This is a genomic window from Tildeniella sp., from assembly GCF_059505325.1.
This window is the reverse complement of record NZ_JCACKI010000005.1, coordinates 57,672-143,328: the sequence shown is the minus strand read 5'-3', so window position 1 is coordinate 143,328 and position 85,657 is coordinate 57,672. Positions and strand designations below refer to the sequence as shown.

The 85,657-nt window shown below is 51.6% G+C and carries 69 protein-coding genes, 1 tRNA gene, 3 pseudogenes and 1 riboswitch (1 of these 74 running past the window's edge); of the genes and pseudogenes, 37 read left to right on the top strand and 36 right to left on the bottom strand.

Annotated features, from left to right (window positions below; translation table 11 throughout):
• Positions 1-58 precede the first annotated feature (58 nt).
• The gene (locus AC5JO6_RS02735; protein WP_496079496.1) at positions 59-958 is read right to left on the bottom strand and encodes an EI24 domain-containing protein; all 900 of its coding nucleotides are present in this window, start codon (positions 956-958) and stop codon (positions 59-61) included.
• 308 nt (positions 959-1,266) lie between these two features.
• On the opposite strand from AC5JO6_RS02735, the gene AC5JO6_RS02730 reads away from it, so the two are divergent.
• Entirely contained in the window at positions 1,267-1,506 is a 240-nt protein-coding gene (locus AC5JO6_RS02730; protein WP_496079495.1) for a hypothetical protein, read from the top strand.
• 103 nt (positions 1,507-1,609) lie between these two features.
• On the opposite strand, the gene AC5JO6_RS02725 is transcribed toward AC5JO6_RS02730, so the two are convergent.
• The 7 genes from AC5JO6_RS02725 to AC5JO6_RS02695 form a co-directional block, all read right to left on the bottom strand.
• Positions 1,610-2,602 carry an ABC transporter permease gene (locus tag AC5JO6_RS02725; RefSeq protein ID WP_496079494.1) on the bottom strand — a complete coding sequence of 331 codons (993 nt, stop codon included), beginning with the start codon at positions 2,600-2,602 and terminating at the stop codon, positions 1,610-1,612.
• 182 nt (positions 2,603-2,784) lie between these two features.
• The gene (locus AC5JO6_RS02720) at positions 2,785-3,864 is read right to left on the bottom strand and encodes an ABC transporter permease (protein ID WP_496079493.1); all 1,080 of its coding nucleotides are present in this window, start codon (positions 3,862-3,864) and stop codon (positions 2,785-2,787) included.
• Between the two features lie 78 nt (positions 3,865-3,942).
• Positions 3,943-4,176 (bottom strand): DUF2283 domain-containing protein, encoded by a 234-nt coding sequence (locus AC5JO6_RS02715; RefSeq protein ID WP_496079492.1) that lies wholly within the window; start codon positions 4,174-4,176, stop codon positions 3,943-3,945.
• Positions 4,177-4,192: 16 nt separating this feature from the next.
• The gene (locus AC5JO6_RS02710) at positions 4,193-5,686 is read right to left on the bottom strand and encodes an ABC transporter ATP-binding protein (protein WP_496079491.1); all 1,494 of its coding nucleotides are present in this window, start codon (positions 5,684-5,686) and stop codon (positions 4,193-4,195) included.
• 153 nt (positions 5,687-5,839) lie between these two features.
• Positions 5,840-7,090, bottom strand: a complete 1,251-nt coding sequence (locus AC5JO6_RS02705; protein WP_496079504.1) for a BMP family lipoprotein — start codon at positions 7,088-7,090, stop codon at positions 5,840-5,842.
• A 327-nt stretch (positions 7,091-7,417) separates the two neighbouring features.
• On the bottom strand, positions 7,418-7,894 hold the full coding sequence (gene tsaE, locus AC5JO6_RS02700; protein WP_496079490.1) for a tRNA (adenosine(37)-N6)-threonylcarbamoyltransferase complex ATPase subunit type 1 TsaE: 477 nt from the start codon (positions 7,892-7,894) through the stop codon (positions 7,418-7,420).
• A gap of 198 nt (positions 7,895-8,092) precedes the next feature.
• Entirely contained in the window at positions 8,093-9,460 is a 1,368-nt protein-coding gene (locus AC5JO6_RS02695) for a gluconeogenesis factor YvcK family protein (RefSeq protein ID WP_496079489.1), read from the bottom strand.
• A gap of 479 nt (positions 9,461-9,939) precedes the next feature.
• On the opposite strand from AC5JO6_RS02695, the gene AC5JO6_RS02690 reads away from it, so the two are divergent.
• Positions 9,940-10,722 carry an ABC transporter ATP-binding protein gene (locus tag AC5JO6_RS02690; protein WP_496079488.1) on the top strand — a complete coding sequence of 261 codons (783 nt, stop codon included), beginning with the start codon at positions 9,940-9,942 and terminating at the stop codon, positions 10,720-10,722.
• A 188-nt stretch (positions 10,723-10,910) separates the two neighbouring features.
• Positions 10,911-12,140, top strand: coding sequence for an MlaD family protein (locus tag AC5JO6_RS02685; RefSeq protein WP_496079487.1), 1,230 nt, complete (start codon positions 10,911-10,913; stop codon positions 12,138-12,140).
• A gap of 95 nt (positions 12,141-12,235) precedes the next feature.
• On the opposite strand, the gene AC5JO6_RS02680 is transcribed toward AC5JO6_RS02685, so the two are convergent.
• Entirely contained in the window at positions 12,236-12,523 is a 288-nt protein-coding gene (locus AC5JO6_RS02680; RefSeq protein ID WP_496079486.1) for a DUF3288 family protein, read from the bottom strand.
• A gap of 479 nt (positions 12,524-13,002) precedes the next feature.
• Between AC5JO6_RS02680 and AC5JO6_RS02675 the strand changes: the two genes are divergently transcribed.
• Together AC5JO6_RS02675 and AC5JO6_RS02670 are read left to right on the top strand one after the other, a co-directional pair.
• Positions 13,003-13,563, top strand: coding sequence for a hypothetical protein (locus tag AC5JO6_RS02675; protein WP_496079485.1), 561 nt, complete (start codon positions 13,003-13,005; stop codon positions 13,561-13,563).
• 11 nt (positions 13,564-13,574) lie between these two features.
• Positions 13,575-15,392, top strand: coding sequence for a peptidoglycan D,D-transpeptidase FtsI family protein (locus AC5JO6_RS02670; RefSeq protein WP_496079484.1), 1,818 nt, complete (start codon positions 13,575-13,577; stop codon positions 15,390-15,392).
• A 46-nt stretch (positions 15,393-15,438) separates the two neighbouring features.
• On the opposite strand, the gene AC5JO6_RS02665 is transcribed toward AC5JO6_RS02670, so the two are convergent.
• Positions 15,439-15,882 (bottom strand): VOC family protein, encoded by a 444-nt coding sequence (locus tag AC5JO6_RS02665; protein WP_496079483.1) that lies wholly within the window; start codon positions 15,880-15,882, stop codon positions 15,439-15,441.
• A gap of 187 nt (positions 15,883-16,069) precedes the next feature.
• On the opposite strand from AC5JO6_RS02665, the gene AC5JO6_RS02660 reads away from it, so the two are divergent.
• Both AC5JO6_RS02660 and AC5JO6_RS02655 read left to right on the top strand, forming a co-directional pair.
• The gene (locus AC5JO6_RS02660) at positions 16,070-16,819 is read left to right on the top strand and encodes a histidine phosphatase family protein (protein ID WP_496079482.1); all 750 of its coding nucleotides are present in this window, start codon (positions 16,070-16,072) and stop codon (positions 16,817-16,819) included.
• 417 nt (positions 16,820-17,236) lie between these two features.
• Complete coding sequence (locus AC5JO6_RS02655) at positions 17,237-18,178, top strand: hypothetical protein (protein WP_496079481.1); 942 nt, start codon at positions 17,237-17,239, stop codon at positions 18,176-18,178.
• 22 nt (positions 18,179-18,200) lie between these two features.
• Here the strand turns inward: AC5JO6_RS02655 and AC5JO6_RS02650 are convergent, their stop codons facing one another.
• Positions 18,201-19,937, bottom strand: coding sequence for an ATP-binding protein (locus AC5JO6_RS02650; protein WP_496079480.1), 1,737 nt, complete (start codon positions 19,935-19,937; stop codon positions 18,201-18,203).
• A gap of 392 nt (positions 19,938-20,329) precedes the next feature.
• Here AC5JO6_RS02650 and AC5JO6_RS02645 point away from each other — a divergent pair, with 392 nt between their 5' ends.
• Together AC5JO6_RS02645 and AC5JO6_RS02640 are read left to right on the top strand one after the other, a co-directional pair.
• On the top strand, positions 20,330-22,498 hold the full coding sequence (locus tag AC5JO6_RS02645) for a sensor histidine kinase (RefSeq protein WP_496079479.1): 2,169 nt from the start codon (positions 20,330-20,332) through the stop codon (positions 22,496-22,498).
• A gap of 54 nt (positions 22,499-22,552) precedes the next feature.
• Complete coding sequence (locus tag AC5JO6_RS02640) at positions 22,553-24,229, top strand: ABC1 kinase family protein (protein ID WP_496079478.1); 1,677 nt, start codon at positions 22,553-22,555, stop codon at positions 24,227-24,229.
• A 110-nt stretch (positions 24,230-24,339) separates the two neighbouring features.
• Here the strand turns inward: AC5JO6_RS02640 and AC5JO6_RS02635 are convergent, their stop codons facing one another.
• The gene (locus AC5JO6_RS02635; protein ID WP_496079477.1) at positions 24,340-24,654 is read right to left on the bottom strand and encodes a hypothetical protein; all 315 of its coding nucleotides are present in this window, start codon (positions 24,652-24,654) and stop codon (positions 24,340-24,342) included.
• Positions 24,655-24,749: 95 nt separating this feature from the next.
• On the opposite strand from AC5JO6_RS02635, the gene AC5JO6_RS02630 reads away from it, so the two are divergent.
• On the top strand, positions 24,750-24,881 hold the full coding sequence (locus tag AC5JO6_RS02630) for a hypothetical protein (RefSeq protein WP_496079476.1): 132 nt from the start codon (positions 24,750-24,752) through the stop codon (positions 24,879-24,881).
• Between the two features lie 125 nt (positions 24,882-25,006).
• Here AC5JO6_RS02630 and AC5JO6_RS02625 read toward each other — a convergent pair whose 3' ends face one another.
• Complete coding sequence (locus AC5JO6_RS02625) at positions 25,007-26,218, bottom strand: HhoA/HhoB/HtrA family serine endopeptidase (RefSeq protein ID WP_496079475.1); 1,212 nt, start codon at positions 26,216-26,218, stop codon at positions 25,007-25,009.
• Between the two features lie 146 nt (positions 26,219-26,364).
• Here AC5JO6_RS02625 and AC5JO6_RS02620 point away from each other — a divergent pair, with 146 nt between their 5' ends.
• The gene (locus AC5JO6_RS02620) at positions 26,365-26,730 is read left to right on the top strand and encodes a metal-sensing transcriptional repressor (RefSeq protein WP_496079474.1); all 366 of its coding nucleotides are present in this window, start codon (positions 26,365-26,367) and stop codon (positions 26,728-26,730) included.
• Between the two features lie 21 nt (positions 26,731-26,751).
• Here the strand turns inward: AC5JO6_RS02620 and AC5JO6_RS02615 are convergent, their stop codons facing one another.
• Positions 26,752-27,453 carry a Crp/Fnr family transcriptional regulator gene (locus AC5JO6_RS02615; protein WP_496079473.1) on the bottom strand — a complete coding sequence of 234 codons (702 nt, stop codon included), beginning with the start codon at positions 27,451-27,453 and terminating at the stop codon, positions 26,752-26,754.
• A gap of 819 nt (positions 27,454-28,272) precedes the next feature.
• Here AC5JO6_RS02615 and AC5JO6_RS02610 point away from each other — a divergent pair.
• The 8 genes and pseudogenes from AC5JO6_RS02610 to AC5JO6_RS02575 all read left to right on the top strand — a co-directional run.
• Positions 28,273-32,103, top strand: coding sequence for a hypothetical protein (locus AC5JO6_RS02610; RefSeq protein WP_496079472.1), 3,831 nt, complete (start codon positions 28,273-28,275; stop codon positions 32,101-32,103).
• A gap of 32 nt (positions 32,104-32,135) precedes the next feature.
• Positions 32,136-34,073, top strand: coding sequence for an Hsp70 family protein (locus tag AC5JO6_RS02605; protein WP_496079471.1), 1,938 nt, complete (start codon positions 32,136-32,138; stop codon positions 34,071-34,073).
• Between the two features lie 66 nt (positions 34,074-34,139).
• A complete protein-coding gene (locus AC5JO6_RS02600; protein WP_496079503.1) occupies positions 34,140-34,613 on the top strand; it encodes a DUF6335 family protein in 474 nt (157 codons plus the stop codon).
• A gap of 62 nt (positions 34,614-34,675) precedes the next feature.
• Positions 34,676-35,227, top strand: a complete 552-nt coding sequence (locus tag AC5JO6_RS02595) for a DEAD/DEAH box helicase (protein WP_496079470.1) — start codon at positions 34,676-34,678, stop codon at positions 35,225-35,227.
• Between the two features lie 61 nt (positions 35,228-35,288).
• Positions 35,289-36,035, top strand: a complete 747-nt coding sequence (locus tag AC5JO6_RS02590) for a Fe-Mn family superoxide dismutase (protein ID WP_496079469.1) — start codon at positions 35,289-35,291, stop codon at positions 36,033-36,035.
• 131 nt (positions 36,036-36,166) lie between these two features.
• A tRNA-Gly gene (locus tag AC5JO6_RS02585) sits at positions 36,167-36,238 on the top strand.
• A 229-nt stretch (positions 36,239-36,467) separates the two neighbouring features.
• A riboswitch (cyclic di-AMP (ydaO/yuaA leader) is annotated at positions 36,468-36,659 on the top strand.
• Between the two features lie 97 nt (positions 36,660-36,756).
• Entirely contained in the window at positions 36,757-37,611 is an 855-nt protein-coding gene (ntrB, locus tag AC5JO6_RS02580; protein WP_496079502.1) for a nitrate ABC transporter permease, read from the top strand.
• A 274-nt stretch (positions 37,612-37,885) separates the two neighbouring features.
• A pseudogene (locus AC5JO6_RS02575) lies at positions 37,886-38,812 on the top strand (ABC transporter substrate-binding protein); the annotation flags it as partial.
• A gap of 588 nt (positions 38,813-39,400) precedes the next feature.
• Here the strand turns inward: AC5JO6_RS02575 and AC5JO6_RS02570 are convergent.
• Positions 39,401-39,577, bottom strand: coding sequence for a hypothetical protein (locus tag AC5JO6_RS02570; RefSeq protein WP_496079468.1), 177 nt, complete (start codon positions 39,575-39,577; stop codon positions 39,401-39,403).
• Between the two features lie 9 nt (positions 39,578-39,586).
• Here AC5JO6_RS02570 and AC5JO6_RS02565 point away from each other — a divergent pair, with 9 nt between their 5' ends.
• Positions 39,587-40,429, top strand: coding sequence for an ABC transporter ATP-binding protein (locus tag AC5JO6_RS02565; RefSeq protein ID WP_496079467.1), 843 nt, complete (start codon positions 39,587-39,589; stop codon positions 40,427-40,429).
• A gap of 14 nt (positions 40,430-40,443) precedes the next feature.
• Here the strand turns inward: AC5JO6_RS02565 and AC5JO6_RS02560 are convergent, their stop codons facing one another.
• Both AC5JO6_RS02560 and AC5JO6_RS02555 read right to left on the bottom strand, forming a co-directional pair.
• On the bottom strand, positions 40,444-41,487 hold the full coding sequence (locus AC5JO6_RS02560; protein ID WP_496079501.1) for an N-acetyltransferase DgcN family protein: 1,044 nt from the start codon (positions 41,485-41,487) through the stop codon (positions 40,444-40,446).
• A gap of 143 nt (positions 41,488-41,630) precedes the next feature.
• A pseudogene (locus AC5JO6_RS02555) lies at positions 41,631-41,792 on the bottom strand (type II toxin-antitoxin system RelE/ParE family toxin); the annotation flags it as partial.
• A gap of 222 nt (positions 41,793-42,014) precedes the next feature.
• Between AC5JO6_RS02555 and AC5JO6_RS02550 the strand changes: the two are divergent.
• Genes AC5JO6_RS02550 through AC5JO6_RS02540 form a run of 3 tightly spaced genes read left to right on the top strand, consistent with a single transcriptional unit; the run spans position 42,015 to position 42,848 of the window.
• Entirely contained in the window at positions 42,015-42,239 is a 225-nt protein-coding gene (locus tag AC5JO6_RS02550) for a hypothetical protein (RefSeq protein ID WP_496079466.1), read from the top strand.
• Between the two features lie 14 nt (positions 42,240-42,253).
• Entirely contained in the window at positions 42,254-42,508 is a 255-nt protein-coding gene (locus AC5JO6_RS02545; RefSeq protein WP_496079465.1) for a hypothetical protein, read from the top strand.
• Entirely contained in the window at positions 42,501-42,848 is a 348-nt protein-coding gene (locus tag AC5JO6_RS02540; RefSeq protein ID WP_496079464.1) for a type II toxin-antitoxin system RelE/ParE family toxin, read from the top strand. Before AC5JO6_RS02545 ends, AC5JO6_RS02540 begins: the two co-directional genes overlap by 8 nt.
• Positions 42,849-42,999: 151 nt before the next feature.
• Here AC5JO6_RS02540 and AC5JO6_RS02535 read toward each other — a convergent pair.
• From AC5JO6_RS02535 to rpsT, 4 genes and pseudogenes are all read right to left on the bottom strand, one after another.
• A pseudogene (locus AC5JO6_RS02535) lies at positions 43,000-48,972 on the bottom strand (DNA-directed RNA polymerase subunit beta').
• A 150-nt stretch (positions 48,973-49,122) separates the two neighbouring features.
• Positions 49,123-52,422 carry a DNA-directed RNA polymerase subunit beta gene (gene rpoB, locus AC5JO6_RS02530; protein ID WP_496079463.1) on the bottom strand — a complete coding sequence of 1,100 codons (3,300 nt, stop codon included), beginning with the start codon at positions 52,420-52,422 and terminating at the stop codon, positions 49,123-49,125.
• Positions 52,423-52,827: 405 nt separating this feature from the next.
• Positions 52,828-53,658 (bottom strand): TatD family hydrolase, encoded by an 831-nt coding sequence (locus AC5JO6_RS02525; RefSeq protein WP_496079462.1) that lies wholly within the window; start codon positions 53,656-53,658, stop codon positions 52,828-52,830.
• Between the two features lie 84 nt (positions 53,659-53,742).
• Positions 53,743-54,045, bottom strand: coding sequence for a 30S ribosomal protein S20 (rpsT, locus tag AC5JO6_RS02520; RefSeq protein ID WP_496079500.1), 303 nt, complete (start codon positions 54,043-54,045; stop codon positions 53,743-53,745).
• A gap of 220 nt (positions 54,046-54,265) precedes the next feature.
• Between rpsT and hisD the strand changes: the two genes are divergently transcribed.
• Positions 54,266-55,579: a histidinol dehydrogenase gene (gene hisD / locus AC5JO6_RS02515; protein ID WP_496079461.1), complete on the top strand. Its 1,314-nt coding sequence runs from the start codon at positions 54,266-54,268 to the stop codon at positions 55,577-55,579.
• A 167-nt stretch (positions 55,580-55,746) separates the two neighbouring features.
• Here hisD and AC5JO6_RS02510 read toward each other — a convergent pair whose 3' ends face one another.
• The gene (locus AC5JO6_RS02510; RefSeq protein ID WP_496079460.1) at positions 55,747-56,124 is read right to left on the bottom strand and encodes a hypothetical protein; all 378 of its coding nucleotides are present in this window, start codon (positions 56,122-56,124) and stop codon (positions 55,747-55,749) included.
• Positions 56,125-56,287: 163 nt separating this feature from the next.
• On the opposite strand from AC5JO6_RS02510, the gene hslO reads away from it, so the two are divergent.
• Positions 56,288-57,193, top strand: coding sequence for an Hsp33 family molecular chaperone HslO (gene hslO, locus AC5JO6_RS02505; protein ID WP_496079459.1), 906 nt, complete (start codon positions 56,288-56,290; stop codon positions 57,191-57,193).
• 15 nt (positions 57,194-57,208) lie between these two features.
• On the opposite strand, the gene AC5JO6_RS02500 is transcribed toward hslO, so the two are convergent.
• A complete protein-coding gene (locus AC5JO6_RS02500; RefSeq protein ID WP_496079499.1) occupies positions 57,209-57,400 on the bottom strand; it encodes a ChaB family protein in 192 nt (63 codons plus the stop codon).
• Positions 57,401-57,529: 129 nt separating this feature from the next.
• Here AC5JO6_RS02500 and hemL point away from each other — a divergent pair, with 129 nt between their 5' ends.
• Positions 57,530-58,828, top strand: a complete 1,299-nt coding sequence (hemL, locus tag AC5JO6_RS02495) for a glutamate-1-semialdehyde 2,1-aminomutase (protein ID WP_496079458.1) — start codon at positions 57,530-57,532, stop codon at positions 58,826-58,828.
• A 36-nt stretch (positions 58,829-58,864) separates the two neighbouring features.
• Here the strand turns inward: hemL and AC5JO6_RS02490 are convergent, their stop codons facing one another.
• Together AC5JO6_RS02490 and AC5JO6_RS02485 are read right to left on the bottom strand one after the other, a co-directional pair.
• On the bottom strand, positions 58,865-60,007 hold the full coding sequence (locus AC5JO6_RS02490) for a glycosyltransferase (RefSeq protein WP_496079457.1): 1,143 nt from the start codon (positions 60,005-60,007) through the stop codon (positions 58,865-58,867).
• A 317-nt stretch (positions 60,008-60,324) separates the two neighbouring features.
• Positions 60,325-61,962, bottom strand: coding sequence for a cyclic peptide export ABC transporter (locus AC5JO6_RS02485; RefSeq protein ID WP_496079456.1), 1,638 nt, complete (start codon positions 61,960-61,962; stop codon positions 60,325-60,327).
• A 327-nt stretch (positions 61,963-62,289) separates the two neighbouring features.
• On the opposite strand from AC5JO6_RS02485, the gene AC5JO6_RS02480 reads away from it, so the two are divergent.
• Positions 62,290-63,318 (top strand): glycosyltransferase family 2 protein, encoded by a 1,029-nt coding sequence (locus AC5JO6_RS02480; protein ID WP_496079455.1) that lies wholly within the window; start codon positions 62,290-62,292, stop codon positions 63,316-63,318.
• On the opposite strand, the gene AC5JO6_RS02475 is transcribed toward AC5JO6_RS02480, so the two are convergent.
• A complete protein-coding gene (locus AC5JO6_RS02475; protein WP_496079454.1) occupies positions 63,312-63,686 on the bottom strand; it encodes a hypothetical protein in 375 nt (124 codons plus the stop codon). The genes AC5JO6_RS02480 and AC5JO6_RS02475 overlap by 7 nt on opposite strands.
• Before the next feature lie 189 nt (positions 63,687-63,875).
• On the opposite strand from AC5JO6_RS02475, the gene AC5JO6_RS02470 reads away from it, so the two are divergent.
• Positions 63,876-64,586, top strand: coding sequence for an HAD family hydrolase (locus AC5JO6_RS02470; RefSeq protein WP_496079453.1), 711 nt, complete (start codon positions 63,876-63,878; stop codon positions 64,584-64,586).
• Here AC5JO6_RS02470 and AC5JO6_RS02465 read toward each other — a convergent pair.
• Complete coding sequence (locus AC5JO6_RS02465) at positions 64,583-65,452, bottom strand: aldose epimerase family protein (protein ID WP_496079452.1); 870 nt, start codon at positions 65,450-65,452, stop codon at positions 64,583-64,585. The genes AC5JO6_RS02470 and AC5JO6_RS02465 overlap by 4 nt on opposite strands.
• 9 nt (positions 65,453-65,461) lie before the next feature.
• Positions 65,462-67,630 (bottom strand): CapA family protein, encoded by a 2,169-nt coding sequence (locus AC5JO6_RS02460; protein WP_496079451.1) that lies wholly within the window; start codon positions 67,628-67,630, stop codon positions 65,462-65,464.
• A 298-nt stretch (positions 67,631-67,928) separates the two neighbouring features.
• On the opposite strand from AC5JO6_RS02460, the gene AC5JO6_RS02455 reads away from it, so the two are divergent.
• Positions 67,929-69,332 carry a TldD/PmbA family protein gene (locus AC5JO6_RS02455; RefSeq protein WP_496079450.1) on the top strand — a complete coding sequence of 468 codons (1,404 nt, stop codon included), beginning with the start codon at positions 67,929-67,931 and terminating at the stop codon, positions 69,330-69,332.
• Positions 69,333-69,612: 280 nt separating this feature from the next.
• On the opposite strand, the gene AC5JO6_RS02450 is transcribed toward AC5JO6_RS02455, so the two are convergent.
• Together AC5JO6_RS02450 and coaE are read right to left on the bottom strand one after the other, a co-directional pair.
• On the bottom strand, positions 69,613-70,191 hold the full coding sequence (locus AC5JO6_RS02450) for a hypothetical protein (RefSeq protein WP_496079449.1): 579 nt from the start codon (positions 70,189-70,191) through the stop codon (positions 69,613-69,615).
• Positions 70,192-70,632: 441 nt separating this feature from the next.
• Positions 70,633-71,286 (bottom strand): dephospho-CoA kinase, encoded by a 654-nt coding sequence (gene coaE / locus AC5JO6_RS02445; protein ID WP_496079448.1) that lies wholly within the window; start codon positions 71,284-71,286, stop codon positions 70,633-70,635.
• A gap of 587 nt (positions 71,287-71,873) precedes the next feature.
• Between coaE and AC5JO6_RS02440 the strand changes: the two genes are divergently transcribed.
• The 3 genes from AC5JO6_RS02440 (at position 71,874) to cobW (ending at position 74,549) form a co-directional block, all read left to right on the top strand.
• Positions 71,874-72,215 (top strand): NAD(P)H-quinone oxidoreductase subunit M, encoded by a 342-nt coding sequence (locus AC5JO6_RS02440; RefSeq protein WP_496079447.1) that lies wholly within the window; start codon positions 71,874-71,876, stop codon positions 72,213-72,215.
• Positions 72,216-72,497: 282 nt separating this feature from the next.
• On the top strand, positions 72,498-73,214 hold the full coding sequence (locus AC5JO6_RS02435) for a biliverdin-producing heme oxygenase (protein WP_496079446.1): 717 nt from the start codon (positions 72,498-72,500) through the stop codon (positions 73,212-73,214).
• Between the two features lie 255 nt (positions 73,215-73,469).
• Entirely contained in the window at positions 73,470-74,549 is a 1,080-nt protein-coding gene (gene cobW / locus AC5JO6_RS02430; RefSeq protein ID WP_496079445.1) for a cobalamin biosynthesis protein CobW, read from the top strand.
• 52 nt (positions 74,550-74,601) lie between these two features.
• Here cobW and AC5JO6_RS02425 read toward each other — a convergent pair whose 3' ends face one another.
• Positions 74,602-74,916 carry a Mo-dependent nitrogenase C-terminal domain-containing protein gene (locus AC5JO6_RS02425; protein WP_496079444.1) on the bottom strand — a complete coding sequence of 105 codons (315 nt, stop codon included), beginning with the start codon at positions 74,914-74,916 and terminating at the stop codon, positions 74,602-74,604.
• Between the two features lie 692 nt (positions 74,917-75,608).
• Between AC5JO6_RS02425 and AC5JO6_RS02420 the strand changes: the two genes are divergently transcribed.
• The gene (locus tag AC5JO6_RS02420; RefSeq protein WP_496079443.1) at positions 75,609-75,812 is read left to right on the top strand and encodes a hypothetical protein; all 204 of its coding nucleotides are present in this window, start codon (positions 75,609-75,611) and stop codon (positions 75,810-75,812) included.
• A 36-nt stretch (positions 75,813-75,848) separates the two neighbouring features.
• On the opposite strand, the gene crtH is transcribed toward AC5JO6_RS02420, so the two are convergent.
• Positions 75,849-77,396 (bottom strand): carotenoid isomerase, encoded by a 1,548-nt coding sequence (gene crtH, locus AC5JO6_RS02415; protein ID WP_496079442.1) that lies wholly within the window; start codon positions 77,394-77,396, stop codon positions 75,849-75,851.
• A gap of 602 nt (positions 77,397-77,998) precedes the next feature.
• Between crtH and upp the strand changes: the two genes are divergently transcribed.
• The 3 genes from upp (at position 77,999) to AC5JO6_RS02400 (ending at position 79,546) form a co-directional block, all read left to right on the top strand.
• A complete protein-coding gene (gene upp, locus AC5JO6_RS02410) occupies positions 77,999-78,649 on the top strand; it encodes a uracil phosphoribosyltransferase (protein WP_496079441.1) in 651 nt (216 codons plus the stop codon).
• Positions 78,650-78,762: 113 nt separating this feature from the next.
• A complete protein-coding gene (locus AC5JO6_RS02405) occupies positions 78,763-79,101 on the top strand; it encodes a ssl2009 family thylakoid membrane protein (protein ID WP_496079440.1) in 339 nt (112 codons plus the stop codon).
• Positions 79,102-79,234: 133 nt separating this feature from the next.
• The gene (locus AC5JO6_RS02400) at positions 79,235-79,546 is read left to right on the top strand and encodes a YggT family protein (protein ID WP_496079439.1); all 312 of its coding nucleotides are present in this window, start codon (positions 79,235-79,237) and stop codon (positions 79,544-79,546) included.
• A 120-nt stretch (positions 79,547-79,666) separates the two neighbouring features.
• On the opposite strand, the gene AC5JO6_RS02395 is transcribed toward AC5JO6_RS02400, so the two are convergent.
• Positions 79,667-80,101 carry a hypothetical protein gene (locus AC5JO6_RS02395; protein WP_496079438.1) on the bottom strand — a complete coding sequence of 145 codons (435 nt, stop codon included), beginning with the start codon at positions 80,099-80,101 and terminating at the stop codon, positions 79,667-79,669.
• 238 nt (positions 80,102-80,339) lie between these two features.
• Between AC5JO6_RS02395 and AC5JO6_RS02390 the strand changes: the two genes are divergently transcribed.
• Positions 80,340-81,035: a hypothetical protein gene (locus tag AC5JO6_RS02390; RefSeq protein WP_496079437.1), complete on the top strand. Its 696-nt coding sequence runs from the start codon at positions 80,340-80,342 to the stop codon at positions 81,033-81,035.
• A 21-nt stretch (positions 81,036-81,056) separates the two neighbouring features.
• On the opposite strand, the gene map is transcribed toward AC5JO6_RS02390, so the two are convergent.
• From map to AC5JO6_RS02375, 3 genes are all read right to left on the bottom strand, one after another.
• Positions 81,057-81,881, bottom strand: a complete 825-nt coding sequence (gene map / locus AC5JO6_RS02385; protein ID WP_496079436.1) for a type I methionyl aminopeptidase — start codon at positions 81,879-81,881, stop codon at positions 81,057-81,059.
• Positions 81,882-82,180: 299 nt separating this feature from the next.
• Complete coding sequence (locus AC5JO6_RS02380; protein WP_496079435.1) at positions 82,181-85,039, bottom strand: M16 family metallopeptidase; 2,859 nt, start codon at positions 85,037-85,039, stop codon at positions 82,181-82,183.
• 275 nt (positions 85,040-85,314) lie between these two features.
• Positions 85,315-85,657, bottom strand: the 3' end of a protein-coding gene (locus AC5JO6_RS02375) for an energy-coupling factor ABC transporter ATP-binding protein (protein ID WP_496079434.1). Its footprint extends 428 nt past the window's final position; the window shows 343 of its 771 coding nt (coding positions 429-771); the start codon falls outside the window, past its right edge — the gene reads right to left on this strand; it ends in the stop codon at positions 85,315-85,317.

Below are 85,657 nucleotides of genomic sequence, written 5' to 3'. Positions count from 1 at the left end.
GCTGACCGCTGACCGCTGACCGCTGACCGCTGACCGCTGACCGCTGACCGCTGACGTTTTATTCGGTCTGATTTGTAAGTAAAGCCTCACCATTCTGATTAGCAGGCAAAAACGGCAAGACTCGATCGCAGCAAAAAAGTGTCCCTGCTGCCACGCAAATCGGCACGGCTAACAGGCTAACGAAGGGAATGCTGACTAAGACCAGGCAAGCCCAGCTAAAGGTCGCACTGGCAGGGAGCGATCGCGCAAACACGCCTAATTTACGACGAAAACTAAAGCGACGGCGTTCTAATGGCGCATCAAGGAAATCTAAACCGACTAGCAGCGCTGCCAGTGCTGCGCCTCCGATGCTGGCGATCGTTGTGCCAAGGGGCGGCAAAAAGTTGAGTACCAAAAACGGCAGCCCAAACACGATCAGCAACAGCAGTTTTTTGAACTGAAAGGTAATGGCTCGCCAGATGTCTTGTAAAGCGCGGCTAAAGCCTGGTGAGCCAACGGGCACCTGCCCTCGACGCAGCCGTTCCGTTTGTTCTGCCAGGTTGCCATACCAGGGTGCGCCGAAAATCGCACCAAACTGCACTAGCAGCAAACCAGTGAGAACGAAAAGCGCGATCGCCATCAAAAACCGCAGCACATCGTCCAAAAACGTTGCTCCTGTCGGTATCCAGGTTAGTAAACGAGATGCCCACGGCGGCAAACTGGTAACCCATTCCGCTAACCAAGTTGGTACGCCCGAAGCCCATTGATCAATGCCTCGCCATCCTGGCAACAGCAGTCCGGCGTACAATGCTGTCCCAATGACCAGGTTGACCAGAATCGGCATCACGACACAACCCCATAACTGAGAATGCTGGCGAATGAACAGTAATGCCTGGAGCGGGTAGGTTGCCCCTGCAACAACGCCAACAGGCAAATCACCAACGCGCTGAATGATTTCAGAATCTAACTCTTCTGTCATGGTGTTTCTTGCAAACGTTCAATAGAAAGGCTAACTGGAAGCTAACAGTAACGCTATCAGCTATCAGCTTTTTGCTGACTGCTGACCACTAGATAATTAAGTCTTACTCACAAACGATTTAGGACTGCTACATGTCAACAGTCCCTGGTGTGATTTGAAAACCGTACTGGCTGCTTTGTTCTCTACCTACAGAAGCATGGCAAGAAAAAGTAGTCTTTCTTAGGATAATGGAAGCAGCTACGCAAAGATGCCATCTTGTCAATAGTTCGTAATTTTTGTTTATGCTCTTCCCCTCGTTAGGCTAATTCATGAGCGATCAGCAGGCTAAGCAATTCGATCCCTTCCTAGAAAATTTGAGGCAGGGCATTTGGCTGATAGGTATTTCTTCTTGGGTGTTTGGGATCACCGATCGCAGTATTGCGACATTCTCGGATGGCTCTCTCTCGGCGCTCGACATTGCTCAGTTGTTCACAGCCTCTTTTTTCTTTGTAAGCTGGCTCTTTCTGAAACCAACTCGTCAGCTCAAGGCTAGCGAAAGTAGCGATTAGCCGACGGTATGCAACGTTTGATCGGCTTTTGTAATTGCCTCCCGATCGAGGTGATTCTGAAAAAACAGGGAGTGCCGCTTTACAGCAGTTAACTTTAAGCCTTCTAGTCTTGTTCAAAAACACGACCGAGCGCGGCAGGTGGCGTACTGTGAATCGTTTGGGCAGCCGCACGCCCTAGCGTGGGAGGCAGTAATTTTAAGAGTCGCTCTAACCATTCGCTGGAAGTCAGCACTAAAAACAGAATCATCAGAACGAACGGCGCAACGGTAAAAACCTGCGTAGGAATGTCTGGGATGGCGCTCTGAGCCACGTTTGCCAGCGATTGTAGAATGCCGAAAAGGTAACAACTCAGAGCAACTCTAAGGGGATTCCAGCCACCAAAGATGACGATCGCCAGCGCAATCCATCCATACCCGCCTGTGTGACGATGGCTCCACCCAGCTTTAAAGTCCAGCGCAAACGCTGCCCCCGCGATCCCCATCAGGGCACCGCCAAACATGGTGTAAAAGTAGCGCATCAAAATGACGTTAGTGCCTCTGGCAAAGGCAGCGGCAGGCTGTTCGCCGATCGCTCGTAGCATCAGACCAGCACGAGTACGATAGAAGTACACCCAGGCAAACACAATCAGCCCAAAGCTGGCATACACCAGCAAATCGCTCTGAAACAGCAGCCTGCCGACGAATGGAATATCTTGCAAAAATGGCACATTCAAGCTGGGAACCGTTGGTCCTGGAATACGGACGAAGGGATTGCCCAAAAACGACGACAGATCGGCACATAGCAACGCCAGCACAAAGCCGATCGCCACCTGAGACTGTTTCAAGCTCAGGGCACCAAAGGCAACGATGAGCGCGATCGCCGCTCCCACCAACGCGGCGCTACCAAAGCCCAACAGCAAACTCGGCGTATTGCCCAAGCCCTCCGTTGTCTTCGCTACCGCAAACCCTGTCATCGCCGCCAGCATAATCGTGCCTTCGGCGGATAAGTTAATAACTCCAGCCCGTTCTGTAATCGTCTCGCCAATGCAGGCAAAGACAAGCGGTGTTGCAGTGGCGATCGCGGTAGCGAGAATAGCGATAATTTGATCAGTTTCCATAGGGGAAAAGGCTAAAGAATAAGGGAAAGGCTAAAGGATAAAGTATGAAGGCTAAATTTTGAGTTTTGAGTTGACCTTGACTGTTATCTGTTGAAGACACTTTTTAGCTTTTAGCCTTTAGCCTTCTGCCTTTCTTTAGCCTTTAGCTTTCTAACAACTAACCACCAACAACTAAAAACTGTCTAGCTCTTCACGCCCAGTTGCTCAGTTGGCGATAGCACTTGGGGTTGAGGTGTACCAGAGCTGGCATCAGCGGGTTTGCGATCGCTCAGTCCACGACCAAGCAGCACAAACAGCACCAACATTCCCTGGATTACACCTGCCAGAGACGATTCCAGGTTGAGCGACAACGGTAATTGAAGGCTACCAATATTGAGCGCGCTGAAGAAGAAGGCAACAGGCAGAATCAACCAGGCGTTGAAGCCAACCAGCATGGCGATCAACAATGCCAGAAAGCCGAGATTGCTGGAAATGCTGGGGATCAGTCGATGGAAGACGGCAAGTACTTGTAAGGCTCCAGCAATGCCTGCAAACGCACCGCAGATGGCAAACGCGCTAAGCAACTGACGTACAGATGGGATGCCTAAAACGTAAGCGGCTCTCAGATTTTGACCCACTGCCCGAAGCTGTAAACCAAAGTAGGTGCCGCGCATGACGACGATCGTTAGCGCGAGAACCGCGATCGCCACCAGCAGCGAAACGGGGCTGGCTTCGGTATTGCCGATCGTGGGCAACCACAGAGATTCACCAAACTGCTCGGTGCCGCTCATCGAAGCGACTCCTTCTCGCTTCCAGGGACCAAAAATGAGATAGAGTGCGAGTCCCTGAGCGGCAAAGTTGAGTCCCAGTCCAGCAAAGATTTCGTTGATGCGACCGTAGACGTTGAGTATGCCTGCCAGCAGCCCCCACAGCGCGCCGCCAAATGCGCCAACGGCGATTGCCAGCAGCATGACCAGCGGAGCCGGAAGCACGTCTTGTAATAGACGAATGGCAAAGGTCGTTGCGATCGCGCCTGCTACAATCTGCCCTTCGATCCCCAGGTTGTATAGCCCTGCTGTAAAGGTGAACAGCAAGCCACTGGTACATAACACCAGCGGAGCCAACGTCGCAATCACTCGCGCAACTTGGTCTGGTGTGCCGAACGCGCCCGACCACATACTGCTGATCACTTGCACGGGCGAAGCGCCAACCAGGGCAATAATGATGGCGATGAAGATGAGGGAAAGGACGATCGAGCCAAGCTGGTAATACGCTTTAGACATTAGTGATTAGTGGGGATAAAGCAACGGTTGCTGAAGCAGAGGCGACTAACCGATGAAATTGCACCAGTGTTTATCGTATTAACTTGCCAGCTTTAAATGAGCAATGATTGGCAACTCTAAAACGTTTGCACTGAGCAGTCGCTTTGAGAAGAATAGAATCTCTAGATTTTCCACCTCACTGGAAGTCGGATTCAACCGTGCAACTACGTCATCACCCAAATCTTCAGATTCTTGCTCTGCGTAAGGACGACACTTGTCGATGTAGAGAATATCGCCCGTGCGATCGTATCGGAAGGTTAACTTTTCTGCCATGGCAATACCCATAGAATTAGCTGCTGACGGATAGTGCCTGGTGCCGATCGCTCATTCTTCCGCCAATCATTTGCCCCAGCCGATCGACCGTCAATTCTGCTGCATCAATGGGTTCTGACACTGCATCGCCGCTGAAGACAATGACGCGATCGCTGTACTGCATAATTTCATCCAGGTCAGACGAAGTGAAGATGATAGCGGTGCCACCTTCACACCGGGCAATCAACTGTTGCCAGACCCACAACACTGACTCAATATCTAACCCCCGCGTGGGATGTTCCATCAGCAGGAGGTTGAGTGGTACAGGCAGGAGGGCGAGTTGGGTGCGCTGTTGATTGCCACCAGAGAGCCGCTCGACGTGGGTTTGGGGTTTGCCGCGAATGTTGAAGAGGGCGATCGCGTGCAGCGCTTTTTCTAGCGTCCCTTTCCAATCAACAAACCAACCATTAGGAGGCGTACGGAGAGCGACATGCTCATGAATGGATAAGCCTCGAATGAGTCCATCGCGCAGGCGATCGGCGGGTGAATAGCCAATGCCAGCAGTCAGATAATCAGGATAGAGCTTTGCAGTCATATCGACATCGTTAACAGTGAGAATGCCCGATGACGCTTTTAATAAGCCCGCGCATAGCAGCAGCATGAGTTGTTGACCGCTGCCTTCCAGTCCTGCCAGCCCAATGACCTCACCTTGATGCACGGTGAGATCAGGAATTTTAACGTTGAGGCGATCGGTTGCAAGACTGATCGTTTCGAGTTTGACGGCGATCGCCTCTTTCTGCGTGTTGGGTTTGATCGGCGGTGCAAGTTCACGCCCAAACATCAATGCCACAAGCGTTTCGTCAGGGCAGGGAATTTCCAAATTGCCAACGACTTGACCCTGACGCATGATAGTGATGCGATCGCACAACTCATTGACATCTTCCAGCTTGTGCGACACAAAAATGACGGATTTGCCCTGCGCGGCAAGTTTTTTGGCAGCGGCGAATAGCTCATCCTTCTGGGATGCCGAAATGCCTGTAGTGGGTTCATCCAGAATGAGCGTCTTTACACCCAATGACAGCAGACGCAAAATTTCAAGCTGCTGCCGTTCGCCGACGGTGAGATTGCTGACCTTTTCATTCGCGTTGAGGGCAAAGTTAAACTGCGCTGCCAGTTGCCGAAATTCCCTGAATGCCTGCCGCCGATTGGTAAACAGGCTGCCCGACTTGCCGACCAAAAAGTTATCCAGTACAGACAGCGGCGGGAAATCGAGTGGATCTTGGTGGAGCATCCCAATGCCAACCGCGATCGCATCGGCGGGTGTTTTCACCTCTACACGTTTTCCATCAAGCAGAAGGGTGCCGCGATCGCGGGTAATGAACCCACTCAGCACCTTCACCAGCGTACTTTTACCCGCTCCATTCTCGCCCAGCAGTCCATGTACGCTGCCTGCTTCCACCGTCAGCGACACATCCTCGTTTGCTCGAACCGCGCCAAACCGCTTAGAGATATTTTGTAGTTCAACTTTCATGGCAAGAAAGGCGATAGGAACGGGAAAAAGGAAAGGCTAAAGGATAAAAGCTAAAGGCTCAAGAGTCCTTAACCTACTACTTCTGGGAAGCTAGGTATCTGTTCTAGCTTTCATACTTTAGCCTTCATACTTTATGCCTCAGCTTTATCCTTTCTACTTGCTCGACCCTTCCATGCCTGCCAGCAGTTGTGGCATGTACCAGATTTGTTGCTCGGTCGCCGTTTCCCCCGCTTTGACAAACTCGGTTTTCCCGTCCTGAAACTTGATCGGTCCTTTATAGAGGTTAATGCTGCTGTCGCCAAGCCCTTTGATAAAGGTGTCGATGTACTGCTTGTTGTCACCCAGAGCATTTCCTGGCAAGAAGCCAACCATCGAGGTTTTGGGGTCGTTGATGTCTTTCCAATCCGGACCCAGCCAAACAAACTCGCTGCCGAGCTTGCCATCGATCGCCTTTTTCACCGCATCACCGTAGGGCAGGCTCCAGTTGTAGTACGGCACACCCAGGCAAACGTCGGGAGCGAGTTCACAGCCCGACTTTAAGTCGTAGTGAACAAAGTTGACTTTTTTGCCTGCCGCAGCCGCTTTTTTGGTCTCAGTTGCCGCTTCAGGCGTGTCAATGCCTGACATCACCACATCGTAACCGCCGTTAAAGTAGTCGTTGACCACCTTGGTGGGGTCGAGCGTCACACCAGGAATGTTAAACCAGAAGCCGATCCAGGTTACTTTAAACTTCAGATCGGCTGGTTTCTTTTTGAGATAGGTTTCCCAGCAGTACTTTGCGCCCAGGTAGGCTGCTGACACATAGCGCCGGGTTTCATCGTTAATCAAAGGACCCAGATAGCCAATTTTGCCCGTCTTCGTGCCCAGTGCAGCCGCACAGCCAGCCATCATCTTGCCGTACTCCATGCGAGCCATGATATTGCTCAGGTTCGGCTGATTTTTGAAATTTTTGCCCTCTTTCCAGGCATAGTCACCAGAGGCATGAACAACCTTGACATCGGGGTGTTTTTTAGCCGTTGCTAGAGCGTCGTCTTTGAAGTCGTCGGAGTTGAAGACGATGAATTTGGCACCTTTGCCAATCAAATCATCGGCAACTTGTGTGCCTTTAACGTTGGGTCGATCGGCTGGGTTAACTTTATCCACATAGTCAAACTTGACTCCGGGCACGTTTTTGACAACAGTTTGCATCCCTTCGTACTGCGCCTGGTTCCAGCCACCGTCATCTTTAGGTCCAACGATGACCATACCGACCGTGAGTTCCTTACCGCTTGCTTGGGCAGTCGGCGCAGAGGCAGAGGGAGAAGCGGTTGGACTTGGGCTGCTACACGCACCGACGAGTACGCTGAGAGCAGCGATGTGCCAGAAACGGTGCATTAAAGCGAAGGAGCGATCGACAAGCGGCATACGATTACGTTCAACAGGTTGATTCATAGACTTAACGGACTCTAACGGATCAAGGGGCATGGTTTAGCGCTCTTTGCTCATGGTTTTCGACCTCTAGCTGGCTCCACACGCTTCCCAAAAGCCGAATACCAGGTAAGGAAAACCAGGGAGGCGTTGGCGTTGGCGAAAGATGAGCAGACTAACAAGATGACGGACTGCCTACCAGTAGTGCAGCGATCGCAGCTTTGCTTTCCAATTAAGGCGATCACTCATTCCAGAAATGTATCATCGATCACATTTGCTGATCCTGTCTTGAAACATCTTCTCGTTTTGCCGTTAATTTTGTCGTCAAATCAACTCGATCGCTTCGAGCACAACGCTGCACGAGCCGATCGCGCTAAGCCTCGCCTGACGACCCACCGCCGCATCATATGTGAGCTGCACTTCTAGATAAGTGGACGGCTTGTAACGTAAGCGTTCTGACCACTCGATCGCGACGATGCCTGGTTTGACTTCTGTGCCCTCCCAGTACATTTCTGGGTAGAGTGCTGCCGCGGCTATCGTGTCCAACCGATACAAGTCAAAATGATACAGCGGCACGCGTCCATCCAAATATTCGTTAATTAGTGTGAATGTAGGACTGTCGATCGTCTCCCGAATCCCTAATCCTTCGCCAATGCCCTGTACCAGCGTCGTCTTCCCGCTACCCAACTCACCCTCTAGTAGGAGAGTACTTCCTGCTGACAACGTTTGACCGAGGCTAAAGCCCAGCGATCGCGTCGCCTCAGCATCCGGCAAAAAAATAATTTTCGATGGCTCCTGCATGGACTGACCTTGAGATGGCGGCTGGCAGAAGAGTTGTTAGTTGTTGGTTGTTAGTTTTTAGAAGAAGTCAGAATTAGCTGCCTCCCCTGCCTCCCCTGCTTCCCCATCTCCCCACCCCTGCCTCCCCTGCTTCCCCATCTCCCCATCTCCTCACCCCTGCTTCCCCATCTCCCCATCTCCCCATCTCCTCACCCCTCCTCACAGCCCCTCCACGCGACTGTACCAGCGCAGCAGCACCCGCGCGAGTTGTTCAGGGTTATGGCGTATCAGCCCGGTTTGTTCGTCTTCGTCCATGACACTTGCCAGTACAATCCGGCGACCTAAACGAGCGACCACATCTCGATCGAGCGGTACCGGGTTGGAGTTCTCTTGTGCATAGCGAATATGCGCTTTCGCAGACGGGGTTTTCTTTTGCACCAGGACGGCTCCAAAAAGGGGCTGACCACACGCCTGGTCGATCGCCCGAATGTGATCGCCAACGCTGTAGCCCTGAGTTTCACCCTCCTGCGTCATGATATTACAGACATAAATGCGAGGTACGTCACGCTGCGCGATCGCGGCTGTAATCTCTGGCACCAGAAGGTTTGGAATAATGCTGGTGTAGAGGCTACCGGGACCAATAATAATGTAGTCGGCTTCGGCGATCGCTTTCAGCGCTTTCGGTAGGGCGGGTGGATTTGCAGGCGTACAGCCAATTTGCACAATCGCACCATTGGCTTCAGTGATGCTAGATTCGCCCTCAATGTAGCGACCGTCGGCTAACTTCGCCCACAAGCGAACATCGCTCAGAGTTGCGGGTAACACTTGCCCTCGCACGGCTAATACACGAGAACTGGCTGCGATCGCCTGCTCTAGGTCACCCGTCACTTCACTCATGGCAGTCAGAAACAAGTTGCCAAAGCTGTGTCCAGTCAGCCCATCGCCTGCTTTGAAGCGATATTGAAAGAGTTCAGTCAGCAGCTTTTCTTCGTCTGCCAGGGCTGCCAAACAGTTGCGGATATCACCGGGTGGCAACACGCCGATTTCGCGCCGTAGTCGTCCAGACGAGCCACCGTCATCTGCCACTGTGACGATCGCTGTAATATTGGCGCTGTAGCGTTTTAGCCCTCGCAGCAGGTTAGATAGCCCGGTGCCACCGCCAACAACAACGATGCGAGGTCCACGATGCAAGCGTCGATGGGTCAACAGCAGATCAATCAGCTCTTCATCACCATCGGGCATCAACACTTCGGTAATCGACCCTAATGTGCGTGTTTGTCCCCACCACACCAGCAAAAAGCCCAGTAGCATCGCTAGTGGACCACTGATGTAGCTGGGAATAATATCTGTGACACGATCGAGAATCTGCCTGAGAAATTGAGTCGTGTAAAAAACGGGTGTCAACTTCAGCCAAACAGCAAACCCTAACGTCGTTAGCAGCACACCGCTCGCACTCAGCAGCAACCAACGCTTGACCAGCAAGCCAGGAGCCAGCCACTTAAACCATTGGTTAACTCGACTAGGAGTACGGTGACGCGACTCCCGCCGCAGCACGTGGAGCGCTTGTTTCAGTAAACCAATGGTCATGGCTGGATACGCACAGAGAGGAAGACAGCAAGTGAACGAAGCAATGAAGACGAATGAGGCAAACTCGGCATCTGCATAGCAGCAGAATAACTTAAGTTCTCAACTTCTATAGACTGTTCATTGAGTGTGCCAGTTCAGTATGCCGTTGGGATACGATCGCCCTGCCCTACCATTTACCTGATGAACCACCGCTGCTTGCCCTACGAGAACGCGAAACGATCGTGTTTAAATGCGCTAGCATGTCACCTAAAATGCCGTTGACTCCAATCTGACAAGGCAGTCCTAAACTCGTAGATGCTTGAAAAGCCATCTTTGTGCTATCCGAATCATCTGAACCACGCTAAGGTTTGTGAGTCTAGAATTTTTAGATCTGGGCTGACGGCTCGTTCACAAAGGTTGATATATCGTTCACAAAGGCAGATGAGGCACCAGCAAGTTGGGGTCTTAGATTGCTACAAGTGTGTCTGGTTCATATCCTAATGGCTGAAGCGCTGATTGAACTAAAAGGGGTTTCAAAGGCGTTTGGTAAAAATGTCGTGCTGGATGCGGTTGATCTAACAATCTACCGTGGCGAAGCCCTTGCAATTATCGGTCCTTCTGGGACGGGCAAATCCACCATCTTACGCATTATTGCTGGACTTGCCGCTCCTGACTCTGGAGAGATTTATGTGCAGGGACAGCTTCGGCAGGGGCTGATTGAAGATGCCCAAGATCCGATCGGGATCGGTATGGTCTTCCAGCAAGCCGCGCTTTTCGATTCGCTCACGGTGGATCAAAATGTTGGTTTTTTGCTCTACGAGCATTCTCGTTTACCGCGACGGCGCATTCGAGAACTGGTGGTGAAACGCTTGGAGATGGTAGGTTTGGCAAATGTGGGCGATCGCTATCCCTCTGAACTCTCCGGCGGCATGAGGAAACGAGTCAGCTTTGCGCGGGCAATTATGGCAAATCCAGACAATCCCAGAGATACACCAGAAGTGCTGCTCTATGATGAACCCACCGCAGGGCTTGATCCGGTCGCTTCCACTGTGATTGAAGATTTAGTGCGGCAGCTACAGTGCGCTGAAGGTGGCTGTAGCACTTATGTGATGGTGACTCACCAGCAAAGCACCATTCATCGCACGGCTGACCGGGTAGTCTTCCTCTATCAGGGTAAAGTGCAGTGGGAAGGCAGCGTACAGGCAATCAATACGACCGATGATCCGTTGATTCGACAATTTTTTAGTGGCAACATCAACGGACCGATGCAAGTCATTGGCTAGGCAACGTACTTATAGCCTGCGGGTGCCTCTAGCCAAAGCACGAGCGCCAAAAAACGAGCGTGAGAGAAAAGGCTCCACTCTGCCGTTTCTTTCCTCTGCCGTCTCTTTCCTATCTTCTTCAGTCCTATATTCTCCAGTCTAGATCTGTTATTTTGCCAAAGTCTCCCTACTATCAGTGAGGACTCATCATGCGATCGCGAACCGTTCGGGAAGGCTCCGTTGGCTTATTAATTTTATTAGGGTTGGGTCTATTCGCTGGACTCATCCTCTGGCTGCGGGGCATCAGTGTGGGCAATCGTGGTTATAAAGTCGTCATCGATTTTGCCAACGTTGCAGGTATGGAAGTGGGCACCCCCGTTCGCTATCGCGGCGTGGCGGTAGGCAAGATTACCAAAACACGACCAGGACCGAACGGTGTTGAGGTAGAAGTCGAAATTTCTCCAGCCGATTTGCTGATTCCCAACGAAGTGAAGGTAGAAGCAAATCAGTCGGGGTTGTTGGGCAGCACATCGATCGACATCACTCCCCGCAAGCAACTCACAGCGGCAGTCGATGCGAAGCCACTGGATGCCGAATGCAACACAGCTCTGATCATCTGCAACAAGTCTCGCCTGACCGGTCGGGTGGGAGTCAGCGTGGACGAGTTGATTCGCTCATCAATGACGTTTGCTAATGCTTACAGCAATCCTGCATTTGTGGCAGATGTGCAAGCTGTGACCAAAAATAGCGCTCAGGCAGCCGCTGAGGTCGCTGCGCTCAGTCGAGAGTTCAAGAGCGTTGCTGTTGTCGTCAAGCAACAAGTTTCCACGCTGTCAGCCTCTAGCCGCAATGTCGATCGCACTGTTACTAAACTGGGACTCACAGCCGACCAGGTGAATGGTCTTTTAGCCACCAATCGCTCAAATTTAGTGGGCACATTGGGCAACATCAACGTGATTACGGCACAACTCCGCACCACTGTAGCCACGCTCAATCCGATCGTGGGTCGGGTGCAACAAGGTCAGCTACTGCAAAATTTGGAAACCTTGTCTGCGAACGCGGCTCAAGCCTCTGCTAATCTGCGCGATGTGTCCAATGCTCTCAACAGCCCCTCAAACCTGACGGTGCTACAGCAAACGCTCGATTCAGCCAGAGTCACTTTTCAAAACGTGCAGAAAATTACCTCTGACCTCGATGACCTGACGGGTGATCCAGCCTTTCGTGCCAATGTGCGGAAGCTAGTCAATGGGTTAAGTGGACTCGTCTCGTCGTCGCAGCAGCTTCAACAACAGGCACAACTGGCACAGATCCTGACTCCGATCGCCCAAACTGCCGCCGCTAATCCAACCCCATTGCCCAGTGGTAGCGTTCCTGTTGCAGACTCATTCGGTAAAACAGTGCCTGAAAAGACAGTGGAGGGAGTAGGGAGTAGGGAGTAGGGAGTGGGGAGTAGGGAGTGGGGAGTAGGGAGGCGTTTTGAGTTAGTGCTGCCTCCTGCCTTCTGCCTTCTGCCTCCTCCTTCTGCCTCCTATTCTTAACTCCAATCGTCTCGCTTGCTCCCTCGCCCCTTGTAGACTTGAGCGTCAGCGTGAATTTGACGCGTTCTGGCGGTCAAGGTTTCATCGGTTAAGTTCCACTGTTTCAGCACCTTCTCCAGATCTGCTTGAATATCGCGCGCACCGGGAAAACCCCGATAGCGAATCCGCAGGCGAGCGAGTTCTGAGAGGTTATAGTCAGTTGGTGCTTCAGCTAGTAGTGTGGTGACGATCTGACGATCGCTGCTCCAGAGGGGATGCTGCTGATCTTTTTGCGTTTCAGCCATGATTCGGTAGTTAGTTGTCAGTGGTTAGGGTCTGGAGCGGTCGTAGAGGCAACTGATGCTGTATGAGTTTAGCGGATGCTGTGTAGAGTGAGCGGATGCTGACCTAAGTTAGATGAGTTCTGGCTACGTCGTCAATCGATCGCTGATGTTCGTCGAATCAAGATTGAACGCTAACCGCTGACGGCTGACGGCTGACCGCTAACGCCTACAAATCAAATTGCCTTCTCATCCAGCAAGCCTCAAGCACAAGCCAGCTTATTTTTGTTTGAAAATCGAATTGTTGCAGTAGACTGGCTGGTAATCTTGATGCAGATAGCTAACTTGCGATCGCGGTGGGTGATTAAGCATTGTGCCTGAAGGCAGTTTCTGTACGAACGGTAGGTTTCCTAAGCTTACATCTTGGGTACGTTGAGTTGTACAGCGTGGCTAACCGCAACCAGGCAATGCTGTACGTGTGTTAAAGGAGTGATGAGAAGCTGATGTCCACTGCGTTTCGATCTGCGCCCCGTTCTCGGCGACCTGCTTCTACTCGTCGATCGCCGCTTTACCCAGTGCCCGCTCAGCCCAGCCAACTGCGTACTGTCCCCAAACGCTCCAGTCAACCACTGCCTAGACCGCCACTAAAGGCAGTCGCGCCTCCAGCAGGCGCAGCAGTGGTCAGACGTTTGCCTTCAAAACGATCGCTGCCGTTATGGTTACGGTTGCTGATTCAAGCACAGCGCGGCTCTTTGGTCATTGCATTCGTTTTAATGACAGCGACGCTCATCGTTTACGGCAGCACCGTTTATACGCAGCAGCTTTGGAGCAAAGAATACCGCAAGTTGAAAACACTTCAACGCAACGAGCGAGAAATGATCGCCACCAATGAGGGTTTGAAGAATCAACTGGCGCTACAAGCCGATCGACCCGGTTCAGGGCTTGTGCCCCAAACGCCAGACAACACGATCTTTCTTCAGCCTGCTCCACAGCGCTCAGCGTTAAGCATCAGCCCTAGCGTCTCCAAAGCTGAAGTCGCTCCCAACACACCCCTGGGATATTAAGAGCTGTCGTTATGGGTAGTCCTCCCCGTTCTCTGTCATCGCAGCATGTGCGTCGCTTACCCGTCAGCAAGCGTCCCTTGCGGAGCGATCGCACAGCTTTAGTCAATCTGCCAACCTTTCGGCTGTTCCTGGTTTGGGCTGCACTGGTAGCTGGTTGTGGGCTGCTGCTGTGTAATCTTTTTCGCCTACAGGTGGTGCAGGCTCCGAAGCTGCAAGCACGGGCACAAGAGCAGCAAATGGTTTACATGCGACCGTTCATTCCACGTCGCCAGATTATTGATCGCACAGAGACAGTTCTGGCGTTGGATCGCCCCGTTTACACCTTATTTGCCCATCCCAAGCTGTTTAAAGAGTCCAAGCAGGCGATCGCTGAGAAGCTCGCTCCGTTTCTGCGTCAGTCATCCGCTGACTTGACTAAGAAACTTGATGCCGCAGAAACGGGTATTCGCCTTGCATATTCCCTCTCTGAAAGCACGGCTGACCAAATCAGTAACCTGCAAGCCGACGGCTTAGAGTTGCTCCAGAGTCAGCAGCGGTTCTACCCACAGCATGAGATGGCGGCAGATGTGCTGGGCTACGTCAACGATGAGCACAAAGGGCAGGCAGGGCTTGAATTAAGCCAGCAGAAACTGCTTGAGCGTCTGGCAAATCCAGTGCGGCTGAGACGGATGGGCGATGGTTCGCTGATGCCAGATCAGGTGCCTGGAGGATTTCTGAATGTCGATGACTGGCAACTGCAACTGACGCTGGATAGTCGATTGCAGCGGGTTGCGATCGCCGCCTTGCAGCAACAGGTGAAAAAATTCAACGCCAAACGTGGAACCGTCATTGTGATGGATGTCCATGATGGTTCCCTGCTCACGCTGGCAGCTACACCATCCTACGACCCCAACCAGTATTTTAAGTACTCGCTCGATCGCTTTAAAAACTGGGCGCTCTCTGACTTGTATGAACCAGGATCGACATTCAAGCCGATCAATGTGGCGATCGCCCTCGAAACAGGCTCCGTCAATCCAGACAGTGCCTTCTACGATGAGGGACAAATCCAGGTCGGCGGTTGGCCCATTCAAAACTTTGACTATTCCACCTCAGGCGGTAGAGGGCGCATCACCCTCACGCAAATTCTGGAATACTCCAGCAATGTTGGCATGGTGCACGTGGTACAGCAGATTAAACCCAGCGTTTATTACACATGGCTGAAACGTCTCGGCATAGGCGATCCAGTGGGGATTGACTTGCCATCCGAAGCCTCTGGTCAGTTCAAAACTCAAAAGGTTTTTCTTGAATCGGCGATCGAACGAGCCACCACAGCTTTTGGTCAGGGTTTCTCACTCACCCCGATACACCTGGCTCAGCTCCATGCCGTACTGGCAAACGGCGGCAAACTCGTTACCCCTCATGTCGTTCAAGGGTTGTTTGATAGTAAAGGGCAACCGTACTGGCAGCCCAGCCTCCCCACACCTCGCTCGGTCTTCTCTAAAGCCACCACGCAAACCGTACTGTCGATGATGGAAACCGTCGTCAGCAAAGGTACAGGCAAGAGTGCCCAAATTCCCGGCTACCGTATTGCGGGCAAAACGGGGACGGCTCAAAAAGCGAATCCCAACGGTGGCTACCTGGATCATGCCAAGATCACTAGCTTTGTAGGCATCTTTCCGGTCGAGGCACCCCGCTATGTGGTCGTCGCTGTTGTCGATGAACCAAAGGGAGGCGACGCGTTCGGCTCAACCGTTGCTGCACCCGTTGTCAAATCGGTTATGGAAGCGCTTATCAGCCTGGAGAAAATTCCACCCAGCACGGTAGAAACGGGTGAGGTCGTGGGGAGATGAGGGGATAAGGGGTTGGGGAGATTTCGAGCTTTGAGTGCTTTAGCCTTTATTCCTCCTTCTCCATCGCGCGCAAAAACTCCAACGGCAACCCATCACTATCAGCAATAAAGGCAACTTCGTAAACCCGATCGCCAATCATCTGCTGTTCCGGTTCTAGCAGCACCTTGAGCGGCTGAAATTGCTCTGGTTGTGCTTGAGTTGCTTTGCTAAAACGGTCTTTCACTGCCTCTAACCAATCAACTAAATCAGCCGTAACAGCCGTGAGATCGAAGGATAAGTGATAGTACCCAACGTAGTGCTCATCCCCAAAGGCATCGGGTGCAGGCTTTGGTTCTGGGATTTGGATCAGCTCGATCCGTCCGCCTAAGCCTTCCAGCCAGCAAGCCAGCGTATAGCCAGTGGTGAACCGCTCCTGCACTTGAAAGCCGAGCTGTTCGTAGAAGGCGATCGCTCGAAAAATATTTGCCGTCCGAATCGACGCGTGATGCATAGCAGTGATGCTGAAGACTTTTGCTTTAGACTAAGTACTCTAGACTAATACCAATCTAAAGGGTGTTCAGGCATATCCTGCCTCTGTGGGAGTAGGTTTAGCTAAGATGCTGCTTTGAGCTTCGCAGTCATCAACAGAACCTGCCTCTACCCTACTATTAGCCTTATTCGTTTCGTAGGATCGGTTCATGCATCGAGTCATGAAGCTGCTATTTATTCGTCATGCCCAATCAACTGGCAATCGGGAAAAACGGATGCAGGGGCACGGTGAGTATGCACTCTCCAGTGAAGGCAAACAGCAAGCGGAGAAGCTCGCCCGTAGCCTGATGGCAGAAGGCTGGTACCCTTCCCATGTCTATAGCAGTCCGCTCAAACGCACCGCTCAGACCACGCAAATTTTGCTAGATCACTTTCAAACAGCACCGCTCCCGGCTGCCGTGAGTGACCTCATCGACAGTGCTGAAACCATCATTGATACACCAGAGGATACGTCTAGAAGCATTACAGTGGCGTATGCAGATGCACTCAAAGAATTTCAAAACGGCATTTTTCAAGGGCTGACCTGGGCAGAAGCCATCAGTCGCTATCCTGATCTTTGTCGTGAGCTAGAAGCGTCGCCAGATTGGATTCAGATTCCCGGTGCCGAAACGCCACAGGATGCCAGAAATCGCGCCGATCAGTTTATGCAGACACTTTTCAACCGACACAAAAACGGGGATCAGATCTGGATTGTCACCCATAGCTGGATCTTGCAACACTTGATTGCTGCACTCATGGGATGCGATCGCTCATGGCGGCTACGAGCAAACAATACTGCCATCTTTGAGTTTTGGGTTGATCAATCTCGATGGCATCGTACCGATCAAAACCGCTTTAATACCGATCTTTGGCAGGTACGACGCTTCAACGATTGTCGTCATCTCAAAACGCCACTCTAGTATCAACTTTGGTTAAACTTAAAGCCTTATCAACTGATCAAAAGGCATTGATAGCGATGCTCGTTTGAGTGCGGTACAAGTGCTTAGGTTTTAAGGCAGGAGGCAGGAGGAAAACTCTGCTCCTCCTTGCTTCTGCCCTCTGCCTTCTGCCTCTTGGGGACTGTACTTCACACTTGCTTGGAATCCGCTATAGCGCTTTTCTGAGAGCTGATCCCCAAGCACGAGCACATCACTTTAGCTGTAGCGAAATGGCTTCATTCTATTAAGTTTTCTATCAAAAAAAACTCTTTTTCATGCCGCTTAGCGTTGCCTTTGTAAGCAGTACGGTTATCCTTTTCTAAAATTGGAGTATCGTGAATCAAGGACTGACATAGCATCCTTTCTTTAAGATCAGGGTAAACTTAACAGCTTTCAGTAATGACAAGCGCAGTGAACGATATTGTCAAACAAGCCAATCAAGGTAGCGTTGCAGCCATTATTCAGGTGCTCAACGAAAAGCTGGCTGAGTCGGGTGTGCGGACACGCGCCATTTTTGCGGATGGCGTACTGCAAATCCTCTGTGAAGCGGCAACGGCAGAGCAGTTGGAACCCGCAGAACTCATCAAACAGATCCGGCACACGTTGGAGGCGATCGCGCCGCGCAACATTCGTCGAGTCAACATCAACAGCCGCATCGTGCGCGAACAGCAACTGCTCTGGCTAGACGAAATCAGTCGTGATCCTGAAAATCAGCTTCTCTGGTCACAAGAAATTACACTCAATAAACCCAATCTCTTTCGCCATCTCCTGAGCCAGTGGAACCAAAAAGCAGCGTTCCACGAAATCAAGATGCCCAAACGCTCTTCAGGAAAGCAGCGCGAACAACATCAGTTTTGGCGGGGACTCGTGGGAGGCGCTAGCGCGAGTCTCTTACTGCTTCTGGGTGGCTGGGCACTGTATAGCTGGCTAGGCGCACCCAAAACGGGCACAGCGGTGAAGCCAGAATCATCCGCTAGTCCACAGGCAAGCAACTCCTCTCAGCCAACGCAGACGGCAACACCTGTCCCTATTCTTCAACCCACAATCAAACAAGACTCGTTTCCGATCGCCGTTAGAATCGCGGAACAGGCATCGCAGGCAGGCTTAACCGCACAATCACAGGCGCAGTGGCTTGAATTAGCAGCCCGTTGGCAGCGTGCCTCAGACCTGATGGCAGACGTACCCGCTGGGGACAGCCGCTATCAAACTGCTCAGGATCGAGTCATCGCCTACCGAAAGAACAAAGAGTTGGCGCTTGCAAAGGCGAATCAGCAACCTGACCCATCACCACTTGAGACAGAACCCTCGCCTATTCCAGACGGTGAGCCAACACCTCCATAAATTCGCACTATTTGATTCACTCTTACTCAATGCTGACTCCCCGCACGGTTTGCGATCGCGATCGACCCGCAACGGGTGCTTGTTGAATCTGGCGATCGCGGGCATGGTGCGCCTGAAAATGCTGCTGCCACATCTCTGGTGCATTGAGCGTTTCGCCACCGTGCTTCGTGAGCCGTTGCCGCACTTTGCAAAGCACAGGCGTATTCACGCAGGCACCCGCCACGATGATTTGTCCTTTCGTCAACGCAGGCAACTCTTTTAGCAAATCGCGTCCTGCTGCCTCCACGCCATACTTCAGGCTTTCCTGATCGACCGGATTGACAATCCGCATGATGAACTGACTCATACACTGCGACAGCACATCTGAGTCGATCTTGCCGGGACGCTGTGTGATCAAGCCCATGCCCAAACCAAACTTGCGCCCTTCGCTCAAAATCGTTCGTAGGACAGCTTTACAGCGTGACGGCTCATTAGCAGGTGCAAAGCGATGCGCCTCTTCCACAATGATAAAGACAGGATAGGGTAGGAAGTTTTCATCCTCCGGCTTGACCAGATTTCGATGGGTGTTCATCCGCGCCTGGTTCGCTTGCCGCAATACGGCTGCACAGATGACCTGCTGTTCTTCCTGGCTGATCTCGTTCATTTGCAAGACGGTGACCTGCCCCGGCTCAAACAGGTCTCTGGGCGCAACCGTGTGTTCAAAGGTATGAAAATACTGCGATCGCTCCAGTCGCTCTAGCTTCCACTCCAGGGCTGGGGCAGATGAACCCGATTTTTCATTGCCTTCTTCATCTACTTGCATATCAGCCTCACGCACCGCTGCAATAAGGTCTTGAATGCCCCAGCGATACTCCCCCTGTTTGTGCCGTTGCAGGAGCCGATATGCCTTGTTGAGAATGGACTGCTGGCGATCGCTCATATCTGGCAGCAGCGTCAGAATGTCGTAGTAATCCAGCGACGAGACCCGAATGCGAATATCCTCTGGCGTGAGAATTTTTACCTTTGGTGCATACCCATCGCTTCCTTGAAACGCCGCATGACCTCGCATCTCTGCCAGTGTGTGATATTCCCCATGCGGATCAAAAATCAGCACAGCCGCACGATTATGGGGCAGCAGCAGTTCCTCAATCAGCACACCCGCTGTATATGACTTACCCGATCCAGTGCCTGCCAGAATCGCCATGTGAGTGCTGACCAGTTCCTTTACATCCAGCGCCACAGGCACATCTGACTCCCGCAGCAGCAGCGACCCAATATGTGCCGCACCGACTTCACCGGGTTGCTTCTTGTTCAGCACCCGCCGCAGCATGGCATCGTCCGCCAGGTAAACCTTCGCGCCTGGGTTGGGTGTGCGGCGTGGGTTCATAAACCCCAGATTTAGGTCGAAATAACCCACGACATCGACGGTGATTTCGTAGATCTCTGGATTGTTATAGGTGAAGCCAACCAGAGCCGCGATCGTCTCTGGGCTAATCTCTGTATCGGCAAAAATGCGATCGGGCAGGTGATCAATCAAACAACGCGCTGAAATCTTGCCTAGAATCTGTAGCGCTGTCTCCTGCCCCGGCGCAACGACCGCATAGAAAACAAATTCGCCGATTTTGACCGAGCGATTGTCTGCCGTGATAAAAACATACTGATTGCCAGTCTCACCGGGTCCCTTCACCGTGCCAATCACACGCGGCGATGGTAATAAACCCTCTAAGTTTGTCCCATTTGCCAGAAGCGAATCATCTAGAAGCGAATTGTTAGCGTTCATTCACTATCACTCACCAGAGCCGTTGCCGTGTCTATCCTAACGGTTATAACAGCTTCCAACGCTGCGCGATCGCCACGCAAGACAGCCCATCCAGCGATACATCAATCTGGAACAGTAAGGAAGCCGAGGACAGCGAGAATACGGTGTTGAGCAGTCAGAGAACGCATGATGGGAGCAGGAATTCACGGATACCTTCAGCGAATAGCTAGATTACGCTAGAGACAAGTGAAGCAGTGGCTTGCGATCGCCATCACATCAGCCACTGAATGTCGCAGCATTAAAGCTCCGATTTCTCTGCGGAGTTGCTAGAGCTTGAACCAAGATGGGAACCCTAACCTCTAGAGGAGTAGTTCGACAGCATTAATTTAAGAGCGAACAACGACGAAGGGACAATGATTGATCGTTTACGTGTCGTAGAAAGCGATATGCCAGACAATACCGTTGATTGTCGTGGCGAAGTGCCGTTGACTGTGGTCAAAAGACTGCGATCGTCATTGCCCCCCACCTTGAGGGTGGTTTTGCCAGAAGAAGCCTCTAGTGAACCCATGCAGCCGCCTCCACTGACAAATCTGTGTCAGCAGATGCTGCAACTTGCTTCAAGCCAGTCTGATGGCAGCCAAATACTTGCTGATCTCGCTGCCTGCATTGGCAACGCATTCGATGTTGATGGGTGTGCGATCGCGCTCCCAAGTTCAGTCGATACCAATACCCAAGTTGTTTACTGGTTCGCCGATGCGCCGCCGCAGGTGCGGCAGTTGAAAACAACGCCTGCTTTCTTTGACGGTTGGCATTTTGATTCACTAGCCATCTCGATCGACCCTGTTGAGACTGTACCAGCCCATCACGCGACCGCGTTAAGCGCCCGTAAATTCCTTGCCCTTTGGCAGCCGATCGCCTCGTTGCGGGCATCCTCGTTACCGATCGTTGCTCTTCTAGGTACGACAACGCATGTTCAAGGTCGCGTCAATGGAGCCATCAGCTTGATGCGATCGCGCCCGCACACCTGGACTCAAGCAGAAATCGCAGGACTTCAAACCGTGTCTCATCAGGTCGCCAGCACTATCGATCAGGTTCGGCTTCAACACCAACTCAGCCAGCAGAGGCAGCATCAGCAAGTCGTCAACCAGCTTACGCTGGCAATTCACAACGCCTCTGATCTCAGCACGATTTTAAAGCTCGCTACAGATGGGACGGCTCAGGCGCTACAGGTGCAACGGGGTATGCTGTTGCGGCTGAAACATTGGGATACGCTCTTTCGTAACCGCGCCTCAACACAAATCCCTAAAATTAGAGTAAACGTTGCCTGTGAATGGCTCAGCGCTGACGCCGATCGCGAGTCCTTGCATGATCATCATGAGCCGATCACGGATCAAAGGCTGACAACAGGCACTAATCAATCATTCTGGCTATCAGAGTGTACTCTCTGTCAACAAGCATTTCTGCACCCTGACAGCCCCATTATGCTTGCTGGCGGACAGCTCACCCAGTCGAAACTGGATGTTGCTACTTCAAATCACTTAGACAGTAGTATTGCCACAACGTTTAACGTAGAGTCGCTGCCGACACTCCTCCTGGCACCGTTAGAGAGTCAGGGTATTGTGTTAGGGTTCCTCGTTTTCCAACAAGATCAACCGCGTTTCTGGCAGCCAGAGGAACTGGCACTAGTACAACTGGTGAGCGCTCAAGTCAGCACTGCCATCATTCAAACAGAGACGCTCCGACAGGTGCAGTCTCTGGTCGAGAAGCGCACGGCTGAACTGCGTGAGAGTTTATCTGTACAGGCAAAGCTGTACGATCGCACGCGCTATCAGCTCGACCAGCTACGGCATTTAAATCAGGCTAAGGATGACTTTCTCAGTACCGTCAGCCACGAGTTACGAACACCGCTCACCAGCATGACGATGGCGATCTGCATGTTACGACAGGTTGGCTTGTCTGGCGAACGTAGCGCTCGCTATCTCGATATTTTGGAACAGCAGTGCGCTCAGGAAACCAACCTCATCAACGACTTGTTGGGACTTCAGGAATTGGAGTTGAATCAGGTTGCCGTAAATTTACAAGAAATTGATTTGAAAGCCTTGATGCGCGACCTGATCAGGCAGTTTCAACAAAAGTGGTCAGCCAAGGGAGTGACCATAGAAACCAAGTTACCCAAACGATCGCTGCGCTTGCTGAGCGATCGTGACAGTCTGCACCGCATTCTCTTTGAACTCCTGACGAATGCTGGCAAATATTCTCATCCCAACAGTTGCGTGCAACTCCACGTTGCGCAAAAGAAAGATCCAGACAGCAACCAGATTATCGTGACGCTAAACAACGTTGGGCAGGGCATTGCGCCTGATGAACTGCCGCTCATCTTCGACAAATTTAAGCGCTGCCAGGGTGCGACTCAAAATGCCGTTCAGGGTACAGGTTTGGGCTTAGCACTGGTGAAATCATTGGTGCAGCACTTGAATGGGGATATCACCGCTTCCAGCCATGCAACTGAAGATGCCCACACCTACGAAACCTGCTTTACGCTGACTTTACCGCAAACTTTTGCTTATCAGGAGTTGCGTTAAAGCGGGACTGCATTCTCGCTAAACGGCTAGGCTAAATGGAATATAGTCAATAGTATGCTCAAGTCCGCCACGCCTAAGTCACTCCGCTGGCAACGTGCTAAGCAATCGCTGCTGGCACGACAGACAGACATTTGCCTGTCCGCTGCACGGTTGATGGGCTACTTGTGGTGGGATGATACGATCGCTCGACGCTTTCCAAAACATCGCAATCGACGCGCACAGTGGTTAGTTGGCACCCTGCTTGACTTAGGTCCTACGTTTATTAAGATCGGTCAAGCCCTCTCCACACGAGGCGACCTGCTGCCGCCAGAGTACATTCAGGCATTGGGGCAGCTTCAGGATCGAGTACCCTCTTTTGCTGCCGATGACGCGATCGCCATTATTGAATCTGAGCTGGGCAGTCCGCTTTATACTCTCTATCGAGATTTTGACCGTGTACCGATCGCGGCAGCCAGCCTGGGGCAGGTACATAAAGCGCGGTTGCATACAGGTGAAGATGTAGTCATTAAAGTGCAGCGTCCCGGACTCGACACACTCTTTGATCTAGATTTTAGAGTGCTGCGACGCTTGCTCCGGTTCTGCCAGCGCTATCTCCCCTGGACGCGGGAATATGACCTGGAAGCCATTTATGACGAGTTTGCTCAGGTGCTTTACCAGGAGATTGATTATGTGCAGGAAGCCATCAATGCCGATCGCTTCCGTCATAATTTTCGTGACCATGCTCGCATTGTCGCCCCGAAGGTGTACCCCAAATACACCACCAAGAAAGTGCTGACAATGGACTACGTGCCAGGCATCAAGATTAACGATCGCCAAAGTCTGGAAGCGATCGGCATCAACGTCAAAGAGATCAATCAGCTCGGCATTTGCTCGTACCTCAAGCAATTATTGCAGGATGGCTTCTTTCAGGCAGACCCTCATCCTGGCAATATGGCAGTCAGCGCTGATGGTTGCCTGATTTTCTACGATTTTGGCATGATGGCAGAAGTGAAAGCCATCGACAAAGACCAGATGGTGCGAACGTTTTTCGCGGTTTTACGGAAAGACACTGACCAGGTGATTCACACGTTGACGACGATGGGACTGATCGAACCCGTCTCAGATATGGCTCCGATTCGTCGCGTGATGGGGTTTGTGCTGGAGCGCTTTACCGAGAAGCCGATCGCGCTCCAGGAATTTAGCCAGGTGAAGCAAGAAGTTTCGGCACTGTTTGCACAACAGCCGTTTCGTCTACCCGCTAAGATGACGTTCATTCTCAAAGCACTGACGACGCTGGATGGTGTTGCCCGTGACCTTGACCCGCAATACAGCCTGTTGGAATCTGCCAAGCCGTTTGTGAAAAGCATCACGATCGCCAAAGGACAGGGCAGCGGTCTTGGCGAATTGACGAAACAGGCGCGTGAGTACATTACTTACAAACTCCGTCAGCCGAGCGCTACAGAGCGCTTAATGCAACGCCTCGAAGAGCGGTTAGAGCAGGGAGAGCTAGACATTCGGGCACGATCGCTAGAAACCGATCGTGCCATCCAAACCATCAATCTCGCCCTCAAAAGCTTGATTTACGCCTGCTTAACCGGGTTTTGCCTCTTGTCGGGTGCTGTGTTGCTGGTAGGGGCGTACAAAACCTGGGCGTTCGCCGCCTTTGGTCTCACTGGGTTGGGCTTACTTTTCTTGATTCGTTCCCTCATTGCACTTGCCATTCGAGAGCGCATTGGTCGGCTGACCAGATGAAAAGGAAATAAAAGACGTTCCATGAACGCCCCTATAGACAAAAGTTGCCAGCACGATCGCTACCGTTTAAGCGACCTGCTGGCACGTGTCGAGCCGCCTTGTTGCGTACTTTATTTGTACGTATAAGAGCCGAGTTCACAGAGATCCAGTTGACGTTCATCCAGTTTGGAACCATCGGCAAAAACGCCCAGGATGTCGTAGGTACAGGTGCTGCGACCATCGGCGATCGTGACAGTGCCTGCTTCTCCAGGGCTAACTGACTCGCCTAACAGGTTTTCGCCCCAATCGTCCTGTGAGGATGCCTCAACGTAAAATTCTACTAATGGGCTGTTGCTGCTGTTTTTGAGTGTGAAAGCAAGATCTTCGGCTAGAACGTTTTGACTCATCATCGCTGCGGTGGGCAGCGCCAGGGCAGTAGCAAGCATAACCTTAGGAAAGGACAGTTTAATCACTCAAGACTCCTTGCTGGATGTGAAATGTCAGAGTCAACCATGTGACCCTCTATACCAGTTAAGTAAGCTTGAAGCCCAATCACAATGATGGTTACACAGATGCCACGATCGCTCGACCGCTCGAAAGATCCGCAAATCGCAGGTTGACGATCGCGTTGACGGTGGCAAAGCGAGGCTACAAGGCGATCGCCCTGACTTGAGGAATCATAAAGCGCTGACGAGACCGATCAAAAAAATGTGTTCTTGATCAATCTCGTAGGGCGCGCTGCGGCTACAAGCGTTAGAAGCGACAAGTCTGTCCCACTTGCAACAGCGGTGCGATCGCTCAGGCGGCGTTTTGCAATTCAGCCGTCTGCACGGGCAATTGCTTCGTGATATCGCCGCGTTGCACTTTTACTTGCAGTGTTTGACCCAAACGGCTGTTTTCCACGATCGTTTGGAGCTGTTCTGCGGTCGTAATTGCCTGACCATCAATTTGAGTGATCACATCACCCCGTCGCAAACCTGCCTTAGCGGCTGGCGTATTTGGCAGTACACGGACGACAATCACTCCTGTCACTTCAGGCACCATGAAGGCAGAATTGGGGTCGCTATTGTTTTGTTTTGCGAGTTCTGGGGTCAACAGCGTCATCTGCACACCCAGATACGGATGTACAATGCGTTCACCGTTTGCCAGTTGGTCTTTGATTGCTTTTGCTTTGTTGATAGGAATAGCAAATCCGATGCCCATTGCATCTGCCCGAATGGCAGTGTTGATACCAATCACTGCACCCTCGTTGTTCACCAGCGGACCGCCAGAATTACCGGGATTAATCGCCGCGTCAGTCTGGATAAAATCCAACCGCTTATCGGGAATGCCGACCTGAGCGCTGGAGCGCTTTAGCGTGCTGATAATACCTAGCGTGACCGTGTTGTCCAAGCCCAAAGGATTGCCAACCGCGATCGCCCAGTCTCCCACCTGAATCTGGTCAGAATTGCCTAGCGTGACAACGGGCAAACTACTGCCGTCAATTTTGACCACTGCCAGGTCAGTCACTTCGTCAGCACCGCGTACTTTACCTTCAAAAATACGTCCATCCTTCAGCGTTACCGTTACCTTATCAGCACCATTGACGACATGAGAATTGGTTAAGATAACGCCGCTGCGATCGACGATAAAGCCTGAACCCTGCCCTCTCAAATGCTCTTCACGAGGCGATTGTGGGAAGCCCTCTTCGCCAAAAAAGCGGCGAAAAAAGGGGTCTTCTAACATTGGATCAGGGTTCGTGCGACGCGTGACTGTCCGCTCGGTATCAATCCGGACGACGGCGGGACCAACCAGGTTTACTGCCTTGGCGACAAAGCTGCCTTTTCCAGCGTCCTCTGGTAGCTGTGCTGGGTTAACGGCGGCGACCTTGGTCAACACGTCTGCCTGATCGAGGTCTGCCTGAGCGGGTGAAGCTGGCAAGACTGTGAGGCTTAAAGTGGCTGCCAGCACAAACGTTAGGACAGTCGTAAAAACGGGGTGGAACAAGCGAGAAAGGGTTGAGAATCGCATAGCATCAACCTACGGGTATCAAACAGAGCTGAAAGTATCGTTACATCTATTTTGACAGTCTAAACCCCAAACTGTGCTCGTGATGTCAATCATGGTTTGACCTGGGCTAGAATCTTGAGTATCCATTCTGCTATTAGCCAACTTAGATGGCAACTTCTGAACGTACTCATGGTCGTGATAGCGATCGTCTTGAGACTAGTCACCTTCACAATCACGATCACAGTGCCGCTAAGCATCCACACACGCATAGTGAAGAGTCACTCAAGCGAGTCTTGAATCGTCTTTCCCGCATTGAAGGTCACATTCGCGGCATCAAAACGATGGTGCAAGAAAGTCGTGCGTGCCCGGATGTGTTGGTGCAAGTTGCGGCTGTGCGGGGAGCGCTCGATCGGGTTGCTCGGATGATTTTGGATGAGCATTTAACTGAATGCATCGGTCGCGCTGCCAAAGAAGGCAATATTGAAACTGAGATTGAAGAATTAAAAGCAGCCCTTGATCGCTTTTTACTCTAGTTATTCAGACTAGATTTCAGACTAGATCATCAGCCGTTCGAGTGCGTGAGGGTCGGGAATCGTGAGCGTGTCACGTTCACGCACAATCAGTCCTTTTTTTTCAAGCTTGCTTAAGACTCGCGTCACTGTTTCGCGCGCAAGACCACTAAGGCTACTCAGCTCACGATGGGGCAGGTTCGGAATTTCGGTACCCGTCGAGACCTTTTTACCTTGCCCGTCTGCCAGAAAGAGAAGGATGTCCGCAACGCGTGAGGTGCTGTCAGATTCGCGTAACCGCAAGCGACGGTTGACTTGTCGCAAACGGCGTGCCATTAGCTGCGCCAGCCGAATGCCTGATTGAGGCTCGGTGTGCAGTAGATTGACAAAATCCTGCGCGGGCATGTTGCCAATCACAGTCGGAGCGAGGGTAATCACATCGGTCGATCGAGGCACTTCGTCCAGGGGAGCCATTTCGCCAAACAACTCGCCTTTGCCCAGAATGTTCAGCGTCACTTCCTTCCCATCTAGATTGTACGTGCGAATTTTGACCCAGCCGTTCAAAATAAAATACACCGAGCTACCCCAGTCATTCTCTAACAGAATCACCTGGTTAGCTGGATGGCTCCGCATCACAACCTGGGCTGTAGCTTTTTCAACCGCCGTCTCTGGGAGTCCTTCAAAGAAAGGAGCGGAACGAATCGATATGTTAGCTTGAGCATCTCTGGGACTATACCGATCTTCCATGTGACTGCTGCATCAAAATTCTCAAGTCAGGGTAAATAATAATGCAAGGGTGCAATATTGACTAACGAACCTGACGATGAAAGTCATTATTTTAACAAGCATTGCTGGTCTCAGTGTGAGCAGCCAAGCCTGAATAGTCAAAGGTCAGTGATTTGCCGAGCCATCGTTCAGATTACAACAGTTACATTCAGGCAACAAACGGTTATCAGCTAACTTCACAGCATCTTTCTGCTACACCGCCGTGACGACTAGAGTATGGTAGAGGCTAAGCCTTAGGGCTTAGACACAGCAGAACCAGATCAGTGCAATCATAGCAATAATAACCTAACGAACCCATGACTTCTAGTTACTATTGCTGAAAGACAGAGCGACGATGCACTTGAGCAGTCGTTTAGAGGCGCTCTAGTGTAGTAATCTCTGGAGAATTTGTCACTTTTCCACTTTCCTGGCGTACACTTTGTCCAGATGTGCGGTCTTTGGGCGATTCAACCTCTTCTTTAAAATAAGGATGATTCGCCAGGGTAAATCCTTTACATCTGGAGGTCGCTTCAATTTTCTCAGCCAATCACTGAGAAAAGATAGGCTTTTTCTTTGATTGCTATATTACTAAACATTAAGAGTCTTGCCAACTCAGCCACGCTCACGCAACAGCGCTCAATGCTTGACAGACTGTCTTTTCAGCCCCTGCGATCGCTGTTTCAAGTCAACTTTTAGGTTTTGTGAAGGCGTAACTGGGGCTGTTGTGGGAAGCCTCATTATATTAGGAATAGCAGCTATCTCCTAGCCCGCTTCTGCTCAGTACTCGTCAGGGGTTACAGTGTGACTTCTCAGAAGGATCAAATTCAAGCGCTGATTACAGATATCGATGGTGTGCTTCAAAAGACGACTCCCCGTCTTCCGTGGGTGGTGTCTGGCGAGATGACGCAACAGCGCCAGGTTCTGGAGCGCGTACGCAATTACTTGGTAACCTTTCAGCGGAGCGTGGGTGAAAGCGTTGGGCAAGGGGGAGCCAGACCAGACCTGCTGGCGCATGATATCTACTACCAGCCGCAAGCGTCCTACTCATCGCCTCCCGTCGATGCTCAAGCTGAGCGATCGCAGCCGTATAGCCCAGACGAACTGACAGCGCAACAGATGCTACAGGCGATCGTCCAGGAAATGGGGTATCTACGCTCTAACCTGATGCAGCCGCTTCAATCAGATGTGGAGCTTTTGCGACAACAGCGAGAATCGTTAGCACAAGAAATCCGTCAGCTTGAGGCACAGCGGCAGGGTTACGCAGGACAGCTACCGAGCAACCAACAGCAGGTGATAACGGAGTTTTTGCAGGCATTGATGAGCCGACTGCAAGAAACGCTGCCGCAGCAGGTGGCACAGACCTTGAGGAGTGGCAATCAACAGTCATTGCCCTATGGCGCTAACCTGGCACTGACAGGCTCGGCTCCATCCATTGCGGCGACATCAGAATCGCCCTCTCAAGGGTCTGGCAATATTCAGATCGCGCAGTCGCAGTCAGATGAACTGCTGACCAAGCTAGATTCCACTCTCAGCGTTGTGTTTGAGTCTTTGCAGCGAAACGTGCAGGCATACGAAGAGTCTCTCTCTCAAGGGCTGGATAAGATGCACAGCCTGGGACAGCAGGGCGAGATGATGTTTACAGCGCTGATTAGTCATTTAGCGAATCAGCTTGGGCACGAAGCCTCTTCCTATCTACAGTCGCCTGCTGCAACCGGACTGGAGTCAGCGCGACTAGCCAGCCCACAGGTTGCGCCAACAGTGCCCGATCGCTCGCAACCATCCCAACTAACGGTGGCTGGGGCTAATTCATCCTTATTTGAGCAACCCAATGCCACTGCTGTCTCACGACCGTTAACACTGCCGTTCCCTGGTACTGAAATCTCCAGTCGCTTTTCCGAGGCGGTGCCTGCGTCTGCTGCAAATCTACCTGAACCATCGGTAGATACTGCGATCGATTCCTGGCTTCGCTCTGCTAGTGGTGTCGATGCTACACCAGCGGTTGATTTCGAGCTGGCTGAATTAAATCTGGAAGGCTTTGATTTAAACCAGTTAGCAGCCCAAGACGTGAACGCGCTACTGGAACTGGATGCAAATCTACTGGGCACCAATCTATCGCCTCAGCCGATCTTAGCGCCAATCGAGCCGATCGATTCACCGCCTCAACCGATCGCTAACGAGATGTCGTCAGGTGCCATGAGCGCTGAAGATACCGCTGACATTGATGCGGCGCTCAAGCTATTAGAACAGCTAAGCTCGGAATTGCAGGATCAGCCAGCGTCGGTAGCAGATGCAGACGCTCAGATTGATCGGATGTTGAGTACTCCTTCATCACTAGCGGAAGAAACCGCAGCAGCTAGTATCCCTGATGATGCACAGGACGAGCTGGACGAGTTCTACGAAAGTTTATTTGGCAACAACGCGATCGCGGTTGAACCGTCCTTAGAACCAGCAGTGACAGACAGCCTTGATTCTGCACCTGCGATCGCTGCCGTAGACCCAACATCCACGAGCGCGCCAGTTACGTCGCCGTTGACCGCTCAACCAATTGACACACTCCCCGCTGAGACGCAAGCACTTACAGAGACGCTAGTGGCACCTGACACCGTTGCTGCCCCCGCAGTGTCTACAGCCGTTGACCCTACTTTAGGTTGGGATTTGCTGGCAAAGCCGTCAAGTACCCAGGCTACAGAACTAGACATTCCGGCAGCACTGTTGGAAGACGAGTTGCTCAGCGGCTGGGATTTTGAAGAGACTGAGGTTGGCTTAACGGAGCCTGAACCAATACCTGTTAGCGATGAACTGTTAGATACTTGGGATGCTGACGCTGCGAGCGATCGCGCCCCATTCGTGGCTGATACGCTTACCCAGCCGCCAATCGACACGACAGCAACTGTCTCCAGCGATAGCCAGGATTCAGCTACAGCGATCAATGCAGACGTTTTAGTGTCAGATACCGCGCCAACGCTTGAGCCACCCGGTAGTACAGACGAAATTGCTGCCCTGACAGATTTGTTTGACGAACCGATGCCTGCTGAACCACTAGAAGCACCGATCGCGAATCCTGTAGTACCACCACAGAGCTTCAGTCAATCTCCAGTTGAGGCTTCCCCCAACACGATTGCACCGACCTTGCCAGAATCTACTCCGAAGCTTGCTGATCAGGTAGAAAACCGTTTGGGAGACGATCGCTATACGCCTGCGTCACCAGAAGAAGATTTGCTACCGCTTGCCGATCCCGCTGATGAATTGGACTCTGAACTATGGTTGGATGAAAGTACGTTGAATCGCTTGAGCGAAGACCTTTTCAGCTTAGAAGAGACGATCAGCGAGCCATCAATCCTGTCGTATGACGTTGAACCTGGAGCCGATACAGCAACACTGTACTCAGAAGCAACAGCACCCTATGAAACGGCACCTTATGCGGATGAGCCGATAGCTTTAGAAGACTGGAGTACCTCGCTGAATGAGCTTGCTGATAACGTACCCACAACCGACTCAACGCCAGATTCCACCGAGTCTGAACGTACCGCGATCGTCGCCGAAGAGCCAAGCGCTTTCATTCTGGAGGGGATGGATGATCTATTCACAAACACCCCTATCGTACTGCCTGTTACGCCGATCCCACCTCCGATCGTCTCCACGCAAGCAGAGCCATCGGCTGCTTTTACGCTAGAGGGAATGGATGATTTGTTTGGAGATTCTCAAACTGACCCCGTACCCTTGCCACCAACCTCGTTTCCAATCGCAACCCAGCCGCCATTTACCCTGGAAGGGATTGATGACCTGTTTAGCGATGCCCCAATCGTCAGTTCGGCACCGCTAACACCATCTTCAGACGCTCCATCAGACCAATCCCTACCATTCACTTTAGAAGGGGTCGATGAGCTTTTTGCCGATGCCCTTCCCATTGCTGATGTACCTCCAGTACCGCCCGAAACGGTGGACGTAGGCTTGCTAACCCAACCGGGAACTGCCGCAGATTTTACTCTGGACACAGCAGGTGATCCTGGTGATCTCTTTGTGGCAGCGCCAACGGCTGTGCCGTCACCAGAAAGCGCATCCACCGAAGCGATCGCGCCACCTGCGTCACCCTCACCTAGCCTGACTTCGGAGTCTACTGCAGATTTTACTCTAGACACAGCAGGTGATCCTGGCGATCTCTTCGTGGCAGCGCCAACGGCTGTGCCGTTACCAGAAAGTGTGTCCACCGAAGCGATCGCTCTACCCTCATCGTCCCTACCAAACCCGGCTTCTACACCCGTTGCCCCGTTTACCTTTGAACAAGTGGGCGACTTATTCATAGAAGTGCCGTCTGGGGAACTGCCTTTTCACGAGCAACCGACGAATGAGCTACCAGGTGCCGATTTTTTGATCGCCGAACCCTCTGCTCCAGTCCCTGAACCGCTTGTACCATTCACGCTAGAGCAGGTGGGTGATGTGTTCATGGAAGTGCCCTCTGAAGAAGCAATTCCAGACGCGCTGGCTGCCTCGCCGAACCCACAACCGTCGTCTCCGCCCCCAGCCGAACCGTCAACCTTGGAGCAAGCCTTTGCCAGTCTGATGGGTTCCTTTGGCGATCCAATGTCAGCCGACGATGGGACAGACGCTCAAGATGCTGAAAAAAAAAAGTAGCTGAGCTAACGACTAACCGCTTAGAAGCGCCAGTGCCCAGCGCTCAACCTGATTTGTCAGTGGAAGGCTCGATCGCGCCCCTAACAGAGCTATCTCCAGCAGAACTAGAGAACGCGATCGCTGCGATAGACCCACCCGAAGCTGATGCAGCGGCAGCCGTCGCAACTTGGTGTCTGGGCATTGATGTGGGCACAACAGAAATCACAGCCGTCTTGTTGCAGGTTCAGACAGGGCAGACCTATCCCATTGTTTGGCAAGAGGTGGAAGCACCCGATCAGCCAGCGCTGGCTGGTCTACCTGCGATCGTTTATCTATCTGCTCAACAATTCAAGCACCTGCCTGAAGTGCCAAATGCATTAGGGTATCAGGCGCTGGAGTCCGCCTTAACCGCTGCCAACCAGCCAGATACAGGGCTATTGCTGAGCAACTTTAAACCTTATCTCAAGGCTGGTACGCCTTATCTGAGTGAGCAACAGCATTGGGAGCCAGTTTTACAATGGTCTGACCAGCAGCCTCTGAGTCTCCAGTGGTTACAGCAGGCGCTGGTGGCTCTCCTGCAAACGCTAAAGGGAAGGACGCTTGGCTTAATCAGCACTGCCCCAGCGATGACACAAGAGGCATTTCAAGCCGCGATCGAGCACATCACAAGCGTGATCATTGGGTGCCCAACCGGATGGTCAGATACGTATTGCTTTAATCTACGAGAAGCAGTGCTGGCGACGGGTTTAGTCGATCGTGCTGAACAGATTTACTTCCTTGAAGAGGCGATCGCGGCACTGCTCGCTACACTACCTCAACCAGCCGTCCAGCGTCCGTCCAGCGTCGCCTCTTCTGCTGTTACTGACAGCCGTTCTGACAGCTCATTGCAGGGTAGCACTCTGGTCTTGAGTGCGGGTGCCACGACGACGGAGCTTTTGCTGGTTGATCTGCCCCGCGACTTAGCAGTTGAACAGTCCGATCGCACCTTCTTAACCCGCGAAGGCTTGTATCTACGTAGCCTTGCCTATGCAGGCGATGCGATCGACCAGGACATTATTTGCCAGATTCTCTATCCATCTGCCTGGAGTTGGGGCAGCCTGGATTTACAAAGCCTGGACTTGCCATTACCGGGAGAGCCAGACCAGAATGCCCGCGATCGCCTACAGCAACGGCTACGCAACAGTGATTTAGGACAACAATTGCTGAATGCTGCCAGACAGCTCAAACTGGCGTTGCAGCAGCAAGATACGGCAACGTTTAAGTTGAACGACCAGCAGTGGACGGTCAGCCAACAGGATTTGCACAGCCGCGTCACAATGCCCTACCTTCAGCAATTAAACCGAGAGCTAAATGTCTTGCTCAATCAGAGTGGCATTGCGGTACAAGCCGTACAGCAAGTGATTTGTACGGGTAGAACGATGGCGCTACCTGCGATCGCCCACTGGCTTAAGCAGAAACTGCCCAACACGCGCGTACTTCAAGATGATGAACTATCCGGTATGGTTAGCAACCGCATCGCTGTTGGTCTGGCAACGCTGCCTCTCTACCCACAGATGTTGGATGCAGTGCGCCATCAATACAGCGATTACTTTCTGCTGCACGAACTGGTGCGGCTCTTACCAGATGAGTCGCTTTCAGTTGGACGCATTCTGCAACTGTTAGAAAAGCAAGGCATTAACACCAACTTCTGCCAGCGTCCTATCCTCAGACTCCTGGAAGGACGCTTGCCAGAGGGACTGTTGCCCTCTAACACGGCTGCGATGCTCACACTTGAATCACAGCAAAACCCTGATTATCAAGCGTTGATGGCACAACCGCTGTTTTCTAGAGAGGGTAATCAGCTCTACGGGTTCAAGCCGGAACTGCGCGATCGCCTCCAACAGTACCTGACTGCTATCCTGGCAAATACCCATCAGACCCTGGCAGAGCCGCTGTTAATTGAGCTAGGCGCTGAAGTGAGGAATGAAGGCTACAACGTTCTGCCTATGTGAGGATTCTGAGGCACGGTTGGTTGGTTAGGCTGCATAGAGATTCACAGAGGAGCCAAGCCAATGACGATGGCGGACGATCGAGAGCTAGACTTGCAAACCAACGACGCGCTAGATGATGTTGACCTGGATACCGACGATCTTGATACTGATGATTTTGTAGAGCCAGATTCAGGCGATCTGCCCCAAGAAATGACGGAGTCATACGGCACAGGTGTGCATGACCAACCGGGATTTGCAGCGGGTGGACGCACGATGCGCGACCGTGCGAGTGACTTCAATGAGGCTAGTCCCACGCTTACAGGTGGCGACGTTGATGGGAACTATGAGCAAGCGAATGCCGATGGCGACGAGTCGGTTGGTGGTACCGTTTCCACACCGGATATGGATGTAGTGGATGAACTCGGTGCGGCTGTAGGACTAGAGATGAACGAGCGCTCCTTTCTCCGCACAAATGACGTGCTGGAAGAGCGTGATTCTCGCCGTTGGGAGCTGGAGCCAACCTCCTCAGAAGATTACACCGAGCGGAGAGACGAGGAGTAAGGCGATCGCGCCCGTCTGCCCACCCTCACACTGTTCATTGCTTCCTTTGCTGCCCCAAAAATATGGCTAGACCGCGCAAACGCACAAAGCAGATTGAGAAGGCTGCTCAGGAGCATTTTGGTTATGACGACCTTCGACCTGGACAGGAAGCGGCAATTCAATCCGTCTTAAATCGGCAAGATACCCTTGTGGTGATGCCAACGGGTTCTGGTAAGTCTGCTATTTACCAAATTGCAGCGGTAGAACTGTCCGGTCCTACAGTCTTTGTCTCGCCGCTTCTTGCCTTGCAAAAAGATCAGGTAGACGCGATCGAGAATCAAAATCTGGGTGGTGCAGCACAGGTCAATTCAACTATTCGGGAAGGCGATCGCCAGGATGCTTTTGACCACTTAAAGACAGGCAAGCTTGAATTCATCTTTCTGGCTCCCGAACAGTTTAAGAATCCAGAAACGCTGGAGCATCTCCAGACCACAAAGCCATCTCTGTTTGTAGTCGATGAGGTACACTGCATCAGTGAATGGGGACATGATGTTCGTCCCGATTACCGACGCTTGGGAGCCGTGATCGAAGCCAGTTACACATCAGCCCGTCAACCTGTACCGCTGTGGTCATGACACACTGATTCTGGGCACCGATAATTTCGATACAGTGTTCAGAGTATGAGGATTTACCGCTATGACATTGAATCGTCGCCACTTTTTGGGTTTATTGGGTGCAGGGACAGGTGCGATCGCGACCAGCATCTACGTACCCCAATTAGCCTGGGCAGCCGAACCAACGACCAAACCCACCGCACAAACGCCTTTTACGCTACCGCCTCTGCCTTACGCCTACAACGCTTTGGAACCGCATATTGACGAACGCACTATGCAGTTCCACCACGACAAGCATCACGCTGCTTACGTTAAAGCCCTGAATGGTGCGATCGAGAAGCACCCGGAACTCAAAGGCAAAACGGCTGAGGATCTCATTCGCAACCTCAGCAGTGTGCCCGAAGACGTTCGCACGATCGTTCGCAACAATGGCGGTGGACACATCAACCACACCATGTACTGGGTCATTATGGGACCCAAGGCAGGCGGTGAACCCACGGGAGAACTTGCCACTGCCATTCAAAAAACCTTTGGCAGTTTTGACGAGTTCAAAAAGCAGTTCAATGAAGCAGGCACAAAACGCTTTGGTAGCGGTTGGGCATGGCTCGTGCGTACCAAAGAGGGCAAACTCCAAATCACCAGTACGGCTAATCAGGACAACCCGTTGATGGAAGGGCTGTACCCCATCATGGGTAATGATGTCTGGGAACATGCTTACTATCTTAACTACCAGAATCGCCGCGCTGATTATCTAGAAGCCTGGTGGAATGTCGTCAATTGGAAAGCGGTGAACGATCGATTCAAATTAGCCACGACAAGCAACGTTTGAGGCTGAGGGATGAAGGATGAAAATGGACGATCGCATTTGTAGTGCAACTCACGCTCTATAATGGCTAATACAGCGTGGCTCGCAACGGCTTACACATCTCCGACTCCTATTTATCTCTCATCCCTTTTTCTGCGGGTATAGTTCAGTGGTAGAACGTCACCTTCCCAAGGTGAATGTCGTCGGTTCGAGTCCGATTACCCGCTTTTTCCTTACAGCTACCCACAAAATGCTTCCTCCTTGAGATGCTGCTAGGAAGCCAATTTGCTGAAGCGATTTGTGGAAATCATCGGCACACTGATCTGGCTATGGGATGATTTTGAGTATGGAGTGCTGCTACTGGCATGTTCAAAAACGTATTTCTGTAGAGAGATTGTGCAATCCGTAGGAGCGTATGTTAAATTGCATAGCTATAACTGTAGCCAGTCAGCTTAATCCATATTTTCGCTGAAGCCAATGCGGTTTCTGTATTAAATGGAGCGGAGGACCCAAACCTTGGGGCGAACCGTTGAAAGGCTAAAGGCTAAAGGCTTGAACCACTCATCCTTGATCCTTGATCCTTTCCAGTGGAGGGCATCTCTCAGCCCTAGCCCGTCAGCTAACCCCGTCAGCATTGAGGGAGGACTGAAGAGTAAGCATTTTGATCAATGCTTCAGACTCGTCAGTGTCTCTTGCTAGTACTGCTCAGTTTTTTGTACCTGCTTTAGACTCTGAGGCGCTGAAGATGGTTTTTCAGATGAATTTGGCAGCGGTTTTTGCCGCTGTGGCTCAGGCTAGCTGGAAACGAACCAAGCCTGTGCTTGTTCGAGATACAGTCATTCTGCCTGCGCTGGGATTTCTCGGCATTCTTTTGCTGTGGTGGGGCGTGGCGCTGCTCCGACGCGATCTCATGCCTACTCCGGCTGAAGCACTGGTCAACAACCTGGATTTCATTCTGAACCCGTTTTATCAACGTGGTCCGGGAGATTTGGGTCTTGGCTGGCTTTTGCTAGCTAGCTTGCGTCGCGTGCTGCTGGGCTTTCTGTTAGGAGCGATCGTGGCTATTCCGGTTGGCTTTTTGATTGGGATGTCCCGCCCGGTCATGCTGGCGCTGAACCCGATCGTGCAAATTTTTAAGCCTGTATCACCGTTGGCATGGTTGCCGATCGCCCTCGCAATCTTCAATCTTGCCGATCCCTCCGCCATTTTTGTGATTTTCATTACGTCTCTATGGCCCACCATTATTAACACTGCCTTAGGTGTGTCCAGCGTGCCTCAGGATTATCTGGACGTGTCGCGGGTACTGGAAATGCCTCGGTGGCGAAGGGTGATCAAAATTATTCTGCCTGCCAGTTTGCCCTACATTTTTACAGGCTTGAGAATCAGTCTGGGCATTGCATGGCTCGTCATTGTTGCTGTAGAAATGCTGACAGGCGGTGTGGGCATTGGCTTTTTTGTATGGGATGAATGGAGCCGCCTCAACTTAAGTTCCGTTTTTCTGGCAGTCCTTGTGATTGGCTTAACTGGGTTGTTGTTAGATGCGGCGATTAGCCAACTGCAAGTTTTAGTCACCCATCGACGATCGACAGCCGTGAGTTAGGGAGTGGCTTCGACGTGAGCGCTCAGCCGAACGGGAGTGGGGAAGCAGAGGAAGCAAGGGGAGCAAGGGGAGCAAGGGGAGCAGGGGAAATTTTGAGTGGAAGAAGTTGTTGGTTGCAAAGCCCTATGGGTATGCCAGCAAAGTTACGAGCCATGCGATACCCATTTAACTTGCCCTTGTGATTCTTGACTCCTGACTTTTGACTCCTACCTCCGATCCCTCATCACCCTATCCTTACAGTCCAAGTCTTTCTTCAAGCCAAATTTTTAACGCCATGAATCACTGGACGCGACGAGAATTCGTGTTGGGCATGGGTGCAGCGGCAACGGGCGCAGCGTTGTCTTCTTGTGCTATAAATGCCGATCGCTCGGCTAAAGGGTTAACAGAAGAAGCCAGAGCCATCAAGCAAGTCATCCGACCAGACGAACTAGAAAAACCAGACCTTACCGTGGGCTATGTGCCCGTGAATGACTGTGCACCGTTTGCGATCGCCTGGAAGAAAGGCTTTTTTCGCAAATATGGGCTGAACGTTCGTCTCAATCGTGAAGCCAGTTGGGCAACCTCCCGCGACGGCATCATCTTTGGTCGTCTGGATGCCTCCCCAGTGGTGTCAGGTGCGGTTACGAACGCTCGGATTGGAGCCGAAGGGGCGCGTCATGCGCCGCTGTGTGCCGGGATGACGATTCATCGCCACGGCAACGCGATGACGATGAACAGAGCCATGTGGGACTTTGGGTTGCGCCCCTGGCACGAGTACAACGGGAACCTGGAAGCATTTGGCAAGCAGTTTCGTAACTTCTTTGAAAGCCAGCCGCTAGAAAAAAGAGTGTGGGCTGTGGTGCTGAGTTCTGCCATCTACGAATACTTTGTTCGCTACCTGGCAGCCGCTGCTGGTGTAGAGCCAGATAAGGAGTTTCGCATCATCATCATTCCGCCACCGCAAATGGTGACGAATGTACGCATTGGTGCCATGCAAGGGTATATGGTCGCAGAACCGTGGAATACCCGTGCCATCACTGGCAATGCGAATGTGGGCTTTACCTTTGCCCAGGGTAAGGAAATCTGGCGAGGGCACCCCGATCGCCTGTTGGGGGTGATGGAATCGTTCATTGACAACCACCCCAAAACCTATCGATCGCTGCTGAAGGCGATGATCGAAGCTTGTCAATATTGCAGCAAACCAGAGAACCGCGAAGAAATCGCCAAACTGATTACGGATCGATCGTTTACTGGAGCCAAACCAAAAACAGGTTCTATAGACAAATTCACGCGTCCAGCGATCGTCGGTGAATACAACTATGGTGGCTTTGATGGCAAAGAACGCATCATCAAAGCAGACGACACCACCCTCTTTTTCGATATTCCTGAGAGCGTTTCTCATGTCCCCAACGAACACTCCACCTTCATGTGGCGATCGCGCAGCCTCTGGCTGATGACCCAGGCAGCACGATGGGGACAAATCGAAGCGTTTCCCCAAAACGCTGAGGCGTTAGCCGAAAAGGCATGGCGAACCGATATTTATCGTGAAGTCGCCGCTGATTTAGGCATTGCCTGTCCGCAGGATGATTTTAAGGTCGAACCCCCCGACGTATTTATCGACAAAAAAGGGTTTGATCCCAGCGATCCCATTGGCTACCTCAACAGCTTTGAAATTCGCGCCAATCGTCCCACAAGATTTTATATGGGGTAGAGAGTCAGAAGTCAAGAATCACAAGGGCAAGTGAAACGGGTATCGCATGGCTCGTAACTTTGCTGACATACCCGCAGGGCTTTGCAACCAACCACTTCTTCAATTCAAATTTTCCCTTGCTCCCCTTGCTTCCTCTGCTTCCTCCGCTTCCCCTGCTCCCCTTGCTTCCTCTGCTTCCCCACTCCCCACTCCCTTTGCTTCCCCTGCTTCCCCTGCTCCCCTTGCTTCCTCTGCTTCCCCACTCCCCACTCCCCACTCCCATCCCTTTTCACCCAAGGAGCCATCATGACCAAATCGACGTTGTACTCTTCTGATACAAACCCGCATAAGCCTGTTAATTCTGAGTTTCTGGTCATCGAAAACTTAACCAAAGCCTATCCGACTCCTGATGGCGGTGAATTCGTTGTCTTAAATGACATCAGCTTCACCATGAGAGAAGACGAATTTATTTGCCTCATTGGGCACTCTGGTTGTGGTAAATCGACACTGCTAAAAATTGTGGCAGGACTGGAGCGATCGACCTCTGGACTGGTAACGCTGGAAGGAAAAGAAGTTCGCAAGCCAGGGTGCGATCGCATGATGGTGTTCCAACAATACTCCCTTCTGCCCTGGCTCACAGTACGAGACAACGTGCGGCTGGCAGTGGATGAAGTGCTTGAAAGTGTCTCCAGGGCGGAAAAAGCGCAGATTATCAATGAGCATCTGGCAATGGTGAACCTAACAGCCGCCGCGCACAAATACCCCGATGAGATTTCGGGTGGTATGAAACAGCGAGTGGGCATTGCTCGTGCGTTGGCAATTCGCCCCAAAATGCTGCTGATGGATGAACCGTTTGGCGCACTGGATGCCTTGACTCGCGGCAAACTCCAACGACAGGTGTTAAAGATCTGGGAGAGTCATCGTCAGGCAGTGCTAATGGTGACTCATGACGTTGATGAAGCCCTTTATATGTCTGACCGGATTGTCATGATGACGAACGGACCTGCTGCCACAATTGGCGAAATCCTCGAAGTCCCGTTTCCTCGCCCTCGCGATCGCCAACAGCTTCGTGAGTCCCCCGAATATTTCGAGTTACGTAACCATGCGCTCAATTTTCTCGATCGCTATTTCACAGTGGACGACGAATAAAAGGATGGTGATCGTCACGATGTCCAGATAGCCTCCAACAACAGTTGAGCACCGAAACGGACGGGGTCAGTGCAGGGCAGATTGGTTTCTTGCTGTACCTGGTCGATCGCCTGTTGAGCCTCCTCATCGGATCGATGCGCGGTATTAAGCGCGATCGCGGCAACTCGTGCAGGAGCAAAGGCTCCTGCTGCGGTCGCAACCGCTTCGTATAAGCTCACCACTTCAGAGAGAGGCGGAATCTGGACATGGGGCGCATTACGAATGTGCGTTTGTCCCGCTCGATGCACCAGCACTAAATGAGTCGGCTGACTGCCTCGAAGTAAGGGCAATGTTGCAGTTGAAGAAGGATGAAGTAAGGAACCCTGACCTTCAAGATGCAAAATATCGCGATCGTCACTCGCCTGCATCACCAGTTGTTCCACCGCTCCTGCCGCAAAATCAACCCGAATTGCATCCAGGGGAACACCGCTGCCAGAAATCATCATGCCAGCTTGTCCAGAGGCGAGGAATTGCGATCGCAGCCCTTGTTTCACAGAAGCGTGGTGAAGCTCCAAACTGGTAGACATTTTGCCGACGCTCATATCTGTGCCAACCGTGAGTACCCGCAGACAGGAGAGCAGCCGAGCCTGTCCGGTGCCAACCGTTAAGTTCATTGGCTCCTGCCGCACATCCCAGATCCACTGTCCCGGTTTGAGTAGCGCTTGAAGCGTTGGATCGCGGTTTAAGGGTGTATGTAAGCCGTTGACGATCGAGAGTCCAGCCGCGATCGCCTGCTGCACATCGTGATACCAATCTTCAGGCAGAACACCACCCAATAGAGCAATACCAATGACCAGCACATCTGGTTGATAAGTAAGTGACTCTGCCACCGATGCCACGATCGGCACATCGCGTGGAATACCCGTTAGCTCAGGGATTGATAAACCAGCGGTGGCGCGATCGATGACCGCGACAATGTCGGCTTCGCTATACCGCAGCATCGCCAGCCCCGTTTTGCCCTGTGTGCCAAGAACGCTCTCATGCAATAGGATGACAATTCGATCGTCAGGACTGATCATTGGCTTAGTTGCGTGGCTACAGATAACATCAGCATCCACATCGCGATCATCCAATGCTTCGCTCCAGCGCGTTTGACTGCCACGCTTGCTCCAGGGATTTCGAGCATTCAACCGACCATCTTGTAGGGTAACAAAACAACATTTTAATCGGACTCCTTGAAAAGCGAGGGAAAGTTGCGACAACCGCTCAAAACGCGCAGAATTTCAATTCCATCATCCAAAAGCCTATAGAAAATGACATAGCCTTCTAGAGTTATCCCTCTCAGTCCAGGGCGGATAGCAGCATAGCTTTTGCCACTGTTTGGGAAAACAACAAGGTGTTAACACTTGCGGTCGAAGGAGCGAAAAAATCGTTCACCTGCTTCCAGGCTATGTTCAGCGAAGCAGTCAGCAATTTCGTCCAGATCTCGACTGGCGAGACTGTTGATAACGTAGCGGCTCATGCCTGCTTTGCTTGCTGGAATCGTTCTAAAACTTGATTGATAAGTGTCTCGCCATCAATCGGAGGTTCATGAGCTGATACTTCAATGGCTGCATCAATTGAACAACGGGAACGTCTCCTCAAAGCCCAACAGAGCTTAGAAGCGCAAAACTTTTGCTTACCAACAACTACCCAGACATTGAGTTTGGGGTCAGACTTTTTGCGTCTAGCGCAGTCGAATGGTGAATGTACAACGGTGAGCGATCGCAGTCCATCACTCCATTCATGCCATGCTCCGAAATTGTTTATGGTGAGAAGCAATGGTCGTTAGGACAAGTTACTTCCATGTCAGCCAAAGACATCCAGCAGTTGGTTCAGTATGTCACCGATAGTCAAGGCGCGCAGATCGGTGTAGTCGTACCGATCGCGCTTTGGGAGCAGATTCTGATGGCTTTGGAGCGGAGGGAAAGCGGGCTTGATGCGCTCGACGAAGATGAACCCAACGCGCGCATCTTGTCGGATTTAGAGGAGTCCGTGCGATCGTCCCGGGCAGGTAAGGTGTTTCCGATCGCGCAACTTTGGGATCAAGTTTATGAGTGAGTTGGACAAGGTTGAGATTTTATTTTCAGCCCCATTCCTCCGACGCTTAAAGGGATTAGCCAAACGCTATCGTCACATTCAGCCCGATCTTCAGCCCTTCCTGGCAGCATTGGAATTGGGTGATTTTCAGGGCGATCGCATTGTAGGACTGAATGATGTCGTGCTAAAAGAACGAATCCGAAATAGCGATATTCCTACGGGTAAAAGTGGTGAGTATCGGGTGATTTATCAGATTCTGTCTGAGCGATCGGTCTTATTGTTACTTATTTACGCAAAGTCGGATCAAGCGGATATTGCTCTAGAGGAGATTCGTGAGGCAATTCAGCGGGGAGTGAGTTGAAACGCCAACACGATGGCTTTGCCGTTAGCTAACCCTTCAATACCTGAGTCAGCGACGCGTTAAGTTTCATCGTGACTATGCTCATTCAAACGCTAAAGGGGTGCGACGATCGCCGCACCCCTTTAAGCACCAGAAGTTCAGCCCTCAGGTTTTATTCGTCATCCACGTCGATGTCCACGTCATCGACCTCAACATCGTCCACATCATCGCTGATGAGGTCATCGTCTTCCAGGATCGGTGAAAACGGCTCGGCATCAACGGTAGCTGCCACCCCAAAGTTATCGAAGGTGTAGCTGGGGCGTTCATCAAAGCTGTCTAAGCCGTAAGAACGAGCGGTGCGATCGTCCAGAACGACATCCTTTAGATCCGCATCATCGTCAAACACGCCAATGCCGTCGTAGGAAAGATCCACGTCAGGGCTGCTTTGCTCTTCGTAAGCGTTGAATCCTGTGCCAGCAGGGATTAAGCGTCCAATGATCACGTTTTCCTTCAAGCCGCGCAGCCAGTCAGACTTACCTTCGATCGCCGCCTCCGTGAGTACCCGTGTCGTCTCCTGGAAACTCGCCGCTGAGATAAAGCTATCTGTATTCAGCGATGCCTTCGTGATGCCTAACAGCACTGGTGTATATTCTGCTGGTGCGCCACCTGTAATTGCCATCGCTTCGTTAACTTGCTCCACTTGGTAAAGCTCCACAAGTTCACCCGGCAGCATCGTTGTATCGCCGCCGTCATCAACTCGCGCTTTCGAGGTCATCTGGCGCACCACAACCTCAATATGCTTGTCCGAAATATCAACCCCTTGAGACTGATACACCGACTGCACCTCGTTTACAAGGAACGTCTGCACCATTTGTAGACTCACCAGCGCCGCATCGTGTACGCCATCGCTTTCACGTCTGTATTTGAAGAAGACCTCCAAAATTTCGTGCGGGTTCGCAGGACCATCAGTAAGCGGTTCCGCTGCCAGCACATCCTGTCCATCAGAAACAATCACGTTCTGTCCGGGACCAATAATGTATTCAGCAATCACGCCATCGGTTTCAATCACCTTGACCTTCACCGAATCGTCATCGCCATAGACAACTTGAGCAGTGCCCGGTCGCGCTGCCAATACACAAGCTTCTTTAGGCTTACGCGCTTCCAGTAGTTCTTCGATTCGGGGTAGACCCTGAATGATGTCGCCTGTTTTCGTGCGCTCAAACACCAGAATGACCAGGTTGTCGCCTCGCTGCACCAAGTCTCCGTCGTCAATATGAAGTACGGCTCCGGGCGATACCCGATACGGACGTGCATGGCGGAGCGTGACCTCCGCATCTCCAACGCTGACGACCTGACCAGATTCTTGCAATGCGACACCAGGAGCAAGTTCAGCACCCGCTACTAGCAGATCGCCTGCTTTGACAGTGGGTGGTTTGTTCTTTGTCGGTACCGTCACCATGTCTGCCGTCCGCACGACGAGAATCCGGCGAATGGCTTCGGCTGCCTCTCGAATCCCCTGTACTTCACCTGCCTCTTTACATAGAATCTCGGTGCGAGCAACAACCGCTCCAGGTGCAATCTGGTCGCCATCCTTGACCAGAACACGCGTTTTTGTCGGACCTTGAGTTGGGTCAGCCGCAATGTCACGACGAATCACTAGCGATTCCAGGATCACAAGCTGTAGCCGCATCGTCTCAGAGTCAGTTTCGTCGGGCATCAGCTCAATGTCGGCTGCAAGCTGAGGAGCATCCTGACCAATCTCTAGTACTAACTGAATCTTCAGCAGTTCTAGACCTTCAACCGATTTGACCCGCTCACCGTCTTTATAGGGCATACGCTGCACTGCCCGCAAACGGATAGAGCGTCCTGACTCCTCATTGGTCGACTCTTGACTGGGCACCGAAGGCTCGTCAGGAACCGTAAATTCGGTGACTGGGCGCAGCAGTAAGGCTGGACCTTCAGGTGTTTCAACGTACTCAACGTAACGCAGCTCGTCAACGGTCAACCCCTCCATGACGGTCTGACCAGGGTTCACCAGAATGCTTTCCTTCGTGATGATGTTGTCCAGGTTATCCACCATGTGCAGATCGCCTGGTTTGATGACGATTTCGCGCAGGATGTCATTTTTCTGGGTGACTTCGACGACACCGTTGCTTTGGCAGAAGATGTCTTTCACGACTTCAGTGCCAGCTTCGACGTATTGACCGTCTTCCACCATCAAGAGTGAAATGTCTTTGTTGACTTCGTGTGCCTCTTCAGGTATCCATAGCAACGTGCCGCCTTTGACGACTTCGTACCCCTGCTTTGCTTTACCGCGTTTGGCAACTTCAACGCCGGAGTACTTGATGATGCCGCCTGTTTGAGTTCGATACTGGTCATCAATCAGTTCAGCCACGACCTGATTGTTGGTGACTTTGGTACCTGGAGTGGCTTTGAGCGAGAAGAGCTGGTTGTAGTTGGTTTCGATCAGGTAATGATCACGCCCTTGATAGCTCTCTGCCCGCACTTTTGCTTCATCAAGTAAGACAGATGCGGTGATGATTTCCACTTCTCGTCCGCCTTTGCCGTCTGCGTCTGCGGGTAAGCGTACGACTCCACCGTGCTCGGTAACGAGCTTGGTTTCAGCAATCACGCCGTCGGCATCAATACGATCGCCATTCTTGACGATCGGCTCAGCACCAGGGGGTAGGTTATACACTTCACCAGAGCGAATCCAGACCAGACCGCCTCGTTGTGCGATGCGGGTTGTGTTTCCCTGACGGTCTTTTTTCTCCTCTGGCACAAGGTCGGCAAACTGGACTTCCCCTGCCATGTCAGAGGCAACGTCTTTAGCCGCTTTCTCCGTCGTTTTACGAGCGCGTCCGGTCAACGGCACTTCTGCTAGAATCTGCCCTTCTTTAACCTTTTGACCATCTTTGACAAGTAGCGTTGCACCTTGTAGTACAGAGAAGGTTTGCTGCCGCCCGTCTTTGTTATCGAGGGTGATCTTAGAGCTAGCTTCCACAGACTCGACGGTATACGCATCTTCACCGTGACGAGTGCGGTAGGGACGAATACGCAGCTTCTTGGGAAACTTCAGTGTGCCGTCAAACTGTGCTTTCTCTTGACGTGCCATTTCGCCAGTGAACACGCCGCCTGTGTGGAATGTCCGCATGGTGAGCTGGGTGCCCGGTTCACCGATCGACTGTGCGGCAATAATCCCAACAGCTTCACCAATATCGACCATGTGGGCGTGCGCCAAGCTCCAACCGTAACAGTGCTGACACACCGATCGTGTGGCTTCACAGGTCAGCGGCGATCGCACGATCACTTCCTCCAGCTTCGCCTTCCCGATGCGGTCAGCCATTTCATCCGTGATGGATTGGTTGCGCTCGACGATGACTTCGCTTGTGGTGGGATCCACCATGGGTTCCGCTGCGACTCGACCGAGCAAGCGGTTTTTCAGGGGGATGAGGACGCGATCGCCATCCATCATGCTCCGAACGGGAATGCCACGCTGGGTGCCACAATCCAATTCCCGAATAATGACATCCTGAGAGACATCGACTAATCGACGCGTGAGATAGCCGGAGTCTGCTGTTCGCAGCGCTGTATCTACCAGACCTTTACGCGCGCCATAAGACGAAATAATGTACTCAGTGACCGTTAGCCCTTCGCGGAAGTTCGTTTTAATGGGCAAGTCAATGATTTCACCCTGCGGATCTGCCATCAAACCGCGCATACCAACCAGTTGCCGTACCTGAGAGATGTTTCCCCGTGCGCCAGAAAATGCCATCATATACACTGAGTTAAGCGGATTGTTCGACCGGAAATGCCGTACAACCTCATCCTTCAGCTCTTCACTGGCACCGTTCCAGGTATCAATGACCTTCTGGAACCGCTCAACCTCAGTGATTTCGCCTCGCGTATAGCGCTCTTCCGTGACTCGAATCGTTTCCTCTGCTGCTTCTAAGAGCTTGCGCTTGCTGGGAGGAATCTGTAAGTCATCGACGCTGATTGAAACCCCTGCTCTAGTGGCATAGCGAAAGCCCAAATCTTTGAGCTGATCTGCCATCTGAGCTGTACGAGCCGAGCCGTACGTAGTGAACGCCCAGGAAATCAACTTCCGAAGCTGCCCTTTATCTACAACACGGTTACGAAAAACTGGTTGATTATTTTGCTCTACCATGAGTTGTCCCGCCTCTCCCATGAATGAATTCCAGATCTCAGAGCAGGGCGATCGGCACCTTTACCAAGCGCCACACGCTGAAATCACTGATCTAAAATCGCCTTAAACCGCCAAAGCATCTTGAATTGCTTTGTTGTAGATGATCCGTCCCGGAGTCGTTTCAATGTATTGCGAGATCAGCTTGCCGTCCGCATCGTGCCGCGATCGCCGAAACTTGTAGATCCTGGTAATCGCGCCATCGTCTGACGTTAGCTCTTCCACCACGTCATGATCCGGTTCATCTGTCTCAACCTCGCCATCAAAGCGCACCCACACATGGGCATGGAGGTCTACCTGCTTCTGTTCGTAAGCAGTGATGGCATCTTCCAGGCTAGAGAAGTAGCGATCGCCATTTGATTTTGCATCTGGGTTCTCTGCTGTCAGGTAGTAGCAGCCCAACACCATATCCTGACTCGGCGTGATGATCGGTCGTCCTGTCGCTGGCGACAAAATGTTGTTCGATGCCAGCATCAGTAAACGTGCTTCTGCTTGGGATTCGATCGACAGCGGCACATGCACTGCCATCTGGTCACCATCAAAGTCAGCGTTGAAGGCTGGGCAAACCAGCGGGTGAAGCTGAATCGCACGTCCTTCGACGAGAATCGGTTCAAACGCTTGAATACCCAAGCGGTGTAGAGTGGGTGCTCGGTTTAGCATGACGGGATGCCCATCAATGACCTCTTCCAGTACATCCCAGACGGTTGGGTCGTTACGCTGAATCAGCTTCTTCGCCGCTTTGATGTTGTTAACCAAGCCTTGGCGGATCAGGCGATGAATGACGAACGGTTGAAACAGCTCGATCGCCATCTCCCTTGGTAACCCGCACTGATGAATTTTCAGCTTTGGACCGACCACGATGACCGATCGTCCAGAGTAGTCTACCCGCTTACCCAACAAGTTTTGGCGGAACCGTCCCTGCTTCCCTTCAATGATGTCGGAGAGAGACTTCAGAGGACGGTTGTTAGCACCAACCACTGTGCGACCGCGACGACCGTTATCAATTAACGCATCCACTGCCTCCTGAAGCATCCGTTTCTCATTACGAACAATGATTTCGGGAGCCAGAATTTCTTGCAGGCGCGCCAAGCGATTATTCCGGTTGATGACTCGACGATACAGGTCATTCAGGTCAGAGGTTGCAAAGCGTCCACCGTCTAGCTGCACCATCGGGCGCAGATCAGGAGGAATCACCGGAATCACTGACAGCACCATCCAGTCAGGCTGCGAACCAGTCGCAATAAAGTTGTCAATGACTCGCAGGCGCTTGATCAACTTGGCTCGCTTCTGCCCTTTGGAGGTCGCAATTTCCTCGCGCAGTTGCTCCGCTTCTTTTTCAAGATCGATATCTTGTAGAAGACGTTGAAGCGCTTCAGCACCAATGCCCACCTCAATGCCCGAAAGCTTTGAGTCTTCGCTGTAGAGTTCGTCCTCAATTTCAATCCACTGGTCTTCAGTCAGCAGTTGCTTGTAGGTGAGGTTTTCTGCGTTGCCAGGAGTCAATACGACATAGGCGTTGAAGTAAACGATCTGCTCCACATCCCGCAACGGCATGTCTAACAAAATTGCCATGTAGCTAGGAATACCTTTGAGGTACCAAACGTGAGCAACCGGAGCTGCCAGCTTGATATAGCCCATACGATGTCGTCGCACACGGGATTCCGTCACTTCTACGCCGCAGCGCTCACAAACAATGCCCCGATGACGCACTCGCTTGTATTTGCCGCAGTGGCATTCCCAGTCTTTAGCGGGACCAAAAATCCGTTCGCAGAACAGCCCGTCCATTTCAGGCTTCAGCGTTCGGTAGTTAATGGTTTCCGGCTTGGTTACTTCACCAACAACCTGCCCGTTCGGCAGTGTGCGCTCTCCCCACTGACGAATTCGCTCTGGAGAAGCCAGACCAATCTTCACGTAGTCAAACCGCTGCTCTAGCTTTGGCATCGTGTCTTTCCTTATATCAGTTCTTAGTTTTTGGTTGCTAGTTGTTAGAAAAAGGCAGGCTTGCGTTTAGATGCCAGTTGCTAGCTGTGGGTACTTGCAGATCGGTGCTTGCAAAGACTAACAGCTAACAACCAACAACTAACCACGTCACTACTCGTCACTCTCGTCGATCTCATCTCTCGAAATGGACTCGTACGTCGGTCGGGAGGGTGCGCGACGGCTACTAACATCTGCCATTAGATCAACCTCACTGTCGCGACTGGTGCCATCTTCTCTGGTATCGAGTTTATGCACCGCCACGTCTAAGCAAAGTGACTGTAACTCACGCATCAGCACCTTGAAGGATTCTGGTGTACCGGGTCGAGGAATGGCTTTACCTTTGACGATCGCATTTAGCGCTTCGTTACGTCCCTGCATATCGTCCGATTTCACCGTGAGCAGTTCTTGCAGCGTGTAGGCTGCACCGAATGCTTCCAGTGCCCAGACTTCCATTTCACCAAAGCGCTGACCGCCTTGCTGCGCCTTACCACCCAGAGGTTGCTGCGTCACTAGCGAGTAGGGACCCGTCGAACGGGCGTGGATCTTATCGTCTACTAAATGCACCAGCTTCAGCATGTATGCTTTGCCAACGGTAATGGGGCGATCGAACGCTTCGCCAGTGCGCCCGTCGTAAACCAGCGTTTTGCCAGCGTTTTCTGGGTCAAACAGCCAGTCTTTTGCCAGAATCTCGCTTGCCTCAAGCAGCTTCCCATGAACCGTCTCGCGTGACTTTTCTTCCCCGTGCATTTCGTCAAACGGCACGACTTTGAACCGTACATCCAGGTTCTCGCCTGCCCATCCCAGCAAGCACTCGTAAACCTGCCCTACGTTCATCCGGGAGGGTACACCCAGAGGGTTGAGCACAATGTCTACAGGGGTGCCGTCTGGCAGGTAGGGCATATCCTCAGTCGGCAAAATGCGGGAAATGATGCCCTTGTTGCCGTGGCGACCCGCCATCTTGTCGCCGACCTGGATCTTGCGCTTCTGTGCCACGTAGACTCGCACCACCATATTGGCTCCAGGCGGTAGTTCGTCTCCCTGTTCGCGAGTGAACACACGCACGTCTACAACTCGACCTTTCTCACCGTTGGGAACGCGCAGAGAGTTGTCACGCACATCTCTGGCTTTTTCACCAAAGATGGCACGCAGCAGCTTCTCTTCAGGCGGTTGGTCAGATTCACCTTTAGGGGTCACTTTACCAACCAGGATGTCTCCTGCTTCTACCCACGCACCAATGCGGATGATACCTGTTTCGTCTAACTGACGCAGAGAGTCTTCGCCAACGTTGGGAATTTCGCGGGTGATTTCTTCCGGTCCAAGCTTGGTTTGCCGTGCCTCAATCTCAAATTTTTCAATGTGAATCGAGGTGTACGTGTCGTTGGAAACCAGTCGCTCACAAATCAGAATGGCATCTTCGTAGTTGTAGCCCTCCCAGGGCATGTAGGCAACCAGGATGTTTTGTCCGAGTGCCAGTTCACCTTTTTCGGTCGCGGAGCCATCAGCCAGCACCTGACCAGTCACCACTTTGTCGCCGACAAACACGATCGGACGTTGGTTTAAGCACGTGTCCTGGTTAGAACGCTGATATTTCTGGAGCTGGTATTCAATTTCGCGTCCTTCAGGATTGCGAACTCGCAGGCGATCGGCGGAGACATACGTCACCTCACCATCGGTACGGCTCACAATGACCATTCCAGAGTCACGCGCTGCCTGTGCTTCTAAGCCAGTACCGACCAATGGACGTTCGGGGCGCAAAAGGGGCACTGCCTGCCGTTGCATGTTTGAACCCATGAGTGCCCGGTTGGCATCGTCATGCTCCAGGAAGGGAATCAGCGACGTTGCTACAGAGATAATCTGTACTGGCGAAACCGCTACGTAATCCACTTCATCGCGGGTGGTGGTGGTAAACTCTTGCCGATAGCGCACAGGCACCGTTTCACCCAAAATGTTGCCATCTTCATCCATCGTGACATCGCCCGCTGCGACACGCAGGTCGTCCTCTTCATCAGCAGTCATATAGACGGGAGGAAGATCTTTGATCACTCGCCCAGCTTCTACCGGGTAGAAGGGCGTTTCGATAAAGCCGTAGGCATTCACCCGCGCATGGGTTGCCAAAGACCCAATCAAGCCAGCGTTCGGACCTTCTGGAGTTTCGATCGGGCAGATCCGACCGTAATGAGAGGGATGAATGTCTCGCACCGCAAAGCCTGCGCGTTCCCGCGTCAGTCCACCGGGCCCAAGGGCACTGAGACGACGCTTGTGGGTCAGCTCTGCCAGAGGATTGGTTTGATCCATGAACTGAGAAAGCTGAGAGGAGCCAAAGAACTCCTTGATTGCCGCAACTAACGGTTTCGGGTTGACCAACGACGCAGGTGTAAGAGACTCAGCATCGGAAACGGTCATCCGCTCTCGGATGATACGCTCCAGACGATTGAGACCCACCCGCACCTGGTTTTGCAGCAGTTCGCCGACCGATCGCACACGACGGTTGCCTAAATGGTCGATGTCATCAATGCTGCCAATGTCAAATTCCAGGTTGATGAGATAGTCGATCGCTGCCAGGATATCTTGCGCGGTCAACACACGAGTTGGTTCTGGCACATTCAGCCGCAGCTTCTTGTTGAGCTTATAGCGACCCACTTTACCCAAGTCGTAGCGTTTGGGGTCAAAAAAGCGCGAATCGAGCAATTGCTGACCACCAGAAACCGTGGGCGGTTCACCTGGACGCAGCTTGCGGTACAGTTCCATCAGCGCTTCTTCTTCGCCGAACTGTCCTTCTTTTTCGATCGTCTTCTGAAAGTACTCAGGGTGACGCAGTGCATCAAAAATTTCACCGTCGCTCAAGCCAAGCGCTTTGAGCAGCACTTGAGCCGATAGCTTGCGGGTTTTATCAATGCGAACCCACACCAGATCATTTTTATCGGTTTCAAATTTCAGCCATGCACCCCGGTTAGGAATCAAGCTGGCGTTGTAGGTACGACGACCGTTTTTATCGGTTTCCGACTTGTAGTACACACCAGGGCTACGGACGATCTGGTTGACGATCACGCGCTCCGCACCGTTGATGATGAACGTACCGCGATCGGTCATCAGTGGCAAATCGCCAATAAAGACTTCTTGCTCCTTAATTTCGCCCGTTTCTTTGTTGATCAAACGAGTCGGCACATACATCTGCACCGCATAAGTACTATCTCGCCGCTTCGCTTCATCCACGTCATACTTGGGGCGCTTTAGCTTGTAGTCTTTGCCTAAGAAGTGTAGTTCCAGCTTTCCCGTGTAGTCTGTAATGGGGGAGAAACTATCCAGTTCTTCAATCAGTCCTTCTTCAAGAAACCAGCGGAAGCTTGCCCGCTGAATCTCAACTAGGTCTGGCAACGTAAAGGCGGGGGGGGTATAAATCTGCTTAGTCATGCGTCTCCTCGAAGGGGTCACGCCCAGCGCGAGTCCCAGATTTTACGTGGTTTGTACAAAAACGTCAATACAAAATGCTTGGGTTCCAGCTAGAACCCAAGAGACAAGTTATTCAGCTAAGTTGGCGGTTGACGGTTCAGAGCAGTCTCCCATGAATCTTTAATAAACGCGAAGCGCATTGTGTCAGCAAACGTCCCGAACAGAAAATGCTAGAGCACCCTTTAACAGGCAACGACTCCAACAACGAAGAATGAGGTGATTTTGGAGCGAAAGACGTGCTCGATCAAGGCGATTAGTCATTCAATATATAAGTCCTCATCTATTATGGCGCAGAAAAACCCACTTTGTGGGCAAATCTTTAGCAAAGATTGGCGACTCAGTCAACAGTATCATGCGTGATTCTCCTTATTGGCGCAGCAGCAAGGGTATCTCACTCACAACAGACGATGAGTCAGGCTGCGGCAAGCGAAACAGCTTGCAGGCGTTTTGAGTGGTTTGCGCTGCCAGCTCAGCTAGAGATACTTGCCTCAGCCGAGCAACTTGCTCAGCCACATGCTTTACATAGGCGGGTTCATTGCGTTTCCCTCGTTGAGGCACAGGCGCTAAAAAGGGACAATCAGTTTCAATCAGCAGGCGATCGCTCGGAACCATTTTGACCGATTCGTGAATTTGCGTTGCTTTTGGAAACGTCACTGTTCCACTGAAGCTCATGAGAAACCCTAAATCGAGAAACCACTGGGTTTCCTCTGGCGTACCGCCCCAACAGTGCATAACACCCTTTACAGAACCGTGCTGATGCCAGAAGTTCTGAAGCATCGCTGCCATTGGTTCAGCCGCATCACGACAGTGAATAATTACTGGAAGTGAAAGCTGTTGAGCGATCGCTAGCTGCGCTTCAAAGGCTTGCTGTTGCTGCTCACAGTTGCTTGCCTTAAAGAAATCAAGCCCTGTCTCGCCAATCGCAACAACTCGCGTATCAGACTGGGCGAGTGCCAGAATCTCATCAACAGATCCAGTGATCCATTTTGCTTCGACATCTAGTGGATGAAGTCCGACTGCAAAAAAGAGTTCCGGAAAACGATCAGCCAGAGCTTGAATCGCTGAAAATTCCGACGGTTCAACGCAGGAATGAACCAAACGTACGATGCCAGCGTCTCGCCATCGAGTAGCAACAGCATCTAGATCGGACTGAAAGGAGTCAAAGTTGATGTGGACATGGGTATCAATCAGCTGCATGAGCGTAAAAGTCAGGGGCTGATAGTCAACATAAACAGCAAAAAACCATCGTTCACCAACCTAGTGGCAACCCAAATGCTTTTCTCAAGATACAGACCGGGGCGCTTCGTGTCTTTGCAACGTCCGCGCTATCAGTGACTTCTTGCGGGCACCAGTGTTGGGGTGCAACGCGCCTCGCTTGATCGCTTTGTCAATTTTGCTGTATGCAGCAGCCTGACTCTTGCGAACTTCTTGCTCCAGCTCGGGACTAGGGCTTGCTGCATACTTACTCACAGCTGCTAGGTATTTCTTCGTCAGGGTTTTGACCGCTGACTTGTAGCTCTTATTCCGTAGGCGATTGCGTTCAGCAATTTCAACGCGCTTGATAGCAGACTTGATGTTAGCCACAGTAAATCTTGAGAACCTTTCTATTGAGTGTTTTGAACCAAGCGTGCTACACGCCAGATAAATAATCATAGCATCTCCTCTTGAGGATAACGTGATCCCCAAAAAATCCAGGTTAAGCTAGAGTAGCGATTACAGATAAGTCTGCTATCCAACGGTTTCTGCGGTGCTGATTGACTTCTGTTCTCGCTAGGCAATCTCTTAAGACTGGCATTCCTACTCCATGCTGCGAATCATCACTCAGCGGGCTGAGGCACGAACCGAATTGCGACGGATTTGCGATCGCATTTACGATGATCAGGTCGTTCATAAAGAGGCGACGGTACGGGAAGTGCTTCAAGCCGTGAAGCGCCAGGGAGACCGAGCCGTTCTCCACTACACTGCCGAGTTCGATCGGCTGACATTCAAGTCCGAAGAACTGCGTGTCAGCGGTTCCGAACTAGATGCGGCTTATCAGCAGGTCTCTAAAGAGCTTCTATCTGCTATCAGGTTTGCCTGTCGGCAAATAGAAGACTTTCACCGTCAGCGTATGCCCAAGAGCTGGGTGCAATTTGCTGACGATGAGGTCGTGTTAGGTAAGCGCTACACGCCTGTGGATTGCGCTGGCTTGTACGTGCCAGGCGGACAGGCAGCTTACCCTAGTACTGTGCTGATGAATGCTGTGCCTGCGAAGGTTGCTAGTGTGCCTCGAATCGTCATGGTGACACCGCCTGGTTCTGAGAAAATGATCCATCCAGCGGTGTTGGTGGCGGCGCAAGAAGCAGGTGTAGAAGAAATCTACCGTGTTGGCGGTGCACAGGCGATCGCAGCGCTTGCTTACGGCACGGAAACCATTCCTAAAGTGGATGTGATTACCGGACCTGGTAACATCTACGTCACGCTGGCAAAAAAGTTAGTTTATGGAATTGTGGGCATTGATTCGTTGGCAGGTCCATCAGAAGTGCTAATCATTGCCGACAAAGCCGCTAATCCAGCCCATGTTGCGGCTGATATGCTGGCGCAGGCAGAGCATGATCAAATGGCAGCCGCAATCTTGTTAACAGATGATTCTGTCTTAGCGCGCAAGGTCGTAGATGAGGTCGAGCGTCAGTTGATTGACCATCCCCGACGGTTACTCACCGAAAAGGTGATCGCTCACTACGGCTTAGTCGTCGTCGTTGAGTCGCTCGCCGATGCAGCGGCGTTGTCCAACGAATTTGCCCCCGAACACTTAGAGTTAGAAATTGCTGACCCCTGGGGATTACTTGACAAGATTCGTCATGCTGGGGCTATTTTCATGGGCTATTCTACCCCTGAGGCGGTAGGAGATTATCTAGCAGGTCCAAATCACACCTTACCGACCTCTGGTGCCGCCCGTTACGCCTCAGCTCTGAGTGTAGAAACCTTCATGAAGTATTCGAGTCTGGTGCAATATTCCCAGACCGCTTTACAAAAAGTGGCAGGCGCGATCGACGTGCTTGCTACAGCAGAAGGGTTACATTCCCATGCTGCATCCGTTCGTCTGCGCGTTCGGGGGAATCTCAATCCAGATGCGTAAATGACGGTAACAATGTCTAGCAATGATGTCTAGAAATTGCGCGCTCCCTTGTAGCCAGAGGCATTAGCAAGACCGGTAAGCGTTTGCGTTCCCTCATGTGTCTTGCCCTTGATCGTCCACTTGGGATAGCCCTCGATCCCCGCTGTTCTGCAGAGATCAGGACAGACTCACGATGAGAGAAACTGCCGGAGTCTCAGCAAGCTAGCAGTCTGTGCCAAGTTTAGCGGTAGAAGCGAGATGCCCTCCAAACGAGACTGCACCCAGCCGTCACCCCAATACCATTCGTGGAAGCCGTCGATACCTCTGCTCAACAGCAACCGTAGACTGTTTAACTCCACTCGATCGACAACCTGTTGAATCGCGATCGGTCCAGCCCAACTCGTAAACGTTAACCCTGGATGGAGCTGTTCGGGCAGCCCTTGGTCTAACCGCAACGGCGATAACCACTGCTGTAGTTTGGCTGAGTCAGTCAGGCTCTGCCGTAAAATTTGCTCTGAAGCTGCGACTTCGATTCGGAGGCTACTTTGCTGAAAGGTACCAAGCATCGGTAAAGGGCGATCGCAAAAAGGACTCCTTCAGTATGCCAAACGTGAGCGTCGGCAAACACAACTGGCATTTAGCTTTTTGCTCCCACAGCTTCTTCAAACGTCCGGCATCTGGCATCTTAGAATAGATAAGGAAGACTATTAAGAAACGTAAGGGATTTTCATGGCTGATCAGCTAATTCGCGCAACCGCCGCCGGGGGTGGTATCCGTGCTGTGGGAGCGATTACAACTCGCCTGACCGAAGAAGCCAGACGGCGGCACAACCTTTCCTATGTTGCTACAGCAGCACTGGGGCGCACCATGACCGCTGGATTGCTACTGGCATCAAACATGAAGCGGGCTGAATCAAGAGTCAACATTCGCATCCGAGGCAATGGACCTTTAGGCGGCATTCTCATTGACGCTGGCTTGGATGGCACCGTGCGTGGCTATGTGGGTGATCCTACAGTCGAGCTGCCGCCTAATGCAAGGGGAAAACTGGATGTAGGCGGCGCGGTTGGTGCGGATGGATATGTCTATGTGGTGCGGGATGTCGGGTATGGCTACCCCTACTCCAGCACTGTAGAGTTAGTGTCAGGCGAAATTGGCGACGATTTAACGCATTATTTAGTGGCATCCGAGCAAACACCCTCAGCGCTTGTCTTAGGCGTGTTTGTTGGAGCGGATGGAGTCACGGCTGCTGGTGGTTTACTCATTCAGGTACTGCCCAAGGCTGCCAGCGACGATGCCTTGGTAGAGCTTCTGGAGTCCCGCATTTCATCACTCTCAGGCTTCACACCCTTGCTGCAAGAAGGTAAAACGCTGCCCGACATCTTTGAGGAGCTGCTGGGCGATCTGGGTCTAGAAATTCTGCCAGAGGTGCAGCTTGTGCGGTTCCACTGCCGCTGCTCGTTCGATCGCGCGCTCAATGCACTGAAGCTGTTTAGCGCCACAGAGCTACAAGACATGATTGAAAAAGACAACGGTGCAGAAGCCATTTGTGACTTTTGCGGCAACGTCTACCGAGCCAGCAGTGACGAACTCGCTCAGTTGATTGGCGACTTACAGACGGACTCATCGCAGGGCTGATTGCTATAGCCCAATCTAGTTGAGAATGGCGCTGTTAGGGTTAAATAGTTGATTCCGCACAGCGTTCCAGGCGATCTTGTGTGCCTTGGTCTCCTCGCCGTACCACTGAATCGCTGAATTAAAAGCGACCCGATACAGATGTTGCGATGCTTCAGACAGCCGATCGCGGACACCAGTGGGCAAGTCTTGATTTGTTAAATACGACATAATCGTTAGCCCGTGCAATTGCAAATGAGATAATGGCATGTTAAGTCGCCATCAAAAATGGCACACCATCTTTAGGCTGATCTTTCCTGAAAGTGAAAAAACAGTCCAGTGAACGTTAAGGAGTTAATTTTGATTACCAGTAGCTTGAATACCACCAAATCAGAAGAAATTTTTGCCGCGGCTCAGAAGCTGATGCCCGGCGGTGTGAGTTCCCCTGTGCGTGCCTTTAAGTCAGTGGGGGGGCAGCCGATCGTCTTCGACCATGTTAAAGGAGCGTATGCCTGGGATGTCGATGGCAATCGCTACATCGACTACATTGGCACCTGGGGACCCGCCATCTGCGGTCATGCTCACCCCACTGTGCTCAAAGCCTTGCACGAGGCGCTAGAGAAAGGTACCAGCTTTGGTGCGCCCTCCAGCCTGGAGAATGTCCTTGCCGAAATGGTCATTGATGCCGTTCCAAGCATTGAAATGGTACGCTTTGTCAACTCTGGGACAGAGGCGTGCATGTCGGTTTTACGCCTGATGCGTGCGTTTACCGGACGCGAGAAAATCATCAAGTTTGAGGGGTGTTACCACGGTCACGCTGATATGTTCCTGGTAAAAGCGGGATCAGGCGTAGCGACTCTGGGTCTCCCTGACTCTCCTGGTGTCCCCAAATCGACGACCGACAACACGCTCACGGCTCCTTTCAATAACTTGGAAGCGGTCAAAGCGTTGTTTGAAGCGAACCCTGGTGCGATCGCTGGGGTAATTTTAGAGCCGATCGTCGGTAATGCAGGTTTTATCCCACCGGACGCAGGCTTTCTGCCAGGCTTACAGGAGATTACCCGCGAACACGGTGCGCTTTTGGTCTTTGATGAAGTCATGACGGGCTTCCGCATTGCTTACGGCGGCGCTCAGGAGAAGTTTGGCATTACTCCCGATCTGACCACCCTCGGCAAAATTATTGGTGGTGGACTACCCGTGGGTGCCTACGGTGGACGGCGAGATATCATGGCAATGGTTGCCCCCGCCGGACCCATGTACCAGGCAGGCACTTTGTCAGGCAACCCTCTGGCAATGACGGCTGGTATCAAAACGCTGGAACTGTTGCGGCAGCCTGGTACCTATGAACAGCTCGATCGCGTCACCAAACGACTTGCAAACGAGCTGCTGAAACTTGCTAAAGCTGCTGGACATGCTGCCTGTGGTGGGCAAATCAGCGGTATGTTTGGCTTTTTCTTCACTGAGGGACCAGTTCATAACTACGAAGACGCTAAACTGTCCGACTTAGGTAAGTTCAGCCGCTTCCATCGCGGGATGTTAGAACGCGGGGTTTATCTAGCGCCCTCCCAGTTTGAGGCAGGCTTCACCTCACTGGCACATACAGATGAGGACATTGACGCTACCCTGGAGGCAGCACAGGCGGTACTATCGAGCTTGTAGAGTATCGTCGTAGGGGCGTTGGGTGTAACGTCCCTACTACCATTGAGTGATGAGACCATCACCTTCAACGCGCAGTTGCCGCCCACGCCAGTAAATGCCCTGACCAAACGCTCCTGCGAACCAGACAAAGAAGTTGAGCACATCCCGTAGAGGGAGCGCCCAGAGCCAGGGTAAGAGCTTGAGACAGTGGATGCTAGAGATAGCAATCAGCACTTGAATATAGCGAACGGTGAAGGTGGCACAGCTAAGCGCGATCGCCCAATCGGCAAACCCCGACACCAGCAGCAAGGGGAAACAGTAAGCAGTGCCGTAGCAGAAAATCATGCTGTAATACTGAGCGCCTCGGTTAAAGCGAATCGTTCTTGCCCAGCGTAACTCTCGCTGTAAGACCTGTGCCATGCTCTCCTGCCCCGTATCTGACTCCAGTACATACAGGGACAGCTCGATGCGGTAGCCTGCTTGAGCGGCTCGTTTGCCCAGGTTATAGTCAGAGCCGATCCGGTTAAAGTGTAGTCCACCAAAGCTGGCGAGAGTGGCTTTACGGGTTGCGATCGTCGCGCCGACCGCACAGCGCAACCCCTTATCAATCGTGCGGGCAATCAGCAAGCTAGGAATAAAGTCAAAGCAGCGACCAAACGACGCGATCGCGGCTCCTAACGACTGGGGATGATAGCCAATAAACGCACACGTCACCAGTCCCACTTTTTCATCCGCCAGAGGAGCCGTAACGGTGTGAATATATTCCGCATGAACGCGAATATCGCTGTCAGCAAAGATAATGACCTCATGACGAGCTTCCTCCAGCAGGTAACTGAGGTTGCTGTCTTTATAGTTAATGCCGCGTGGCTCTAAACCGTAGAACAAACGCGCGCGATCGCCATAGGCTTCCACAATCTTTTGCAGCATCGGAATTGCTGGATCGTGTGGATCGGTCACACCAAATAGCACTTCGTAGTTGGGATACGCTTGTAGGCAAAGAGACGACCAGTTATCCCAGGCTCCAGCGTCCAGACCGCAAACAGGTACAAGAATTGATACAGGTGGCTTGAAGTGCTCTACTGTGCTGACGCGCTGGGTCGTAGTTGTAAAAAACTGGTGAGTAAAAACGGCACAGGCAAGATAAAAAACAATCGAACCGCCGATTAAAAAAACAAGCAAGAGTTCCAGAAGCGTAATCATCGTTCCTTGGCGTTTGACACGAACAGTTAAAGAGTTGCCTCGCTAAAGAGAATTAGTAAACGTCTGTGAAGTTGAGTGTCTGTAAGGACATTACCTGTAGCGTCTTTGTAGACGCAACCCGCACTGTTGAACCATAGCCCCGTTTGGCGTTTGTACCTTAGCGGTTCACGACAATCGCTGCAAAGATTTTTCTAAACAGAGAAAGTGGCTCAAGACCCTGGTAACAGTTGCTAGATAGTGCCTTACGTTGTGCTCAAGACAACCAGTAGAACAGTAAGCGCTTTTAAAGGTTTTCAGAAAGTAAAAGATTAATCTTGTCAGTTAGCTGGTGACTCATGATGCTGGTGTGATTCAATCTGTCCATAGTTCAGTTTGAGGACACGATCGCACAAATGAAAGTAATGGTCATCATGGCTAATCACAAGCACCGTCTTTCCTTGCTTCTGTAGCTGCGGCAAAAACTCCGTATAAAAAAGATCTTTAAACGTTGGATCTTGATCGGCTGCCCATTCATCAAAAACGTAAATGGAGCGGTTCTCCAGATAAGCAGTGAGCAGCGTCAGCCGCTTGCGCTGACCTTGAGACAACGCTGTCGTCGAGAGCCTGCCTTGAGTCACGGTCACTTTGCGATCGAGGCGTAAGCGCTGCAAATATCGCTGTGCTTGCAGGTCAAGGTCGTCTTGATCTAAACCCAGGAGCCGATCGAACAGGTAAAAATCGGCGAACACAACCGAAAAATGCTGGCGATACCATTCCCGACGATCGGCAGTGATTAATTGCCCATCCAGATAAATTTCACCCATTTCTGGAGTGTACAGCCCTGTAATCAGCTTTGCCAAGGTCGATTTGCCACTCCCGTTACCACCCACAATGAAGACAATCTCACCCCGCTGCAACGTCAGGTCGATCGGTCCTAAGGCAAAGCAGGCATCGTCCTGCTCAATTTGATACGTATAAATGACGTTCTTGAGCGTCAACGTTTGCCAGGTTTCGCAGACAGGTTCTGGCACCGTTGTTGACTCTGCCCGACTCGCCAAAGACAACCCTAACGATTCAACTTTGTTGAGCGCCACCCCAGCGCGACTAATCGTTGGCAGTTGACTCACCAGACGATCCATCGGCAGCATCAGGTATGTAAACGTCAGCACATAACCCGAAACGGTTTGTGGATCGAGCGTCATAAATTTGGGTAACGCAAACAGCACAAACCCAACCGCAAAGAAAAAGATCAGCTTGCCCCAACTGGCTGTCACCGCAAACAGCACCAGCCCACGGATGCTATAACGGCGAAAGGCAGCCGCGGTTGGCTGCAAATCCTCTTGCAAAAACGCCTGCCGTCGCCAGAAATGCAGTTTTAATTCCTTTGTTCCTTCCGTTACGGTACGAAAGTGCTGAAACAAGTGATCCTGCTCTTCACGCGCACGCGCCAGCAGTTGATTACCCTGTCGAAGCAGCCAACTACAGCTACTAAGCGCGACGATCGTCAGCCCTGCAACAAGAAAAAAGACTTGCCAGGAAAGCCAGGTGATATAAACTAGGCAACCAGCCACAGTAGCAAGATCAATGCAGAGAAAAGGCACCAAACGCACCGCATCAGTCACGGCTTGTACGTCATCCGTCAGCGTTGCCAGCAGACGCGGTGCGCCTAATTTTTCGAGATGGGCAAGCTCAGAGTTGAGAATCTGACGGCTGAGGGTGAGGCGCAATTGAAACACTGCCTGTTGCGCCAACTGGATCAGCATCAGTTGTGAAAGAACGCTCGTGACCAATGCAATCAGCGACAAACCCACAAACACCCATGCGATCGTGGTCAGCGAATGCAACGACCCCTGACTGAGCGATCGACTAATCAGCGCGATCAGACTGGCTGTGCTGCCGCCACTAACGAAACCCGTCAGAATAGCGATCGTTACCATCCACCAGGAAGAATGCAAGAGAAAAACAATCAAACTCATTAGCTGTCATTAGGCTTTGCCACAGAGAGTGCTCTGAAACAAAATAAACTTTACACTGAAGAACACTGAATCCTATTATTCTGTCAATTTAGGATCGAAAATCAAGCATGAACACTATTTAAACTCAGCAGACGGTAAGAAGATACTTAGCGTTTGTTAAAAAATAACTGCACACTTTCAAAGTAGCCATCAGCTATCAGCTATCAGCTCTAAACCATGGGCTGACCGCTGACCGCTAAAGTCCATAACATTATTTTTTACAGCCCCTTAGCTGAAACTGAACTTTCGCTAAATGAACCCTATCCCACCGCTGCGTAGGAGTAGCCAATGCAGTCAGTTAGTATAGCCCCAATCGAAGAACGACTGAGTTTTTCCCTGGTACTGGAAACCGAAAATCTAGCGAACGCTGATCTCGACGGGTTGTCGCAATCATTGGCATCACTGGCACAGCAGGAGTTACCGCTAACGGCTGCCAACGAGGTATTGATCGTTGACAGTGGCAATACACCCGCTCAATTGTTAGCTCAACTGTGCGATCGCTATCCCTGGCTACAAGTCCACCAAGCACCCTCTTCAACTGGCTACTATAAAGCAAAGATGCTGGGGGCAGCACAGGTTACTGGGCAAGTCGTTGTCTATGGTGATTCTGACTGTGCCTATGAGCCGGACTGGCTGCGATCGCTCTTGATGCCATTTACGTCAGACAATGATGTCCAGGTTGTGGCTGGCGAAACAACGACTCGCGGCGTTGGTATCTACGGCACAGCCATGGCGCTGACCTACATCTTTCCGCAATATTCGGGAGAGCACGCATTAGCGCCAACAGCCCAATACTTTCTCAACAACGTAGCGTTTCGGCGCGAGTTCTTACTGCAACAGCCTATTCCAGCCGACTTACCGTTGTATCGAGGCAACTGCGTGATCCATGCACACGCGCTAAAACGGTACGGTTACACCATTTGGCGACAGCCTCTAGCCAGAGCAACCCATGCTCCCCCAAGTGACCTGTCTCACTTCTTTTGGCGCTTTTTATTGATTGGGCATGATTACTATTGGCAGCAGCGCTTGTCAGCCCAGACGGGTAGCGAAACAGCCAAACCAAAGGCGGCTCAAACAGCACTGGACGATCGCGATCCCACTTCTAGTTTCCAGGGCAAAATAGACATCTTTTTCGATCGCATCCGCAAGATGGTGCAGCACGATCGTCGCCATCTGCTTTATTTACCATTTTCGGTACCGATCGCGTCTGCTTCAGTCATGCTGATTTTTATTGGCTACGTCATCACTTCACGCAAACCTGACTATTTACTCAAAACTTACAGCCATCTGCTTGACGATAAAGCTGATTTCTACTGAAGTGGTATCTTCACCCCGCCATCTAGGGCAGGGGGCTTAAAGAAATCGATCGGGTCGATCGCAGTCGGCTTACGATCAGCGTTGGAAAACCGTTGGATGAGAGATTCGATCGAACCCGTTGGTGCAGGGGTTGCAGCTTTGGGATTTGCCTGGAGAACGCCCAACGTGCTGTTCAGTTGATCGGATGTGTAGGGTGCCGCAAGACGACTAGAACCTGGCATTTGGTTGACTGACGCTGGCTGAGTTACCAGGGGGGCACTCTGAGTTCTTACAGAAGACGGGTCAGAAGCATTGGTTTGTGCGAAAGCCGCTCCAGACATTCCAAGCACGGTCATTGTTAGCAGCCCACCAACTAGCAAACAGTTCATCAGCTTTGCTCCTCTATGTGCCTAATCTTTGTGTACTGATTCTTCTGTCTTAGATACGATCCGTGTTCCCAAAGTCCGCCTTCTCAAAGATAGTGCATCTTTATGAGGGTGCCATACGCTTTCTGTGCCTGTTTTGCTCAGGGCGCAGAGATGCTACGTTGAGTGAAACATTTCTGAGCGATCGCTCTAATGACTTCACCGCTCTCAAATCAGGTTCCCGCCGCGATCGTGCCCCCAAAGCTGGCAGCGATTCTTTACGATCTGGATGGCACGCTAGTCAACACTGACCCGCTACACTTTCAGGTCTGGCAAGCAATGTTGCGAGAGTTCGGGTTAGACATTGACGAAGCCTTTTACCAGACCAAAATTAGTGGACGCTTGAATCCAGCGATCGTGCAGGATTTGCTGCCGTACCTATCGCCAGCCGAACAGCAGCAGTTCATTCAGCAAAAAGAGTCTCGGTTTCGTGAACAGTCTCCTCAACTCACACCGTTACGTGGACTTGAGAAGGTGATGCAGTGGGCAACGGAGCACGGGCTGAAACAGGGCGTTGTCACAAATGCACCGACTGAAAACGTTTACCACGTTCTGAAAGCGCTGCATCTAGAAGAAACCTTCGATCAGGTCGTGATCGCAGACGTACTTGGCATTGGTAAGCCCGATCCAACTCCCTACAGCCATGCGCTTAAACAATTTAGTCTCTCACCCAAACAGGCGATCGCGTTTGAGGATTCACCATCAGGGATGCGATCGGCAGTAGCAGCAGGTATTCCCACCATTGGCATTGCCTCAACCCATGATCCAGAAACGCTTTACTCGCTGGGAGCCATGCTAGTCGTCCCCGATTTCGCCGCTGCTGAGCTGTGGCAGTGGTTGAGAACCACCGTGAACCGCTTTTAAACAAAGTCTACTTCTAGAGTAAAAACGGTTTCTAGACGTTCTCCTGGTGCTAAGTGGAGCAGCCGATCGCCCGTATTCATGGCATTGCGTCCGGCTGTCCAGGGTTCCAGACAGTAGAAGGGCTTCCCTTTCACCGTCCAGAAGACGATGATGGAGAACTCGTCGCTTTGAGTGAGGGTTAGACGTAAGCCTTGAGCGCGATCGGTGACGCTTGACGACTGACGCGACAGTGCCGTAAAGGCAACGTCGATTTCATCCTGGTCAAAGTCGAAGGTGCCGTTAAATGGATGCTCGGTTTTAGTGGGTTGATCAAGCAGGCGATCGGCAGGAATATCAACCGCTAGCTGGGTCTTATCCATCACCTGAAAATAGGGATGAAACCCAGCGGAAAATGGCATGGGTTCATCTGCATGATTCGTATAGCGCTGATGGACACTCAGCTTGTTGCCGTCCAGCGTGTAGGTGAAAAGAAGCTGAAAGTCAAACGGGTAAACGGCGCGAGTCTGGTCGTTGCTAGTGAGTGAGAGGGTCAGGCTGGCGCGATCGTCTGTCGCCTGATCAACTACCTCCCAGGGCAGTTCACGGGCAAAGCCATGCTGCTTGAGCGTGTAGGTCTGCCCGTTGTGCGTGTAAGTGTTATCGGGCAGATTGCCGCAAATGGGAAACAGAATGGGAATGCCGCCCCGCACCGTCAGCGTGGGATCAGTGAGACGTGCTTCATCCAGGTAGAAAATCTCCTGTCCCTGAACCCGCCAGCGAGTCACGATCCCGCCGCGCTCTGGGATGATCTCTAGTGCAGTATTGGTTGCTTGATTGGAGAGCGTATACGTTTTGTACTGACCTTGTTCAACCGCGATCGCAAACATCCTGAGACCTCACCATGCCATCGCTGCCAATAATGACACATCTGGAATGAGTTCGGCACCCACATGCTCTGAAGCAACCCAATCGTTTTGCTGCTTTTCAGACGGCTTGCTGCGGCGCGTTTGTTGCCGTGGCGTGGTCTCGTTTGGCGATCGGGCGTTGGAAGGAGAGGTCAGACTTGTCGCGGGTAAATGACTGTTGGGCTGGCGACTGGCTAACTGGCGACTGGCAAATGGCACAGCGCTCAACAACTTAATTTCGGGTAACGCTGAGTGGTCTGATGTTACAGGCGCGGCATCGGGCTTAGCAGGCTCCGTTGCGGGAACCATTGAGTCGGATGCTGGACTTGCACCATTGAAATCGGTTGCACCCGGCTGCATTGAGTCAAGCGGCGTACGGTTCGGTGAGGTGATGAATGAATCGGTAGGGTTGGCGAACCCAGAGTGCTTTTTCTTCTGGAATGAAGGCGGTTGTACACTCTCGCTGGGGCTAGGCGTTGGAGACAGGGATTCTGTAGGAGCGGATGTCACAGTCGGTTCGGGTGTACTGAGGATCGTGTTGGTAGGCTGTACGGGTGGTACGATCGACGTTGCTGCCGCTTCAGGATTCGCTGGACGGGCATCTAGCGCTACAGGCGATCGCATCGGTTGCTGAAACCCACTGGATCGATCGGCGATTTGGTTCAGAATTTGGGCGCTGCGATCGGTGGCAACTTGCGGTTTGTAACCCCGCACTTCCACAGGAACAAATTCCACCTTCATCTGCTTGTCTTTAAGAGCGACCTTCAGGACAGCGGTATCGTAGTCACTACGGGAATTGCCACCAAAGATAAAGTTGCCCATTGAGTAGGCGATCGGACGACCTTTGTAGATTTCTGCGCCTTGCAACACATGAGGATGGTGCCCCACGATGACATCAGCACCCTGGTCGATCGTGAAATGCGCCAGATTTACCTGCCAGTCGGCGGGATGGGTTGCCAACTCTTCGCCCCAGTGATAGTTCACAATCACCCAATCCACCTGACTACGAACGGCTTTAATGTCTTCAGCAATACGCTGTTCGTCGGCGTAGTTAGTGCCAGCCCTGGTCTCGCCTGCACTTTCAAAATCCGCACCGTAGTAGCCAAAATACGCCACTCGCTGCCCCTTCACGTCAATGATTTCGGGACGACGCGCTTCTTTCACATCTCGTCCGGCACCAACGTGTTCAACGCCAGCTTCTTTCAGCGTTTCTAGCGTCTCCAACAGCCCAGGTTCCTGGTAATCCATCGCGTGATTGTTAGCCAAAGTCACCAAGCTGACACCGCCGCTGGTCAGCGCTTTCACTGAATCTGGATGGGCTTTGAAGTTGAACTTCTTATCGGGTAGCGGAATGGTTGCTCTCGTCAAAGGATTTTCCAGGTTCACCATGCCCACGTCTGCCTTGCGGTACGCATCCATGTTGGCGAAGGTGCGCTCGTAGTCTTGCCCGATCGCATCGGCAAAATGGTCAGACAGCGTGACATCACCCGCAAACATGAGCGTGACCGTTGGGTCATTCGGATCAGGGACGCGATCGTGCTTGACCACAGGTATCGTCTCCAGGGCTGCCTGTACCGTATCGGGGCGAATGGATGGATTTGGGCTGGGGGTTGCATTGGGCAACGAGGAAGAGGCGATCGCGTTGGTTTGCTCAGAGGGCGCTTTGGAAAAACCTAAAACGCAGCCGAAGACGAACGCAAAAACGGGTGGTCCGCTGATCAACATTGAGCGCATTGTCTTGAGTTGCGATCGCTGTTGCGCAGTTTGGCGAAGCTGAGTCCGAAGGTGCTGCGATCGCTGCTTTCTGGCACGACGCGCAGGCGAAACGACCCGTACACTCTGCTCCCATAGCATTGCTTGTTCATGCGTCAGCTTGCCAGCAATGCGAATACCCTCAATTTGGGCAGAGTTTAGCTTCCAGATGCGATGACAGATCAAGCGAATCAGTTGACTGCGCCACGGCTCAGTCAGTTCATGTTGCTCCGACGACAGCGGAAACTCGACCAGCACCTTCAGGCAGCCCGGACGGATGCCACCCACACAAGCCCGCATACCGTGGGGCATGAGCACCGAATTCAGCCAGTGCGCGATCGCCTGGAAATTTCCCGCCCGCGCCAGTTCTACTAGCGATGGATGGTGAAGACTTTCTGTATAAACCATGAATATCCAACCTCACTCTCTGCCGCATCACACCTGGTCATACGGTTTCTGCCGCTGGTTAGCTTTGCATTACCGCAATCATTAGTTCATTAATACTCTATAATTCTCAACTTTCGGCAAAAAAACGCCAGCAAAGTGCCTAAATCTTTAGGATTCATCTAGTCAAGAGGTGTAGTCGTAATCTTAGGATTTTTCTGGGCTATCAAAGATGGGCGATCGTCCGAACATTCAATTTAGGGGCTGCTGACCCGCTCAATTCACTGCAAAATGAAGGTAGTGATTTTTACAACGCGCTGACATGGTGACATTGCCCGCCCATCTGAAGGACTTGCTCTCTGACCTCATGACGCGCTACCGCACTCGCGTAGATTACCTGGCAGTGCGCCTCGAAGCGGCAGAAGGAGCCGATATTCTCCTGCGGGGCGACAAAATTGAAACGTTAACAGAAGGAATTTCGATCGGGGGGCAGGTGAGAGCCTGTCATAAAGGCGGTTGGGGCTTTGCCAGCTTCAATCAACTCTCGACGCTGAGCGATCGCATTGAAGAGGCGATCGCGGCTGCCCATCTGGTTGGTGATGAAGAAACGCTGTTAGCACCCATCACACCCATTCAAGATACCTGCATCCTGCCGCTGACGGGCACCGATCCCCGCCAGATTCCGCTGATTCAAAAAAAAGCGCTTTGTCAGCATTACAGCGAGATTCTTCGCAGCGTCAGTCCTCAGATTGCAACGACTTCTGTCCGCTATGGCGATAGCGCTCAACACGTTATTCTCGCTACATCTGAGGGAACGCTGTTAGAGCAATCGTGGGTTGACATGGAAATGCGGTTTGCTGCCACCGCTCGTAACGGTGAAACAGTGCAAACCGGACGCGAAACCACAGGCTCCCGCAAAGCGTATGAAGACCTGCTGGGTTTGGATGCTCAAGTGCGTCATGCTGCACAACGAGCCGTTGACTCACTGGTGCTACCACCTGTGCGAGGCAACACCTACACCGTTGTGATTGATCCCATCCTTACCGGGCTGTTTGTGCATGAATCGTTCGGGCACCTTTCCGAAGCTGATATGACGTATGAAAACCCTGACTTGATGGAAGTGATGAGTATCGGACGGCAGTTTGGTTCTGCAGATCTGCAAATTTTTGACGGTGCCGCTCCTGCGGGTCATCGCGGCAGCTACTTCTATGATGACGAAGGCACCCCAGCTACCACTACGCAATTAATCAAAGATGGCGTTCTGGTTGGACGACTTCACTCTCGTGAAACTGCGGGCAAGTTGGGTGAAACTGCTACTGGTAATGCTCGTTGCCTTAACTACCACTACCCGCCGATCGTCCGTATGACTAACACCTGGATCGAGCGCGGTAAGACGCCCGTTGCCGACCTATTCAACGGCATCCAGGAAGGCGTATACGCCCGCAACTGGTTGGGCGGTATGACCAATGGCGAAATGTTTACCTTCACAGCAGGCGAGGCATGGATGATTCGGAATGGCGAACTTGCCGAACCTGTTAGAGATGTCACCCTCTCAGGTAACGCGTTCAAGACGTTAGGAGAAATTGAGGCGATCGGCGACGATTTCTTTTGGGATGAATCTGGCGGCTGTGGCAAAGGTGGACAGAGCGGCTTACCCGTCGGCTGCGGTGGTCCTAGCTTAAGGATTCGCAACGTTGTTGTCGGTGGAGAAGCGATGGAAGACTAGAAGCTTTGAAAGAAACCGGGTTTCTGAGCGCAGTTTCGATCTTTGAAACCATCTTCTCGTTGAGAAACCCGATTCTGTGTAAGCCGATCTTAAAAAGCGGCGTTGCTGAATTGAGGTATGAACCGCAAAATCCGCCCTCACCCTAACCCTCTCCCAAAGGGCGAGGGGACAAGAATTCTAGCTCCCTTCTCCCCAGGGAGAAGGGCTGGGGATGAGGGAAAATCATACTTGCATTCAGCAACGCCTAAAAAGCTAACGTCCATTTTTTAGCCTTTAGCCTTTAGCTTTCGTCCTTACCCTCACTCTCTGGCGGCAGCCGCCCTCGTCGCTTGCGGGCTTCCATTGCACGTTCAAGCACGTCTAGAAGTCCAGGTGCTTCTTCTTGCATCTTCAGCAGCAACCGTTCTCCTTCCGTGACATCACCCGGATCTTCGCCCGTTTCCATGACCGTTTGGAGACGAGGCAACGCAATTTCATCAACCAACTCAACCAGACTATACAGGCAGCGATTAAACTGACGCTCAGTGAGGGTGGAATCTTCTAAAGGAAACTCAATGATGGCGCGAATTTCGCCGTCTGACGGGTCGTACTCCCATTGCAACATTTTGGTTTCCCAGGAGATGCAAAGCATCGTTTGCAGAATCGCTGCTTTGTGAGGATGATTGTTGACCCCAGAAAGTACGCGTGGCGCAAACAGCTCAAAAAATTCACCGTCTTCATCAAGCTGGATGACAATAAGGAACTCTTGAATGTTCTCGGCGTAAACGCCTGTAAGAATGCGGCATTCATCTTCGTCAAGCTTATATTTCCACCCTTTGTTGTCCAGGTAGCCAGCAATTTGTTGCAGCGTCGCGCCCATATAAAAGTCTCGCTAAAAACCTGAAAGCCTGCGTGTGCCCCAGGTGACTGATGGTGAATAGTGGATTCGGAGGTAGAGATAAACCTCAACGGTTTGCCTTCAACAATTATCGTCTAAAGTTTAGCCAAATCAGAAACGGTTGCCATGCTGCAATCGATTTGCCGTCGCGCACGATCGCGTCCCGCAAGGAGTGCTTGAGCCATTGGCGACAACGGACGATCGCTGCCTCAGTCTGTGAGCTTACCTCAGACCGTGAGCTTACCTCAGACCGTGAGCTTACCTCAGACCGTGAGCCTGAGAGTTGTACAGAAATAACAGCATGGTCTGTAGCCGTCAGCCGTCAGCCGTCAGCGAAAAGCTGATCGCTGATCCAAAAGTGTGCCGTTATTTTTTAGCAAGCTCTTGCTACTCAACAAGCCCTGAAACTTAATGCTGAGTTACTCACCCACGAGGCGCGGTAAGGCGAACGGGCTGATGTACGAGTCCAGCATCCACTTGCCGAAACAGATGCTCTAGCGTTGAAGTATTGTCCAGCACCAGATCGGCATGAGCCGCCTTTTTCTGAATCGACATTTGGCTATCAATCCGAGCACGAGCCTGCTGTAGGCTGAGGCGATCGCGCTCCATCAACCGTTCTATCTGTTGCTCTTGGGGGCAACGCACTACCCAGGTCTCAGTCACTAAATCCGTCATACGCGCTTCAAACAGCAGCGGAATCACCAGCACGACGATGAGAGGCTGTGTGTCTCGCATTGATAAGGCTTGCATGGCTTCGATCAGGCGATCGCGGACGTGAGGATGAATCTGCTGCTCTAACCACAACCGTTCTGGCGGACTGCTAAAAATAATGTCTCCCAGCCGATGACGATCCAGCGTTCCATCTGATGACAGCACGCCTGCACCATAGCGTTCAGCAATTTCTACCAGCACAGGTAAACCTGGCTCAACTGCTTCTCTCGCGTAAACATCAGCATCCAGAACAGGCAGCTTGTGAACAGTTGACAGATAGTTCGACACAGTGGTTTTGCCCATCCCAATGCCACCCGTAAGACCGATGAGGCGCTGAAATAGCTGAGCTTGGCTGCGAGTGTTCATACGTAGACACCTGACGATGTGAAGGTGATCTGCCAGCAAGGGTTCTCTAAGTTTAGGGTCACTCAAGCAAGGCGCTGCAATCAAAGCAGTTGAGCCAGAAAAGTTAGAACAGCCCTGATATCCTTGGCGCTGACAAGAGCCACCTGAATCCTGCGAGTTTCCTAAATAATGAACGAAAATTTAGCAAAATGAGCAAACAGAACTCAATTAGCAGGTGGACAGACCGATACCACGAAGATAGACAGTAGATGCTAGGTCATTGCAGCTCTAGCCTATTACGCCTTACCGTCTAGCGAGGCATCGACGAATACGTTTACAGTCGTTCCGAAGGCTTTCCAAAGGCTTTTTGAAGGCTTTTTGGAAGTAAGCTCCACACGCTGCCGTCCTAATCTACAGAATAGAAAGCGTTTTCTCCAGCGGCAAAAAACACCTTAGCGGCACTTGTAGCCTTTTGCCTCTTGTCTTCCTCAATCCGCACATGCGTCACCACTTCAAAAAAATGCTGCGTCAAACGATGGAATCGCTCTCTACCCCTTTACAATAAAAAGCAGAGCTGTGTCCAGTACCCAGTCCAGCGGAGTCATACCATGCTGTTAAAATCCACTACTCGACACATCCATATTTTTACGGCTGTGATCGAAAATAATGAACTCGTCCCTAGTGACAGCGTACTAACGCTCGATATTGACCCAGACAACGAATTCAATTGGAATGAAGAGTCTGTACAGAAGGTGTATCGCAAGTTCGATGAGTTAGTCGAATCCTATAGTGGAGCTGACTTGACCGACTACAACCTCCGTCGTATTGGCTCCGATCTAGAGCATTTTGTACGATCGCTCCTGCAAAAAGGCGACATTTCTTATAACCTCAACAGTCGCGTACTGAACTACAGCATGGGTTTACCGCGCGTTGCTGCGGGTGAAAACTAGCGCCTCACTGACTGAGAATGCTGATACGGGCGATCGGGCAGCGCTTACTTTTGACAGCGGTATTGACTGAACGTCCGGCACCTCTTTCACAAAGCGTTATCGATCACTGCTTTTTCGCTCGAAAACGCTTAACGGCAGCGATTTGCTTTAGATTTTTTAATAAAAACTCTCATCAAATCAGTCTACCGTAACAATTGGGTGGGTTATCAAAGAGGTCGAACTGCGTTCATCGATCGACGCATCATCCAGCATCAAGTCAACGTTAGATTTAGAAGATTTAGCATGAGCAGTAATTTAGCAACAAAGCTACGTGAGGGCACCAAAAAGTCTCACTCAATGGCTGAGAACGTCGGTTTCGTGAAATGCTTTTTAAAGGGAGTTGTCGAGAAAAACTCCTACCGCAAGCTTGTAGCCAACCTTTACTTTGTCTACTCAGCAATGGAAGAAGAGATGGAGCGCCATCAGCACCATCCGCTTCTCTCTAAAATCTATTTCTCCGAACTAAACCGCAAAGCGTCGCTAGAGCAGGATTTGTATTACTACTTCGGCAGCAATTGGCGAGAGCAGGTGTCTCCCTCTCCAGCCGCTGAAGCGTATGTGCAACGCATTCGTGAAATCTCTCAGACGGCTCCTGAACTGCTGATCGCTCATTCTTACACCCGTTACTTAGGCGATCTTTCCGGCGGTCAAATCTTGAAAGGCATTGCGCAACGTGGCATGAATCTTTCAGAAGGCAACGGTACAGCGTTCTACGAGTTCAACAACATCGCCGACGAAAAGCAGTTTAAGGCAACCTACCGTCAGGCAATGAACGATCTACCGATCGATGACGCAACTGCCGATCGCATTGTTGACGAAGCAAACGCTGCGTTTGGCATGAATATGAAGCTGTTCCAGGAACTGGAAGGCAACCTCATCAAAGCGATCGGGTCGATGCTGTTTAATACCCTGACCCGCCGTCGCACCCGTGGCAGCACCGAACTGGCAACGGCTGATTAATGTACGCAGTTTTTCATCTCTAATGTCTTCCCTCGAATCCTGGGAGCTTGGTAGTCGAAACGCTATCAAGCCCTCAGGATTCACAGTTTGAAGCCAGGTTTAGCCTACTAATTTTCAGTTATTAGAAGAAGGCAGTAGTCAGAAGTTAAAAGTCAGAAGTTAAAAGTCGAAAGCTGAATTGACTTAAACCTCCTCCCCCGCTCCCCCTGCTTCTCCCTCTCTCCTCCCCCCTCTCTCCTCACTTCCCTTCCCCACATGGCAGCAAAAATTCCCGTCACGATCATCACAGGCTTTCTCGGCAGCGGTAAAACGACACTGATCCGCCACTTGCTACAAAACAATCAGGGCAGGCGGATTGCTGTCCTGGTCAACGAATTTGGCGAATTAGGTATTGATGGCGACTTGCTGAGATCGTGCCAGGTTTGTGATGATGAGACACTTGCCGACGGGCAATCTACAGCGGTCAAAGCAAGTCTACCTGATATTGTTGAACTCACTAACGGCTGTCTCTGCTGTACCGTGCAAGAAGAATTTCTGCCCGTCATGTTAGAGCTACTCAAACGTAGAGACAGCCTGGACTGCATTCTCATCGAAACCTCCGGTCTAGCGCTCCCCAAACCCTTGATCAAAGCCTTTCGGTGGCACGAAATTTCTCATGCAGTCACGGTGGACGGCGTGATTACTGTTGTTGATTGCGAAGCCGTTTCTACAGGCACGATCGCCACTGACCTGCAAGCGCTAGAAGCTCAGCGCCAAGCTGATCCCAACCTGGATCACGAAACTCCCATTCAAGAGCTGTTTGAAGACCAGCTTGCCTGCGCTGATTTGGTGATTCTCAACAAAGCGGATTTGGTGGATGCCCAAACTCAGGCTCACGTGGAACAGCTTGTGCAGCAAGAGCTACCCAGAGCCGTCAAAATTGTCTCCAGTCAGCATGGGCAACTTGACCCCAATCTTCTGCTCGGCTTTCAGGCTGCCGTTGAACATCACTTAAGCTCTCGACCCAGCCATCATGACGAAGAAGAAGACCATGATCACGATGATGAAATCACCTCTGCTCATCTGGTACTCGATCGCGCCTTCGATCCCGTTCTACTGAGACAACAACTAGAAACCCTGGTGCAAGAACAGGAGATTTACCGCATTAAAGGCTTCGTTGCGGTGCCGCAAAAAACGATGCGTCTTGTGATGCAGGGTGTCGGTAAGCGGTTTGACCAATTCTACGATCGCCCCTGGCATCCTGAAGAACTGAAACAAACTCGCCTTGTTTTCATTGGTCGCGCCCTCAATGCAGCTCAAATCGAACATCGATTAACCGCACTGCCGACGGTCTGAGCGGTCAAGGCGCTTTGAGTTAATCTGACTACTCAATTGGCTTTTTAGCCTTCTAAAGCGTCTTGCCACACACATCAACCAGATAGCACATGGAGCGGAAACGTAGCCCAACTAACTGATCGTAGAGCGGATTAAGTTTGCAGAGAGGCGGAATATGAGCGATCTTGCGACCAAAAACAAAAACATCACGCTCAAAGGGACATTGACCAGGAATAAGCTTGTACAACAGTCGAGCTAAGGTTGGGTCATTGACGGAGACGTTATCAAGCCACTGACGGACGGGCTGTAGAACATCGATGCGGAGGGTGTTTGATGTTGTCTGTTTGGAATGCAAATTGGCATGAAAGGTTAGGTCTAAGTCAGACATGGTGTTACCCTCTATTGTCTGTGCGTTCTCAATCATCAATGCACGCACTTATAAGCTTTGATGCTGTAGCTGATTGATTGTTCCTACCTACAAGATACAAATCAGGATCAAGTTTTCCGTAAAGCTAAGAATAGCTCTGTTAAATCTCTAATAAAGTTCCAATGAATTTGCACTATCACCTGTGTGCATTGATCACCAATTATTCAGCCTTAGAGCGGCATAATATAGTGAGATTTTGGTGCTAAGAATAACAGTTGCGTTGAAATAATTCAGCTAAGAGCGATCGCCTTCAGCTAGAGCCGATCGATGCAAAAGAACCGTAACATAAGATACAAACAGTCCGTGTATAGATTGCTCCGTCAAGCGTACAGGCATTAAGCCGTACAAAATTGCCGCAGCTTAGGTAAATAAGATTGAGCATAAAACCCTTTTGAGCCGCATCAGTAATCATCGATTAGCACAAGTTCTATAAAGAACGCAATACCAAAATCAGGACGAGCGTTAATTCTCTGAAAAGCAATGTTTACGTCCTCAATCGCCACATTCTTTTTGATACAAATTGCTTATGGTTAGTAAGTTGTGATTTCAATCACAGTTGAAGGGCAATGGAAGGGCAATCGCGATCGCAAACTTGTGTTCAAGAAAACGTAAAGCTTTGGTAGACTCAATGTGCGATTGTTTTGGGTGCATCAATGACGAAAGAAATTCATCTACACCGTCCTGATATTGAGCAGATGGTGAATAGAATTACCGCTTGCGGGAAGATTAGCCGCCACGATCAGCAGCAGTTCATGTCTGCACTTCTCTCTCAAAAAACCATTAGCCAAACGGAGCAAGCATTGATTAACCGAGTGTTTGAACTGCTGCGGGCTGGTCGTTTGCGAGTTGTAGACTGAATCACTTCGCTCTACACAAGCCTAGAAACCATAAGCCTAGAAACCTAAGTCAGTAGCAACGCGGTGAGCGCAAGCAAAGCCCGAAAAAGCAACGGCATTCAGCCCTTGTCCTGGAAACGTACTGTCGCCAACGCAGTACAATCCCGCAACAGCAGTGCGATTAAAAGGCATTCCTAGCAAGCCCGCTAACTTGCGTCGAGGAATGGGTCCGTAGGTACCATCGTCGCGCCCTAAAAAGCGACGATGGGTACGTGGCGTGCCAACTTCCTGATACTCCACGTGAGCAGTAAGACCGGGAAAGATCCTCTCAAGCCGCTGAATCAAATGAGTCGCTGCTGCTGCTTTACGGGCTTTGTACTCGCTAGGCGTGAGGTGCTGCCAGCTCTCCATCCAACTGGGAGTAAAGGTATGGATAATGTGATGACCGGGAGGCGCTAACGACGGATCAAGCAGGGTCGGAATCGAGACAAAAATGGTGCCTTCAGCCGCTTCCATGTGCTCCCAATCTTCGAGCAAAATGTGGTGACACTCCGTCCCTGCTTGCAATACATCTGCTTTAACACCCAGATGCAAACTGAGGAAGCTGGGTGATTTCTGATAGCGACGTTGCCATTTGCGTTCAGCCGACGGCATTTGTGCGGGTGGAATCAGTTTCTCGAAGGTGTCCCAACGGGTCGCGTTGGAAATAATCCGTTTAGCAGAATAGATTTTGCCAGATGCTAACTCTACGCCCACGGCGCGCCCGTTCTCCTGCAAAATTTTAGTGACTCTAGCTTTGTACTGAATGTGTCCACCACATTTTTCTAGCCCTTCAACTAACTTTTGGGCGATTTGCCCGACACCGCCTTTGGGGTAGTTGATCCCACCGTAGTGTCGATCGCTAAACACCATTCCAGCATTAATCATCGGGGTGCGATCGGCTGGCACAACAGACCAGCAGTAGCATTCCATATCGATAAACTTCAGCAGTGCTGGGTCGCTAATGTAGCGTCGAGCCAGATCGCCAGCATTTTGAGGCAAATACTTCACTAACCCTAAACAGGCAAGCGGATGCTGAAAAAAGACACGTGCTAGATAGCGGGGTTCTTCTAGCGATAGCAAATCCATCGCATTCAAGCATTTAAAGACGCGCCAGCATTCATCGTAAAACTGTCGGATGCCTACCGCTTCGTGGGGGAAATGAGTGATTAGCTCTTGCAAAAAATTCTCATAGTCTCGATGCACTTTTAGCTCTAAACCGTCAGGCAAGTGGTAGTGAATCTGCACCGGATCAGGAACGGTCTCTAAGCTCACATTCACGGCTTGCAGAGCACGAGTGAGAAGATTGGTGGTGCCTTGCTGCCCAAACCCGAAAATCATCGACGCGCCGACATCAAACCGATAGCCCTGGCGCTCAAAAGACCCAGAGCTACCACCCGGTATCAGGTAACGCTCTAGCACTAGCACACTCGCTCCCTTGGCAGCTAGCTGAGTAGCCGTAACCAAGCCGCCAATGCCAGAACCAATGACGATCGCATCAAACTCAGCCGCAACGGGTGAAAGCGTGGACGATCGCTCGGAGGTAGATGGAGAAGATAGAGACATGAAACCTTTGATAAACAAGACTTCTAACAGTTTATCGGAGTTGATGTCTCTGGGGGGCTTTGAGCGAGTAAGCGGTAGCCCTTTGTCCAACGCTGAAGGGAGATTACGCAATGTGCAAGTAAATTTGCCCTCATCCCCACCCTTCTCCTTAGGGAGAAGGGCTTTCGGACTTTCCAGTTCCCTCTCCTTCTGGGAGAGGGCTAGGGTGAGGGTGTCTCAGCAGGCGTTTCAGGAAAGTTGCACATCGCGTGAGATTAGTCAGAAACAGTGATGTCGAGAAATGGTTACAGCAGGCAAAAAAAGGGGCTTGGTCTTCTACCGATGACCAAGCCGCCCTACCGATCCTTCAGAGAGGAGAACACTAAGAATAAGCGTACATTTATTGAGAATAATTGTCAACTTAGTGTCGTGTTTTGCGCGGATTAACGTGTAAGGATGATGAGAAGGTTAGCAGAACGCTCCGGGCGATCGCACAATAGGGGTTATGGGAAGTCCTGAAGCGTACAAATTAGGGTGTAGTAAGAGAGTATGATTGGTCAGACGTATGACCTCAGTATGACCTCAGAGGTCTCACCCTTTCTTTCGCTGTTCTTCTCAACGCTATGACTCTTCAACTGCGCGTCTACGTCCCGCCACATCCACTCATTCAGCACTGGTTGGCTGTCGCTCGTGATGTCTCGACACCGTCAACGCTCTTTCGCAGTGCAATGACTGAGCTTGGTCGCTGGCTAACCTACGAAGCGATTCGAGACTGGCTGCCAGTGCAGGAAACAGCAGTGGATACGCCGTTGTCTCCTTGCTCAGCCACCTTCATCGACCCAACGGTGCCAGTCGTAGTGATGCCGATTCTACGGGCAGGCTTAGCGCTGTTGGATGGTGCTCAGGCACTGTTGCCACTGGCATCGATTTACCACATTGGGTTTGTTAGAGATGAAGAAACCCTAACACCAAGCTGCTATCTCAATAAATTGCCAGAGAAATTTGCGCCGCAGACGCATGTCTTGATTACAGAGCCAATGCTGGCAACGGGAGGAACTAGCCTCGCAGCGATGGCAGAACTGACCCAGCGAGGAGTTGATCCGGCGCTGGTGCGTATCATTTCAGTTGTTGTCGCTCCAACCGCGTTACAAAAGCTGAGCGCAGCCTATCCTAGTCTCAACATTTATGCCGCAGCGATCGATGAAGGCTTGAACGATAAGGGCTTTATCGTCCCAGGCTTGGGTGATGCAGGCGATCGCACCTTTGGCACATGAGAATCAGCCTAGAGCCTCAGTAGCCGCCCAGTCAGTCCAGCGTAACAACGGTTATGCTAGGGGTAATGTAGCAACGGTTAGTGTCAACGACGCAATTGGGATTTTGAGCAGCGATGAGTCAGAGAGACAATTTTTCGGGTGGATTTTTACTAGGCGCAATGTTTGGCGGCATTGTTGGCGGTGCTTTAGGTGCCGTGGTCGCTTCCAGGGTGCTAAACCCGCAGTCTGAGGAACCACTACTGAGCGAGAGTCAGGCAGATCCTCGCCTGGGTAGTAAGCCGAAGCGGCGATCGTTAAAGGCTGTGAGCGGCAAGGCTGATATGGAAGGCGCTCGCCGTGGTTTAGAGGACAAAATCGCTCAACTCAACGATGCCATTGATGACGTAAGACAACAACTGGGTGGGGTTAATGGGGCAGAAACAGGAGGGCGCTCGATCGTTAGAGAACCATGAGCCTTCTACTTGATTGTTGTAGCAAGGCTAATCTGAAGTGATAAACTTTGCTTGACTCACTCGAAAGCTGCTGAGATTCGCTAGATTAAATCCAAGTCCCAATGAACTTCGCCGTGTAAGGAACCATACCGCTATGGGTGACACAAATCTTGTTTTTCTATTGTTTGATGTAGTCCAGAAATTTATTGGCATCTATACCGCTCTACTATTTATTCGGATTTTGTTGAGTTGGTTCCCCAACATCAACTGGTTTGACCCTCCGTTCTCTATTCTGAGTCAGTTAACGGATCCGTACCTAAATATCTTTCGATCGATTATTCCGCCACTGGGTGGTCTCGATTTCTCTCCTCTTCTGGCACTGCTCCTTCTGCAAGTGGTTCAATCTGCTGTTCTACCTTCTGTTGCACAGCTTCTGGCGAGTGTGCAGCCAGGGCTATCGATGTAATGGGCTTAGTGCCGACTGGCGGTTAAACACCTGATCAGGCAGCAACTTACCTCTACAACAACTAATAGAAACCTGCCTGTAACATGACTGTAAGGCAGGTTTCTTTTCTATAAGCTGTATCTAACGTCGCACCATGCCAGTAAAGCCTGCGGCTTTAAACTGCTCTAGCTTGAGCGGCGTTGGTTGGCTAGCGGGCACCGAAATTCTCAGCTCAAAGGTGCCAATACCCGGTGGCACTTCGTCAATCGCGCCAAGGCGAGTACGGTTTTGCATCACAGAATCGTTGTTAGCATCGTAAATGCGACCAAAAATGTCCGCGTTAACGACAGGCTTACCGGACTTGTTCTCAGTTTTTCCAGTCACGATAAAGCAGTGAGGGAAAATACTAGCAACCCCACTCTTAGCAGGCTCATCTACGAGTTCAGCCGGACACTCATGGTAAGAAAGGTCAAAGAGCTTGATTTGAGTCAGCGCCAAAGCAGGTGGGGTGCTCCAAGTGGCAAGAAGCCACAGCAGACCTGTAGCAAGGAGAGTGGCAAACGCTTGGAACGGCATAGGGTATGAGTTGCTAGAGGCAGTGGGCGCATGGCTTCTTTGCAGCGCTCATTGATTGCGGTGTTTGGAAGACCAGCTTCAGCTTAGCTCGAATTGAGACCAAATAGGCTGAAGGACGCTTTTTGAAAGTTTTGTCATAATAAGAAACTAATCTTCAGCTAGCGATCGCAACCAGTGGTTAGCCCACTCTGACTAATCGTGATCTAGGCTGATGCCGCTTACGACCTGATATCAGTGCATGACTCAATCTGAGATCGAAGCAGCGCTAACTACGGCATTCAGCCAATGCGAAGCCGCTTTACATCCTCTTAGCGATCGTCAAAAGCAAATCTTGCTCCAGGTGGTGCAGGCAGCAATGCAGTCTGGGCAATATCGCAAGGGAAGCCACAACGATACCCTTAACCCTGCTGCCGATGAGGCGGAAAGCAACCCGTTAGAGCAACTGACGGTTGAAGAGCGGCAGATCTTTCTGACATTTGTTGAATCGCAGGAACGCCAAAACCGTCCCTGGAAGATCACGCTGTTGAACGATTGGCTGAGCGGTAGAAGTTCCGGAGCGGTACAGTTCATCCGAGAGCGCTACGGCATCCAGTGGGTAGAGCAGATTACGCCAGTGGATCTTGCGCGCTACATCAATTTAGAGAGCGATGAACTGCTGTTAAGCGTGGGCGATCGCATTGAGGTGACGAACGGCTTGTGGGAATGGGTGCAAGAAACCGGACCGTGTAGTCGAGAATGGTTTTCCTGCATCGTAGTCAGCATCAAACCAACATCTGAGACGCGTGGCGCTGATGCCATAGATGACACCAACACTGAGTCAACGTCACCCAGCAGTGAGAGTAGCTGCATTGTTCGCTTTGAGGATGGCACTGAATACGAGATTCAAGGCATGTATGACTGGAATCGTCCTAACTGGCGTTGGCTAGAAAGGTAAGCCACCGTTGACCGACAGCGGTTAAACGAGTGTGCGATCGGTCAAGATTTCGTACCCGTTCTCTGTGACTAAAACCGTATGCTCAAACTGGGCAGAAAGGGCATTGTCCACCGTTACAGCCGTCCAGCGATCGGGAAGCGTACGTGTAAAGCGTGACCCGGCATTAAGAATCGGTTCGATCGCCAGCGTCATGCCTGCGCGTAGTTTGACATTCGGCATACTGTGAGTGCGGAAGTTGAAGACTGACGGCTCTTCGTGCAGATTGCGCCCCACCCCATGCCCTGTAAAATCTTCGACAACTGTAAAGCCGTGTGCCTTTACGTGATCTTCGATCGCGCCTGCCAGATCGAGCAAATGAGCACCCGCTTTCACCTGCTCAATGCCTTTGTAAAGCGCTTCTTCTGCAACGCGGATCAACTCTGCCGCAGCAGGCGTGACTGTGCCAACCGCGATCGTGATACACGAATCACCATGAAACCCCTGATAGTAAGCTCCTGTATCCACTTTCAGCACATCGCCAGTGCGAATCACTTTTTTGCGGCTGGGAATGCCATGCACCACTTCGTTGTTGATCGACGAGCAAATCGAAGCGGGAAAGCCGTGATAGCCCTTAAAACTCGGCGTTGCGCCCATTGCACGGATGCGCTTTTCGGCATGAGCATCCAAATCAGCCGTCGTCATGCCGGGTTCGACCAACTCGGAGATTTCTTTCAGCACCGTGGCAACAATCCGGGCTGCCTCTCGCATGATCTCGATTTCACGAGGGGATCTAAGCTCAATGCCACGGCGCTGTTTGTTGGGCGAGGGCAGAGCAGGTTGGTTAAGCAGTTGGCTAAAAATATTCATGCGATCGCAGCAAAAGTTACAGGCAGATTGCTAATAGCTATAGCCAGAGCTGTGTTAGAACCAGCGTGTGCAGATTCAGTCAAAGCAAATGCAGACATATGAGCCTAGCTTCAAGCACTGGTGAATTATGGCACTCAGCACTTGCCTCTTTTAAAGTAACTTAAATCGCTGCTCGCAGAATGTCTATAAGAAAGATGGAGCCGATGCAAAAACCGGGTTTCTCCACAAGCAGATGCCTTTAGAGCTTTCAAATCACGTGCAGAAACCCGGTTTTGTCAAACTCTGCATAGCTTGACAACTTATTTTTTGGGCACTGTGTTACCTGGTCCAGCAGTGACCACAACCACTCGATCGGCGTAGAGCAGGCTTTGAATTGCCTCGTTGACCTGCGCTAGAGTCACAGCGCTGATCTTGCTAGTGTACTCACGAATCTCGGTCGTACCTAAGCCATACGCCGCATCCATCACAATCGTGCTGGCGAGGTTAGCTGGATCGGCAAGCTCTACAGGGTAGCTGCTAGTGAGCGATCGTTTAGCCGCCGCAACTTCAGCCTCAGTGACACCGTTTTCGCGGAACTGCTTGAGAAGGCTAAGGGTACTGGCGATCGCTTTGTCAGCATCTTCTGGCGCGGTCTGCATGGAGATGATAAACGGACCAGAAGCAATGCCAGCTTGAAACGCACTATAAATGCCGTAGGTAAGACCCTGGCGATCGCGAATTTCGGTGCCCAGACGACTAGACAGCGTATCGCCACCTAAAATCTGGTTCATCACAATCGCGGTGTAGTAGCGGGGATCTTTGCGATCGATGCCGTTGTAGCCAATGTAGGTAATGGATTGTGTCTTACCAGGCAGTACGGGATTGACGCGCGTCACTGTTTGAGGCAACGGCACCTTCGGAAATTCCAATGGTGTGTCTTGCGTTGGATCTTGCCAGGAGCCAAGTTCTTGATTCAGCAGTGCACGCACCTGGCTTGAATCAAAGTCTCCGACCAGAGCGAGCAAGGTGCTATCAGGGTGATAGTGCTGTTGGTAAAACTGCACCAGATTGTCTCGGGTAATCTGCTTCAGGCTGGCTTCCGTCGGAAAACTATGGAAGGGATGGTTCGCCGGATAGATGGTCTGCTGGAAAATACGTCGTGCCAACCGAGCCGGAGTATCGAGTTCCAGTTTGAGACTGGTCAACGCCCGTTGACGGCTGAGTGCCAGTTCATCGTCAGGGAAACTGGCGTTTTGTAACACGTCACTCAGCACTTTTACGAGTGTTGGGAGGTCTGCCGCCAGAGCGCTGCCACCGATCGCCACACCTTCTCGACCAGCGCTAAAGCCCAAACTAGCACCCCGATTTTCGAGCGTTTTGGCGATCGCCAGTGCATTGTTTGCTTTGGTGCCGTTCATCAGGTTTGCAGCGGTCAAACTCGCCAATCCGGCAGTATCGGCTTTGTCGAACGCGGTACCTGCTTTGATGTAGCCACTGAGCGTAACGGTTGGTGTGCTGCGATCGGTCAACAGCAGGACGCTTAACCCATTTGCCAGGTTGAGCTTTTCGGGCAATGCCTGCGCTGATTGTTGATCGCTGGCAGTGGTTTTGGGCAGATATTTTGCCACTTCTGCCGGGTCAACCGGAGCACCAGGACTGAAGTTTTCCGTCGTCTGCGAGAAGTTGCCAGCACTCGCGCCCGGTTTGCCATCCAGTTGCGTGGGTTCAAAGAAGCCAACGGTACGGTTTGCAGGCGTGAGGTAAGTTTTTGCTACCCGTTGTACATCTGCTGGAGTGACAGTGGCGATCGCAGCTTGCAGGCGATCGCTAAACTGATAGTCGCCTGTAGACGTTTGATCGTCGCCTAGTTGCTGTGCCTGACTGGTGATATCTCGATTGCGCAGCGCGATCGACGCCTTGAATTGAGTTTTTGCGCGCTCTAACTCTTCCTGGGTGACACCCTGATCGCGCAAAGCCGCGAGGGTTTTCTGAAGCGCCGTGTCAATCTGTGATAGTTCTTTACCGGGAGCGGCTGTCACAGAAAGTTCATACCAGCCAGCACCAATCAGATTAGCCGCATAGCCGCCCGCATCACTTGCCAGTCCAGACTCTACAAGCGCCTGATAGAGCCGCGAACTGCGCCCACCGGTAAGAATGTAGTCCATCACCTGCAACGCTGGCACATCGGGATGATCCACTTTGGGTAACGGATACACTTCGTTCAGTAACGAGGCACTACCCGGTTCTTTCAGCACGATCGGAGCTTTAGGTGTGCTGACTGCTGTTGACGAACTTGCTGTCTTCAAACCTGGCACCGCACCAGTGCCTTTAGAGACTTTGCCGAACGTCTCTTTTACGGCTGCCAGGGTTGGCTCGGTCTTGAAATTACCAACAATGACTAGCGTTGCGTTATCGGGTCTGTAAAACGTGCGGTAGTAGTCTCGCACTTGCTTTACTGTAAAGCTCTGCACATCTGCTTTTGTACCACCGACAGGCAAGCCATACGGATTATTTGGAAAGGCTGCCTTCATCACCGATCGCCCTAAGCGGTAGCTGGGATTGTTTTCATATCCCTGTAATTCGGAAATCACTACGCGCTTTTCGCTGGTAAGTTGCTGTTCGTCAATCAACGAGTTGTTCATGCGATCGGCTTCCAAGACCAGCAGCGCCTTCAGCTTATCTTGCTCCACTGTGCCAAAGTAAGCAGTTTCGTCATAGCTAGTAAACGCATTTGAATCGCTGCCCAACGCGCTGAAAAAGCGTCCGAACTGAATCGGTCGCTCCTTCGTCCCCTTAAACAGTAAATGCTCTAGCTGGTGAGCAATGCCATTGATACCAGGGGTTTCGTTTCGTGACCCAACGCGATACCAAACCTGCACCGTGACCACCGGAGCTGTGTTGACTTCTTTCGTTAATACAGTCAGTCCATTTTCTAAAACCGTTTTGCGAACCGTTGCCGTCAATGCGTCCGAAGGCAGCTTGGTGGACGGCTGTGGCTTCGGTGACAGGCTATTTTGAGCAGTCGGGCTATTTTGAGCAGTACTATTTTGGACGGTAACAGCGCTGGGTACTGCCGCTTGACTCGTAGCAGGCATACCCGACAGCAGCACAAGACCCAGGCAAAGACCAAACAGTAGGCTGGGTAGACCGTAACGGCGAAGAAGTGTAGAAAGAGGCATAAGGTGTGCGGACAAACTCTAAAAAGATGACGGGGTGGACTGACGTAAACGAGATCTCCTCGTGCTATGACAGCTCTCCGCAGAAACAAACAGGGGGCTTAACAAGATTCCTCGTTTGCGGGAGAAATCGGGGAGCAAGCGTTCAAACGATCGGCGTGTAGGTTCTATCGTAGCAAGTGAAGCAAGGCGACTTTGCCTGCTCTCAATCTAATTCATTCGCTATGGCAGAAAAGGGACAGCCGTGTGAGGCTGATGATCAAACCCAGCACTCACGTTCAAGCTGCTGGCGCATGGTCAAGCTGGCAATAGGGGCGACTGTAGCTCAACGGTAGCTCCAGTGCATAGCTTTCTAGTAGCTGAGAGTCACTGAGAATACGCTCAGTAGCGCCATCAAACACGATACTGCCCTGGCTGAGCACAACGGTACGATCGCACAATTCCAGCGCTAAATCCAAATCGTGGGTAGCGATCAACTGCGTCAGCGGCAGGCTATCTAACAGATAAATGAGTTCGCGGCGACAACGGGGATCAAGTTGAGCGGACGGTTCGTCCAGAATCAGTACTTGCGGCTGCATGGCGAGAACGCCTGCGATCGCCACCCGCTTCTTCTCACCGCCT

What these genes read in the sequence shown, in the direction of transcription:
- AC5JO6_RS02735 (WP_496079496.1), bottom strand. Translation starts at nt 958, where the DNA reads ATGACAGAAGAGTTAGATTCTGAAATCATTCAGCGCGTTGGTGATTTG.
- AC5JO6_RS02730 (WP_496079495.1), top strand. Translation starts at nt 1,267, where the DNA reads ATGAGCGATCAGCAGGCTAAGCAATTCGATCCCTTCCTAGAAAATTTG.
- AC5JO6_RS02725 (WP_496079494.1), bottom strand. Translation starts at nt 2,602, where the DNA reads ATGGAAACTGATCAAATTATCGCTATTCTCGCTACCGCGATCGCCACT.
- AC5JO6_RS02720 (WP_496079493.1), bottom strand. Translation starts at nt 3,864, where the DNA reads ATGTCTAAAGCGTATTACCAGCTTGGCTCGATCGTCCTTTCCCTCATC.
- AC5JO6_RS02715 (WP_496079492.1), bottom strand. Translation starts at nt 4,176, where the DNA reads ATGGCAGAAAAGTTAACCTTCCGATACGATCGCACGGGCGATATTCTC.
- AC5JO6_RS02710 (WP_496079491.1), bottom strand. Translation starts at nt 5,686, where the DNA reads ATGAAAGTTGAACTACAAAATATCTCTAAGCGGTTTGGCGCGGTTCGA.
- AC5JO6_RS02705 (WP_496079504.1), bottom strand. Translation starts at nt 7,090, where the DNA reads ATGCCGCTTGTCGATCGCTCCTTCGCTTTAATGCACCGTTTCTGGCAC.
- tsaE (WP_496079490.1), bottom strand. Translation starts at nt 7,894, where the DNA reads ATGCAGGAGCCATCGAAAATTATTTTTTTGCCGGATGCTGAGGCGACG.
- AC5JO6_RS02695 (WP_496079489.1), bottom strand. Translation starts at nt 9,460, where the DNA reads ATGACCATTGGTTTACTGAAACAAGCGCTCCACGTGCTGCGGCGGGAG.
- AC5JO6_RS02690 (WP_496079488.1), top strand. Translation starts at nt 9,940, where the DNA reads ATGGCTGAAGCGCTGATTGAACTAAAAGGGGTTTCAAAGGCGTTTGGT.
- AC5JO6_RS02685 (WP_496079487.1), top strand. Translation starts at nt 10,911, where the DNA reads ATGCGATCGCGAACCGTTCGGGAAGGCTCCGTTGGCTTATTAATTTTA.
- AC5JO6_RS02680 (WP_496079486.1), bottom strand. Translation starts at nt 12,523, where the DNA reads ATGGCTGAAACGCAAAAAGATCAGCAGCATCCCCTCTGGAGCAGCGAT.
- AC5JO6_RS02675 (WP_496079485.1), top strand. Translation starts at nt 13,003, where the DNA reads ATGTCCACTGCGTTTCGATCTGCGCCCCGTTCTCGGCGACCTGCTTCT.
- AC5JO6_RS02670 (WP_496079484.1), top strand. Translation starts at nt 13,575, where the DNA reads ATGGGTAGTCCTCCCCGTTCTCTGTCATCGCAGCATGTGCGTCGCTTA.
- AC5JO6_RS02665 (WP_496079483.1), bottom strand. Translation starts at nt 15,882, where the DNA reads ATGCATCACGCGTCGATTCGGACGGCAAATATTTTTCGAGCGATCGCC.
- AC5JO6_RS02660 (WP_496079482.1), top strand. Translation starts at nt 16,070, where the DNA reads ATGCATCGAGTCATGAAGCTGCTATTTATTCGTCATGCCCAATCAACT.
- AC5JO6_RS02655 (WP_496079481.1), top strand. Translation starts at nt 17,237, where the DNA reads ATGACAAGCGCAGTGAACGATATTGTCAAACAAGCCAATCAAGGTAGC.
- AC5JO6_RS02650 (WP_496079480.1), bottom strand. Translation starts at nt 19,937, where the DNA reads ATGAACGCTAACAATTCGCTTCTAGATGATTCGCTTCTGGCAAATGGG.
- AC5JO6_RS02645 (WP_496079479.1), top strand. Translation starts at nt 20,330, where the DNA reads ATGATTGATCGTTTACGTGTCGTAGAAAGCGATATGCCAGACAATACC.
- AC5JO6_RS02640 (WP_496079478.1), top strand. Translation starts at nt 22,553, where the DNA reads ATGCTCAAGTCCGCCACGCCTAAGTCACTCCGCTGGCAACGTGCTAAG.
- AC5JO6_RS02635 (WP_496079477.1), bottom strand. Translation starts at nt 24,654, where the DNA reads ATGCTTGCTACTGCCCTGGCGCTGCCCACCGCAGCGATGATGAGTCAA.
- AC5JO6_RS02625 (WP_496079475.1), bottom strand. Translation starts at nt 26,218, where the DNA reads ATGCGATTCTCAACCCTTTCTCGCTTGTTCCACCCCGTTTTTACGACT.
- AC5JO6_RS02620 (WP_496079474.1), top strand. Translation starts at nt 26,365, where the DNA reads ATGGCAACTTCTGAACGTACTCATGGTCGTGATAGCGATCGTCTTGAG.
- AC5JO6_RS02615 (WP_496079473.1), bottom strand. Translation starts at nt 27,453, where the DNA reads ATGGAAGATCGGTATAGTCCCAGAGATGCTCAAGCTAACATATCGATT.
- AC5JO6_RS02600 (WP_496079503.1), top strand. Translation starts at nt 34,140, where the DNA reads ATGGCGGACGATCGAGAGCTAGACTTGCAAACCAACGACGCGCTAGAT.
- AC5JO6_RS02595 (WP_496079470.1), top strand. Translation starts at nt 34,676, where the DNA reads ATGGCTAGACCGCGCAAACGCACAAAGCAGATTGAGAAGGCTGCTCAG.
- AC5JO6_RS02590 (WP_496079469.1), top strand. Translation starts at nt 35,289, where the DNA reads ATGACATTGAATCGTCGCCACTTTTTGGGTTTATTGGGTGCAGGGACA.
- ntrB (WP_496079502.1), top strand. Translation starts at nt 36,757, where the DNA reads ATGGTTTTTCAGATGAATTTGGCAGCGGTTTTTGCCGCTGTGGCTCAG.
- AC5JO6_RS02565 (WP_496079467.1), top strand. Translation starts at nt 39,587, where the DNA reads ATGACCAAATCGACGTTGTACTCTTCTGATACAAACCCGCATAAGCCT.
- AC5JO6_RS02560 (WP_496079501.1), bottom strand. Translation starts at nt 41,487, where the DNA reads ATGATCAGTCCTGACGATCGAATTGTCATCCTATTGCATGAGAGCGTT.
- AC5JO6_RS02550 (WP_496079466.1), top strand. Translation starts at nt 42,015, where the DNA reads ATGGCTGCATCAATTGAACAACGGGAACGTCTCCTCAAAGCCCAACAG.
- AC5JO6_RS02545 (WP_496079465.1), top strand. Translation starts at nt 42,254, where the DNA reads ATGTCAGCCAAAGACATCCAGCAGTTGGTTCAGTATGTCACCGATAGT.
- AC5JO6_RS02540 (WP_496079464.1), top strand. Translation starts at nt 42,501, where the DNA reads ATGAGTGAGTTGGACAAGGTTGAGATTTTATTTTCAGCCCCATTCCTC.
- rpoB (WP_496079463.1), bottom strand. Translation starts at nt 52,422, where the DNA reads ATGACTAAGCAGATTTATACCCCCCCCGCCTTTACGTTGCCAGACCTA.
- AC5JO6_RS02525 (WP_496079462.1), bottom strand. Translation starts at nt 53,658, where the DNA reads ATGCAGCTGATTGATACCCATGTCCACATCAACTTTGACTCCTTTCAG.
- hisD (WP_496079461.1), top strand. Translation starts at nt 54,266, where the DNA reads ATGCTGCGAATCATCACTCAGCGGGCTGAGGCACGAACCGAATTGCGA.
- AC5JO6_RS02510 (WP_496079460.1), bottom strand. Translation starts at nt 56,124, where the DNA reads ATGCTTGGTACCTTTCAGCAAAGTAGCCTCCGAATCGAAGTCGCAGCT.
- hslO (WP_496079459.1), top strand. Translation starts at nt 56,288, where the DNA reads ATGGCTGATCAGCTAATTCGCGCAACCGCCGCCGGGGGTGGTATCCGT.
- AC5JO6_RS02500 (WP_496079499.1), bottom strand. Translation starts at nt 57,400, where the DNA reads ATGTCGTATTTAACAAATCAAGACTTGCCCACTGGTGTCCGCGATCGG.
- AC5JO6_RS02490 (WP_496079457.1), bottom strand. Translation starts at nt 60,007, where the DNA reads ATGATTACGCTTCTGGAACTCTTGCTTGTTTTTTTAATCGGCGGTTCG.
- AC5JO6_RS02485 (WP_496079456.1), bottom strand. Translation starts at nt 61,962, where the DNA reads ATGAGTTTGATTGTTTTTCTCTTGCATTCTTCCTGGTGGATGGTAACG.
- AC5JO6_RS02480 (WP_496079455.1), top strand. Translation starts at nt 62,290, where the DNA reads ATGCAGTCAGTTAGTATAGCCCCAATCGAAGAACGACTGAGTTTTTCC.
- AC5JO6_RS02475 (WP_496079454.1), bottom strand. Translation starts at nt 63,686, where the DNA reads ATGAACTGTTTGCTAGTTGGTGGGCTGCTAACAATGACCGTGCTTGGA.
- AC5JO6_RS02470 (WP_496079453.1), top strand. Translation starts at nt 63,876, where the DNA reads ATGACTTCACCGCTCTCAAATCAGGTTCCCGCCGCGATCGTGCCCCCA.
- AC5JO6_RS02465 (WP_496079452.1), bottom strand. Translation starts at nt 65,452, where the DNA reads ATGTTTGCGATCGCGGTTGAACAAGGTCAGTACAAAACGTATACGCTC.
- AC5JO6_RS02460 (WP_496079451.1), bottom strand. Translation starts at nt 67,630, where the DNA reads ATGGTTTATACAGAAAGTCTTCACCATCCATCGCTAGTAGAACTGGCG.
- AC5JO6_RS02455 (WP_496079450.1), top strand. Translation starts at nt 67,929, where the DNA reads ATGGTGACATTGCCCGCCCATCTGAAGGACTTGCTCTCTGACCTCATG.
- AC5JO6_RS02450 (WP_496079449.1), bottom strand. Translation starts at nt 70,191, where the DNA reads ATGGGCGCGACGCTGCAACAAATTGCTGGCTACCTGGACAACAAAGGG.
- coaE (WP_496079448.1), bottom strand. Translation starts at nt 71,286, where the DNA reads ATGAACACTCGCAGCCAAGCTCAGCTATTTCAGCGCCTCATCGGTCTT.
- AC5JO6_RS02440 (WP_496079447.1), top strand. Translation starts at nt 71,874, where the DNA reads ATGCTGTTAAAATCCACTACTCGACACATCCATATTTTTACGGCTGTG.
- AC5JO6_RS02435 (WP_496079446.1), top strand. Translation starts at nt 72,498, where the DNA reads ATGAGCAGTAATTTAGCAACAAAGCTACGTGAGGGCACCAAAAAGTCT.
- cobW (WP_496079445.1), top strand. Translation starts at nt 73,470, where the DNA reads ATGGCAGCAAAAATTCCCGTCACGATCATCACAGGCTTTCTCGGCAGC.
- AC5JO6_RS02425 (WP_496079444.1), bottom strand. Translation starts at nt 74,916, where the DNA reads ATGTCTGACTTAGACCTAACCTTTCATGCCAATTTGCATTCCAAACAG.
- AC5JO6_RS02420 (WP_496079443.1), top strand. Translation starts at nt 75,609, where the DNA reads ATGACGAAAGAAATTCATCTACACCGTCCTGATATTGAGCAGATGGTG.
- crtH (WP_496079442.1), bottom strand. Translation starts at nt 77,396, where the DNA reads ATGTCTCTATCTTCTCCATCTACCTCCGAGCGATCGTCCACGCTTTCA.
- upp (WP_496079441.1), top strand. Translation starts at nt 77,999, where the DNA reads ATGACTCTTCAACTGCGCGTCTACGTCCCGCCACATCCACTCATTCAG.
- AC5JO6_RS02405 (WP_496079440.1), top strand. Translation starts at nt 78,763, where the DNA reads ATGAGTCAGAGAGACAATTTTTCGGGTGGATTTTTACTAGGCGCAATG.
- AC5JO6_RS02400 (WP_496079439.1), top strand. Translation starts at nt 79,235, where the DNA reads ATGGGTGACACAAATCTTGTTTTTCTATTGTTTGATGTAGTCCAGAAA.
- AC5JO6_RS02395 (WP_496079438.1), bottom strand. Translation starts at nt 80,101, where the DNA reads ATGCCGTTCCAAGCGTTTGCCACTCTCCTTGCTACAGGTCTGCTGTGG.
- AC5JO6_RS02390 (WP_496079437.1), top strand. Translation starts at nt 80,340, where the DNA reads ATGACTCAATCTGAGATCGAAGCAGCGCTAACTACGGCATTCAGCCAA.
- map (WP_496079436.1), bottom strand. Translation starts at nt 81,881, where the DNA reads ATGAATATTTTTAGCCAACTGCTTAACCAACCTGCTCTGCCCTCGCCC.
- AC5JO6_RS02380 (WP_496079435.1), bottom strand. Translation starts at nt 85,039, where the DNA reads ATGCCTCTTTCTACACTTCTTCGCCGTTACGGTCTACCCAGCCTACTG.